This is a genomic window from Qipengyuania qiaonensis, assembly GCF_019711515.1.
GTDB lineage: Bacteria > Pseudomonadota > Alphaproteobacteria > Sphingomonadales > Sphingomonadaceae > Qipengyuania > Qipengyuania qiaonensis.
Map to the genome: position 1 here is coordinate 393,278 of NZ_JAIGNO010000002.1, position 111,851 is coordinate 505,128.

Consider the following 111,851-nt stretch of genomic DNA (forward strand, 5'->3'; position numbering starts at 1 on the left):
GAGCGAAAAGCCGAGCGGCACGGCGAGAGTTATGAACACCGCTGCCATCACGATCGATTGCAAACGGCTCTGGCGATGGCTCAGATCCGATTGGAAACCGTATAGCCGGGCCATGATGGCCGCCGTCAGACCGATGGTGACGAGGTTGGTAATGAAGAGGCCGAGAGCCCCTGCGAACACGGTCCAGTTGAGCGTCGCCAAACCGAAACCGACCACGGCGAGGGGCGGCATCAAGGCAGTCGCGATGGCAACGCCGACGATCGTGCCTTCGCGGCCCCTGATGACCGCATAGGATCCCGCCAGGGCGGAGAACAGCGCGACCAGCAAATCGAACAGGTTCGGCCTTGTGCGGGCGGCAATCTCTTCCGTCACGGTCTGCAGGGGCGAGAAGAATACGATCAACGCACAAAATAGGATCGCGAATATGGAACCTGCGACCAGTGCCTTGCCGCAGCGCCTGAGCCAGTCCGCATCGCCCGTCGCAAGCGAGAAGCCCGTCCCGATGATCGGGTTCATCAGCGGCGAAAGCAGCATGGCGCCGATAACGACGGCGGGCGAGGAAAGCAGCAGGCCGAGAATCGCGATGCCCGCGCTCATCGCCGTCATGAAGACATAGCGGCTGGTCAGGAGCGATTCGCCGCGCACGCGCTCGATCGTGGCAATGTGATCGAGATCGGCGACTACTCCTTCGCGCCACCACAGGCGCAGTTCGGCGATCGCGCGCAGAATGGTCAGGCGGCTGATCGGGCGCCGTTTGGCAGGATCTGCAACAGCCTTGTCTTCGTCGGCCCAATCATCGGCGGGATTGTCGGTCGTGCTTGCCATCGGTGCGGGACTTAGCGGGACCGCAGGCGCAAGTCCCGCCAAAATTTCGGCACTGGTTCTCCCTGGTTAGATGGGGTTCCCGTCCTGATCGCGGAAGATTTCGCGGCGGCCGACATGGTTGGCCGGGCCGACCAGTCCTTCGCTTTCCATCCGCTCGATCCACTTGGCCGCCGTGTTGTAGCCGACGCCCATCTGCCGCTGCAGCCACGAGCCGGAGGCTTTCTGGTTTTCGATCACGATCTGGCAGGCCTGGCGATACTTGCGCTCCTCTGGATTGTCGGACGCCGTGAACTCGTCTTCGAAATTGAAGCCGCCGTCTTCGGGCTCTTCGGTCACGGCATCGACGTAATCCGGCTTGCCCTGCCCCCGCCAGTGATCGGCCACGCGTTCCACCTCTTCATCGGAAACGAACGGGCCGTGGACACGGATCATCGCGCCGGTGTTGGGTTTGTAGAGCATGTCGCCCTTGCCCAGCAGCTGCTCGGCGCCCTGTTCGCCAAGGATGGTGCGGCTGTCGATCCGGCTGGTCACCTTGAAGCTGATACGGGTCGGCAGGTTGGCCTTGATGACACCGGTAATGACATCGACCGAGGGACGCTGGGTGGCCATGATAAGATGGATACCGGCAGCACGCGATTTCTGGCTGAGGCGCTGGATCAGGACCTCGATCTCCTTGCCGACCGTGACCATGAGGTCGGCCAGCTCGTCGACGATCAGCACGATCAGCGGCAGCGGCTGGTAATCGAGCTGTTCCTCTTCGTAGAGCTCTTCACCGGTCTCGGGGTCGAAGCCTGTCTGCACACGGCGACCGAGTGGCTTGCCCTTCTCGATCGCCTTTTTCACCTTCTCGTTGAAGCCCGCAATGTTGCGCGAATTCACCGATGACATCATGCGATAGCGCTTTTCCATCTCCTCGACCGCCCATTTGAGCGCGCGAACCGATTTGTGCGGTTCGGTAACCACGGGGCTGAGGAGGTGGGGAATGTCGTCGTAGCTCTTGAGTTCGAGCACCTTGGGATCGATCAGGATCAGCCGGCACTCATCGGGCGTAAAACGGTAGAGCAGCGACAGCAGAATGGCGTTGAGGCCGACCGATTTACCCGAGCCGGTCGTCCCTGCGACCAGCAGGTGCGGCATGGCGGCGAGGTCGGCGACGATCGGCTCGCCTGCGATGTCCTTGCCCAAAATCATCGGCAGGCTGCCCTCGTGGTCGACGAATGCGGCCGAATTGGCGAGCTGCTTGTAGCTGACCATCTGACGGTCGGCATTCGGCAGCTCGATCCCGATCACGGTCTTGCCGGGGATAGGCGAAACGCGGGCGCTGATCGCGCTCATATTACGCGCAATATCCTCGGCCAACCCCACCACGCGGCTGGCCTTGATGCCCGGCGCCGGCTCGAGCTCGTACATGGTGACGACGGGCCCTGCGCGCACCGCCGTGATCTCCCCCTTAACGTTGAAATCGTCCAGCACGTTCTCGAGCAGCCGCGCATTGCGCTCCAGCGCCATCTTGTCGAGCTTTGGAGCAGCGTTGTCGGGCGCGTTGTCGAGCAGATCGTGGCTCGGCAATTGATAGTTTGCGAACATGTCGCGCTGCTTGGGCTTGATCGCCGTGGGTTCGGGGGGTGTGGGGGCGGGATCGGCGATCTCCGGCGCACGCCGTGGCTCGCGAGCAGGCGCGGCGTCGGCCTCTTCATCTTCCTCGAGCGGCTTGGCGCGTTTCTGTTTCTTCGGGGCCAGCGGCAGATCGAACTCGGGCAATTGCGCCTTGCGCCTGACGAAATCGGGCAATGTCAGGAACTGCGCCCAGTCGATAGCGAATACGCGAGTAACCAGAGCCACGCCTCCGCCAAGGGCGATGAGCGCGAGCGCCAGCACGATCCAGCCCGAAAAATCGCCGCCGAAGCGATCTGCGACCGCCGCAATGCCAAGTCCGCCCAACTGACCGAGAAGTCCGCCAAGTCCGGCGGGCAGACTGCCGGTCTCGGGTTCGAACACCAGCGCGAGCACGGTCCCAAGCAACACCATTGCCGCGAGCAGCATGGCGAAGGGACCCCACCAGCGGCCGGGCGTTTCTTCCTCGTCCTTACGCTCGACGCCGGTCCATAACCGGCGGGCCGAGATGTAAAGCAGCGGCAGCAGCATCACCGCCGGGAGTCCGAGGAAATTGAGCGCCCTTTCGCTCGCCCAGGCACCGCTCGTGCCCATCCAGTTGCGAATGTCATCGCCGCTCGCCGCAGTCGACGGACTGGGATCGGTCTGGGTGTAACTGGCGAGGGCCAGAGCGAGGAAAATCAACAGCGCGAACAGCAGGCCCGCCCCCGCCATATGGGTGGCGCGGCGGAAGGAGCGGCGGAAAGCCGCGCGCCAATCGGGTGCTGCGCTTACGCGCGTAGCCATGTCGTGTCCCCTGATCCGTCGAGAACGCATAGTATGAGTCCTCGGGGACTCGCGCGTCAAGCAGCCTTCGTCGAAACGAGTCCGTCGATCGCGCCCCAGCGTGGCCAGTCGAGTTCGTTTGCACGCTCGCGCGTCATGCCGCCAAGGGCGATGACTGGAACGGCCGATTGCTGGGCAAGCACATGGAAGCCATGTATGCCGAGCGTCGCCGCGCCGGGGTGCGAGGCTGTGGGAAACACAGGCGAGAGAAACACTCCGTCCGCTTCGGCGGCGATGGCGGCCTGCAACTCCACGCCATTGTGCGCCGTGGCGAGGCGGAGGCCTTCTCCCAAGTCGCCTGGGGCGCCGTAGTGGCCGTCCGCTCCCCAATCCTGGGTGCCGGACAGCACCACCAGATGCCCCATCGAACGCGCGACTGCGGCAAGCTCCTCGAAGCGCGCGCGCCGTTCCTCATGCTCGAGATGGTAGTGGCGATATACGAGGCCCGAGCCCCGAGGCAGTCTTTGCAAGCCAGCATCCAGCCCGGCGTCGTTGCGGGCGTCGCTAAGCAACCACAGCAGGGGAAGGGCCTTTCGATCGGGCTCGGGATGATGCTGGCTTCGCGGCACACAGGCGTTATAGCGCGGCGCGATGGAAAAGGCAGATACTCCGCTTCAACAGGTCCAGGCGACAATCGCCAAAGCCAGCAAGATCGCCCGCCGCGACCCGGGCGACGTTACGCTGGTTGCGGTCAGCAAGACTCATCCGGCCGAAGCGATCGCGCCATTGCTCGTCGAAGGCCATCGCCATTTCGGCGAGAACCGCGTGCAGGAAGCGCAGGGCAAATGGCCGATGTTGCGTGACGTATATCCGGCGGTGCAACTGCACCTCATCGGCCAGCTGCAATCGAACAAGGCCGAAGATGCGGTCGCGCTATTCGATGTTATCCATTCGCTTGACCGCCCGAGTTTGGTGACGGCGCTGGCCAAGGCCATGGACAAGCAGGACAAGCGCGTCCCCTGTTTCGTGCAGGTCGATGTGGGCGAAGAAGATCAGAAAGGCGGTTGCCCGGTCGCCGATCTGCCCAAGCTGCTCCATCTGGCGCGCGACGCGGATATTCCGGTTGCCGGACTGATGTGCCTCCCGCCGTTCGATATCGAACCCGCTCCGTTCTTTGCCTTTCTCGACAAGCTTGCTCGCGATCATGAGCTCGAGGGGCGCAGCATGGGCATGAGTGGCGACTATGAGACGGCGATCAAGCTCGGTGCCACACATGTGCGCGTTGGAACGGCGTTGTTCGGTCGGCGACCCGCTCTCGACTAGCGCAGAGACGGGTGCGGGAGATCCGACTAGGCGTTTTCCAATCGATCCTGCGTCGCGTCGCTGGCGGCCTCGATCAGGCGCGCTTCGATCCGATTCATGCGCTCTCCCGGTTCCAGCTTTCCGCCGGTCAGGTCGGTAAGGTAGAACGTGTCTGCCGCGCGTTCGCCGTAATTGGTGATGTGAGCGGAATGGACGACCAGCCGGCTTTCGAACAGCACGCGCGCCAGCCGGTTCAACAAGGCAGGCCGGTCACGGGCGTTGACCTCGATCACGGTGAACTTGTTCGACGCCTTGTTGTCGAACAAGACGCGCGGCGCGACGTCGAACGCGCGTGCGCGGCTGTGCGCCAGCGGGCGTTGGGCGAGGCGGGGAGCCAGATCGACCTTGTTGGCGAGCGCATCGGCGATGCTGGTCTTGAGGCGTTCGAGCTGGCCTTCCTCGGCAAAGGGTTCGCCATGGGGGTCCTGGACCAGGAAATTATCGAGCGCCCAACCAATGCGTGTCGTGTGAATCCGCGCATCGATGATATTGCCGCCCGCCAGGTGGATGCCGCCCGCAATGCGATAGAACAGGCCCGGATGATCGGCGGCGATAACCGTCACCAGCGTCGCGCCGCGCGCCTCGTAATATTCGCAATGGATGGAAAGCCGATGCTCGCGTTCGCGCGCCGCGGCATAATGCACCAGATTCAGCGCGATGATGTCGGCCGGCTCGGCAATCCAGTACGGATCACCCATGGTTTGAGCCAGGTCTGCGACGAGATCCGCCTTGTCTCCCAGTATCTCCCTTACCTCTGCCTGCTTGTGCGCGATTGTTTGCTCGCGGCCATGGCGCATATGTCCTAGCCGCAACCGTTCACTCGACACATCGTAGAGTTCGCCGAGTAGCTGGCCTTTCCAGCTGTTCCAAGTGCCCGGTCCGACCGCCCGAATATCGACGGCGGTAAGGATGGCGAGGTGGCGCAGACGTTCCTGGCTCTGTACCTGGCCGACGAAATCCTCGATCGTCTTGGGATCGGTCAAGTCGCGCTTCTGCGCGGTATGGCTCATCAGCAGATGATTGAGCACCAGCCACGCGACCATTTCGGTCTCGCTTTCGGTAAGGCCGAACCTGGGGCACAGTTTTTCCGCCACCTCGGCCCCGAGTACCGAATGGTCGCCCCCGCGACCCTTGGCGATATCGTGCAGCAATGCTGCGACATAGGCGACGCGCCGCGAATTGACCTTGTGGATCAGCCGGGTCGCGCGTGGGTGGTCGTCGGCGAGTTCGCCCTTTTCGATCCTGTTGAGCAGCCCGATTGCGCGGATAGTGTGCTCGTCGACCGTATAGTGATGGTACATGTCGAACTGCATCTGCGCGTTGACCTTGCCGAAATCGGGCACGAACTTCCCGAACACGCCCGCCTCGTTCATCCACCGCAACACCATTTCAGGATCGTTGCGTCCGCATAGCAGGTCGAGGAAGAGCGCATTGGCGCGCGCATCTTCGCGAATGGAATTGTCGATCAAGCCGCTATCGCGATCGGCCTGACGCATGGTTTCGGGATGGACCTCCAGCTCTTCGGCCTCGGCCAGCTGGAAAATCTCGATCAGCCGCACCGGGTCCTTGCGGAACCAGTCGTCGGAAGGCGCGGCGATTCTGCCGCCGAACACGCGATACCCCTTGAGCTGGCGCGGCTTGTGTTTCCACCCCGCGAAAAAGCCGCGGCGTGCGGTCTTGGCCTCGAACTGCTCGTCGATATGTGCAAGGAATACGCCCGTCAGCGATCCGACGCGTTTGGCCTGTAGAAAATAGTACTGCATGAACCGTTCGACAGCGCTTTTGCCGGGGCGTTCGGCGAAATTCATCCGCTCCGCGATGCGGCGCTGGAGGTCGAAGGTCAGGCGATCCTCGGCCCTGCCAGTTATCACGTGCATATGGCTGCGTACCGCCAGCAGGAAATTCTCGGCACGGCGGAAGCTTCGATATTCGGCCGGTGTGAACAGACCGACGTCGACCAGCTCCGAAGCTGTCCGCACGCGATGGATGAACTTGCCGATCCAGTACAGCGTGTGCAGGTCGCGCAGGCCACCCTTGCCGTCTTTCACATTGGGTTCGACGACATAGCGGCTGTCACCCATGCGTTTGTGGCGAGCGTTGCGTTCGGCGAGCTTCTCGGTCACGAAGTTGCGTTCATTGCCGCGCACGACCTCGGCGGTGAACCGCCGCGATCCTTCATCGTAAAGGTCCTGGTCGCCCCAGACATAACGACCTTCGAGCAGAGCGGTGCGGATTGTCAGGTCGTTCTTCGACAGCCGCATCGCCTCGTCCAGCGTGCGGGTCGAATGGCCAACCTTCAGGCCGAGATCCCACAGCAGATAGAGCATCGCCTCGACCACCTGCTCGCACCAGGCGGTTTTCTTGCCGCCGACGAGAAAGGCGATATCGACGTCCGAATGCGGCGACATCTCCGCACGCCCATAGCCGCCGACCGCCATGACCGCCAGCCGTTCGGCCTTCGAGCGGTTGGCGCTGGGATAGAGATGGGTGGTGGCGTGATCGTGGATCACCCGAATTAACTGATCGATCAGGAAGGCGAAGCCGCCAGCATTCTCATGCCCCGCAGACGGCTTCTCCTCGAGCCTGTGCGCAAGTTCGGCGCGCCCGTCGTCGAGAGCGGCCTTGAGCCGTTTAACGACATGCGGGCGCGCCTTGTCACCATGCGCCGCCACGAGCGCATCGATCGCTGAAGCAAGCTCGCGCCTGTCGATGATAGCGCGCTGTTGGGGGACACGCACTGAGTTCAAGTGGCTTGATGTTCCCTGGTGAAGTGCGCCTTTACCGTACGCTTGTCGACCTTCTGCGTGCCAAGGCGCGGCAGCTGCTGATCGCTTTGCCAGACGATCGAGGGCACCTTGAAGGCGGCGATATGTTCACGCAGGAACTGCTGCAGATCGTCGACCGAAAGGCTTTGACCGGGATGGGGGTAATAGACCGCCGCTGGAATCTCGCCGAAGCGCTCGTCGGGCAGGCCGAAAACCGAGCATTCGGCCACCGCCGGATGCGCGTAGATGGCCTCCTCCACTTCGATGCAGCTGATGTTCTCACCGCCGCGGATGATGATGTCCTTTTTGCGGTCGACGATGAAGAGGTAGTTGTCCTCGTCGAGATAGCCGAGGTCGCCGGTGCGGAAATACGCGTCGTCCGAAAAGGCCGCCTTGGTTGCCTCCTCGTTCTTCCAATAGCCGAGGAAATTGCAGACGGAACGGATCGAAACCTCTCCGACCTTGCCCTGTTCCATCGGTTTGCCGTCATCGTCGAGAATGGCCATGTCGACCAGCGGCAGCGAAGGCATGCCCGTGCTGCTTGGCTTGGCCAGGTAGTTCTCGTTGAGATTTCCGGCACCGACACCATTGGTTTCGGTAAGGCCATAGCCGAGCACCGGATAGCCGTCCCGAAAGGCGTCCCTGATCTTTTTGACGTGCTCGATCGGCCGCGCGGCACCGCCGCCGGCAAACGTCTTGCACTGAGAAAGGTCGTATTTTTCGCGCTCGGGATGCACCGCGATCTCGTAGCTCATCAGCGGAACGCCGACGAAATAGGTGATCTGTTCCTCGGCCAGCAGGCGCAACGCCTCGGTCGCATCCCACTTGGGCATCAGCACCAGCTTGCGGCCCATGGCGAAGCTCTGCAGGAAGAGCGGCACCTCTCCCGTCACGTGGAACAGCGGGACGGCAACCAGCGCAGATGGCTGAACGGTCGGTGCTTCGCCGCGTTCGGTCAGCAATTGCAGGATCATGGCGGTCTGACAGACGTAGTTCATCGTGCCCGAAACGACGCCGAGATGATCCGAATAGGCGCCCTTTGGATGACCGGTCGAACCCGAGGTGTAAAGTATCGTGGCAAGATCTTCCGGCCCGATCTGGCCGAGCATTTTCATTGCCGTATCGCCGGCTGCCCAGACCGGGGCCAGGCCTTGCGACGGAACGCCGTGGTCGAACACAACCACCCTGGATGAATGTACCACGCCATCCAGCCGCGCCGCCCGCTGCGGGTCGGCCAGGACGAGCTTGCAGTCGCACAAATCGATTCCGTAGGCGAGTTCTTCGCCTGTCCACCAGCCATTGAGCAGCGTCGCGCAGCCGCCTGCCATCAGGATGCCCATATAGGCGACGATCCAGTTGGTCGAATTGCGGGCGGCCAGGCCGACGCGGTCACCCTTCTCGACCCCGTACTGCGTGGCGAGACCATGCGCGACATGGCTGGCGGCGTGCCATATCTCGCCGAAAGTCATGCGCATTTCGCCATCGACGATGAAGGTCTCGTCCTTCTTTTCGTTACAGAAGTGCGCGAAATAGTGGACGACGCTGGGCGGCGCATTCTTGAACGCGGGCATCGTCACGCCGCGGCGGGTGACTTCGGTCAGCTCGAACATCTGGCCGGCGGCGGTCACGGCGTCGGTGATGCGATGGATATCCTTGTCGAGTTCTGTCGGCATGGGTTCTTAAGTGTCCTCTCCAGTCAACGCACGGCCCCATGTTCGAGGCTCGCGCATGAATTGCGGCTCGACGCAGGCTTTCCCCAAAACTCCTGCTATGCCAAAAGCCGCCCCGATGGGTCGCCGGTCGCGGCCTTGGACACACCTCTAAGGGGATAAGCACTTGCTGTCACTACTGGCTGCATCGGGCGTTGCGGAACCGATCTACTGGGAAAACCTCGGCCTCCGGCCCTATCTGTTCGAGATTGGCGGGTTTCAGCTGCGCTATTACTCGCTCGCCTATCTGTTCGGCATATTGCTGGCCTACTGGCATCTGTCGAAAATGATCAAGGCGCCCGGATCGCCGATGGCGCAGCGCCATGCGGACGATCTGTTCTTCTATTGCACGCTCGGCGTCATCCTTGGCGGACGGCTGGGCTATGCCGCCTTCTACAAGCCCGAACTGTTCGGTGGGATCGAACTTTTCAAGCTGTGGGAAGGCGGGATGAGCTTCCACGGGGGTGTGATCGGCGTTCTCATCGCGATCAGTTGGGTTGCCTGGCGCGGCGGACTGAACTGGCTGCGCATCTGCGACTATATCTCGGTCAACGTTCCGTTCGCCTACATGCTCGGGCGACTGGCAAATTTCGTGAATGGAGAACTCTATGGCCGTCCGGTGGAAAGCGATTTCCCGCTGGCCATGGTATTCCCGACCGATCCGGACCAGCTGGCGCGCCATCCCAGCCAGCTCTATCAGGCCGGCTTCGAAGGGCTGCTGCTCGGCGTGCTGCTCTTCGCGCTATTCTGGAAAACGCGCGCGCGCTACCGGGCCGGGCTCCTTGTCGGAGTGTTCACCGTCGGCATGGGTCTGGGACGTTTCCTGATGGAATTCTTCCGCGAGCCCGATGCGCACCTTGCCTATGTGGTGGTCGAAACCGGTCTGTCGCGCGGTCAGTGGCTGAGTTTGCCGATGATCGCCGTGGGGCTCATGGTGATGATCTACGCGCTGGTCAAACCACCTGTCGGCAGTGCAGCCAAGGCGAAACCGCAGGCGGCATGAGCGGGAGCGGCGAGACCTCCCTTGCGGGCATCTTTCGTCGCCTGATCTCCCAGCATGGGCCGATGCCGGTGTCTCGCTATATGGGCGAGAGCAATGCGCGCTATTACACGACGCGCGATCCGCTGGGCGCGGCAGGCGATTTTACGACCGCGCCCGAGATCAGCCAGATGTTCGGAGAGATGGCCGGACTGTGGCTGGCAGACATCTGGGCGCGGGCGGGGCGACCGGCAGATGCGATCTATGTCGAACTGGGTCCCGGCCGCGGAACATTGGCGAAAGACGCCTCCCGCGCCATGGCCAGCCAAGGGTTGCGGCCCGAAATGCACCTGGTCGAGGGCTCGCAAGCCCTGCGCCAGGTGCAGGGCGGACTGCTGGCAGGTGTGAAATTTCACGACACGCTCGACACGATCCCGGACGACCGACCGATACTGTTGCTGGCGAACGAATTCCTCGACGCCTTGCCGATCCGCCAGCTGGTCTTGACCGAAAGGGGGTGGCGCGAGCGCTTGATCGGGCTGGAAGGAGGTTCGCTTGCCTTTGTGTCCGGCCCGAACCCCATGGATGATGCCGTGCCCGAGGGCCGGCGTTCCGCGCCGCTGGGCTCAATCGTCGAGACTTGCCCCGCCGCCGCCGCGTTGGTCGAGGCACTGGCCCGCCGTCTCGACGTTCAGGGCGGCGCGGCGCTGTTCATCGATTACGGCCACCTGACGCCCAGGACCGGCTCGACCTTGCAGGCCGTCAGGGCGCATGAAAAACTCGATGTCTTCGCCGCACCGGGCGAGATGGACCTGACGGCGCATGTCGATTTCGCCGCGCTCGATGCGATTGCCCGCCGGGAGGGGGCCGCGAGTTCGCTGACTACACAAGGCGCATGGCTGAACGCGATGGGAATTGGTTTGCGCGCCCGCGCACTTGTAACCGCAGCGCCCGACCGGACGAAAGACATCGAAGATGCGCATGATCGGCTCGTTCAGCCGGACGCCATGGGCGAGTTGTTCAAGTGCATGGCCCTCACCGCCCGCGACTGGCCGCGCGGTGCGGGATTTCCCGAAGGCCAGCGGAGGAAGGCCGAACCGTGAAACTCTACATTGCCGCCGCTTCGCTTCTTGCCGCTACGCCCTTGGCCGCTGCCGCCCCTATCGAGGGCCGCTGGGTCACCGAGGAGAAGGATGCAGTCATCCAGATCGCCGATTGCGGGCGCAGTACCTGCGGGCGGATCGCGAAATTTCTCGTCCCGCCGCCCCAGGGTGCCGATCAGCGCGACGTCAACAACAAGGACAAGGCGCTGCGCAGTCGCAAACTGCTCGGCATGCCGGTCCTGACCGGTTTCGCGGAGGAAGCGGACTTGTGGCGCGGAATGATCTACGATCCCAAAAGCGGGAAGACCTACCGTTCGATCATTCGTCGCAAGGGCGCCAACAGCCTCGAGGTCAAAGGTTGCATCGGACCTTTCTGCCAGACGCAGGTCTGGAGCCGCGCGAGCTAGGCTACTTGCCGGCGCCTTCGGCTAATCGTCGCGCCGCTTCGTCAAAGGACAGTTTGTTCTCCTCGCGGTCGACCGAAAGATTGGCCGCGCGCATGGCCTCGACCCCGATACTGCCGATCAGCGGCTTCAGGGCTTCCACCAGCCCTTCGTCCTTGCCCGTTTCCGGAGCGATCAGCACGATAGCATCGTAATTGGGGAAGGCGCCTTGCGGGTCCTTGAGGAATACGAGGTCGTCTGCCTCAATGCGCCCGTCAGACGTGTATGCGCCGATGGCGTCTGCCTCGCCCGACTGCAGGGCATTATACATGAAGGTGGGGGAAAAATTGCGCCTGGCGGCGAAGCGGAGGCCGTATGTATCGCGCACCGCAATCCATTCGGGCCGTTCGAAAAATTCGGGGTCGCCGCCAATGGTCATGTTCTGCCCGCGCGCCGCCAGGTCCGCGATGGTTTCGAACCTGCCGGCAGCGGCCTTGGCACGTGTCATGGCGATACCGTAGGCATTTTCGAAGCCGAGCCGCCCCAGAACATGCGTGCCGCTGGTACGGGTCTCCCATTCCACTATCTCGGCGAGCATGGTGTCGCGGTCGGGATTGTCGGCGCGCTTCATCTGGTTGGTCCAGATCGTGCCGGTGTAGTCGACAAGAACGTCGATCGCTCCGCTCGAAACCGCGCGGTGCGCCACGGCCGATCCCAGACCGTCGCGATAGTCGACCGTATAACCGGCCGCTTCGAGCCGCTGCCCGATCAGGCGGGCGAGGATATACTGCTCCGAAAACCCCTTCGCGCCGATCACGATGCGATCGTCGTCATTACCGCCAAAATGAAAGATCAATGCGGCAAGGATGCCCAGTGCGACTGCGCCAAGCCCGCCGAAAGTCAGCGCGCGCTGCCGCTTCGCAAGCCCTCTCTCGATCGTGCCGAGCAGGGCATCCGCGATCAAGGCCAGGCCTGCGCTGGCGATGCAACCGGCGAGCACCAGCACCCAGTTCTGCGTCTGCAATCCGGCGAATATGGGATCGCCGAGGCTGGGCTGCCCGATGGTGGTCGAAAGCGTTGCGGCGCCGATGGTCCAGACCGCCGCGGTCCGGATGCCTGCCATGATATATGGCGCGGATAGCGGCGCCTCGACCAACCGCAATCGCTGCCAGAAGGTCATCCCCACGCCGTCTGCAGCCTCGATCACGCCTGGATCGAGATTGGCCTGCGCGGTCACCGCGTTGCGCAGGATCGGCAACAGCGCATAAAGCGACAGAGCCAGCAGCGCAGGAAGGAAGCCCAGCGTTGGCAAACCTTCGCCGAACACCGCGCGCAGGCTCAGCAGAATGGGGAAGAACAGCGCCAGCAGAGCCAACGCCGGAATGGTCTGGACAAGGCTGGCGAAACCCAGCGTGGCGCGGGCGACGGGTGGCGACCGGCTCGCCCAGATCGCCAGCGGCAGCGCGACCGCGATGCCGAGCGCGATGGCAGCCGCGGAAAGCAGGATATGCGCGGCAAGTTTGTCGCCGAGTTCCAGCAAAGCGCCCCAGATTCCGCTCATCGGGCAAGCTCGGCCAGGCGATCCGCCTGTGCGCGTGGGACTGCGACAAGGCCTTGTGCGATCTCGCCACCAGCGCCTTCCAATAACGAATGCGGCGTTTCGTCCGCGACGATCTCGCCTCCGTCCATCACCAGCACCCGATCGGCCAGTAGCAGGGCTTCGGCCATGTCGTGCGTGACCATGACGGTGGTCAGGGCAAGGTCGGCGTGGAGTGTGTGCACGCGTTCTCCCAGTGCGTCGCGCGTAACCGGGTCCAGCGCGCCGAAGGGTTCGTCCATAAGCAGCAGTCGCGGTTCGCTCGCGAGCGCCCGGGCGACGCCGACACGCTGTCGCTGCCCGCCGGAAAGTTCATCCGGCATGCGCTCTGCCAATGCGCGGTCCAGATCGACCAGATCGAGCAGTTCGGCAATCCGGCTGCCTGCCAGTTTCTCGCCGGTCAACCGCGGGCCTATGGCGATGTTTTCTGCCACCGTCATATGCGGAAATAATCCGACCGACTGGAACACGTAACCGATCCTTCGACGCAGTGCCGCCAGAGGCAGGCTTTCGACATCTTCCCGATCGAAACGTACCGTGCCGGAGGTCGGCTCGACCAGCCGGTTGACCGTCTTCAACAATGTCGACTTGCCCGACCCCGAAGCGCCCACCAGCGCGACGAACTGCCCCCTCGCGATTTCCAGGGATACGCCGGCGACCGCCTGCGTTGCGTCAAAGCTTTTCCGTATGTCGCGGAATTCCAGCAGAGCTTGCGGAGTAGTCGTCACGCAGCGTCGTCGTTGTCGCCATCGATCGGGGGAGCGTATTCCACTCGCTCGAGTTCGATCACTGTGCCGCGATCGCTTGTCGCGCGTACCTTTCCGCTGCTCATTCGGCCGGGGGTCCAGCAGCTTTGGATGCCGTTTTCCGCCTCGGGTACAAAGCACAGCAATCTGCCTTGTTCGCCATCGGAATAAGCCCACCTGCCGGTCTGCCAGGGGTCGCCATTGCGAAGATCGCGATAGGTGCCGTCAGCGTCGAGCTGGGTCGTGTAGCGGGCACCATCTTCGGCCACCACTCGCCATGCGGTGGCTGCAAATGTTTGCGGAACGGCCGTGCCCGGAGGCTGCGTAGCGGAACCGGGATCTTCGGCGATGTCGCCCGCGACATCTTCGGCAGGCGAGCAAGCAGCGAGAGTGAGCCCGGAAAAGGCCAGTGCAAATACCAGTCGCCTATATGCCGCCACCTGTCGCATGGTTGACGGGAAAGCACAGCGCAGCGTCACGCGCAAGGAAAGCGAAAGCTCAGCTCTCGATAGAGTCGCGGGGAAAGACGATACGGATGCTCAGTCCGTCTTCCGAAAACTCGCGTTCGAACGTGCCTTTCAACTGGCCTTCGACGGCCATCCTCAACAAGCGCGAGCCAAACCCTTCGCGTTCGCTTTCATTGGGCTGCAGGCAGCTGCGGGCACTTTCTTCCCAGGCCACGCAAATCTTGCCGGTACCGTTGCAGTCGTCGTCGATCGTGATCGCCACATGCCCGTCCTCGCAGGACAGCGCGCCATACTTGGCCGAATTCGTCGCGAGTTCGTGGAAGATCAGCGCCAGCGGGGTCGCTGCACGCGAACCTACGGTGATTCCGGGACCGGCAACGCTGACACGCTCCGCGTCCCCCGTGTCATAGGGTGCAAGCAGATCCTCCAGCAAGCCCGATAGCGTGCCGCCCTTGTGGCCATGATCCGGGCGGACATAGTCATGCGCAGCTCCAAGCGCGCGAATGGTCTTGCCGAGCTCGGCGGCGAAATCGGCCACTTCGGGTTTGCCGCGCGAGCGGATGGCGATGAGTCCGGAAACAACCGCGAAGATATTCTTGATGCGATGCGAAAGCTCGTTCGCCAGCAAGTCTCTCGCCTCCGCCATGCGGCGTTGGCGGTCGACGTCGATGACCGTCCCGAACCAGCGCGACGCTCCGCCTCCCGCCTGCGATTGTACCGCTCTCGAAAGCATCCAGCGATAGTTGCCATCGGACATTTTCAAACGCCATTCGTACTCGAACGCCGTCCCGCTTTCGAGCGAGGCCAAGAATGCACTGGACGCTTTTTCCCAATCCTCCGGATGAATGGCCGCCTGCCAATCGCCGGGGGTTCGGGGTTGGACCAGGCCGGTCAATTCGTCCCACCGCGCGTTGACGTATTCGAAGTTGCCGAAAGCATCGGCCGACCAGGCAATGCCGGGCACACTGTCGATCATGCGCTTGAGGTTGCTCTCCCGCTCGTCGACCGCTTCCTTGGCTGTTTCCCCCAACCTGTGCTGCGAAATGCGGCGCATGATGGCCTTGGCCAGAGTAGCCAGCGTTTCCTGTTGAAGCAGAGACAGGCCACCATCCCGTGGCTGGGTATCGATAACGCAGAGCGCGCCCAGCGGCGCGCCTTCGACCGACATCAAGGGGTGACCGGCGTAAAAGCGGATATGCGGCTCGCCAGTGACCAGCGGATTTTCGCTGAAGCGCGGATCTTTCCGGGCATCGCAAACCACCATCGGCTCGGTGCCGAGCATCGCATGGGCGCAGAAGCTTGTCGGACGCGGTGTCTCGCGAAGGTCCGTTCCGGTTCGCGCAAGGAACATTTGCCGGCCTTCCTCGACCATGGTCACCATGGCCACCGGAACGGCGCATATCTTCGCCGCCAAGTCGACGATTTCCTGCAGTTCCGGGTCGTCCACCATCGCGTCCGTGCCGTGCGCGGCAAGGATCGCGAGGCGCTGCTCCTCGTCGCAATAGGCATCCGAAGGCGGCTTTCCGTCGGGCCAAAGAATACTGTTTTTGCGGTACATGACTAAGTTCGGCCGGCCTTTAGACCGAAATACGACCGGGCGCCTATCGCAAAAAGCAAGTTTGCCGGTTCGAAGCGGTTTGCGGTCCAATCGGTTTGCCCCACGGCCGAGGCTCGGCTATCGGCCCGCGCGAGAGGCAATTTCGCGAGCCTTTGAGGAGAGACGATGCGCGCGACACCCCAATTCGATTTCCAGCTTGGTGAAAGTGCGGAGATGATCCGCGAGGCCACGGCACGTTTCGCCGACGAACAGATCGCTCCTCTGGCGGAGAAGATCGATCGCGAAGACTGGTTTCCACGCGACGAACTGTGGCGGCAGATGGGCGAGCTGGGCTTGCATGGCATCACCGTTTCCGAAGCGGATGGCGGGCTCGACCTCGGCTATCTGGAGCATGTCATCGCGGTGGAGGAAGTGAGCCGCGCCAGCGCCTCGCTCGGCCTCAGCTATGGCGCGCATTCGAATCTCTGCGTCAACCAGATCCGTCGCTGGGGCAACGAAGAGCAGAAGGCGAAATACCTGGCGCCCCTGATCAGCGGCGAACATGTCGGTTCGCTCGCCATGTCGGAAGCCGGCGCGGGCTCGGATGTCGTGTCGATGAAGCTGAAGGCGGAGGCGGTGCAGGGCGGCTATATCCTGAACGGCACCAAGTTCTGGATCACGAACGCGCCCTATGCCGATACGCTGGTGGTCTATGCCAAGACCGATGGGAACGCGGGCTCGCGAGGGATCACAGCCTTCCTGATCGAGAAGGAGGACGAGGGCTTCTCGATCGGTCAGAAGATCGAGAAGGTCGGCATGCGCGGCTCACCCACGGCGGAGCTGGTGTTCGACGATTGCCATATCCCCGAAGACCGCGTGATGGGTCCGGTGAACGGTGGTGTCGGCGTGCTGATGAGCGGGCTGGATTACGAGCGCGTGGTGCTTGCCGGGCTCCAGCTCGGCATCATGCAGGCCTGCCTCGACACGGTCATCCCCTATCTGCGCGAGCGCAAGCAGTTCGGCAAACCGATCGGCAGCTTCCAGCTGATGCAGGCCAAGGTGGCGGACATGTATGTCGCACTGCAATCGGCGCGTGCCTATACCTATGCGGTGGCCAAGGCGTGCGACAGCGAGCAGACCACGCGCTTCGACGCGGCGGGCGCGATCCTGCTGGCTTCGGAGAATGCTTTTCGCGTCGCGGCAGAGTCGGTTCAGGCACTGGGGGGTGCGGGTTATACGCTTGATTGGCCCGTCGAACGCTACATGCGCGATGCCAAACTGCTCGATATCGGCGCCGGAACGAACGAAATCCGCCGCATGCTGATCGGCCGCGAACTGATCGGGGCGGCGGGGTGATCCTCCCCGAATCGGGGAGGGGGACCATGCGCAGCATGGTGGAGGGGCACCGTCCGTGATCGTAAAGGTGCTCTGGTCGGCAGGCTTCATCATCGGGACCGCGACGCACACACTAGACCTGATAAACTATGGATGGCTGCCATACGAATTCCGCCCATTGCCATTCAACATCTACTGGACCAGCCTGACCTTGCTCGATCCGCTCGCTGCACTTCTGATCTGGGTGCGCGAGAGCTGGGGCATCGCGCTTGGCATTGCCATCATGGCATCGAACGTGCTGGTGAACGGCTACACGCTGCTGATCGGTTACGATGAATTCTTTATCCCATTGCTGATGCAGAGTGCGTTCGCCGCGTTTGTGTTTTTCGTGGCGTGGCGGCATTGGGCTTCCGATAAGAAATACGCAGAGGATCGATGACCGCACCCGTTCTCACTTCCACGCTCGATCGCGAAGCGCCGGACGCGAAGGCGCGTTTCGAGCATAACAAATCGCTCGCCGCGGACCTGCGCTCTACCGTCGCAGCCGCGGCCCTAGGTGGCTCGGAGGGCAGCCGTGAGCGGCATGTCAGCCGGGGCAAGCTGCTGCCGCGCGAGCGGGTGGAGCGGCTGCTCGATCCGGGCAGCCCGTTCCTCGAGATCGGCCAGCTCGCCGCCAACGGCATGTATGAGGATGCGATCAACGGCGCGGGGATGATCGCGGGGATCGGGCGCGTGTCGGGGCGGCAGGTGATGATCGTGTGCAACGATGCCACCGTAAAGGGCGGCACCTATTATCCGATGACGGTCAAGAAGCATCTGCGCGCTCAGGAAATCGCGCAGGAGAACCGCCTGCCCTGCATCTATCTGGTCGATAGCGGCGGCGCGAACCTGCCGCATCAGGCCGAGGTCTTCCCCGACCGCGACCATTTCGGGCGTATTTTCTTCAATCAGGCCAATATGTCGGCGCTCGGCATCCCGCAGATCGCCTGCGTCATGGGATCGTGCACGGCGGGCGGGGCCTATGTGCCGGCCATGTCGGACGAGACGGTCATCGTGCGTAATCAGGGCACGATCTTCCTTGCCGGCCCGCCGCTGGTGAAGGCCGCAACCGGCGAGGAAATCAGCGCCGAGGATCTGGGCGGCGGCGACCTCCACGCGAAGAAATCGGGCGTGGTCGATCATTTGGCCGAGAATGACGAGCACGCGCTGACCATCGTGCGCGATATCGTCAGCCACCTCGGCGACAATTACGCGGCGGCGAAGAATATCGACCTCAAGGAACCGCGTGCGCCGAAATTCGACGCGGAGGATCTCTATGCACTGGTGCCGGAAGATGTTCGAGCACCTTACGATGTGCACGAAGTCATCGCCCGTATTGTCGATGGCAGCGAGTTTCACGAGTTCAAGCAGCATCACGGCAGTACGCTGGTTTGCGGCTTTGCGCATATCTGGGGCATGCCGGTGGCGATCCTCGCCAATAATGGCGTGCTTTTCTCCGAAAGCGCGCAGAAAGGCGCGCATTTCATCGAGCTCGCCTGCCAGCGGCGCATCCCGCTGCTGTTCCTGCAGAATATCTCCGGCTTCATGGTCGGCGGCAAATACGAGGCCGAAGGTATTGCCAAGCACGGTGCGAAGTTGGTCACTGCGGTTGCAACCGCGACCGTTCCCAAGGTTACAATAGTGATCGGCGGCAGCTTCGGCGCGGGCAATTATGGTATGTGCGGCAGAGCCTATTCCCCGCGCTTCCTGTTCACCTGGCCCAATGCGCGCATCAGCGTGATGGGCGGCGAGCAGGCGGCATCGGTCCTCGCCACCGTCCACCGCGACGCCGATAGCTGGACGGCTGAGCAGGCCGAGGAGTTCAAGGCCCCGATCCGCCAGAAATACGAAGACGAAGGCAATCCCTATTACGCCACCGCGCGGCTATGGGACGACGGCGTGATCGACCCGGTCCAGACCCGCGATGTCTTGGGGCTGGCATTCGCGGCCACGCTGGAGGCACCAGTTCCCGAAAAGCCACAGTTCGGTGTGTTCCGCATGTAGAGCGAGGAACCGTAAGGCACTGATACGCATTGCGGATATGACCGTGGGGATTGGGCGGGTATCGAGGAGAGATACCCATGTCGGGCCAGGAAACCACCCTTGCCATAGCTGTTGCGGCTGCAGTCGTCGTTCTGCTGTTCGTCTGGCTCTTCATGCGCCGCCATCGCACGCAGGCCTTGCGCGCCGCATTCGGGGAGGAATACGACCGCACCGTCGCAGTGCGGGGCAAGCGCAGTACGGCCGAAGCGGATCTGATGGAACGCCGGGAACGTGTCTCGAAATTCACGACCCGCCCGCTGACCGCCGCCGAGCGAGACCGTTACGTAAGCGACTGGGCCGAAACCAAGGCGCTGTTCGTCGACAGCCCCGTGGAGGCTGTCAGCCGAGCCGACCGCCTGTTGACCGAGGTAATGAGGACGCGCGGTTATCCGATGGCCGATTTCGAGCACCGGCACGCCGATCTGACGGTCGACCATGGCGATGTCGCCAAACACTACCTCGCGGGCCAGGAGATCGCCGCCAGGTCGAACGACGCCACGACCGAGGAACTGCGCCGCGCACTCAATCATTACGAGGCCCTGTTCGCCGATATGACCGGTGAAGTGGCCGAAGTCGACGAGCCCGTTGCGGCGCGAAAGGGAGATGGCGATGGCGACTCGGACCTCGCCCAATCCCACGCACCCGTCCGGCCGGCTGCCTTTGGCAAAACCGCCCGACCGGCCAGCGACTGACGGGGGCATCCCGGTCGACCGCAACGAGCCGGGCATTTCCAGACCAACCCGCTCGCTTTCGGCGCAGGTTAGTCTATGACCGGGGTCAGGGAGACACAATGCCCACCGACGCGAACCGCCGGCCATCGTTGCCGAGCCGACTGGTACGGCGCATCCTGATTGCGCTCTACCGGTGGAAGGGCTGGAAGCTTGAAGGGCGCAAGCCGGATTGCGACAAGTTCGTCCTGCTCGGCGCACCGCACACGTCGAACTGGGATTTCGTATTCTTTCTCGGCGCGACGCGCGAACTCGGGATCAAGCCCAGTTTCATGGGCAAGGCCAGCCTGTTCAAATGGCCCATGACCGACTTCATGCTCGATATGGGCGGGCTGCCCGTCGATCGTTCGAAACGCGGCAATTATGTGGATCAGGTGGTGCAGGCCTTCGCGTCGACGGACGAACTGGCGCTGGTCATCGCGCCCGAAGGTTCGCGTACCTTCGCGGGCAGTTGGCGGACCGGCTTCTACCACATTGCGATGGCCGCCGGCGTTCCGATCGTTCCGGCATGGGTGAACAATGCGACGATGCGCGGCGGCATCGGGGAGCCGATCATGCCGACCGGCGACTACCGGGCCGATCTGGCCAGGATCGCCGCCTTCTATCGCCGGAAACGCCCCGATTGCGATCGCTTCGTCGCGCTCGAAAAGAGTGCGCAGACCTTGGAGGAGATGAAGGGTGATAGTTGAAGCGCTGCTCGCCAATGCCGTCATACTGCTGGGACTGGCGACAATCCTGTGGGTTGTCGCGGTGCAGATCGGCGATGTCAGCTTCGTCGATGCCTTCTGGGGCGGCGGAATGGCGCTGATGGCCTTGGCAAGCTGGCTGCGGCTCTACGAACCGGGCTCGCTGGCGACGCTGCTGATGGCAATGACGGTGATCTGGGGAATGCGGCTGTGCATCCATTTGCTGATCCGCTGGCGGCGGGAGGGCGAAGACAAGCGCTATGCCCGCATCCTGAGAAAGGACCGCGAGAAGGGCCGTTTCGCCATGGCCGCCCTGACCAAAGTGTTTCTCGGCCAGTCGATACTGCTGTTCATGGTGTCCAGCCCGGCGCAATACGGTATCATCGAAGCCGGATCGATGACGCCGATCAGCGGACTGGCACTGGTAGGGCTTGCGCTCTGGGCCGTCGGGATATTCTTCGAATGGGTCGGCGACTGGCAGCTGGCAAGGTTCAAGGCGGACCCGGCCAGCAAGGACACGGTGATGGATCGCGGATTGTGGCGGTACACCCGACACCCCAATTATTTCGGCGATGCCTGCGTGTGGTGGGGTATCTGGATTACGGCTGCCAGCGCCGGATGGTGGGTCGCGGCCGCCACCGCGATCGGGCCGCTGTTCCTGACCTTCACGCTGGCAAAGTGGTCGGGCGCGCCGTTGCTCGAAGCGGGCATGAAGACATCGCGCCCCCGATACGGGGAATACAAGGCGCGCACTTCGGCGTTCTTTCCGTGGCCGCCGAAGAAGGCGTGACGGCGCTCCCCCACGCGCCCTTGCGAAACTTCCGATCGGGCCGACTTTAATCCGTCGCGACAAGCTCCTAAGTGGGGGCGAGGCGCGAACGAGGGAGGCCGCCGCAGATGACCCAAAGCGAAAAGGTACGCACCCGGGAGCGGCTTACCGAGCTGGCGATGGACCTGATCGAGCGCAACGGCGCGATGATCGCCAAATCCGATCTGGTCGCGGAATCGCGCATGTCCCGCGCCCGGATCGACGAATTGTTTCCCGAAGAGAACGACTTGTTCGACGCGATCGTCGCGCAATGGTTTTCGCACGATATAGCGATCATGGAAGAGATCGTGCGCTGCGAGCTTCCCATCCGGCGCAAGTTTTTCGAGTTCTTCTGTCGCCGTTTCTTGCGTGAACGCGAACGCCACGACAAGGACCCGGCGCTGTTTGCGCTGTATTGCGAGCTGGGTTCGGAACGGTTCGAGCAGGTGCGCGGTTACATCGATCTTGCCGATCACTATCTCAGCGAACTGATCGCGCAGGCGCAGGACGAGGGCTACTTTTCCGACTTGCCGATCGACCGCGCCCTGTCGCTGATCAACCAGATGGTCATCGCCTATACGTCGCCGCAGATCATGCTGATGATCGCGCCACGATTGCATGAGGACAAGTTGGCGGCGATCGTCGACACCTTGTTCGCCGGACTGTCGGCCAGGGACGGCGGCGCGCTCGGCACGCAGGACATCCGCGTCGCCTGAACCGGTACTCAGGCGGCGGCGCGCTGCTCGGCGAAAATAGCCCATCCGGCAAGGAACAACCCGCACACCAGCGGCCCGACGACGATGCCCGACAGGCCCATGAGCGCAATGCCGCCCAGCGTGGTCACCAGGATCAGCCAGTCGGGAATTCCGGTGTCCCGGCCGACCAGTATCGGGCGCAGGACATTGTCCGCCATGCCGATCACCGCAACGCCCGAGACCACCACGACAATCCCTTGCCAGACCGCGCCGGTCGCCAGCAGATAGACCGCCGCCGGCACCCAGACGATGGCCGGGCCGAGCGCCGGCAGGAGCGACGCGATGGCCATGATGACGCCGAGCAGCAGGACCGAGGGGATGCCGACGATCCAGAAGGTCAGCGCGCCCAATGCGCCCTGCACCAGCCCGACCACGACCGAGCCCTTGATCGTAGCGCGCACGATGGTGAGGAAGCGTTCGGCGAGCCGGTCGGCAACGCTTCGTTCCATCGGCAGTGCAGCGAGGACCGCCTCGCCGATGGTCTGCCCGTCGCGCAGCAGGAAGAAGCCGACATAGAGCGCAATGCCGAAACCGAGCACGAAGCCGAACACGCTGCCGCCGATGGCGATGGCCTGGGTGGCGATGAGACCGAGGCTGGCCTCTATGAAAGCCGTCGCCCGCCGCTGGATGGCGCCCAGATCGCCAAGCCCGGCACTTTCGAGCGAGGTCTGGATATTGGCGGGCAGCGCCTCGAAGACCTGCTGGAAATAGGTGGAAACGTCGATATTGCCATCCTGGAAGGCAACGAACAGTCCGGCGGCCTCGTCCACCACCGCACTGCCGATCCACAGGGCGGGCAGGACGACGGCGAACATGATCACGACCATGCTGGCGAGCGCCGACTGACTTTCCTTTCCCGGCCGTCTGGCAAGGAACCAGCGATAGAGCGGCTGGAACAGGATCGCACCCAGCGTGGCCCACAGAAGCGGCGTGAAGAACGGCAGCACCACCGCCAGCAAAGCCAGCGACACGAGCGCGAGAAAGAGCAGGAAGCCCCCGCGTTCGACCGGTCTGGCTGATCGATCCCCGGGCAAGGCGATCAGCGCCGTGTCGCCCGGCGCGACGACGGCCCGTGGCACATGTGCTGGTCGATGTCGTGGTCGGTCGCCATTTCCGCTCTCCATAGGCATGGCGAATGCGATGCGCAAACCTGTCGTGCCGTCTTCGCGACAGCGCATGGTTGCGGCACCCGGTGCCTTGCCCGGCGCGCTATTTCGCCGACGACCTTTCCAGCATGACGGCAAGCTTGCGCAGGGTCTGGACGGCAATGTCGAACGTCTGGAGCTTGGCCAGGTAACCGGCCACTACCACCGGGTCGTCGGCCAGTTCGTCGGCCAGAATTTCGAGCGTATCGGCCACTTGCGCCACATCGGCGGGTGCGAGGGCGGTGGAGATGAGCGGTGCCGGCGAGCGGGCGATGGGGGCCTGGCTCAATTCGGCCTTCGCCTGGGCCACGGCCTGGTCCACATCGCTCTGCGTGTTCTGACCGGACGGCAGCCAGTCTTTCGGTTCTGCGCGGCCGCGAAACTGCAAGCCGACCCGATTGGCATGCAGCCAGATGACCTGCGCCTCGATCGAGATATTCCCGCGGAGAAGCCGGCAGGGCGTTCCCGGAGGCGGCAGCGCCGCGCCTTCGACCATGGCACCGCCGGCAGATATGTTACGAACCTTGACCGTGCAGGCACTGCCGCCCGCAGCCAGCTTGGCCATGACGAACAGATTGGTACGCTCTTCGGCGCGCATGCAGTTCCGGTGCTGCGAAAGCGATTCGTAGGCTGCCGATATCATAGTTAACTCCTTTGTCCGTAATGGCCTGTTGGAGCGAATTTTCGATTTCGACCGGGATTAGCGATAACGCGTAGGCGCATTGCCGAGGGAAGAAGAAAACCCTTGGTTTTCAAGCATGAGGGCGCTTGCTCTTGCAGGGCGGAAAAGCAAGGCCCGCCGCTCTTGCGAGCGACGGGCCCTCTTCCCGTTGCCTGGGTTTAGGAGGTTAGCGGAGCAACGAGAGAACGTTCTGCTGGCTCTGGTTGGCCTGTGCGAGCATGGCGCTCGAAGCCTGGCTCAGGATCTGCGACTTGGCGAGCGCGGTCGTTTCTGCCGAATAGTCGGTGTCTTCGATGCGCGAACGTGCGTCGGACAGGTTGGTGACGTTGTTGGTCAGCGTGTTGACGGCCGATTCGAGACGGCTCTGGCCTGCACCCAGCGTAGCGCGAGCGGTCGAGATCGCTTCGAGCTGCGCGTCGGCGGTGGCGATCGCCGTGGTCGCCGATGCGGCATCGGTGCCGACATCGAACGTGGCGGCGGACAGGCCCGACAGGTCGGCCATGTTCAGGTCGATCGTGTCGGTGCTTTCTGCACCGGCCTGGATCGTGACAGTGGCAGTCGTGCCGGTGAACAGTTCAACGCCGTTGAAGGTGCTGTTCGCGATGACCGCGTCGATCTGTGCCTTCAGTTCGGTGACTTCGGCCTGCAGGTTGGCACGGTCGGAATCCTGATACGTACCCGAAGCCGACTGTACGCCCAGTTCGCGGACGCGCTGCAGCATGTTGGTCACTTCGTTCAGGCCGCCTTCTGCGGTCTGGGCCAGCGAGATGCCGTCATTGGCGTTGCGGATGCCCTGGGTCATGCCGCGGATCTGCGAGGTCATGGAGGTGGCGATGGCGAGGCCGGCGGCGTCGTCCTTCGCGCTGTTGATGCGCTTGCCGGTCGACAGGCGTTCCATTGCGGTGCCGAGAGCTTTGCCGGCGGCGTTCGAGGAGTTGGCGGCTTTCATTGCGCCGATATTGGTGTTGATGACGTTCATGGCTCAATTCCCTTTGGTCTACGATCACTGCCCCCGTCAGGATGCGGCAGCCGAGAACCAGACCGACAGGAATGCGACCAGCTTAAGGGTCAAATTATTCAAGACCTTAACGGCTGTTAACCATATACGTGATTCCACTAAGTCTAAAATTATCCAAACGTTGGACGTGCAGGCCCCATTTGCCGGTTCGTCGATAAGACTTGCCAACGGGGGCACTGATGGACGGGATTACGAAAACCCAAAATTTTTCGCGGGCACACGGGACGATCGATGCGAGGATGGCTGGCATAGCCTCGTCCCTGTTCATGGATCGGCCGGTGACGCTGGCGGACGAAAGCGATCGCACTTCGGACCTGGGCGGCCGGACGATCCGGCTGGCGCGCGGTCAGACTCCCGCGATCGCAGTTTCCGGGGCCGGGGGCACGATCACCTATAGCGATCCCATCGCCGAGAGCAGCATTGCGGCCCTCGTCGCCATGACTTACGCCGGCGAAGGGCCGGTCGCTGCCGATCCGGCATCGCTGTCGATCATCGCACTGGCCGATCGTCTCGCCCGGACGGATATTCCGGTGCTGATCAACGGCCCCACGGGCACGGGCAAGGAAGTGTTGTCGACCTTCATCCATCGTCGCAGTGCCCGTGCGCAGAAGCCGTTCATCGCGGTCAATTGCGCGGCCATTCCGGAAACCATGCTGGAAGCGATGCTGTTCGGTCACGAAAAAGGATCGTTCACCGGAGCGAACGCCGCCGGCGAAGGGTTCTTCCGCGCTGCCGATGGCGGCACCCTGCTGCTGGACGAAATCGCGGAAATGCCGCTGTCGCTGCAGGCCAAGCTGCTGCGCGCCCTGCAGGAAGGCGAAGTCGTGCCGATCGGCGCGACGCGCCCGATCAAGGTGGACGTGCGCATTATCGCCTGCGCGAACCGCGACTTGCCGCACGAGGTGCAGGAAGGCCGCTTCCGCGCCGACCTCTATTATCGCCTCAACGTATTTCCCATCGAGATGCTGGCTCTGCGCGAACGCCGCGCGGATATCGCGCCGCTGGCATTCACCATGCTGCTGCGTCATGTCGCGAAAGGCGAACGCTTGCCGTGGATCAGCAACGCTGCCCTCGCGGCGCTTGCCAACTACCCTTGGCCGGGCAATGTGCGCGAGCTCGAAAACGTGATACGCCGGGCGCTGCTTCTCTCGCAGGGCCATGCCGAGATCGGTGTCGAGCATATCGTCTTCGACATGACCGCCCGCGCGGTCGAGAAGCCGGTCGAGCCTGCGGAAATCGCAGCGCCCGAGGCCGCGGCGAAGCTGTCGAAGATCGTGCAGATTTCCGAAGCGCGCGCAATCATGGAGACGCTCGAATCGGTCGGTGGCCATCGCGCCAATGCCGCCCGCGCCCTGGGGATCAGCGAGCGCACGCTGCGCTATCGTCTCGCATCCTTCCGTGAAGCCGGTATTGCAGTGGGAGCAGGCCGATGAACCCCGTCGGAGGTATCGGCGGTGGCGGCTCGCTCGAGCAGATCATCGCCCTGCGCCAGCAGATCATCGATCGCTCCAAGGTACTGCAGGAAATTCACCAGCCCAAGGCTGCCGAAGCGACTCAACCGGCCGGCGCCGCCGCGCCGAGCTTCGGCGATTCGCTGCGCAATGCGCTGGAGAACGTCAACGCCGTCCAGGCCGAATCCGGACGCATGACAGCCGCCTACGAACGCGGCGAGGAAACCGATATCGCCAAGGTGATGCTGGCCCGGCAGGAAGCCGGGGTCGCCTTCGAAGCAACTCTCCAGGTCCGCAACAAGCTGCTTGCCGCGTACCAGGAAACCATGCGGATGGGAATTTAATCCATGAACGGTCTGGTCCCTGCCGGGAGCCCCGGCTCCGGCGTGCTCGCCCCGCTGACGGGTGGCACGGGGTCGTTTGGCGAACGGCTGCGCGCCTTTACCGCGCAGCCGGCCGTGAAACGGGCACTGCCCTGGTTTGCCGGTCTGGCCGGTGCGGGGCTGCTGGCGCTGACATGGGCGACGCTGTCGCCCGCCCCGCAGCGCGTGCTCTACTCCTCGCTCGCCGATGCGGAGCGTGCCAGTGTCGTGGCCACGCTCGATCAGGCTGGCATCGATTATACGATCGACAACGGCACCGGCGCACTGACTGTCGGCGAAGACGATGTCTATCGTGCGCGAATGCTTGTCGCTTCGGACGGATCGCTCGCGGCTCCCGAAAGCGGCACCGATCTGATCGAGAACCTGCCGATGGGCGCGAGCCGGACGCTCGAAGGCGATCGCCTGCGCGCCGCGCAGGAACGCGAACTGACGCTTACGGTCATGGAAATCGACGGTGTCGAAGCGGTCCGCGTCCACATTGCCAAGGCCGAACGGTCGGTCTTCGTCCGCGAAGATGTCGCCCCGTCCGCTTCGGTCATGGTGCGCATGGCGCGCGGCCGCCAGCTGACCGATGGTCAGGTGATGGCCATCGTCAATCTCGTCGCGGCGTCGGTTCCCGGCCTCGGCATCGATGCCGTGAAAGTCGTCGATCAGCACGGCAAACTGCTGACGCAGACCCGCGATCCCAATAGCGGGCGGATGGATCTGCAGGCACAGATGGAAGCCAAGCTGAATGCGCAGGTCGATCACCTGCTGGCGCCGATGTTCGGCACGAATGCTTTTACCTCGCAGGTTCAGGTCGAGCTCGACATGAACGAAGTCACGTCGGCGCGCGAAAGCTACGACAAGGATGGCACGATCCGCCGCGAAACGACGCAGTTGTCGCAAAGCGGCGGTACGCAGGCCGGCGGGATCCCCGGCGTGCTGGCGAATACGCCGCCCGCCGAAGGCGAGCCGCGTCAGGGAGCTCCCGAAGATACCCAGGCTGCCGCCAATGCCGGTGGAGTGGGCGAAAGCAGCGCCACCCGGCTCTACGAGATGGGCCGCGAGGTTTCCGTTTCCAACCTGTCGCCGGGTACGATCAAGTATCTCTCGGTGGCGGTAGCGATCGACCAGGCCGCGCTGGCCAAGGCGAGCGCCGCCGATATCAACAAGGTCAAGGAACTCGTCACTGCTGCCGTGGGCGCCCGCCAGGATCGCGGCGATCAGGTCACCGTAGTGATGCGCGCCTTCGAAAAGGTCGAAAGCGAAGAAGTGCCGTTCTACGAAACGAGCTGGTTCGGCATGGCCGTGCGCAACGGCGTGGCCATTCTCGGCGTGTTGCTGGTGCTGCTGCTGGCGGTGCGCCCGGCGATCAATGCGCTGCGGAGCGGGGCCAGGAGCGGCGACTCCATCGATCAGGAGGGTGGGGGCCTGACCCCGGCGCTCGGCGGACCGGCGATGGGCGTTGCGACGCCATACGACCGGCAGGCGCTCGACGGCCAGATCGAGCTGGCCCAGCGTATCGCGCGTGAGAATCCCGACGATGCCGTGCTGGCGCTACGCCGCCTGCTGGCCGAAGATGCGCGCCCGGGAGTTTCGGCATGACCGTGCAAACCGAAACATTGTTGGGCGGGACCGACAAGGCGGCGATCATGGTGATGCTGCTGGCCGAGGAAGACGCATCTCGCATCCTGAGCCAGCTGACGCCCGACGAATTGCGCCAGCTCGCCGGCACCATGTGCGGGATCGGCGAGGTGGAACCCCAGGCGATTTCCGATGCCATTGCCGGCTTTTCGCGCTCGACCGAACATAACGGGATTTCGGGACATGGCCGGGTCGACAATGTCCGCAGGCTGCTGAACGGCGCGGTGGGCGAGGTGAAGACCGACAATCTGATGCGCCAGGTGGCGCCGGAAGCGCAGGAGGAAAGCCTGCCGGCGCTCGGCCTGCTGCGGTGGCTCGATCCGAAGATCATCGGGGAGATTCTTGCCGACGAACATCCGCAGGCGATCGCCGTCCTGCTGCTCCAGCTCGACACCGATGTCGCTGCCGCGGCGCTGGCGGCGTTGCCGGAAGACCTGCACACGCCCGTGCTTCATCGTGTCGCCCGGCTGGGCCCCGTCTCCCGCCAGGCGATCGACATTCTCGAGCACACGCTCAACGCCAAGATCGAAAAGCTGCACGGTACGATCCCGCTCACCATGGGCGGTATCAGGCATGCGGCGGACATCATCAATCGTTCGCATCGCAGCGTCGAGAAAAACGTGATGCCCAAGATCGGCAAGATCGACAAGCAGCTCGCCAAGGAACTCGAGAACGAGATGTTCAAGTTCGAGCATCTGTTCGTGCTCGATATGAAGATGACCGGCGTCCTGCTGCGCGAGATCGAAAGCGACACGCTCATCCTTGCGCTCAAGGGGCTCGAGGAAGAGCAGCGCGAACAGTTCTTCGGGGCGATGTCCTCGCGCGCGGCAGACGGACTGCGCGACGAGATCGAGGCGCGCGGCCGGGTCAAGAAGGCCGATGTCGAAACGGCGCAGAAGGAAATCGTCGCGGTTGCCAAACGGCTGATCGCCGGTGGCGAGCTCATCATGGGCGAGGGCGACGAGGATTATGTCTAAGATCGCCTATGCCGCGCTCGGCCGGCCGGGAAGCTTTTCCCGCGATGCCCGCTATTCCAAGCCTCAAGCCGCGGCCGCCCCGGTCGAAACCGAGGACACGGCCGAAAAAGCCTATCGTGCCGGTTACGAAGACGGGCAGGTGTCCGCGCGCGCCGATTTCGAAGCGCAAATGAACATGGAGCGCGCGGCACGATCGGCCATAGAACTGGCCTTCGCCCGGTTCGATGCCGACAGCGAGCGATTGCTGCGCGACCGGATGCTGGCGACGGTTCATGCGCTGTGCGAGGAAGCCGTGCTGCCGCTCGCGCTCGATGCCGAAGGCCTTGCCCGGCGCGTCGAGGCGGCTGCCGCCATGCTCCAGCGCAAGCACGACCAGCGGATCATCCGCATCCATCCCGAAGATCTCGAGCTGGTCAAAGCCAGTGTCGCGGCCGATCTCGAACTGATACCCGACGGCAGCGTCGAACGCGGCGGATTGCGGGTCGAAACCGAGGATGGCGGTGTCGAGGACGGGCCGCAGCAATGGCGGCGCGCGCTTGCCGAAATCTTCGACACATGCACGCACTGATCGACCGGACATTCTCGGCCGTCGCTTCGGCCTCGCTCGATCTGGCTCCCCGCCGGTTCGGGCGCGTGGTCGCCTGCGACGGGGGACTGATCGAGGTTTCCGGCCTCGGCATTCCCATCGGCACGATCTGCACCATCGCCCAGGGCGGATCGTCCGAACATCGGGCGGAGACGATCGGCTTTCGCAACGGCCACACCATGATGATGATGCTCGGCGATACGGTGCTCCTGCGCCCCGGCGCGATCGTGCGGCCCGATGGCCGGCCGGGCATGCTGAATGTCGGCGCCGAATTCCTCGGCCGCGCGGTCGACGGGGCGGGCGAACCGATCGACGGCGGCGGACCGGTCATGGCGACCACCAGCTGGCCTGCCGGCGGATACCGGGTCGGCGCGCTCGACCGCTCGCGCGTGACGCAGGTATTCGACAGCGGCATCCGCTCGCTCAACGCGCTGACGACCTTCGGCATCGGCCAGCGGATCGGCATCATGGCCGGTTCGGGCGTCGGCAAGTCGGTCCTCATGGACATGATCGTCGATAACGCACAGGCCGATGCGATCGTCGTCGGGCTGATCGGCGAGCGTGCCCGCGAGGTGTCCGATTTCGTCACCCGGCATATGGCGGGCGACCGCGCGACGAAGACAGCCATTGTCGCCGTCCCTGCGGACCATGCCGCGAACCTCCGCCTGCGCGGTGCAATGCTGGCGACATCCATCGCCGAACATCTGCGCTCGCAGGGCAAGCGGGTCCTCCTGATCCTCGACAGTCTGACCCGCGTCGCCCATGCGGCGCGCGAAATCGGCATCCTGCTTGGCGAGCCGGGCGCGGCCCGCGGCTATCCGCCCTCCGCGCTGTCGGCGATTACCAAGCTGATCGAACGCGCCGGCAATTCCGAGGAATCCGGCGGCGCGATCACCGGAGTGTATACCGTGCTTGCCGATGGCGACGACCAGAACGACCCGGTCGTCGACACGGCGCGCGCCATCCTCGACGGGCATATCGTCCTGTCGCGCGAAATTGCCCAGCGCGGTCAGTACCCGGCGGTCGATGTCGGCGCCTCGCTCAGCCGCGTGATGAACGACATCGTCACGCCGGACCATGCCGCCCATGCGCGGCGGTTCCGCGCGCTCAGCGCGACATACGAGGCCAATCGCGATCTCGTGATGATGGGGGCGTACCGGCAGGGGGCCGATCCACTGTTAGACGAAGCCATCGCGCTGCATCCGCGGATGAGCCGCTTCCTGTCGCAAGGCTATGGCGAATGCGTGGATATCGCCACCGCCGCCGACCAATTGACGGAACTTGTCGGCCGTGACGCCTGAACGCCGGAAGCTCAAGCGTGCCCAACTGATCCAGCGGATACGGTCCGTCGAACACATGCAATCCGCCGCGGCAGCCAGCGAAGCGGAAGCGACCCGCGCCCGTCTTCTGGGCGTGGCCGAGCGAACCCGCAGCCTCGCAGCGCATTATGCCCAGCGCGAAGGCGATATCGTCGGTGCCGATCTGCGCAGCGGCAAGGCCATGGGCGACCAGTTGCAGAAGCTGACCGAGTTGAGCGCCAGGCAGGCCGAAGAGGCGGAGCTCCACTCCCAGGCGAGGCGGGAAGTTCTGGCCCAATCCGATCTGCGCCTGCGCAAGGCCGAGGAAGGCACGCGCGAGCTGGTGCGCAAGATCGTGGCGAGCCTGGAAAAAGGTTGATCGCCCCGCGGTTTGGCACGCTTCTTGATAGAATATCCGTGAAAGCAACACGGATCTGCCATGACCTTCTCAATCGCCCTTCCAAGATCGACCGAAACACTATCGTTCGCGGGTTCCGCCGAAAGCGAAAACGGTTCGAAAAGCGGTGCTTCGCAGGACATTGACGGCTTTGCCGACCTGCTGAACCAGCTCGCATCGATCCTGCCTGCCATGGCAGTCCCGTCGGGCGACGCGAAATCGGCCGCCGGGGATCGGCAAACCGGCGAATTGCCGACCGGCAAGACTTTGCCGCCCTTGCCGGCAGATGCCGGGAAAGGCGGAACCGAACGCTTCAGGAAGATGGGCCTGCTGGGCGTGCCCGCCGCGGTAATGTCGGGCGTCGTTGCTTCGCCCGCGATACAGATCGATGCCAGACCGGGCGGCGCCGAAGCCAAGGCGATGCCGGAAGCCATGCTGCCCGGGAAGCTTTTCGCTTCGGGTCCGGTGGATGTCGACGCGTCGACCGAACAGCCGGCGGCAGGATTTCAGGTTCGTATTGCCGCGGCGGACAAGCCGCACGATGCGAAAACCCGGATAGAGCTGCTCACCTCCCTCAAGGAGATTGCCATTCGCCCGCACGGCCCGGCTGCGGCTTCGCAGGATAAGGCTTCGGCCGATCGGCTCGGTCAGGGAGCGGCAGCCACTGCGGCAGTACCCAACCCGATCGACGCCAAACTGGCGACGGCACCCGCCACTGGCGGCCAGGCCCCCGTGCAAGCCGCGCTCGCTGCTGCCGATGGCAAACCCGGGGAGGACAAGCCCGCCACCAAGGAACATGCTTCGCGTGTCTCCGCCACTCCGTCTGCCGACACGGCCAGGAGCGCGCAGCCCACGGTCGCGACCAGCTTCGAACAGCCCATCGGTACAGAGCGGCTCGTCGCCGCTGCGCCGCGTGTGGCGGCCGCCGACCAGTTCGCCAATGTCGAGCGGGTTGTCGAACACCTCATGGCGGCGCGTCAGATGGACCTGTCCAAGCCGACCGCCATCTCTGTCGCGCACAAGGAGTTCGGCGCACTGACCGTGACCTTCGATCAGTCGGCCGGGGGAATGAATGTCGAAATCGCGGCCGATAATCGCGAGGCCCAGCGGGCGCTTGCAGCAGCGATGGCCGGCGATCGTGGAACCGGGCGTCAGCACGACACCGGCGGAAACTCGCTTCCCACTGCCAACCAGTCTGCGCCAGCAACGGCCGACCGTGGCAGCTCGAGCGGCAATTTCGGTGCCGGAACCGGCCATGGCGGCGGCCACGATAGCCGTCCCCAGCATTCCGAACAGCGTGGACGCCAGGGCGAACGCGCTCCGTCCGGAAACCCGCAGCCCGCACACACGACCGGCGACGGCGCGCACTACGCCTGATCTGTCAGCATCCCACTCAACAGGATTTCACCATGTCGAACGAAAAAGCTTCCGAAGAAACCGTCAAGAAGAAGGGCGGCAAGCTCAAGCTGGTGCTATTCGCACTCGTGCTGCTGGGCGCGGGCGGCGGGGGCACCTATGCCGCCTTCGCCAGTGGCATGCTGGGCGCCCACGGAAAGCACGAAGAAGACAATAGTCCCAAGCTGGTGCGCAAGGGCGACAAGGACCCATATGCGTTCGGCGAGGACGACAAATCCAAAGAGAAGGCACCGGTCGTCCACGGAACGGGCGGCGGCGAATACCGCACAGCCTACTACAACTTCACCGACGAATTCACCTCCAACCTCGCGGACGGTCCCGCCCTGATCCAGGTGAGCCTGGCCGCCTCGACCCATTACGACGGACGCGTACTGATGTGGTTGAACGAGCACGAAACCGCCGTCCGCTCGCGCGTTCTGGCCGAACTGGCCGCCACCGGCGAAGCCGATCTTGCCAGCATCCGCGGCAAGGAAGAATTGCAACAGCGCCTGACCAAGGCGATCAATGAAACGCTCGAGGAGCGCGAAGGCTTCGGCGGCGTCGACAGCGTCTATTTCCGGTCTTTCATCGTCCAATGATCAGCACCCCGATCCCCGAGGCTGCGGCGCGTGCCGCATGCCATTGCGACGAGCTGCTGAGCCGCGCGGCAACGCCGCCCGAACTCGATATCGAGTTCGCGCGCTTCGCCCGTGGCGTCGCCGAACAGGCGCGCGGCCAGCTTTCCACACTGTGCGACGACCGTGGGCTGGATGCGGAGATCGTCGATACCGAACTGATGCCGGTCGCGGACTGGTTTGCGGAAGTGGGCACCGCGCATCGCCACAGTTTCTATTCGATGGGCCAGGAAAGCCGCGGTATCCTTATCTCGGTGCGGATCGGCGAACTGGTCGGCCAGTTCGAGCGCATCCTTGGCGGCACGGGTGAAGTGGATGAACGCTGCACGGTCCTGCCGGCATCGGCCAAACGCTTCGCCCAGCAGTTCGAAGACCGGATGGCGGACGTCCTGCGGAACACCAGCGACCGGCGCGGCATTGCGGCGACTGCCCATGGCGAGGAAGTGGAGCAGGTCGCCCCGTTCGCGCCGGGCGAACGCGTGTGGACCGCAACGCTCTCGATAACATCGACCAAGACGGCCCGCGCCTGGCGGGTTCGCTTTGCAGCTTGTCATTCGACCATCGCGGACATCGTCGGCACCCGCGCCGTCTCGCCCGCGACGGGGCGGACCATCGGCGCGCGCGGGATCGACGGTTCGGCGATTGCCGAAGTCGACCTTCCGCTGCGGGCGGTGCTGGTCGACGTGCCGATGTCGATCGCCCGGCTGGCCAGCCTCGAACCCGGCGCCGTCATTCCCGTCGCGGTCAACCGCAACGTCCCGCTGATGACCGGCAATCTCACCATCGCTCATGGATGCGTCGGCGAACTCGACGACCGTGTCGCACTCGAACTTACCCAAACATTCCTTTCGGAGTAGAATTCATGGCTTCGCATGCAGATGGCTTCGGCCTCATCCAGGACATCGACGTCCGTCTCACCGTGGAACTCGGCCGCAAGTCGATGCGCCTGCGCGACGTTCTGGCGCTGGGCGAATCCAGTGTTATCGAACTCGACCGTCTGACCGACGAACCGCTCGACATGTTCGTCAACGGCAAGCTGATCGCGCGCGGCGAAGTGGTCGCCCAGGGCAGCCGCTTCGCGATCCGGGTGCTGGAGATCGTGGGCGCGTCGTCGAGCGAATCGTCGCTCGATCGCCGCCCACAGCCGATCACCGTCACTCCGGCCGGTGCGGGCGAGGCTGCCTGATGTTCTGGTACATCCTCAAGCTCCTGATCCTCTTGCCCCTGATCGGGGTAATGATCTGGGGCAGCCTCAAGCTGGCCAAGAAGATGCAGGGCCAGTTCGGCGCGCCTGCGGGCGGTAGCAAGGCCGTGCGCATCGTCGAAACCACGATGCTGTCGCCGACGCTGCGCCTCGCCGTGATCGAATTCCACGGGCGCGAAATTCTCGTCTCGACCTCGCGCAACGGCCTCACCCGGCTGGCCGAAGCGCCGGCCAGGCCGCAAACTCAGGAAATCGTTCAGTGATTGCCCGTCTTGCCAAGCTGGCGGCCGCTCTGGCCGCGCTGATCTACCCTGCAATGGTGCAGGCCCAGACCGGCGAAGCGGCCGTATCGGGTGCGCTCGACCGGGCATTCGGCCAGATGGCCGGGGCAGGCGGCGAACCGCTGAGCCTGTCGCTCCAGCTGCTGCTGGTGATGGGCCTGCTGACCATCCTGCCTGCCCTGCTGCTGATGATGACCAGCTTCACGCGGATCATCGTGGTGCTGGCGATCCTGCGGCAGGCGCTGGGTCTGCAGCAATCGCCGCCCAATCAGGTGCTGATCGGGATCAGCCTGTTCCTCTCGCTGTTCATCATGGCGCCGACGCTGGAGCGGGTGAACGAAACCGCCATCGCCCCATATTCGGCAGAGCAGATCGGCGCCGAAGTCGCGATCGAACGGGCGGGGGACGAATTCCACGCCTTCATGATCCGCCAGACGCGCGAATACGATCTCGAAATGTTCGCCGACATCGCCGGTGCAGGGCAGTTCGCCAGCCCGCAGGACGTGCCGTTCTCGATCCTGCTGCCCGCCTTCGTGACCAGCGAACTGAAGACCGCATTCCAGATCGGCTTCATGCTGTTCCTGCCCTTCCTCGTCATCGATCTCGTCGTCTCCAGCGTGCTGATGAGCCTGGGCATGATGATGATGAGCCCGATGATCGTTTCGCTACCCTTCAAGCTGCTGCTGTTCGTTCTCGTCGACGGCTGGGCGCTGCTGATGGGCTCGCTCGCCTCAAGTTTCGGATAGATATCATGGACGAAAGCGCCGTTCTCCTTTCCATGGCCGACCGCATGTTGTGGATCGCCGCCCTGGTCGCCGCCCCCATCCTCCTGGCAAGTCTCGCCATCGGCCTGGTTATCGGCCTTGTGCAGGCCGCCACTTCGGTCAACGAACAGACGCTGACCTTCGTACCCAAACTGGGGGCGGTGGCCTTTGTCCTGGTCCTCCTCGGCGCCTCGATGATGGCGGTCGTGGGCGATTTCACGCAGGACATTTTCGCCGAGATCGCACGGATCGGCGACTGAGGCAGGCGCGGTGAACGGGCTCGATCTCGGCATTGGCGCGCTGGAGCAGGACATGTGGCGGGTCGTCTTCCTGATGACCCGGCTCGGGGCCGCGCTGCTTGCCGCACCGTTTTTCGGCGCCACCTCGGTGCCGATGTCGGTGCGCGTGTCGATCACTGGGGCGCTCGCCATCTTCGTGTCGATCTGGATGCCGGCCATCGAAACCCCGCCGGCACTGCTGTCGCTTGATGGCATGCTGGCCATTGCCGGCGAGGTGATCGTTGGGCTGGCGCTGGGCTTCGTGCTGCAGCTCGCCTTTGCCGCGCCGACCGTGGCCGCCGAACTGATCGGCGGCGGTATGGGGATGAGCATGGCGGTTTCGCAGGACGCCATGGGCGGCGGGACGACCACCTCCTTCGGGCAGTATTTCATCATCGTGCTGACGCTGATCTTCCTGGCGACCGGCGCGCATCTGCACTGGATCGCGCTGGTGACCGAAAGTTACAACGCCTTTCCGCCGGGTCAGACCTGGCTTGGTGCCGAGCGGTTCGCCGCGATTGCGGGTTTCGCCAGCTTCATGTTCGAAACCGCCTTGCGGATCGCCCTGCCGGTCACGCTGATCCTGCTGCTGGTGCAGGTGCTGACCGGCATTCTCAGCCGTTCGGCACCCTCGCTCAACCTCTTCGCCCTCGGGCTTCCGGCGGGCGTTCTGGCGGGGATGGCGGCCCTCATCATCTCCGCACCGCTGATCTACGACCAGTTCACCGGCCTCGTCGGCGACGCGCTCGACCAGACCGAAAGCGTGATCGTGCGATGAGCCAGGAGACCGCCGGCGAAAAAACCTTCGCCCCCACGGAAAAGCGCCTGGCCGATGCCGCGAAGAAGGGCGACGTTCTGCGCTCCAAGGATGCGGGCACGGCCGCGGTGATGCTGCTGGGCGGGGCCTGGCTGGCGCTGGCCGGACCTTGGCTACTCGACGGGCTGTCGCGGCTGGCACGCGACGCTTTCATCTTCGATACGCGCGATGTCAGCGATTTTAGCGTCGACGCCCTACTCATGCACGGCCTCCTACTCACCCTCCCCGCGATACTGACGCTGGCAGTACCCGTCATCCTTGTCACTCTGGTGTCCCAGCTCGCTTTCGGGCGCGGCCGCTGGGTGCCCGACAACCTCAAGGCCAAGGGTCAGCGGATCAACCCTCTGTCCGGTCTCAAACGCATGTTCGGCCCGCAAGGTCTGGTGGAAATGGGCAAGGGTCTACTCAAGATCACGCTGCTCGGCAGCATCGCTGCGGCCTGGTGGTGGTCCAGCATGGAAACGATCGTCGGACTGGGCAGGGGTAATCTCTCGGCCCAATTGACCGCGGCCTGGCACGCGATCGTCTCGCTGATATTCGCGCTCGGTGCAGGCCTTGTGGTGATCGCCTTCGTCGACTTGCCGATCCAGTGGCTGCGCCAGCAAAAGCGGCTGAAGATGAGCCACCAGGAAATGCGCGACGAAAACAAGGAATCCGAAGGTTCGCCCGAAATGCGCGCCGCGCGGCGCCAGCGCCAGCGCGATATCGCCACCGGTTCGGTCGCCGGCGCCATGCGCGAAGCGCAGTTCGTGCTTACCAACCCGACCCATTTCGCCGTCGCCATGACCTACGATCCGGCCAAGGCCTCCGCCCCGATCGTGCTCGCCAAGGGACGCGGCGACAAGGCAATGGCGATGAAGGAACTGGCCCGCGAACTGGAACTGCCGACGCTCGAAATTCCGCAGCTTGCCCGCTCGGTCTATTACACCACGCGCGAACGGCAGATCATCTGCGAAGATCTCTATGGCGCGGTCGCATCGGTCCTCGCTTACGTTTTCTCGCTGAAGCGGGGCGAAACGCCGACCCTGCCGACGGTCGATATTCCGGCAGCTCTGCGATTCGACGCAGATGGTCGATTGACGGTTAATCCGCAGCCGGATGCGTCGTTATCAGTGCGATGAACATTTCGACCTCCTCTATCGCCTCCTCTCTGGGAATTGGCAGCGGCGTGGACATGGCCGGCCTTGCAACGCAGCTTGCCGAGGCGCAGTTTGCCGGACGCAACCAGCGGCTGGTGAGCCAGTCGGAAGCACTCGAACAGCGCATTTCGCTCGCCGGATCGATCCGCAGCAACTTTTCGGCTTTCGCTTCCGCGCTCGGCGATCGTCTGCGGACCGGCGACCTCGCACCGCTGCCCACCATCACCAATTCCGCGGTCGCCGCCGTATCCAGCCCCTTGGGTTCGATCGGCAAGGGCAGCTATTCGCTCGAGGTTACGAAGCTGGCGACCGGTCAGGTTCTGACCGGGCCGACCTATGGCAATGCGCAGGACACGGTGGGCGCCGGTTCGCTGACGATCCGCTTCGGCCAAACGAGCAATGCCAGCTTCGCCGAAGATACCGCCAGAACGCCTGTGACGATCGATGTCGCCCAGGGTGCAACGCTGGCCGACGTGGCAGCGGCCATCAACGCCAAGAATGCCGGGCTGAACGCTTATGTCGCCCAGACGACCACCGGCGCTCAGCTGGTGATCAAGGGTGCCGACGGGGCCAAGAACGGTTTCACCATCGAAGCCGTCGAGGATGCAGCCAATCCGGGCCTTTCCGCCCTATCGTGGCAACCGGGCAGCGATCCGGCACGCATGGTAAAGACATCGGGCGATGCCGAGTTCCTGCTCGACGGCCTGGCGCGGACCAGTGCATCGAACAAGATCGACAGTGTCGCGCCGGGACTGTCGTTGACGCTCACCGGCACCAATGCCGGGGCGCCTGCCACGATCGCGTTTGGCAGCCCCGACAGCGCGCTATCGTCGCTGATGCAGGATCTGACCGGGGCGCTCAACGAGATAGGTAACGAACTGCGCAGCGCGACGGACCCGCTGACGGGGGAACTGGCCCGGGATGCGGGCGCCCGGGCGCTCAGAAGCAGCCTGTCCGCTCTCGGGTCTGCCGTAATCATGCCCAACGCGCCGGACGGGTCGCCGCGCACACTGGCGGAGCTCGGCCTTGCAATCCAGCGCGACGGCAGCTTCACTTTCGACAGCACCAAGTTCGCGGCTGCGATGGCCCGGGATCCCGCTGGTGTCGCAGCGATGTTCACCACAGGTCTCAACGGCGTCTATTCGACGATCGATCGCATGGCGCGTTCGAACAGCGTGTCGAGCAATCCCGGCTCGCTTGCGGGTTCGATCGCCCGATACCAGTCGCAATCGCAACAGATCACGCGCGACCTCGAGGATCTTGCCGACAAGCAGGAAACCTTGCGCGCAAATATGGTTGCCCGCTTCGCCAAGGCCGACAGCCGTATCGCGGCATCCAATTCCACCCTGACCTTCCTCCAGTCGCAGATCGACGTCTGGAATTCCCAGAGGGATTGAGATGCTCAGCCGTTCCAAGCCCAATGAAGCCTATCGGCAGGCAAGCTTCGATGCGCGCCTGCTCGGCAGTTCGCGCGACGACCTGGTAATCTTCTGCCTCGAAGACTTTATCGAAAATCTGGGGCGGCTGGAGCTGGCGGATGCGCGTTGCGATTCAGTCGGCCGCAGCAGGGCCATCACGCGCTGCGTCACCGCCTTGACGGCACTGGAACTCGGCATCGATCGTAAAGCGGAACTGGGTGCAAGTCTCGCTCATCTCTATGGCTCGGCAAAAAAGGTTCTGCTCAACTCGATCCGGACAACCGACGTCGCCAATATCGCCGTGATCAAAAGTGATTTTAGCGAGATCGCCAGCGCGTTCCGCGGTGCGATGCACAACTAACCCCCGTGGGTTTCCTACGTGTTTTCACTAGGGTGCGGGGCAATTGGGCATCAACCATAATCTTGCAAAACGGTCCTATTCCATTGGGGGCCGTCATGAAGATCGCTGACTTTACCTTCTACGTTATCGACCAGAACCTGCAGCGGCGCAATGCACTCGCACGCTTGCTGAACAACTATGCGCGGGCCGTTCCGTTCGACAAAGTATCGGAAGTGGGTTCGGTAACGGCGGACAAGCCCTGCTTTCTCGTGTACGACGAAGGCGACCAATTGCAGGCATGTCTTGGCGAAACCATCGTGCAGGACACAATTGCGGCCGTGTTTGCCTATTCTGCGCAGCCCAAACTCGAACGGGTCTTCGAAATCCTCGACAAGGGGGCCGGCGGTTATTTCGATTATGACGGCGGCGATGCGGACCCTTCGGGTGCGATCAAGCAGTTGCTGCATCGCAACGCCAAACGCGTCGCGCTCCGGCGACGTCGGCAGGTCGCCACTCGGCGGCTGCAGGCGCTCAGTCAGCGGGAGCAGGAGGTTCTGCGCGCCGTGTCGGATGGACAATCGAACAAGGCCATCGCTCGCCATCTGTCGGTCAGCCCGCGGACGATCGAGGTCCACAGGCGCAACATGATCGCAAAGCTCGAGGTGCCGTGCACGATTTCTGCCGTTCGCCTGGCGCTCGAAGCCGAGCTCTGACCGCAAGACGGGTCAGTCGGACGTTCCGGCTACAGCGCCTCCGAGCAACAGCAACGCACGGGCGCAGGCGGCGACCAGAGCGATAGCCGGATCCTCGCCGAAGAAATTGCCTTCTTCGATTTCGCCCGAGAACGACACCAGCGCCGAAGACGGACCGCTTGCAGCACGGGTTACGAGCACTCCGCAATAAGGGCCGACCAGTTCCATCGCTGCGCTCACATATGCGCGAGCTTCGTACAGCTCTTCCAACCGCGCCGGTGCGACTGGTTGGTCGAACAGGCCAGCATACTTCTTCGGCGCGCTGTTACGCAGTTCGGCGAACACCGCCAACGCCGTACGCGGCTCGTAAAGACGGCCCTCGGCGCAATCGTCGACATATTGCTGAACGCTTGATTCCCACGGCGACATTCGCCCACTGCTCCATTTCGGGGGGAGTTAAAGACCAAGCGCTTCAATAGATCAAAACGGGTGCTCCAGCATACGGCATTGCACTTAAGTTCCATGGCCGTGATGGCTGTGTCCATTTATGGCACGGAAATAGTCGGTGACGGTAAACGTCTAGATGGACTCTGCTGCCACAAGTCCAATTCGTAGTTTTTCAAGCGCGTTCGCCTTGAGTTGGTGTACGCGTGGAACGCTGACTTCCAGGATTGTCGCAATTTCGGTCAGATTGAGTTCTTCCAGAAAGTGCAGCTGGATCACGAGTTGCAACCGTTCCGGCAGAGCGGCAATTGCCTGGGTCAGCGCTGCCTTGTCGGCGGCATCGAGCAGCAGGGCCTCCGCGTCGGGTTCGTCGCTGACGAAGGCCGGGTTAGTGTCCGAATAGCAGTCTTCGAGATCGACGAGCCGGGTGGCGATCTGATCGCGTGCCTTGTGATACTCCTCGACCGAAATGTTCATGGCGTACGCCATTTCCTCCGCACTCGCATCGCGGCCCAGTTCCCGGCGCAACTGGTCGGCTGTGCCTTCCATCTTCCTGCGCAGGGCGGCGGCACCGCGGACGTGATGGGACTGGGACCGCAGGAGATCGATCATGGCACCGCGAACACGCATCTTGGCATAAGCCGCAAAACCGTCCTCGCTCGGGCGTTCGTGTCGCTGCGCGCACTCGGTCAGGGCGATCATTCCGGCTTGCAGGAGATCGTCGACGTCGAGCGAGGCACCGCAACTGCCTTCGTAATACCATGCCAGTTTGCGGACCATGGGGAGGAACTTTTCTATCCGCTCGGTGATCTCGCTCGCATAGGCGCGCTGCGCGTTGAAATGGGCGTGCTCATACTTCATGCTGCAAGGGCCTCCGTTTCATGGCCGAGTTGTGCAGGTTGCTTGGGTGTTTCATCGCCAACAACGGCGATCACTTCGATCGGCTGTGCGGCGGGAAGTTCGTTGATCGACAGCACCAGGCACTGCGGTGCGCGGAGCCTCAGAAGAGCGGTCAGTGCGCGGCGCGCGCGAGGCTGTACGATCAGTGCCGGGCGCGCTGCCGCAGGATCGCGTTGCGATACGATTGTGGCGATCCGCTCACCGATCGAACGCGCGAGATCGGGCTCGATGACGATTTCGCCCGATGCCGGATCCTGCAGGCCGCTGACAACCATATCCTCCAGCGCCGCCGCCAGTGTGATAACCGGAAGTTTGGCATCCGGCGGACAGGCCTCGGCGACGATCATGGCTCCCAGATCCATTCGCACGATATCGACCAGACGATCATGCTCGGACGTCTGCTGGGCCGCGAGCGAAATGCTCGAGAATACGCGCAGCGCATGGCGCAACGAAATCCCATCGGCGAGTAGCGCCTTGAGCAGGCGGGTCACGGCTGCCAGGGACAGTGGCTGCGGGGTGATCGTTTCTATCAGCTGGCCATGACGCCCGCGCAGGTGATCGATCAGGTCGCGAACCTGGTCGGGGCCGAGCAAATCCTGCGCGCGGACAGCCAGCAACTGATGGATCTGGGTTGCGATTACGCTTTCCGGATCGACCGCGAGATAGCCTTCGGCGACGGCCAGATCGCGCGCACCCGGATCGATCCACAAGGCGGGGCAGCCGAAGCTGGGATCGACAGTTGCTTCGCCGTGGATCGCCTGGGAACGCATGACTTCGCCGGTGTCGATGGCGAGCATGTGGCCGGGCTTGATCTTGCCGCCCCCGATCGTCGCCCCGCCCAGCATGATCCGATAGCCATCGGGCTCGACTTCGAAGCTGTCTTCGATCCGGAACTGGGGAACGATGAAGCCGAAATTCTGGCACATCTGCTTGCGAAGACCGGTCAGCCGCGCGACCAGCGTGGCGCCGCGCTTCTCGTCGGTCAGGCTGATAAGGCCATAACCGAGCTGGATGGTCACGAGCGTCTGGTCGGTTACCTCGTCGATAGCGATATGCGCAGGATCGGGCGCGGCAACGGGTTCCGGCAGGGTCTTCGCGGCTTCCTGCCGCTTGCGCAAGCTGTGCCACAGCCAGAAGGCGGCGGCCGAAAGCGGCAAGATGATCGATTGCGGCATCGCCGGGATGCAGCCGATCACAAACAATATGCAGGCGACGGGAAGCCAGATCTTGGGGTCGGCCAACTGACCGCCGATCTGGCCGGTCAGGTCGCGCGCGTCCGAAACGCGGGTGACGATGACCGCGGCGGCAATCGAGAGCAGCAGCGCCGGCACCGAGGCGACCAATGCGTCGCCGACGGCCAGCGTCACATAGAGCGATCCGGCTTCGCCAGCCGAGAGCCCGTGGGTCGTCATTCCGAGCACGAGGCCTGCGATCACGTTGATCAGCAGAATCAACAATGCAGCAACGGCATCGCCTTTCACGAACTTGCTGGCGCCGTCCATCGAGCCGTAGAAATCGGCTTCCGTGGCGATTTCGCGGCGGCGTGCCTTGGCTTCGTCCGCAGTCAGCAGCCCCGCAGCCAGGTCCGCGTCGATCGCCATCTGCTTGCCGGGCAGTGCATCGAGGGTGAAGCGGGCCGAAACCTCCGATACGCGCCCTGCACCCTTGGTCACCACCATGAGATTGATGATCATCAGGATCAGGAAGACAAAGATGCCGACTGCGAAATTGCCGCCGATAAGGAAAGCGCCAAAGGCTTCGATCACCTTGCCCGCCGCTGCGCCGCCTTCGTGCCCGTTGAGCAGTACGATACGTGTCGAGGCGACGTTGAGTGCGAGCCGCAAGAGTGTGGCGAACAGCAGAACGGACGGGAACGAAGAAAAATCCAGCGGCTTCTGCGCGTTCATTGCCGCCATGAGGATCGACACGGACAGCGCGATGTTCATGACGAAGAAGACGTCGAGCAGCATTGCGGGGATCGGCATCACCATCAGCAGGATGATCGTCAGGATGCCGATCGGCAGGGCGAGGCCCGGGTTGAGGAACTGACGCACGCTCACAGACCGAATGCCTTGAATTTGGTATAGGCCGCGGCAATCTGCTCATTGGCTCGATTACCGGGGGCGCCACCTTCGCCGAATGTTGCGCGGAGCGTATCTGCCATGGACCCGCGCTGCCGGGTGTCCGATGGCAGCGACGGGACCGCGAAACCGCCACGATCCGGACTGCCCCGTCTCATGGGGGACTGCGCCGCAAATCTGGAGAAATCGTGACCCGTCGGCTGCCAATTGCCCGGCATCGGCGTCTCTCCGTAGGCGTTTGCGACCTTGTCTTGCATAAGTGCCATGACTTCGCCCACCGAACGGGGCGCAGCACCGGAATAGAAGATCGAGCGGTTGGCCCGCGCCGCTTGCGGCATGAGTGCCGCGGCCGACTGCCCGGGGTCGCTGCCGAGTGCACCGAGAAATTGCTGCGCACCGCCAAGGCCCAGGAAATGCGCCAGATAGAGTTCTGCAGGTTCGGGCTCGCGACCGAGCGTGATGCGCAATCCTTCGGAGTTTTCTCGCGTCAGCTCCGCTGCCATCAGCGACGATGCGTCGACATCGTAGCGCAACGACAGCAGCTGATCGCGCGTGGCCCTATCGGATACCCGGCCGCCAGGGCCAATGGCCGCATCCGCCCAGTCGAGGCCGTGCTTCGCGCCGTGCCGGTCGAGCGTGCGCAGCCAGGTGGAATCGATGAACTGATAGAGACCGGTGGCGCTCGAAGTCTGCGCCTTGGCGCTGGGATCGAGGCCGGATTCCAGCCTGGCCTGAGCAAGCAGGTAGTCGAAATCGACTCCCGTGCGCGTCGCGGCGCGGGCGATAGCGCCCTGCACTTCGGCGGTCTGGACTGGGTTGATGGTAGGCACGCATCCTCCGGGATTTGGTTCCCCGAAGGTTCAGCAAGATGCGTGCCAAAAATCCCTTGAAGATTGGCCCGACTAGCTCAGGCGAGCGCTACCTGTGCTCCCTGGCGAGGGAGGGCGGTATAAGGTGCGTTGTGGCCAGTCAGCGCGCCGAGGCGGTTCTGCACGTTGGTGGCGATCAGATTGCGCAAACGGCGATTGATCTCGTTCAAACGACGAACCGCATCGAGCACACCGAGGCACTCTTCGTCGAGACTGGACCTCTCCACCGCTTCCAGTTTGGTACAAAGATCCATCTTGCCATTGGTGCAGGTAACGATGCGATCGAGGTCGAGGGCGGCAAGCGCCTGCCGCTCACCCTGCAAAAGGGCGAGCATCTGTTGCAGGGTCGCAAGGGTTTCCTGTTTGCGGGTCATTTACCGACCTTTCCGTACATGCCAGCGGCGATGATCGCGTCGGCGATCTTGGTGGGAATCAGCGGGTAGGTGCCGGATTCAAGCGCTTTGCGGATTTCGGCCACGCGCTCATGATCGACCGGAACTTCAACACCCGCAGAGAGGCGCGACGTAGCAACGGGCGCTTCCGCTTCGCGGGGTTCGGCAGCAACCTTCTGCGAAGGCGAGGTTTTCGCGGCAGGCGAGACGGCGGTGCTCGGACGCACCAACGATCCCGAGAATTCCGGCAATCCGACAATACGCATCGTTTCGCTCCATAAGCTGGTTGTCCAACAGAACGGCTAAAGATGCGCGGGTTTAACTCCCCGGCAATAAATTTGCCGGTTACGGCAAATCTATGCCGACCTGGCCCGGACGAATGACAAGTGCTCTCATCGTTTCGGTCCGCTCGCCACTGGCGCGAATCCTGATCCATTCGCCTTGCGCGCCGTCTTCAACCGCGGATCCCTGGCGGGTGAGCGTAAAACCTCTGCCACGCACCAGAATGCTCACGTTTTCGCCGCGCTTGACGATCGTCTCGCCATATTGCTCGGGAACCTGGCCGGCATGATTGGCCACCCCGTCCACGGCCACATAGATGCGCCAGCCCTCGCGCGGACAAGCTACCTGGATCGAGCGTTGGTCGCGTCCGAACCATTGCAGGTCGAGCGGCGACTGGCAGCTAGCCAGCCTCAGTCGGCGATCCACGGGCAATTTAGCACCGCCCGGCTGGCCGATCGCGGCGCCGGTAAAGTCGGCCACGGCGCGATCGATAATCGAATGCTCCATGGGCGAGGCTGCGGCGGCGGTCGTCGCAAAAAGCGCGGCGGCTGCTGTTCCGAGGAAGATATTGCGCATGATCGGTGTTCACTCCGGTGTACGAATCCACCCGTCGAGAGGCGGGATCTCACAAGCTATGGAGCAAGGTTCGTGCCATCCTGTGGGGTGCGGAGGTAATCGACCGAGATCACCAAGTCGTCGACGGTGTTTGGCTGGGCGATCAGGCGCATCGGGACCTCCGCGTCGTCGGCTTCGGCCATAATGCGTTCGGCCTCGACCAGTGCCTCGGTGCGCCGGCCAGGCGTATAGCTGACGGATAGGGTCGCCAATTGTCGCTCGTCGGTCACCGTTGCCAACAGCCACTCGCGGACCGTTTCGCCTTCCGCTGGCCGGTGTACGGCAAGGGCCGACGATGTCGCAGGAGCCTGCCTCGTTTCATCGACCCGGGATTGGGGCTCAGGCTTCTGTCCCGCGGCTTGCGCCGTAATCAGGAACAGGATCAGGGCGAGGTCGGCGGTGACGGTCTGCCAGCCGGAAGCTGCACGAATGATCATGCTACGGCCCTGTCGGCGTGAGGCGGTGTGGCCGCCATTCCCGTCTTGCGGATACCGCTCGCCAGCCATTCGAGGACTTCGTCGCGATCCAGTTCCTCGCGACGGGACTTGCGCGCAATTGCGCTGGCAAGCGGCGAGAAAAGGAAGTTGGCGGCGATCAGGCCATACAACGTAGTCACGACCGCCATCGAAATGGCACCGACGATCCCCAGCTGTTCCGGTGTCGATCCCTGGGCCTGTCCCAGCGCAATCAGGGTCCCGGCAAGGCCGAGGATCGGGGCCAGTTCGGCAGCGCTGTTGAACACGCGCTCTGCGGTCTGCGCGGTCGCTACCCGTGCTTCCTTGAACTTGTGATGCTCGCCGTGCAGCGACTGGATCGAACGCTGGCTGATGATGAGATCGGACAGGCTGTCGAATTCGCTGTCCCCGAAGTGTTGCGGTTCGGCGCGGAGAAACCCGTCATCGGCGATTTCACGTATCTGCACGGCAAGCGCGGCCTTGGCGTTAGTGACGTCGAACGGCGTCTCGACCAGGCCCCGCAGGGCGCCGATCGCGATGCGGGTATCGGCCATACCGCACCGCAGCAGCGTTGCCGCCAAAGTGCCGACGAAGACGATTGCGATCGCCGCCGGGTCGAACCAGGTTTCCATCATGAGGTAGCTACTCCTTGCCGCCAAGAACGGCGGATTCAGGCGCAGATTTACACGGCGGACGAACTTTGCCGCCCACCGGCAAACGCTTGCCGGAATCTGCCGATCTGATTGTTTCCGGGCTCGCTTTTCACTTTTGGCACGCCCTTTGCTGAGCGTTGTTCCGTATCTTTATGCGGAGGCTCGAATGAGCGAAGGATTGTTTGGCATTCACGGGGCGGCACTGGAAATCCGGTCGCAGCGCATGGGTGTGCTCGGCTCCAACATCGCCAATGCGGCAACCCCCGGCTACAAGGCGCGCGACGTCGATTTCGCCGATGCGCTGCAGGCCCGCCTGGGTGGTGTCGAAGCGGAGCGGGCCACCGACGGCGCGATCCAGTATCGTATCCCGACCATGGCCAGTCTGGACGGCAACACTGTCGAGATGGCGACCGAGCAGGCCGCCTTCGCCGAGAACGCCGTCGCCTATTCGGCCACGCTCAATTTTCTGCGCGGTCGGGTCGAAACCGTCACTCGCGCGATACGGGGCGAGTGACGATGCCGGGACCGACATCCTTTTTCGAAGTAGGCCACCGTGCCATGTCCGCGCAGCTCGTGCGGATGAACACGGCAGCCTCCAACCTTGCCAATGCCGGTTCGGTCGCTGCGAGCGAGGCGGAAGCCTATCGCCCGATGCGCACCGTGTTCGAACAGGAACTCGACCGTGCCTCGGGCCTGTCATCGGTTCGCGTAGGCGGAGTGGTGCGCGAAGATGTCGCACCGATCCGTCGCCACGATCCCGGGCATCCGCTCGCCGACGAGAACGGCGACGTGTGGGAGGCCCCCGTCGATGAGAACGCCGAAATGGTCGAGATGCTCGAAGCCTCGCGCCAATACCGCAACATGGTCGAAGCCATGTCGACAGCCAAGCAGCTCATGCTGGAAACGATGAGGATGAAATGATCACTTCGATTACCAACCAGACTCCCACGTCCACCCCCAACAGCCCCGTTTCGGGCCGCGGAATGGACTCGTTGGGTCAAGGCGATTTCCTGCGTTTGCTGACTGTCCAGATGCAGCAGCAGGATCCCTTCGACCCGGTCGATAACAAGGAGATGCTCGCGCAGATGGCGCAGTTCTCCTCGCTTGCCGGGGTCTCCGAAACCAATGCCATGCTCGAGCGGATCGCGGACAAGCTCGACCAGCTGATCGAAACAACCCAGTCCGCATCCGAAATCTGATCACGGAGACATTCGATGTCCTTCTATACCTCGCTTAACGGCATGAAGAATTCGCAGACCTCGCTCGGGGTAATTGCGCACAATATCGCGAACTCGGAAACCTATGGCTTCAAGCGGAGCCGTACGGAATTCTCCGAAATCGTCGCCGGTTCGGCGCTGACCAATCCGCGGATGATCCAGGGCATCGGTGCCTCGGTGAAATCGATCACACAGAATTTCTCCCTGGGTCCGGTAGAGCAGACCGGCTCGGCGCTCGATCTGGCGATCACGGGCGACGGTTTCTTCACGGTCCGTTCCGCCAGCGACGGATCTACGCTCTATACGCGTGCAGGCTCCTTCAGCCCCAGTGGCAACGGCAATATCGTCGATGCAAGCGGCAACCGGTTGCAGTTGTTCCCGGTCGATGCCAACGGCCAGGTGACCGGCAACACGTTGACCGACGCCACCCTGCCGCCCCAGAACGCGGCTGGGTCAGAGTTTGTCGGTGTCACCATCGACAAAGACGGCTTGGTGTCCGCCTCCTATGCCGATGCCTCCGTCGAACCGATCGGTATGGTGGCGCTCGCCACATTCATTTCGCCCACCGGTCTCAAGAAGGTCGGCGATGCGAACTGGGAAGGCACCGGCCTGTCCGGGCAGGCGACCTATGGCACGCCCGGCATTGGCGCCTATGGCTCTCTGCTGTCAGGCTCGCTTGAGCGTTCGAACGTCGACATTGCGGAAGAACTGGTCGGGCTGATTACCGCCCAGCGCAATTTCCAGGCGAATGCCAAGGCGATCGACACCGCGACCCAGATCTCGCAGACCGTCATCAACCTGCGGACCTGATCGCCATGGACCGCCTTATCCACACCGCGCTTTCGGGCATGCGGGCGTCGATGGACAGCCAGCGCGTCATCGCGAGCAATATGGCCAACGCCAATACGCTCGGCTTTCGCGCGGAGTTGCTCGATCAGCGTCCGGTCACAATCGAAGGCCAGCCTCTCGAGGCCCGGGCGATGCAGGTCGCTCGGGTGCGCGGTGCGGATATGGTCGCGGGCGAAATCATCGAAACCGGTCGCAATCTCGACGTCGCGATGGCGACCGACGCGCTCATGGCCGTGCAGGCAGAGGATGGCACCGAGGCCTACACCCGCCGCGGCGATCTGTCGATTTCGGCCACCGGCCTGCTTGTCAATGGCGAGGGGCGCCCCATCCTCGGCGACAACGGACCGATCACCATCCCGCCGGTCGGCATACCCGGGATCGCACCCGATGGAACGATCACCATTGCCGACCCGGCCACGCCCGACCAGCCACCTGCCGAAATCGGCAGGATCAAGCTGGCGGTCTGGCAGGGCTCTCCGATCAGCAAGGGGCTCGACGGCCTCTTCCGTGTCGAAGGCGGCGGCATCCTGCCGACCGACGAGGCCGCGACTGTTCAGGTCGGCGCGCTCGAACAGTCGAATGTGAAAACCACCAAAGTGCTGGTGGAGATGATCGATGCGCAAAGGCTTTTCGCCATGCGCAGCAAGGTCGTCGCGACGGCACGCGAAATCGATGAAAGCGGCGCGCAGCTCATGCGCCTCGGCTAACCAGCGAAAAGGATAGACCATCATGCCCACTTCAGCTCTTCAGGTCGCACGTACCGGGCTCGAGGCGCAGGATGCGCGCATGCGCGTCATCGCCAACAACCTCGCCAATGTCGGCACTACCGGCTTTAAGCGCGACCGTGCGAACTTCGCCACGCTGGCGTATCAGGATGCCCGCGTTGCCGGACAGCGTTCGTCGGGCGAAACCGCCTATGCTACCGGGCTCAACCTCGGCACCGGCGTGGCCGTCCAGTCGACCAGCCAGATCATCACGCAGGGCGCGCTCAACACCACCGGCAACGCCTTCGATATCGCTCTCGATGGCGACGGCTATTTCCAGATCGAAATGCCCGGCGGGCGGACCGGCTATACCCGTGCCGGCAATTTCACGCTGTCCGCTGAAGGCCAACTGGTTACGCAGCAGGGATATGCCGTCCAACCCGCGATCACCGTGCCGGAGGGTGCGACCGCGATTGCGGTATCGCCCGATGGTACGGTCTCCGCAACGCTGCCCGGCGAGGCGGAGCCGGCCGAACTGGGCCAGATCCAGGTTGCGCGCTTCACCAATCCTGCAGGTTTGCAGGCCATAGGCGACAACTTCCTGGTCGAGACCGCTGCGAGCGGAGCAGCCGAACTGGCGGCGGGCGGCGAAAATGGCCGCGGCAATATTCGCCAGGGCATGCTCGAAAGTTCGAACGTGAACATCGTCGAAGAGCTGGTCGAAATGATCGAGTGCCAGCGCGCCTACGAAATCAGCTCGAAGATGGTGTCGGCGGTCGACGAAATGCTTCGCAACGCCAACCAGACGCTCTGAGGATCGCATCAATGAAATCCGCAATCTGTCTTGCTCCGCTGGCGCTTGCGCTTGCCGCCTGTGGTGGCGGTTCCGCAAGGCCGGAAGGGTTTTCCGCCGCGCTGCCACCCCCACCGCAGACTGCTCAGACACGCCACCAGGATGGCGCCATCTATCAGGCCAGTCACGGTTACGCGCCGCTCTATTACGGCAATCGCGCAGCGCGTGTCGGCGATATCGTCACGATCGTACTGATCGAGCGCACGCAAACGTCCAAATCGACCAGCGGATCGACCAAGCGCGATGGCAGTCTCGGGCTTTCGCTCCCGACCTGGACCGGAATCGATAGCAGCGACCTTAATGCATCGGGCGGCGGGTCGTTCAAAGGGTCGGGCGATGCATCGCAAGCGAGTTCGATCCGGGCGGACCTGACCGTCACGATCGCCGAAGTTCGCCCGAACGGGACGGCATTGGTACGTGGGGAAAAGGTCATGCAGCTCAGCCAGGGCGAAGAGTGGGTGCAGCTTTCGGGCATCATCCGCCTTGCGGACATCGACCAGGACAACCGTATCTCGTCGATCCAGGTGGCCGATGCACGCATTTCCTACTCGGGAGCCGGTTCGGTCCAGCGCGCTAGCCGCGAAGGCTGGCTGTCGCGCTTCTTCGGCGTGATTTCGCCCTTCTGAGGATGTCGATCATGATCCGCCATCTTACCCTTCTCTTCGTCGCGCTGCTCGCGTCGCTGCCGGTTCCGGCTGCCGCCGAGCGGGTTCGCGATCTTGGCCAGTTCCAGTCGGTCCGTTCTAACCAGCTTACCGGTTACGGTGTTGTTGTCGGCCTCGACGGTTCGGGCGACGACAATTTTGCCTATGTCACGCAGGCCATGCGCGGCGTGTCGGGTCGCCTCGGCCTGCAGCTGCCGCCGGGTGTGAACCCGGCGCTCAAGAACGCTGCCGCCGTTATCATAACTGCGGAACTGCCCGCCTTTGCCAAGCCCGGCCAGCGGATCGACGTGACCGTTTCGACCATGGGTAAAGCCAAGTCGCTGCGCGGCGGTGCGCTGATCATGACCCCATTGTACGGGGCCGATGGCCAGGTCTACGCGATGGCGCAGGGCAACCTCGCTGTCGGCGGCCTCGGCGTGTCGGGCAAGGATGGCTCGAAACTTACCGTCAATGTGCCGACCGTCGGCCGCATTGCCGACGGTGCTACCGTAGAGCAGGCAGTAGCGAGCAATTTCGATTTTTCCGAAGTGCTGCGCTGGAACCTCTACAATGCCGACTTCCTGACCATCTCGCGCGTACGCGACGCCATCAATGGCGCCTATCCAGGCATGGCGCAGGTCGAAGACGGCGTGACCCTTGCGCTGATGCTGCCGCCCGGTGCCAATACGCGCGCCGAGATCATGGCGCAGATCGAAATGCTCGACGTCGATCCGGCCGAGCGCGCTGCCAGAGTGGTGATCAACAGCCGTACCGGTACGATCGTCATCTCGAGCGCGGTCCGGCTGGCGCCCGCCGCGATCAGCCATGGCAGCCTGGTGGTGCGGATCGACGAAGATCCCATTATCGTGCAGCCCGAACCCTTCTCTCGTGGTCAGACCGCTGTGGAACCCAGCAGCACCATCACCGCACAGCAGGAGGAGAGCGTAGTTTCGCGCGTAGGTCCGGGAGCCTCGCTGGCCGAGGTGGTGGACGCGCTGAATGCTCTGGGTGCAAGCCCGGCAGACCTGGTCGCCATTCTCGAGGGGCTCAAGCAGGCCGGCTCGCTGACAGCCGAACTGGTCATCATATGATGTCCTATCCCATCAATCCGACCGGAGCGAAGCTCTTGGCCGAGCGCGATGCGGCGCCCGTTCGCAACGAACTGCGCGAAGCGGCGCAGCAGTTCGAAGCCATCCTGCTGCGCCAGATGCTCGCGAGTGCGCGAAGCACGGATTTCGGCGGGAACGATCTGTTCGGCGGCGAGGGCGAAGCAACCTTTCGTGAAATGCGCGATGCGCGTTTTGCGGAACTCACGGCGCAATCCGGTCAGCTCGGCTTTGCCACCGCCATCGAAAACCAACTCGCCCGCTTTCTACCACAGGATGACAACTGATGGCCTCAGACCTTCTCTCGATTGCCTTCAGTGGCACGCGCACGGCACGCGCGGCGCTCGATGTGACCGCACAGAACATCGCCAATGCATCGACCGGTGGCTATGTCCGGCGCACCCTTACCGTTGCGGAAGTCGCAGCATCCGGTGGGCCTGGCCGGATCGGCGACATCTCGCTTTCCGGTTCCCGGATTGCGGAAATTCGCCGGAATACCGATCCTTTTCTGCAGAGCGAAGTCCGGCGCACATCGAGCGATCTCGAACGCGCTAACGCCGAGCTGAAAGGGCTGCGCAATATGGAAAGCGCGCTCGAACAATCGGGCGTTTTCAGCTCGATTGTCGAATTCGAAGCCGCGCTCCAGCAGCTTGCTGGCGACCCGGTCGATCCTTCCCGGCGTGCTGCGGTCATTGGTGAGGCCACGACGCTTGCGAGCAAGTTCAACATAACCGCTTCGAGTTTGGAGGCCGTCGGGGAAGGCCTGCATTTCGAAGCCAATGCCCAGGTTTCCGAAGCCAATACCATCGGCAGCGAACTTGCACGCGTAAACCAGCACCTGGCGCGAGCGGGAAGCGGCGGTAGCGACCGCGCGGCTCTGCTGGACCAGCGTGACCAACTGCTCGAGCGGCTGGCCGGCTTCACGTCGGTCACCACGAGCTTCGCAAGCGATGGGACCGTTGCCGTTTCGCTGGGCACCAACCCTCCCCGAAGCTTCGTCGATGGTGGCACCTCCGGCACGCTGAGTTCGGCAGTAGCCGCCGACGGAACCCTCAGCTTTGCTGTCGATGGCCAGGCGGTCTCCCCGGGTTCGGGAAGCCTTGCCGGCGCCTCGCTCGCCCTTACCGAACTGGCTTCCGTTCGCGGTCGTCTCGATACCATCGCAGCCGGGCTGGCCGATGCGGTGAACAACGCCCAGGCTGCCGGCGTGGCGCTGGACGGTTCTCCCGGTCAACCGATCTTTTCCGGGACCACCGCAGGCACGCTGAGGGTGGTCATGAGCGACGGACAGGGGCTTGCAACTGCACCGACCGGAGCAGGTGCGGGCAGCCGCGACGATTCCAATCTCGCGGCCCTGCGCCAGTCACTGGCCAATCTGGACCCGGCGCAGCAGTTCAGCGGTCTGCTGTTCGATGTGTCGAGCAAGGTCGCAGGACGCAATATTACGCAAAGCGCGCTGGAAACTATCGCGTCGTCGGCCCGGATATCTCTTGAAGAGCAGTCCGGGGTCGACCTCGATACCGAGGCGGCCAACCTCATCCGCTTCCAGCAGGCGTTTCAGGCTTCGGGTCGCGCCATGCAGGTGGCCAGCGACATATTCGACACTCTCATCGGGATCGGACGATGATCAATCTCAGCACCAGCGCATTCTACGATCGCAGTTCAAGCCAGATCGGGGGCCTGCGCGCCCTTGCCGAATCGCTCCAGCTACAAATCGCGACCGGCGAACGGCTCGAGAAGTCGTCGGACGATCCGGTGGCTGCCGCCCGGCTGCGTATGCTGGCACGCACGGAACGCCTGGCGGATGTCGATACACGCAATTCGCAACTGGCCGAAGCGGATCTGTCGCTTGGCGACCAGACGCTGGACTCGGTCGCCGATATCGTCGTTCGCGTTCGGGAACTTGCCGTGCAGGCTGCATCGAGCACGCTGAACGACGAGCAACGTGCCGCGATCGGCGTGGAGGTCGCGAGCTTGCGCGAAAGTCTGATCGGATTGGCCAATAGCCGAAATACTGCAGGCCACGCACTTTTCGGCGGGCAGACGGCAGGCGCTGCATATGTCGACAACGGAACCGCGGTGCAGTTCGTCGGCACTGGCAGCGTTGCCCCGCTTGAAATCGGTGAAGGGCAGACTGTCGAACCGGGGTTGACCGGGCCCGAAGTGTTCCAGTTCGACTCCGCAAATGGTCCGACAGACCTGTTTGCAGTGCTCGGTACCCTCGCCGCCGCCTTGTCCGCCGGTGGGCAGGGAGCAATCGATGCCAGCTCTGCAGTGCTCGCCGAACTGGACACGGGCCTGGAAAAGGTAACCACCGCTCAGACCGTCATCGGTTCGCGTCTCAACTGGATCGATCTGATGTCGGAGCGCCGGGAAAACAACGCAGAGCGCATCGCCGACGAACGTTCCGATGTCGGTGGAGCCGATATCGCGATCACGATGACCCGCCTGCAGGAAACTCTCACCGTACTCGAGGCGAGTCAGGCGAGTTTCGTCCGTCTCGCAAATCTCTCACTGTTTTCAATGTTGCGCTGATCGCGCGCCCAGCCGGAGGAATATCAGGAATGTACGCGATCATCGGCATTGTAGTGCTGCTCGTCATGGTTTTCGGCGGGTTCATGCTCAGCGGCGGGGCAATGGGCCCAGTCCTGAAAGCCATGCCTTTCGAAATGCTCATCATCGGGGGCGCTGCCATCGGCGCAATGGTTGCGGGCAATTCCCTCGAAGGGTTGAAGGCTATCGGCGGAGCGTTCGGCAAGATCTTCAAGGGTCCGCAGCACAACAAGCAGGACCACATAGATGCAATTGCCCTGACCTCGCAACTTATGCGCATGCTCAAAAACGACGGCCCGGTCGCGCTCGAAAGCCATCTCGACGATCCGGCCAATTCCACGGTATTCAGCGCTTACCCGAATCTCCTCAAGAACAAGCCCTTGATCGCACTGATCTGCGACACGCTGACGCTCATCGTGGTTTCTTCCGGCACGCTGGAGACCCATGCCGTAGAGGAGGTGATGGACAATGCGATGAAGACGCATTTCCATGAACTGCACGAGCCGCAGCACAATCTCCAGACGCTCTCGGACGCGCTGCCGGCGCTCGGTATCGTTGCCGCCGTACTGGGTGTCGTCAAGACCATGGGATCGATCGATCAGCCGCCAGAGATTCTCGGCAAGATGATCGGTGCTGCGCTGGTTGGGACATTTCTCGGCGTGCTGCTCGCCTATGGCATAGTCGGGCCGCTTGCCGGGCGTCTAAAGCAAGTGCTCGAGCAGGACGAGCAGATATTCCATGCCGTAAAGCAGGTGATCATCGCTTCGCTCTACGGACATCCGCAGCCGCTGGTGGTGGAAAGTGCGCGCTCCGGTCTGGGCCACACCGTCAGGCCGGGTTTGAACGAACTCCTCGACGCTCTTCGGGGTCGCTGAAATGGCCAGTAGCCCGGCAGGTCGTAACGATCCGGTCCCTATCATCGTCAAGAAAGTGACGGTGGTCGCAGCCGGCCATCATGGCGGCGCGTGGAAGGTCGCCTATGCCGACTTCGTCACTGCCATGATGGCCTTTTTCCTGCTGCTGTGGCTACTTGGCGCCACGACAGAGGATCAGCGCCAGGGTCTGGCAGACTATTTCACGCCGACACTCGTGAAAACCAAAGAGCAGAGTGCTGGCTCAGACGGTGTTTTGGGCGGTGCATCGCTTGTCGATCCTGACAATTATCCGCATGCGGCAGGACAGACCGGTACCCAGGCACTGACCGTTCCGCGCGATGCGACGGGTGGGCCGAAGGAGGGGGTCGCGACGATCGGGCGCATCCGCGAACGAGTTACCGAGGCGGTTGCGGAGGAAGAACGGCTCAAAAAGCTGATGCGGCAAGTTCGGATGATCGAAACGACCACCGGCATCCGGATCGATCTTGTCGACGACGCGAATTTCTCGATGTTCGCGCTGGGGACGACGGTTCTTACGCCGGACGCCCGAGATCTGCTGAATGTCGTGGCTAAGGCCATTGCCCCTGAAAACGGCAAGATTAGTGTGCGTGGACATACGGATGCTCTCCGCTATCGAGACCCGACGCGGGTCAACAACTGGTCCCTTTCGGCGGGCCGTGCCGAAACCACGCGACAAACCTTGATCCGCGAAGGGATAGCGGGGAACAGGTTCCGCCGGATCGAAGGGGTCGCAGACACGGAGCCGCTGATCGCGAAAGACCCGGCAGACCCTCGCAATCGCCGGATTTCGATCTCGCTGGAGAACTAGGGGCGGATTGGTTGGAGCCCGTCAGACGTCCAGATTCGCGACGTTCAGCGCGTTGTTCTGAATGAATTCGCGGCGCGGTTCGACGACGTCCCCCATAAGGCGCGTGAATATCTCGTCGGTTACGTCGGCATCCTCGACCTTGACCTGTAGCAGCGCACGATTGTCCGGATCGAGCGTGGTCTCCCACAATTGTTCGGCGTTCATTTCGCCAAGACCTTTGTAACGCTGAATCTTCTGGCCCTTGCGCCCTGCGGCCATCACAGCCTCGAGCAATTGTGTCGGCAGCGTGATTGCATCTTCGGAAAGGATCGGTGCATCCTCATCCGTATCGCCGCTGTCGATCTCTTCCAGCTCCGTGTCGGCAGTGCTGCGAACCAAGCGTAGCGGAGCCGAATAGACATCGGCGAAATCCTGGGCGATGCGATGCAATTTACGCGCCTCGGCACTGTCGAGGAATGCCGGGTCGATCTCGTGAACATCTGTCACGCCGCGCCACAGACGGCTCAGGCGGACCTTGCCGTCGCCGCCAGTCTCCGCGGCCCAGCGCGCTTCGGGATCGCCCATCTGCAAGTGAGCGGCAGTTCGATCGAGCGCAGCCGAACGGTCGCCCGCAGGATCGAGTGCGCCGGCAAGTGCCATCGCTTCGATCAGATCGGATTTATACTTGCGGGGCACGAAGCCCAGCAGGTTGCGCATTCTCAGGCCGTGTTCGACCAGTGCATCCAGTTCTCCGCCGCCGCGTACGGCGCCGCTCGCTGTTTCGAGCATGCGCCCGTCCAGCCCCTGTGCGATCAGGTAACGATCATAGGCTGCTTGATCCTTCAGATAGACTTCGCTCTTGCCCCGCGACACCTTGTAGAGCGGCGGTTGCGCAATGAAGAGATGCCCGGCCTTGACGATTTCGGGCATCTGACGATGGAAGAAGGTCAGCAGCAGCGTGCGGATATGTGCGCCGTCGACATCAGCGTCGGTCATGATCACGATCTTGTGATAGCGCAGCTTCTCGAGATTGAACTCGTCGCGCAGGCCGGTGCCCATTGCCTGAATCAGCGTACCCACTTCTTTGGACGAGATGATCCGGTCGAAGCGCGCGCGCTCGACATTGAGGATCTTGCCCTTGAGCGGCAGGATCGCTTGCGTCTTGCGGTCACGGCCCTGCTTGGCCGACCCACCGGCCGAATCGCCCTCGACCAGGAAGAGTTCGCAGTTCTCGGGGTTGCGGTCCTGGCAGTCGGCCAGCTTGCCGGGGAGCGAAGCGATGCTCATCGCGCCCTTGCGGCTCATCTCACGCGCCTTGCGGGCAGCCTCGCGCGCGGCGGCAGCATCGATCACCTTCTGGACGATGGCCTTGGCCTCATTCGGGTTTTCTTCCAGCCATTCGCCCATCTTTTCGCCCATCAGCGATTCCAGGGGCTGGCGGACTTCTGAACTGACCAGCTTGTCCTTGGTCTGGCTGGAAAACTTGGGATCGGGCAGCTTGACCGAAACGATCGCCGTCAGGCCTTCGCGCATGTCTTCGCCCGAAAGCGAGACCTTTTCCTTCTTCAGCAGCCCGCTGGCTCCGGCGTAGTTGTTCAGCGTGCGCGTCAGAGCTGTGCGGAAGGCAGCGAGGTGCGTGCCGCCGTCGCGCTGCGGGATATTGTTGGTGAAGGTGAGGACATTCTCGTAATAGCTGTCGTTCCATTCGAGCGCGACGTCGATGGCGATGCCGTCCTTTTCCGCGCTGACCGCAATCGGTTCGGCCACCAGCGCCTGCTTGTTGCGATCAAGGTACTTCACGAAGGCCGCAATACCGCCTTCGTAGAATAGATCGTGCTCCTGCGATTCCTCGTGGCGCTTATCACGCAGCAGTATGCGCACGCCCGAGTTGAGGAAGGCGAGTTCGCGGTAGCGGTGTTCGAGCTTCTCGAAATCGAACTCGATAACGTTCTTGAAGGTTTCCTCCGACGCCTTGAAGGTGACGCGAGTGCCCTTCTTGAAGCCATCCTCGTCGGGGTTCCGTTCGACTTTCGGCGCATCGCCTACGACACGGAGGCTCTCCACCGCATCGCCGTTCTCGAAGCGCATCCAGTGCTCCTGGCCATCACGCCAGATGGTAAGTTCGAGCCATTCGGACAGCGCATTGACGACCGAAACGCCCACACCGTGGAGGCCGCCCGATACCTTGTAGGCATTGTCGTCGCTGGTGTTTTCGAACTTCCCGCCCGCGTGGAGCTGGGTCATGATGACCTCTGCCGCCGATACGCCTTCTTCCTTGTGCATATCGACCGGAATCCCGCGACCGTTATCCTCAACAGACACGCTGCCGTCCGGGTTGAGCTCGATCAGAACGAGGTCGCAATGACCCGCGAGCGCCTCGTCGATGGCGTTGTCCGACACCTCGAAAACCATGTGGTGAAGGCCCGACCCGTCATCCGTATCGCCGATATACATGCCTGGCCGCTTGCGCACTGCATCGAGGCCCTTGAGAACCTTGATGGAATCCGCGCCGTAACCGTTTTTCTTCGGCGCTTCGGCGCCCGTGTTTTCAGGGGTAGTTTCCATATCGAGCATATAGGCTTTCACGGGCGATTTTCCAAAGTTTCGCGGCCGAATTTACCCACAGATTGCCATGCGCCCGGTTTCAGCTGCAACCGGTTGATTTCGGGAGGCGAAAAGCCCATCCGGCGTTCATGCTTTCGGTACTCGACATCTTCCGGATCGGAATCGGACCTTCTTCTTCGCATACGGTAGGTCCGATGCGGATCGCGCGTTCTTTTGTGCGGTCGCTGAGGAGTTCCGGGAAACTGGACAGGACGGCACGCGTCGCGGTGGAGTTGCAAGGCTCGCTGGCGCTGACCGGGATCGGCCATGGTACTCTAGATGCGAGCATTCTCGGGCTGATGGGTTTCGCGCCCGACGCCACCTGCCCCGACGACGCGGCTGCGGCGCTTCGTCGGGTCGGCACGGAGAAGCGGCTCAAGCTCGGCGGCGAGCGGGAGATCGCCTTCGATCCCGCGGCTGACATCGATCTGGCCGGGCATATCATCCCCGAGTTGCACCCCAATGGAATGAAGCTGACAGCGTTCGATGCCGCTGGCGAGAGACTCTCCGGGAGGACCTACTACTCCACCGGCGGCGGGTTCGTGGCATCTGCGGCGCAGTTAAAGCGCAAACCAGCGGGCGACAGAATCAACACGGGCACCCTGGTCGCGCACGATTTCGGTTCGGCAGCGGAACTGCTGGCCGCCTGCGAAACGACAGAGCTCTCCATTGCCGGCCTCGTTCTCGCCAATGAAGACGCGTTCCGCCCGCGCGAAAAAACGCTCGAAGGCATCGACCGAATTGCCAGAGCGATGGACCAATGCATCGATCGCGGCCTGACGCAACGCGGCATATTGCCTGGCGGGTTGAAGGTTGTACGACGTGCGCCCGATCTGTGGGATAAGCTGTCGGCCAACCCGCAATCCAATGAACGCGAGCAATTGTTCGACTGGCTCAATTGCTACGCGATGGCGGTGAACGAGGAAAATGCCGCCGGAGGTCGGGTGGTTACCGCGCCGACCAATGGGGCGGCGGGCATCATTCCAGCGGTCATCCGGTTCTATTGCGTTTCGCACGAAGAGACGCCCTGCACGGACAGGCGCCGTACCTTCCTGCTGACGGCGGGCGCGATTGGCCTGCTCTACAAGCAACGCGCCAGCATCTCGGGTGCGGAGATGGGTTGTCAGGGCGAGGTCGGCGTTGCCTGCTCCATGGCGGCGGGGGGCCTCGCTGCATTGTGGGGTGCGTCGCCGGTGCAAGTGGCCTCTGCAGCGGAGATCGGCATGGAGCACAATCTTGGCCTGACCTGCGATCCGGTTGGCGGGCTGGTCCAGGTGCCCTGCATCGAGCGCAACGCAATCGGCGCGGTCAAGGCAGTCAACGCCGCGCGTCTGGCGCTTCACCGGACGGGCGCGGAAAGCCTCGTCTCTCTCGACCAGGTGATCGAGACGATGCGCCAGACCGGGCTCGATATGAGCAACAAATACAAGGAAACCAGCCAGGGCGGGCTGGCGGTCAATGTGATCGAATGCTGATGCGATCTGTCGTCGCGCGGGCGATGGCGCTACGCATTATCTGGATCTTTTCGCGTCGCAGCGGCTGGGTGGCTGGACAGGCGCGCGGCCTGCGATAGTGTGCGCCGATGGGAGATACGCAGATCGTCGCTAAACTGTCCGAACCTTTCGGCAGCTTTCCGCAAATCATCGCGGAAAATGCAGCCGCGCAGAGCAACAGGTTCGCCATGCGAGACGATGCGAGCGAGGTCACCTGGGCCGAACTGGGCGATCTGGTCGAGCGGATTGCCGCGCGATTGGTCGAAGATGGGCTGGAGCGGGGGCAGTCGGTCGCGATCCTTGGATATTCTTCTATCCCTTATGCACTGGTGTTTCTAGCTGCGGTGCGGGCAGGCGGGGTCGCTGCGCCGCTGACGACCAGTGCCAGCGCAGAGCAACTGGCAGGTATGGCGAGTGACTCGGGCGCCAGGCATATCTTCATCGATCGCGCGAAACTCGTCGAGCTGGGCGATGAATGCTTTCCGGGCATGGCGCGCATTTTGCTGGACGAGGAGTTGGATCGCTGGATGGCGCCGCATGGCACCAAGGCACCGGCGTTCGATCCGCAGCCGAGCGATCCCTTCAACATCATCTATTCGAGCGGCACGACGGGAGTGCCCAAGGGCATCGTCCATTCTCACCAGATGCGTTGGCGGCAATTCGCTGCGACCGCATCGAGCTGGCTCGAAGCCGGGCTGCCGGTGCGCACGCTCGCCTCGACGCCGCTATATTCGAACACCACCATGGTCGCCTTCCTGCCGCCCCTGCTCGCGGGCGGAACGGTCCGCGTCATGCGCAAGTTCGACGTTCTGCGCTGGCTGGAATCAGCGCAACAAGATCGAACGACCGCGACGATGCTTGTTCCGGTGCAATACAGCCGCCTGATGCAAGAGCCGCGCTTCGACGAGTTCGACCTGTCCGCGCTGCAGCTTAAATATTGCACCTCTGCCCCTTTTTCGGCGGATCTGAAGCGTGAGGTACTCGATCGCATGCCCGGTGCCCTGATCGAAATCTATTCGATGACCGAAGGCGGGGTCGTCTGCCTGCTGGAGGCGCACAAGTTTCCCGACAAGCTGCACACTGTCGGTCGCCCTGCGCCGGGTAGCGAACTGAAAGTGCTCGACGACGAGGACAAGCCGGTTGCCGCCGGCGAGGCAGGCAACCTTATCGGCCGAAGCCAGACGATGATGCTCGGTTACAAGAACCAGCCTGGCAAGACGCAGGAAGGCTATTGGACCGACCCCGAAACCGGCGATGTATGGCAGCGCATGGGCGATATCGGACGCATCGATGCCGAAGGCTTCGTCGAGCTGGTCGGCCGAGCCAAAGACATGATCATATCGGGTGGGTTCAACATCTACCCTGTCGATCTTGAGAACGCTCTGCTCGAGCAAGGTGATGTGCTGGAGGCTGCGGTGATCGGTGTGCCGTCGCGCAGATGGGGAGAGACTCCGGTGGGCTTCGTGCGATTGGGCGAGGGTGCGCGTGCCACTGAAACGATCCGTCAGGAGGTTAATGCCAGGTTGGGCAAGACCCAGCGGCTGACGCAATTGCATATGATCGAAGAAATGCCACGCAGCCACATCGGCAAACTTTTGAAGACGGAACTACGTGAGGAGGCTGGCCGGCGAGGACTGCCGGAATAGGCGCTCCGTTCGTCGTGTGGAGCAAGCACAACATCTCCCTGAAGGTGTACGCCTGGAACCGTGTAGTGACAGGGCGCTTTAAGGGGTTCAGACAAACCAGGACGAGATTTGATCCGATGACAATCAGACCCACTTTTTTCGCTCTCGCGGCGACCATAATCCTCGTCGCATGTAGCGAGCAGGAACCGCGGAACGACGCCAACGGCGACCAGGCGATAGCCGCTCCGGAAGCAGCAGGGCCCACCGAAACGAGCCTCGCAACCGGAGAAAGCATGGCAATCGATGCGGCGAGCAGTCCGCCGCTCGGCAAAACGGAAAGGCAGGCAAGTTGGTCCGAAGACCCGGATTGGAGCAATCGGTATTCGCCCGACGTAACCTATTACAACCGCACCGCGGTCGCCCTTCCGATCTATTCGGAGCCCGACAAGAACACGGCGCGCGTACTCGGGCGACACGAACCTGGTTCGGCCGGTACGATAGTCTCCTGTGCCAAGGGGATCGATTGGTGCAAACTGGACTTCGCCGGAGCAGATCCGACCGGATGGGTCGAGATGGATACGATGACCGGCGAGGCCAGCTAAGCCCAGCACGTTCGAGACGCGGCGCCAACTTCTTGGGGGGAGGGAGAGGAATGTCGGCGGCCGCGTCTCTACTCGCTGCCATATCGCCTCACCTGTGCGGTCGGCTCGTGGCCGGCGGCTACTGGCAAGGAAGGCCAGAAACGCGGTTGCTTGGGGTGCCGTCGCTTCTGTATCTTGTCCGGGAAAGGATCTTCAGGGATCGCTACCCGGCTGCAGAATTAGTTATAATCTTTCGCGCTTGCGAACGAAAGTGATAAAACCTCGAAAGTCGTTGCGATTCATGCAACTCATGGCTGTGGCCCGGATTCGGGGCGGGCATGATGGTTCCCGGTCATGCATTGGCTGGACAGGAACGCCACGCTGCTCCTAACGGGTCGCCATGCAGCCAGAGCATCTCCCCGATTCCATCCTCATCGTCGATTTCGGCAGCCAGGTCACGCAGCTCATCGCACGCCGCGTGCGCGAAGCCGGGGTCTATTCCGAAATTGCGCCGTTCACTCAGGCGGAGGAAGCCTTCCATCGCTTGCAGCCCAAGGGGATCATCCTGTCCGGCTCACCCGCGAGTGTGTGCGACGAAGGCAGCCCCCGGGCGCCGCAGGTTCTGTTCGACAGCGGTCTGTCCGTCCTCGGCATTTGCTACGGCCAACAGGTGATGAGCGCGCAGCTTGGCGGTGAAGTTCGCCCCGGACACGAGACCGGCGAGGGCGGCGAATTCGGCCGCGCCTATCTGACCGTGACCGAGGATTGCGCGCTGTTCGACGGGCTGTGGAAGACGGGCGAGCGTCATCAGGTCTGGATGAGCCACGGCGACAAGGTTACCAAATTCGCGCCGGGCTTCAGTATCGTCGCGACGTCCGACGGTGCGCCGTTCGCCGTCATCGCCGACGAAGAGCGCAAATATTACGGTACCCAGTTCCATCCCGAGGTGGTTCACACCCCCGATGGCGGAAAGCTGCTCGCCAATTTCGTGCGTCATGTCTGTGGTCTCGCGGGCGACTGGACGATGGCCGAGTTCCGCAAGACCAAGATCGAGGAAATTCGCGCGCAGGTGGGTGACGGCAAGGTCATCTGCGGCCTGTCCGGCGGGGTCGATAGCGCGGTCGCCGCGGTGCTCATTCACGAGGCGATCGGAGATCAGCTGACGTGCGTGTTCGTCGATCACGGCCTGATGCGCATGAACGAGGCCGAGCAGGTCGTCTCACTGTTCCGCGACCACTACAATATCCCGCTGGTCCATGTGAATGCGGAGGAAAAGTTTCTCGGTGGCTTGGCCGGCCAGACCGATCCCGAGAAGAAGCGCAAGTTCATCGGCGGGGCCTTTATCGACCTGTTCGAAGCCGAAGCCATGAAGATCGGCGGAGCCGATTTCCTCGCGCAGGGCACGCTGTATCCAGACGTCATCGAAAGCGTCAGCTTTACCGGTGGGCCGAGCGTCACGATCAAGAGCCACCACAATGTCGGTGGCCTGCCCGAGCGGATGAACATGAAGCTGGTTGAGCCACTGCGCGAACTGTTCAAGGACGAGGTCCGCGAACTGGGCCGCGAACTCGGCTTGCCGGAGATATTCGTTGGACGTCACCCCTTCCCCGGCCCCGGCCTTGCGATCCGTATTCCCGGCGAGGTAACGAAGGAGCGCTGCGATATTCTGCGCAAGGCCGATGCGATCTACCTCGAGGAGATTCGCAACGCAGGGCTGTACGATGCGATCTGGCAGGCCTTCGCGGTGCTACTCCCGGTCAAGACCGTGGGTGTGATGGGCGACGGCCGCACTTATGACAGCGTGTGCGGCTTGCGCGCGGTGACCAGCACCGATGGCATGACCGCCGACATCTATCCCTTCGACAGCGCCTTCCTCAGCCGCGTGGCGACCCGCATCATCAACGAAGTGCAGGGCATCAACCGCGTGGTTTACGACTACACCTCCAAGCCGCCAGGTACGATCGAGTGGGAGTGATTTGGAACTCCCGCTAGGTCCCGATCCACGCACCGAGGTTCTGCGGCGACTGCAGGCATTGCTGGTCCAGCGCTTCGGACGGATCGAACGTGCCGCTGCGGAGTGGCGCGAGCCTGAATGGGTGCTGGTGCAGGGCGTGATCGGGGCGCGCACGAAATCCGAGATATCGAATGCAGCGACCGACAGGCTGCTGAAGCGCTGGGGAAGCTGGGAAGCGGTGGCAGGGGCACCGTTCGATGAACTGCAGAACGAGCTTGCAACGCAGACTTACCCCAACATCGCGGCGGAGCGGCTGAAGGCGAGCCTCTCCGCTTTGATCGAACTGCGCGGTTCGGTGGATCTTTCGCACCTTGCGGAAATGGAAACGGCTGCGGCGATGGACTGGCTAGAGCTACTCCCCGGCATCGGGCGCAAGATTGCTGCGGGAGTGATGAATGCCAGCACGCTCGACCGCCGCGCGATCGTGCTCGACAGTCATCATCGGCGCATTCTCCAGCGTATGGGTATGGTTCCCACGAAGGCCAGCACCGCGCGCGCTTTCGACGCGATCATGCCGGTCATGCCGGACGAATGGTCCGGTGCCGATTACGACGAACATCATTTGCTGATGAAGAAGCTCGGCCAGACTTGGTGCCGCCCGTCAGCGCCCGATTGCGGGGCCTGCCCGGCGCAGGCATTGTGCGAAACCGGCTCCAAGCGCGACTGATTGAAGCGCGCGCGTGCTTGCGCCACAAGGGGCGATAATGAAGCGCATTGGCTCGATCCTGTTGTGGTCCGCAATAGCTGCGGCGTTTATTGGGCCGGGCACCGTCACGGCAGCGGCCAGCGCGGGCGCGAGTACCGGTCCGGCCTTGCTGTGGGCCATCCTGTTTTCCGGTATCGCCACCTTCACTCTTCAGGAATTTGCCGGGCGACTGGCAGTTGCAACCGGCGATGATCTCGCGAGTGTGCTGCGCGGTCGCTATCCGACCGGCTTTGCCCGCATCGCGACCATGCTGCTGGTCGGCGGGGCGATTCTGCTGGGCTGTGCGGCCTATGAAGCGGGCAATATTCTCGGCGGCGCTGCGGGAGCGATGCTGGCAGTGGATCTCCCGCGGGAGACGGTGACTCCCGTTTTGGCGCTGGCCGCGGCGGCGCTCCTGTACTCTGGCTCTCCGCAAGGCGTCGCAAGACTGATGGCGGTCTTCGTGGCGCTGATGGGCGCGGGCTTTCTGCTGGTCGCGGTTTCGCTGACGCCCGCTGTGGGGCCGCTGCTGGCAGGGCTTGTTCCCATGCCGGGATTTGCGGACGATCCTGCTGCGCTGCTCGCCGTACTCGCCCTCGTAGGAACCACCGTGGTGCCTTACAATCTGTTCCTCGGCGCGGCTCTGGCCCGAGGACAGCAACTGGAAGAAATGCGGCTTGGGTTGTCGGTCTCTGTCGGTCTGGGAGTGACGATAACCGCGGCGATTCTCGTGGTCGGTACGGCGATCGCGGGAGAGTTCTCGTTCGAAGCTCTCGGCGATACGCTGGCGGAACGGCTTGGGGACTGGGCTAGGGTGGCCTTCGGAGTCGGCTTGTTGGCAGCGGGTATTTCGTCCGCCGTTACCGCGCCTCTCGCTGCAGCGCTGACAGCGCGCGGGTTGTTCGGATCGGCAGAGGATCCGCTTTGGCAGGCCGGTGGCTGGCGTTTTCGCGCGGTCTGGGCGTCGGTTCTGCTGATCGGCCTCGGCTTCGGTCTCGCGGATGTCAGGCCCGCCCCGGCAATCCTCGCCGCTCAGGCCTTCAATGGGGTGTTGCTCCCTCTGGTCGCCATGTTCTTGTTGGCGGCAATGAACGACAGGGCCATTCTGGGCGACAGGGCGAATGGGACGGTCGCCAACGCTTTCGGCCTTCTGGTTGTCGGCGTCGCGACTATGCTAGGCCTCACGGCCCTTGCACGAGTGGCAAGCACCCTTTTCGGTCTCGAATTGCCCGATCCCGGTCTGATGCTGCCAGTCTTTGCCTTGCTTGGAGTGTTCGCCGGCCGCGCGATCACGCGCCGCGCCAGCGACACGTTACCAGAGACGCCCTGACCTGGCGGAGGGTGTGTCAGCCCTCGCTGTCGGTCCGCTTGTAGGGAACGAATTCGTCGAGGAAGATCACGCCGGTCAGAAAGCCGCCGGTACGGCTTACCAGGTCGATATGATCGGTCCGGCACAGGTTGGAACCGGAAAAGCGCTTGATGACCATGATCTCGTCTTCGTCGATACTGTCCGGGTTCCGCGTATAGTTGACCCAGATGGTATCGCCCGCGCGATACGTGATCGCTGTCCCATCGATCTGGTTCAGTGGTCTGCTGCCATAGGTATTGATACAGCTTTGCGGTTCGCCGGCTACACGCCCTTCGAGCAGTTTCGCGAGTTCCGTTTCACCGCGCGTCGGCTCGGTCGGCTCTTCGGCCTGCACTGGCGCGGCCAGCAAAGCGAGTGCGGCAGTGGCGAATGCAATAGGCTTGAGCATGGCGAGTCTCCTATCAGAAATGCGATAGTACACTAGAACGCCTGAATCTGCGATGAGTTATGCGGTGCCGCCCACCGTGATGCCGTCGATCAGCAGGGTTGGCTGACCTACGCCTGCCGGCACGCTCTGTCCGCCCTTGCCGCACATGCCGATGCCTTCGTCCAGCGCCATGTCATTGCCGATGCCGCGCACCTTGGTGAGCACGGTCGGTCCATCGCCGATCAGCGTCGCACCCTTGATCGGCGCCACGACCTTGCCCTTTTCGACCTTGTAGGCCTCGGTACAGGCGAAGACGAACTTGCCGGATACGATATCGACCTGTCCGCCGCCGAAACTGGTCGCGTAAATGCCATCATCCACGCGACTCAGCAGCTCTTCGGGATCGTCGCTCCCGTTTTGCATGAAGGTGTTGGTCATGCGCGGCATGGGCGCGTGTTCATAGGACTGGCGACGCCCGTTGCCGGTGGCCTCGACGCCCATCAATCGGGCATTGAGGCGATCCTGCATATAGCCCTTGAGGATGCCGTCTTCGATCAGCACGGTTTCGCGCGTCGGTGTGCCCTCGTCGTCGATGCTGAGCGAGCCGCGGCGGTTGGCGATGCTGCCGTCGTCGATCACGGTAACGCCGGGCGCGGCGACGCGTTCGCCGATCCGGCCCGAAAAGGCGCTGGTGCCCTTGCGGTTGAAATCACCTTCCAGCCCGTGGCCGACGGCTTCATGCAGCAATACGCCGGGCCACCCCGGGCCGAGCAGGACAGTTTTCTCACCGGCCGGCGCCTCGACACTATCGAGATTGACCAGTGCCTGCCGCACCGCCTCGTCGACCGCGCGCATCCAGCGGCCTTCATCGAACAGGTCGTCATAGAGGTATCTGCCGCCGAAACCGAAGCTACCCGTTTCGCGCCGGCCGTTCGCTTCGGCAACGATCTGGACATTGAGGCGGACCAGCGGGCGAATGTCGCGCGCGGTGAAACCATCGGCGCGGATGATGTCGATGGCGCTCCAGCTCGCAGACAGTCCGGCGGTCACCTGCGCAACGCGCGGATCTTTCGCCCGCGCGACCGCGTCGATCTTCTCGAGCAACGCGACTTTCTCGGCGAAGGTCACGAGGTCGAGCGGACTGGCATCGGTGTAGAGATGGCGGTTGGTCCGCTCGGGCGGTGCGGCGTGAGAGGACCGGGTCGCCTCGAGCAGCTGCAACGTTTCGCCCGCTCTGGCGATGGCCGAAGCGCTGATTTCGTTGGCGTGGGCGAAACCGGTGGTTTCGCCCGATACGCCGCGCAGGCCGAAACCCGAATCGCGGCTGTAGTCCACCGTTTTCAGGCGTCCATCATCGAAGGCGAAGCTTTCTGTCGCCATGAACTGCAGATAAAGCTCGCCATCGTCGCACGGCGCGAGCAGGCGCGCGGTCAGCGCCTTAGCTTCCTCGGGATCGAGTTGGTTGTAGAGAAGGGCGTGCGGGTCTGTCTCTGGCGTCATACCACCCTATCTAGGTATTCCGTCGGGCCAGCGAAAGCCGGGACATGCCGGAATTGGTACCAGGCCGATAGCGACTGCGGCTCTCGCCCGGCAGCCTGTTACGGGTGCCCCGGGTCGCCGCCCTCGGAGATATCCATCAGCTGCGACTGATCCACACCGTCGGCAGGGCCGCCGATCAGGACGAAGCGCCGGTCGCAATAACCGCAATCGACATAGCCGTGATGGTCTATCTCGAGATAGACCTTGGGGTGGCCAAGCGCCGCGGGCTTGTAGTTCTTGCCCGTGCGGATGTCGGTTGCACCGTCGCACCACACGCTGCGAGTGTCGACTTTGGATATTTCGGGAGGAGGCAGGCTCATGATCAGCGCCGATAATATGTGCTTTGCGCCTGCGCAAGGATTCGCCGCTTGTGGCTCACCCGTACTGCACCTAGGTCACGCGGCATGACCACGCCCGCCGCCATCCGTATCGACAATCTCGTCAAGGAATATGCCTCGCCCGGTCCGGGCGAACCGCCAAAGCTCGCACTCAAGGGTGTCAGCTTCGATGTACCCCAGGGCGGTATTTTCGGCCTGCTGGGCCCCAACGGCGCGGGCAAGTCGACTCTCATCAACATACTTGCGGGACTGGTGCGCAAGACGGGCGGCAGTGCGGAAATCTGGGGTTTCGACATCGGCGACAACCCGCGCAATGCCAAACGTTCGATCGGGATCGTGCCGCAGGAGATCGTTTTCGACCCGTTCTTCACTCCCTTCGAAGTGCTGGAGAACCAGGCTGGCTTCTACGGCATCCCGAAAGCCGAACGGCGTAGCGAGGAGCTGCTCAAGGCAGTCCATCTATGGGACAAGCGCGATGCCTATGCCCGTACGCTGTCGGGCGGAATGAAGCGCCGTCTGCTGATCGCCAAGGCAATGGTGCATTCGCCGCCGGTTCTGGTTCTGGACGAACCGACTGCCGGCGTCGACGTCGAGTTGCGTCGCCAACTCTGGGAACTGGTCACCGAACTGAACGATCAGGGCGTGACGGTGGTGCTGACCACGCACTACCTCGAGGAAGCGGAGCAATTATGCGATCGGATTGCCATCATCAATCATGGCGAGCTGATTGCCGACAAGCCGACCCGCGATCTCGTCGGCATGGCGCGGGAGAAGATCGTCTCGGTCACGGTGGACAAGGACCTCGGCGGACCGATCATGGAAGAGGCATTTACCAGGGCGGAGGTCATCGAGCCGCGCCGGCTGGAAATCACCTACGACCGCGACAAGGCTAGCGCGGGTCAGGTGCTCGCCATCGTTCAGAGCCATGGCTATGCGATAGAGGACGTGACCACGCGCGAGGCGGATCTGGAGGATGTGTTCGTCCAGTTGACGGGAGCGGGGTGAACCCTCCGGCTCGGCTACATGAAGGCGCGGGGCCCCAGACCGGCATCCTTGACCCGCTGCAGGCCCCAGTGATGCGGCTCGATTTCTTCCATCGGTGCCTTGCAATTGCGGCAGCGCCCGACCTGTTGTCCCGCCGCGCGCTTTACATTCGTGCGATCCACGCTGTGCTTCCCGACAGCGCAGGCGATACGTCCCAATCCCATTAGCGACCCTCTGCGTTCCGTGTTGAATGCCCCCGCTGGATTCGCGCATTAATGCGACAGCAGTTTGACGTTAACCCCGCTGCGCCGAATCGTTGCTGGTGTGCCGCGAGTTCTGGATCCGGGGCAGTCGGTGAGTGGGAATGATTCGCCGATCGTTTTGGCCAAACCTGTTTTTCTTGCCGGCCGCATCGTGGACAGCCATGACGCGCGCATGACAAACACTTCCCACGACGTCCTCGTCATCGGTTCCGGGGCGGCCGGCCTTACCGCTGCTCTAGCGCTGGCCCAGACCAAGAAAGTGCTGGTGCTCGCCAAAGGACGGCTGGACAGCGGCTCGACGGCCTGGGCGCAGGGTGGGATTGCGGCGGTGCTCGACACCGGAGACACGTTCGAGAACCACATTCGCGATACGATGATTGCCGGTGCGGGCCTCAACGATCGGGAAACGGTGGAATTCGTGATCGAGCGCGCGCCTTCTTCGATCGACAGGCTGTGCGAACTGGGCGTGCCATTCAATCGCGAAGAGGGCGACCTTCATCTCACCCGGGAAGGGGGGCATTCGCATCGCCGGATCGTCCATGTGAACGACGCGACCGGCTGGGCTGTCCAGGCCGCCTTGCTCAAGGCCGCGGAAGAGAACCCGAACATCACCCTGCTGCCGGGGCAGAGTTGCATCGATCTCGTTACCGGCCGCAATCAGGCCGACTATTCGGGTTCGGGCCGCGTTTGGGGGGCCTATGCGCTGGACGAGGCAAGCGGCAAGGTGGTGGCACATGTCGCCCGCGCAACGGTGTTGGCAGCAGGCGGTGCCGGCCGCGTTTACCTGTTCAGTACCGCGCCTCGGGGCGCGACGGGCGACGGGATCGCGATGGCGTGGCGCGCGGGCGCACGCGTCTCCAATATGGAGATGATGCAGTTCCACCCGACCTGCCTGTACAATCTCGAGGTCAAGAATTTCCTGATTACCGAAGCGTTGCGCGGCGAGGGCGGTCATCTGATCAATCCCCGCACTGGCAAGCGCTACATGGAATTCTACGATCCGGAACGGATGGAACTGGCACCGCGCGACATCGTAGCGCGAGCCAACGATTCCGAGATCAAGCGGTTCGGCCTCGACTACGTCCATCTCGACATCAGTCACCAGCCACCCGAATTCGTGAGATCCCATTTCCCCACGATCCACGAAAAGCTTCTCGGGCTCGGGATAGACATTACGACAGACCCGATCCCCGTGGTCCCGGCGCAGCACTACACCTGTGGCGGTATAAAGATCGGGCTCGACGCCAGAACCGATCTGCCGGGGCTATGGGCGGCCGGAGAATGCACCGAAAGCGGTCTGCATGGGGCCAATCGACTCGCTTCGAACAGCTTGCTGGAATGCTTCGTCTTCGGCGAGGCGGCGGCCAGGGACATACTCGAATGCTGGGACCGGCTCGACGATCCGCCGGACATCCTGCCGTGGGACGAAAGCCGCGTGACCGATTCCGACGAAGAGGTCGTGATCAAGCAGAACTGGACAGAAATCCGCCGCTTCATGTGGAATTATGTCGGCATCGTGCGCACCACCAAGCGTTTGGAGCGCGCCGCTCACCGTATTCGTCTACTACGCGAGGAGGTTGAGGATTACTACGGTCACTTCCGGGTGACTACCGATCTCATCGAGCTCAGGAACCTGCTCGCATGCGCCGACCTGATCGTGCGAAGTGCGCTGAAGCGGCACGAAAGCCGCGGGCTGCATTACACGCTCGACTATCCGAAAACCGATGGGACCAGTCACGATACGGTTCTCGTGCCCTAGAGAGAAACTAGTCGGTGAGCCCGGGATCCGGCCGCATCGGTGGAAGCCCTCTGCCGAACCGGTCACTCGGTCCCTCGTCATGCGTATACTTGATGGTGTTCAGGAGGAAATACTTGACGGTGGCCTCGCCCAGCTTGCGGTGAAAGCGGACACCGATCTCGTCGCCATCGACCCATGCGATCTCGCCCGAAACGGCGACGCCTTCGAGCAAAGTGACGGTAACCGCGTTGCCGGTCGCCGGATGCGCGCCGCCACCGGAAATCATGCAGCCGTCGCGCGACAGGTTCAGCATTCTGCCCCGCATTGCCGTTTCATCGACAGAGAACAGCACTTCGTCGTTGGTCTTGGCGCGCTCGCTCTTACGCTTTTCCATCCCTATGCCCCCAAAGGATCGGATCTCTATACCACAAACCACCATGAAAATTGCTAACTCGTATTGTAGCGAAGCGACAACGGCGCACAACTTTGGTTAATGGGCGGTGGAAAACCCCGCGATCCGCTGGGAGGCTACGCAATGGACAATTCCGCGCAAATCGGGTGAAGTTCCGGCAGTTTGGAACGGGGGGATCGTCAAGTGCCTAAGGTTACCGCGAACGGGATCGAAATCCATTACGAGGAACATGGCGACAAGGCAGGCCCGGCGATGCTGCTGATAATGGGTTTCGCCGCGCAGCTTACCCTGTGGCCGGACGAACTGGTCGAAGCGCTCGTGGATCGCGGCTTCAGGGTGATCCGTTACGACAATCGCGATATCGGCCTCAGCCACAAATTCGACGGTATCAAGGCTCCCGGCCTGATCAAGATGACCCTGTTGTCAAAGATCGGCCTCACACCGAAAGTACCCTATACGCTTGCCGACATGGCCGATGACGGGGCCGGCCTGCTCGACGCGCTCGGGATCGACAAGGCGCATATCGTCGGCGCCAGCATGGGCGGCATGATCGCCCAGCACTTCGCCTCGCGCCACGCCGGGAAATGCCTTTCGCTGACCTCCGTTTTCTCGACGACAGGCAATCCCAAACTGCCACCCGCCCGGCCCGAAGCGATGAAGGCCCTGATTACGAGGCCGGCCAGCACGGATGAGGAAATCTTGGTCGAACACGGGATGATGCTCGCGCGCACGATCGGCTCGCCCGGCTATCCGGCCGAGGAGGTGCGTTTGCGCGAGCGAACCCGCGCGGGCGTTCGCCGCAGCTTCTATCCCGAAGGCCCGACCCGGCACCTTTCGGCGATTGTGGCCGATGGCGACCGGCGCAAGATGCTGAAAGACATCGCGGTGCCCACGCTCGTGCTGCATGGCGAGGACGATCCGCTGGTCCCCTGCGAGGGCGGTAGAGATACGGCAGCCTGTATTCCCGGGGCGAAGCTGAAGACCATACCCGGCTGGGGGCATGACCTGCCGCTGGAACTGGTCGACGACATCGCCGATGCCATTGCTGCGCATGCCAGGGCGAGCGTCGACTAGTCTTCCTCGTTCTCGGGAGCAGCCAGTTCCTTCCGCCGGCTTTCGATCTTCGGCCGCAGGAAACCCCACCAGCCTGCATTGGCCGCGACGGAGGCCCAAAAGAAGCCGTCCTTAACCGCCTGCGGCATATCGGGCAGGGCGACGAAGCGCGCATAGACAGCCGTGCTGGCCCAGAACCACAATGCCGCACAGATGGTGATCGCGCGCTGGTGACGGTCGAGCAATTCGATGAAGCGGTCGAGCATCGTCTGGTTCCCCTCACGCCGTCTAGAACGTCGATGCGTGACCGGGCAAGCCGTCCACCCAGCCCAATTGATCGACCAATGACATCTGTCGTTCGACGGCGGGACGAACGGAAAATTACCGGTGGCGCCCTCCAGACGTGAGTCGCTTTCGCGCTGCTATTTGTTTGTTGCTCGTTGCCGGAATTACCAAACAGCTATTCCATCCATTATCTCTCCCCGGTCTCATGAAATTGCACGGCGGGTCGTTTGGCGGTCTCTGGCTGGCCGGTTTGACATGGTGTGGCCGGTGCGTACCGTGCTGGGCAGGACTTTCGGCAACCGCAGACGCCAACGGGTCCCGATCGACCAACGATCGTGAATCAAGGGATTGCCGCCCGCCCGAGCGGGATGTGCGTCACGAAACTGCGGCCGATCATCTTTTTGAGTTGGAAAGGATGATCCGATGAAGACCCCCTATATTTTCCTTGCCGGCACTCTGCTGGCGTTCTCGGCTCCCGCGGCATCGCAAGACATCTTCGTCTCGGCGGAGGCAGCCGCCGTGGAGGCGGTATCGCGCGATCTCGACCGCAAACTTGCTGCAGCCTACACGCCACGCACCCAGCCGCTTGGCGAGGGCGTGGCAATCGTGCGTTTCGAGCGCGGAGCGGACGGCTTGCCCATAAATGTCGAAATCTATCGCAAGTCGGGCAATTTCGGCGTCGACCGGCTGGCGCGCCATGCCGTGTCCCGGCTTGGTCGCAACGCCCCTCTCCCGCATACCGGCATCCCCGGGCAGAGCTACCAGGCCAACATCATCGTTGCGAACAGCATGAAATCGCATGCCGAACTGGCCGCCCAACTGGCCAAGCTGGAAGTGAAGCGCCTCGCCGATCCCGGTGAGCGCGCCGTTCTTGCCTTCACCCCGGCACCCCGCAAGGAAAGCTAGGCCCGAGCCGCCCGGCCAGGTTCTTCGGCGTTGTCGCGTCCCCGCGCTGCGGGCGGGTGTGCGGCAGCGCCGGAGTCGCGTCTGGTAGCCTGCGGACAGGCATTTTCGATTCCAAAATTGCGTGCGTGGATTCGAATGAATCTCAAGCCGGCACGATGATTTTTGCCCGCATGTTTTTTTTTCACGGATTCATTTTCGGGCTTGCGTCTCCGCTAAGTCCAGCTTGATCCACGCGTCGCGGCGTTTGACCGGGATAGGACACCCGGCCTACCAGCCCTGATCGAACATTAAAAACTCATTTACGGTCTTGCGCCGGAGTCCCGCCTGATTCACTATCTAGTGGTCGGGATACCGGGGGTACCCACAAGACCTAGCTATCTGCAGCGTGCTCCCCATATGGGAGAGGACCTGCTTTTGCGCCGGGCCTGTGGGAACAAGGGGGATAAGTTTTCGCCCCGGAGCGGCATAAAATTGCTAGGCGGGGGACGGTCCCGCCGACTCGAACACAAGCGGAACGTGCGCATCCCGGAAGGGAGCGTGCGCAGCACTCAAACGGCGGGGCAGATGATGGATTTCAAGAGCGGGGACGATACGGCGATGGCATTGGATCTGGATACGCAGGACACCGTCGACGAGCCCATAAAGAAGAAGAAAGCAGTCGCCATGGACAAGTCTGACAAGGGCAGCGAAGCGCTGGTCCAGGAAGCGGCCGGCGAAGTGCTGGCGGGCGCAGTGGCGACTGCCGCGGCGGAAGCAGCCAAGGCCGGCAAGGACGATAGCAAGAAGGTGCTCGATCGCCGCTTCGACGTGCGGATCGACGAGAGCCGCGATGCCCTGCTGACCGAATTCGGCAAGGAAACACTGACCGATCGCTATCTTCTTCCGGGCGAACAATATCAGGATCTGTTCGCCCGCGTCGCCGACTATTTCGCCGACGACCAGGAGCACGCGCAGCGGCTTTACGACTATATCTCGAACCTCTGGTTCATGCCGGCCACGCCCGTGCTGTCGAATGGCGGCACCACGCGCGGCCTGCCGATCAGTTGCTACCTCAACTCGGTCAGCGACAGTCTCGACGGGATCGTCAACACCTGGAACGAGAACGTCTGGCTCGCATCCAAGGGCGGCGGCATCGGCACCTACTGGGGCAATGTTCGCGGCATCGGCGAACCGGTCGGCCTGAACGGCAAGACCAGCGGCATCATTCCCTTCGTGCGCGTGATGGACAGCCTGACGCTCGCGATCAGTCAGGGTTCGCTACGGCGCGGTTCGGCCGCCTGCTATATCGACATCACCCATCCGGAGATCGAGGAATTCCTCGAAATCCGCAAACCCTCGGGCGATTTCAACCGCAAGGCGCTGAACCTGCACCACGGCGTGCTGGTGACCGATGCCTTCATGGAAGCGGTGCGCAATGGCGAGGAATTCGACCTCGTTTCCCCGCGCGACGGTTCAGTCCGCAAGACGGTCGATGCGCGCAGCCTCTTCCAGAAGCTGGTCGAAACCCGTCTCGCCACGGGCGAGCCCTATATCGTCTTCTCCGACACGGTGAACCGGATGATGCCCAAGCATCACCGCGAACTCGGCCTCAAGGTCTCGACCTCGAATCTGTGCGCCGAAATCACCCTGCCGACCGGGATCGACCACCTCGGCAACGATCGCACCGCAGTATGTTGCCTGTCCTCGCTCAACCTGGAAAAGTGGGACGAGTGGAACGGCGACAAGCAGTTCATCGAGGACGTCATGCGCTTCCTCGATAATGTGCTGCAGGACTATATCGACCGCGCGCCCGACGAGATGGCCCGCGCCAAATATTCTGCCATGCGCGAACGCAGCGTCGGCATGGGCGTGATGGGCTTCCACTCCTTCCTGCAGAGCAAGGGTATCGGCTTCGAAAGCCCGATGGCCAAGGTGTGGAACCTCAAGATGTTCAAGCACATCAGCGGCAAGGCGGAGGAAGCCTCGCTCGTGCTCGCCCAGGAACGCGGTGCCTGCCCCGACGCGGAAGAAACCGGCGCCATGGAACGCTTCAGCTGCAAGATGGCGATCGCGCCGACCGCCTCGATCAGCATCATCTGTGGCGGCACCAGCGCCTGCATCGAACCCATCCCGGCCAATATCTACACGCACAAGACGCTGTCGGGCTCGTTCATCGTCAAGAACCCGTATCTGGAAAAGATTCTCGACAAGAAGAGCAAGAATTCGACCAATATCTGGAACTCGATTCTCGAGCGGGGCGGCAGCGTCCAGCATCTCGATTTCCTGACGCCGGAAGAAAAGGCCGCGTTCAAGACCAGCTTCGAAATCGACCAGCGCTGGCTGCTAGAATTCGCTGCCGACCGTGCGCCCTATATCGACCAGGCGCAGTCGCTGAACCTGTTCATCCCGGCCGATGTCGACAAGTGGGACCTGATGATGCTGCACTTCCAGGCATGGGAGAAGGGCATCAAGTCGCTCTATTACCTGCGGTCCAAGAGCGTGCAGCGCGCCGGTTTTGCGGGCGGGGTGGAAGCCGACAACACCGCCGATGCCGCCAAATACGAACTGGCCGCCGGCGGCGAGCAGACCGATTACGAGGAATGCCTCGCCTGCCAGTAGCCGCGTTATAGTCCAGTTCTGCCAGATCGAGGCCGCCTTCCATCGGGACTGGCGGCATCGAACTTATGCTGGCTGTTCGCCCAAGTTTGCCATTTAGCCCGCTTGCGGCGGCGGCCGAGAAGCGGGCATTAAGCGGCCACCGAACAGCGGTTTCGCCCCTCCGCCTTGGCGCGGTAGAGTGCGCTGTCGGCGCGCGACAGCATCTCTTCCAGCACGGGCGTATCCGGCCCTTGATGCAGGGCAATGCCGATGCTGGCGGTGCAGGTCGCGGTGGAGGCGCCAGCATTGTGCTCTATCTCGATCCGTTCGATGGCGATGCGCAGGTCTTCCGCGATCGCGTGCGCCTGGGCCGCATCGTCGGCATTCAGCAGGATGACAAATTCCTCCCCGCCGAAGCGCGCGGCCAGCCCGCCATGACGGTTGGCGGTGTGCCGCATCACTTCCGCCACGGCGCGGAGGCAGGAATCGCCCGCCTGGTGGCCCCAGCGATCGTTGAAAGCCTTGAAATGATCCAGGTCCAGCATGAACAGCGCGGTATCTCCCCGCCCCGCGGTTGCCGTTTTCGCGTAGTGTTCGGCAAACACGGTCTTGGTCCGGCGACGATTGGCGAGGCCGGTCAGCGGATCTTCCATCGACAGTTCGATGAGGCGGGCATTGCTGCCTTCGAGCGTGGCGGCTCTGCTCCCCGCCTCGATCGTAAGCAGCAGGTTGCGTCGTTCGAGCCAGTGGACGCGGTGGGCGATGGCGGTTGCCGTTCCCGCGGCGAGAATCATGATCGCGATGAACGCGTTGGACTGGATGACATCGCCGCGGTTCATGAGGAAGAACGAGCCGATCACGCTGAGATAGAGCAGGACGAAGCCGATCAGCGCCCATCCCCGGAAAGGGAGAACGGGGAGCGCCAGCGCCAGCAGCGTTACAACGCCCAGGGCCAGCATCGCGTCGGAGGGCGAGGGCACGAACAGGCTGGCAAAGGCCATGCTGAATGCAAACCCCGTCAGCGAAAACGCGATCAAGAGCTTCTGCAGCCACAGCATCTGGCGCGGCAGCAGCAGCGCGACGGACGCCAGCGGCACGACGAGCCCGAGCCTTACCGCCGCGATTTCCCCCAGATGACCGGGTGCGACCAGCAGATCTGTAATCAGCGAGAGTACCGCAACGGGGAGGGTGAGGAGCAGGACGAAGCGTCCCTCGCGATGATGCGTTTCCGCGAGAGCCTGCTCGACTGTATTGCGCAGCTCTTTGTCCCACGCCGAAACCGGGTGGTTGCCGACAAGCGCGGCATGCGCCGCTCTGGCGAGGTCGAAATCTTGCGCCGGGTCCATTCGTGGGCGCGTACTTACTCGAATACCGCCGCCGTGCAATGACTTACGTCGATTTCGGAGCCATTAAGAATGCGCAAGCCCCGCACCCGAAATGTCGGTGCGGGGCTGATTAAATCCGCACGGAGTTCGGGCTGCTGTGGTGGTCAAGCGCTTTCTGTCGCAGCCTTGGTGCCGAGATCTTCGGGAATCCGCGTGCCTTCCTTCAGATAGATGCGATTGTGTTCAATCTTGTCGACATCGTTCAACGAGAGGAAGTGATGGCTTTCGTCCCGCCTGTCCGGCTCTGAATCATTGGCGCCCCACCCCTCGCAGAAAGGGCAGGGCGCCTGGGGTTGCGGACATCGCCCGCAAAAGGGGAAACCGAACGATGTCGTTGTCCCCGCGATTGTCCTGCCGACCGGTGGCTCCGGCAACAGGACCGTCTTTTATCGAAACCGGTCTCCAGCCCGCGGGTTCCTGCGGTTCGTCGCATATTTACCGCAATTTCTGCCGGTCTTATCCCCGCCGAATCGATACCTCTTGCCTTCGAATCCGCGCTCTGATTCACTATATGAGTCGTTCACGCGAAAACCGGAGATCCACAAGATGTCGTTGCTCGAAGCCCGCAAGACCTACAAGCCCTTCGAGTACCCTTGGGCCTACGAGTTCTGGAAGCGTCAGCAGCAGGTCCACTGGCTGCCCGAAGAAGTGCCGCTGGGCGAGGATTGCCGCGACTGGGCGCAGAAGCTGTCCGAGCATGAGCGCAACCTGCTCACGCAGATCTTCCGCTTCTTCACCCAGGCCGATGTCGAGGTGCAGGATTGCTATCACGATAAATATGGCCGCGTGTTCAAGCCGACCGAGATCAAGATGATGCTGACCGCCTTCAGCAACATGGAAACGGTCCACATCGCCGCTTATTCGCACCTGCTCGACACCATCGGCATGCCCGAAAGCGAATACGGCATGTTCCTCGAATACGAGGAAATGAAGGACAAGCACGACTATCTGCAGGAATTCGGCGTAGACAGCGATGAGGATATCGCCCGCACGCTGGCCATGTTCGGTGGCTTTACCGAAGGGCTGCAGCTCTTCGCCAGCTTCGCCATGCTGATGAACTTTCCGCGCTTCAACAAGATGAAGGGCATGGGCCAGATCGTCAGCTGGTCGGTCCGCGACGAAAGCCTGCATTGCGAAGGCATCACCCGCCTGTTCCACGAATTCGTGCGGGAGCGCGATTGCCTGACCAAATCGGTCAAGGAAGACATCATGGACATGTGCCAGAAAACGGTGCGGCTGGAAGATGCCTTCATCGACCTCGCCTTCGAAGATGGTCCTGTGCCGGGCATGACCGCCAAGGAGATCAAGCGCTACATCCGCTATATCGCCGACTGGCGGCTGGGCCAGTTGGGCCTCCAGCCGATCTATATGATCGACGATCACCCGCTCCCCTGGCTCGCCCCGCTGCTGAACGGGGTGGAGCACGCCAACTTCTTCGAAACCCGCGCCACCGAATATTCGAAGGGCGCGACCCGCGGCAACTGGAACGACGTGTGGTCGAGCTTCGACAAGCGCAAGAAAGCCAAGGCCGCGAACGAGGAAGAGGCCGAGGATGACGGCCCGGGCCTGTTCGGGGACGATGCGGACAGCGGGAGCGTGGCGGCGGAGTAGCGCTGAATTTTCTCGCCAAGCATGGCTTGAACGGACTTTTCGAGAGCGCTCTCCAATAAGCAGTCGTAACGGCCTAGTTTCGGAACCCCCGCCTGCGGTATGCATTTACCGAAGCAACCCCAAACTAAGCTGCTGGAGTTCGCCATGCGTTTCCGACCCCGTTCGCTTGTTGCCGCCATCGCTTTGCCGATCGCGATCTGCGCCTGTAGCAGCGATGCGCCCGAGCCAGCCGAAGAACCCGAACTGGGCGACACTGGCTCCGACATCACCGGGCCGGAAATTGAGGAAGCGGTTCCTGGCGTCGAAGCTGCCGCCCCCGAGGGCGAAACGCCGAATACGGCAGGTTTCGAAGATGGCGAGAATGCCGAATACGCCGAACCGGACGATCCCGAGGAAGAGCGTCCGTAGCAACTGAAGTGCCCGTGCAACGGATCTTGTCCGTTGTCGCCCGGTTTCCACAATGTCTGACAAAGCTCGCGGTCATAAAGCGGCGCAGAGCACGACGATCATTGCCCACCCTGCGATGATCAACGTCCTTTCTGCCTTGGAAAATCTCGCTTCCCTCCCTCTTTCGACAGGCTGAGTCCGAGCGCAAAGACCGTCCGTCCACGCGCCGATGGCGGAAAACACCAATCGCTCCGCCGCGACTCGGTTTAGGCAGGACATTGCTTGCGAAGGGAGGATTCGGCGGTGTCTGGAATGCAGTCGCTCGGGCTTGCGATAAGCTATCTGATCGCGATCAATCTCGCGACGTTGCTGGTCCTCGGCCTCGACAAGATCCTGGCCGCGAAGGGCGGCTGGCGGGTTCCGGAAGCGGTGCTGGTCCTGTTCGTGATCTTCGGCGGTATCGGCGGCGCGGTGGCGGGCCGCACGCTGTTCCGTCACAGGACGCGGCGCTCCTCCTTCACGGCCCGGCTATGGACCGGCGCGGTCATTAGCCTGTGCTGCGTTGGCTCGCTGGCGGCCATGTCGACGTCGCTCGTCCCGCCCCATCCAGAGGAAGAACCGCGATCCGCCGTAGCACTGGCGCAGGCGCGCTAGTCAGCCGGAAACCGGGTGGGGGCACGCCCTCGCGCGTCCGGGGAACTGCCTCCCAAATCCATTTTCCTACAACGCTGAAACCTGCTCCACCCTGCCGGATGAAGCAGTATCCTCCCCCGCCACCCCGCGCTTTGCCGGTCACCCGGCGGCGTATCCCCGCATTCCATCCCGTGCCTCTCAGCCCGCGCAGCGATGGCTGGACGCATGAACGCCAGGCGCAGTTCATCGGCTGTCTTGCCGAATCGCGCTCGGTCCTGGCCGCGTGCCGCCGGATTTCGATGGGCCGTGAAAGCGCCTATCGCCTGCGCAAGCGGCCCGGCGCAGCGGGCTTTGCCGCGGCGTGGGATGCGGCGCTGGGCAAGCGGCACAAGCCGGTCGACCTGTCCTCCGCCAAGTCCACAGGGCTCGATGCCGCGACACGTTACCACTCCGGCCTGTTGCAGGTGGTGATGGATGCCGGGCGTTTCGTCGCAATCCGGCGGAAAGCCGATCATTCCGCGCATCTCCAGCATCTCGCGCAGCTCGACCGCGCCTGCGCCAAGATCGGCTGGAGCTGAGGGAAAGTCACAGTTTCTAAAATCCGATCGAGCGGTCCGCGAAAGGCCACAGATGAGGGCGCGTCTGCTGGCTGCGGACAATCGTCGACCTTGTCGGTTCGCCGGGCGGGATCGGACATGCAAAAGGGGCGGCGGGATGGACCCGCCGCCCCCGGTGCGGCCGTAAGGCAGGGCTAGGAGGGGATCACCTGCCCCGGCCGATCGAGGTCGGGACTTCAGCCCTCGGGCTCGTCGACCTCGGCTTCGGTTTCGACGTCCGCATCGGCGTCCGGAGTGTCGACTTCGGCGCTGGCTTCGGCCTCAGTTTCGGTGTCGGTCGTGTCATCGGCCATGTCGGTAGTGGTTTCGACCGTTTCTTCGCTTTCCGTCATGGTGCTGTCGGGCGTGTCGGCCATGCTGTCGATCGCCTCTTCGGTCGTGCCGGTCGGCGGCACGGTTTCGACGGTGGCACCCGTGGTCGCGTCGACGGCGCCATTGGCGGGCTCGGTGACCTGAGCGGTGGCGGCAGTGGCGCCGGTGGTGACGAGAAGGGCAGCAGCAATCGCAGTAAGTTTCATGATTTCAGACCTTAATAACATTCCTCAAGAACTCCGATACGAACGGCCCGAAAGCTGGCTCCCGTAAATGCGCCGGATGGTTCTTCCTGTTTGTCGGGACGAGCGCGTTCATCTGCCGTTTATCCCGCGTTCATCTGATCGGCGAGTTTCCTTGCGGGCGTATTCCTTTGCCTCGCGCGCGCCGCGCGGCTAATCGCGTCGCGATGACCGACGCACCCGATATCCACGCCAAGGCCGAAACGCTGATCGAGGCGCTGCCCTATTTCCAGCGCTATGCGGGCCGGAGCTTCGTGGTGAAATATGGCGGCAACGCCATGGGTGACGAACGCGCTGCGCGCGAGTTTGCCGAGGATGTCGTGCTGCTGAAGGCCGTGGGCATCAATCCGGTAGTCGTCCATGGCGGCGGCCCGCAGATCGGCGCCATGCTCGAAAAGCTGGGCGTGGAGACGACCTTCGTCGACGGCCTGCGCGTCACCGACAAGCAGACCGCCGATGTCGCGGAAATGGTCCTGTCGGGCGCGATCAACAAGGCGATCGTCGGCTCGATCGCTCGCGCGGGCGGCAAGGCCATCGGCATTTCAGGCAAGGATGGCGGCCTCGTCACGGCGACCAAGCTGCAGCGCACGCAGAAGGACCCCGACAGCAATATCGAGAAGGCACTCGATCTGGGCTTCGTCGGAGAGCCGTCGCGGATCGACACCACCATCATCGAGACGGTGACCGGTGCGGGCATGATCCCGGTCGTCGCGCCGATCGGCGTGGGCGAAGACGGGCATACCTACAACATCAATGCCGACACCATGGCCGGCGCGCTCGCCGCCGCACTGGGTGCGGCCCGCCTGTTGCTGCTGACCGACGTGTCGGGCGTGCTCGACAAGCAGGGCAATCTCCTCACCGACCTGACCCCGGCCGACATCTGGCGACTGCGCGATGACGGGACGATCTCGGGCGGGATGATCCCCAAGCTCGAAACATGCGTGCAGGCGGTGGAATCGGGCTGCGAAGCGGCTGTCGTGCTCGACGGCCGCGTGCCGCATGCGATGCTGCTCGAATTCTTCACCGCGCGCGGGGCGGGTACGCTGGTAGCGAAAGGTCGGTAACCTGTCGGTCGGGGGTGGCGCGGGGCGTGTTGCGCTTGTAGGACGCATCCTAAGACCAAAGCCAAGGGAACGCTCCGACAATGCAGGCGCTCAGCACCGTTTACCAGATCATCTCCATGCTCACCAATGTGCTGGTGATGCTGATCATCATCCAGTTCATCATCGGGCTGCTGTTCGCCTTCAACGTCGTGAACCGGTCGAACGAGTTTCTCTCCAGCTTCTATATGGCGATCAACCGGTTCCTCGAACCCGTGTTGCGGCCGATCCGCAATCTCCTGCCCAATACCGGCGCGATCGACTTTTCGCCGCTGGTGCTGATCATTCTGCTCAACATCGTTCTCATCGTCCTCGGTAATGTGATCTACAGCTGATGACGGCCGAGGCGATCGACGGGAAAGCCTTCGCCGCGAAGCTGCGCGAGCGGGTGGGTGAGCAGGCCACGCGATTCGAGAGCGAGACCGGGCGCAAGGCCGGCCTTGCCGTGGTGCTCGTCGGCGAAGATCCCGCGAGCCAGGTTTACGTGCGGAGCAAGAACAAGGCGACGCTCGCCGCCAATATGGAAAGCTTCGAGCATCGCCTGCCCGCGGATACCTCTGAAGCTGATCTGCTGGCGCTGGTCGACGGGCTCAATACCGATCCCGCAGTCGACGGTATTCTCGTACAGTTGCCCTTGCCCGACCACCTCGACGAACAGGCGGTTATCGCTGCGATTAGCCCCGACAAGGACGTCGATGGCTTCCATGTGACCAACGCCGGCAGGTTGGCCGTCGGCCAAAGCGGCTTCGTGCCATGCACTCCGCTCGGCTGCATGATGTTGCTGACCGAACGGTTGGGCGATCTCTCGGGCCTCGAGGCAGTCGTGATCGGCCGCTCGAACATCGTCGGCAAACCGATGGCGCAGCTGCTGCTCGATGCCAATGCGACCGTCACCATCGCGCACAGCCGCACGAAGGACCTGCCCGCCGTGGTCAAGCGTGCGGATATCGTGGTCGCCGCCGTGGGCCGGGCCGAAATGGTCAAGGGCGAATGGCTGAAAGACGGTGCCACGGTGATCGATGTCGGGATCAACCGCCTCCCGCCCGAGCCGGGTGCGGAGAAGGGGCGCCTTGTCGGCGATGTCGATTATGCCGACGCACAGCGCGTCGCTGCGGCAATCACCCCCGTTCCCGGCGGTGTCGGGCCGATGACGATCGCCGTGTTGCTCCGGAACACGCTGTTCGCCGCCTATCGCAATGAGGGTCTGGACCTGCCGAAGGGTGCGCTGTGAGGTTTGCGATCGCTCTGCTCGCCCTCGGCCTTGCCGCCTGCGCATCGGGGCCTGGGCCACGCGGCAATTATGCGCGCATGCTCAAGCCGACGGCAAATCCGTCCAAGGTTGTGGCCACCGAACTCGCCTTTGCCCGCGCGGCGCAGGAGGACGGGCAGTGGACCGCCTTTCGCGAATATGCCGACGAAAGCGGTGCGATGTTCGTGCCCGAGCCGGTTACTGCGCGTGACTGGCTGAAGGAGCAGGCGAACCCGCCGCAAGCGGTGCGATGGCAGCCCCACCACGTATGGTCGAGCTGCGATGGCTCGCTGGCGGTGACGCGGGGCGCATGGCAGCGTAGCGACGGATCGACCGGCTATTTCACCACCGTCTGGCAGCGGCGGCAGGATGGAGAGTATCGCTGGACGCTCGATCAGGGCGACGCTCTCGAAACACCGCTCGAAGCGCCCGAATTCGTCCGCACCGATATTGCCGAATGTCCCGAACGGGGCATGGCCGCGGACCTGCGCGCTCAAGCCGAACAATCGCGCCCTGCCGCCGGGGGAACCTATTTCGACCAGGTTAGCACCGACAGCAGCCTCTTTCTCACATTCGTCGTATCGCCCGATCTGTCGCGGCACTGGAAGCTGATGCTGCACAAGGACGGTGCGATGATCGATGCGATGTCCGGTACCGTCGCAGCGCCCGAGGCGGATTGAGATGACGGCCCTGTTCATTTCCGCCTTCATCACGCTGTTCGTGGTGATCGATCCGCCGGGCTGTGCGCCGATCTATGCCGGACTGACGAATGGAGCGACGAGCGCCCAGCGCCGGATCATGGCGATCCGCGCCTGCGCGATCGCCCTCTTGATCCTGCTGGTGTTCGCGCTGTTCGGCGAGGATCTGCTCGGCGCACTGCATATCGAGCTCGACAGCTTCCGGATCGCCGGCGGTCTGATGCTGTTCTGGATCGCCTTCGAGATGGTCTTCGAGAAACGGACCCAGCGGCGCGAAGAACGGGCGGAGAAGGTCGCTGCCACGCCGGAGGTCGAGGACGTCTCGGTGTTTCCCATGGCGATACCGATGCTCGCCGGACCGGGGGCGATTGCGGCAATCATGCTGTTGATGAACGAAGCGCAGGGGCTGGAGCAGACTTTCGTCGTGCTCGGTGCTCTGCTTGCGGTGCTGATCATCACCATGCTGGCGCTGATGGCGGCAGGCCCGATCATGCGCCTTTTTGGCGACAAGGTGGAAGCGGCCATTACGCGGGTTCTGGGTGTGCTGCTGGCGGCGCTTGCCGCACAATATGTGATCGACGGTCTGCGCAACAGTTTCGGGCTGGTCTCCGCTACTGTAGCGTAACGATTTCGTCCCCGTCGTCGCGCAGGGCGAAGAACTGCATCAGCTGCACCATCAGTTCGCAGCGCTCGGCCAGGTTCGGAGCTTCCAAGAGCGCCTGCTTGCTGGCTGCATCGAACGGCGCGATCTGGGCGACGCCGTTGATCAGAGTTTCGTCGTCGAGCCGGGCGACCGATTCCCAATCGACCGAATAGCCCTGCATGTCGGCGAAGCGCCGCGCCTCGAATTCGAAGCCGGCGCGCTCGACGCTGGACAGGACTTCATCCTGCGGGTCGTCGATCAACTCGGCTTCCACCTGCCGGAAGGAGGTGGTGACATCCAGCTCGCGCAGAACGCGAAAGCGAGCCTCGCCATCGAGCACGATATTGTATCGCCCATCTTCCAGCGCCTCGACATCGCCGATCCGCCCCAGGCAGCCGATCCCATACAGCGGAGCGCCATCTTTCGACTTATGCGGCTGGATCATGCCGATCAGCCGATCCTTCGCGAGCGCGCTGCCGACGAGGTCGCGATAGCGTCGCTCGAAAATGTGCAACGGCAGTTGCAGTCCGGGGAACAGGATCGCGCCGGGCAAAGGAAATATGGACAGGCGGATGCTCAAGTCTCGACCTATCCGAAGAGGAGCCTGGACAGGCGGCGGCGGGTGGCGACGACCCACGGATCCTCGAGACCGACAGCCTCGAAGATTTGCAGCAGCTTGGCCTTGGGGGCGCCCTCGTTCCACTCGCGATCAGCTTCGAACATGGCGAGCAGTTCCTCTGCTGCGGCATCGCGCTGGCCAGCGGCAAAGGCTGCTTCGGCATAGTCATATCGCGCCTGCATGTCGCCGCTGGCTGCTTGCTCCTTCAGCGCGGCCAGTTCGCTATCGTCGACCTTGTTGCCGGCCAGTTCAAGTGCGCTCCTGGCCTGCTCGATCTGCGGGTCGGTGGCGATGGCTGGATTGGTTTCGGCCGCCGCGAGCGCGGCCTGTGCCTGTTCCACATGCCCGGCCTGCACCAACGCGCGGACAAGACCGACATGTGCCGCCGCATCGTTCGGCGCCATCTGGACGACCTGATCGAAAATGCCGGCCGCGCGCTCCGCATCGCCTTCGGCCAGGATTTGTTCGGCCATGGTCACGAACTGCGAGACGTCCTGTTCAGGCTGGGGGCTCTGTTCTGCTCCGGCCTCGACGGGCAATTGCGCGAGGATCTGGTCCAGCGTTTGCTTCATTTGCGTTTCGCTGCGCGCATTCGTCAGGTCGGCTACCGGTTGGCCCTGGAACAGCGCATAGACCGTGGGGATCGACTGCACCTGAAACTGCGCAGCAATGAACTTTTCCTCGTCGACATCGATCTTCTTCAGCACCACGCCTTTGTCGGCATATTCGGCGGCGACCTTCTCCAGCATCGGGGCGAGAGCCTTGCACGGGCCGCACCAGTCGGCGTGGAAATCGAGGATCACGAGCTTGGTCATCGATGGTTCGACGACGTCGGTCTTGAAGCGTTCGACCGCTTTCTGTTCATCCATGCTCAGGCCCATGCTCGCCACGTAAATCCACCTTTCGATCACAAAATCCGGTCAGCCCCATGTGGGCATTGGGCGCCAAATGTGAAGGAGCGTATGCCCATCTGCAAGGGCTGCAAAAATTCTGTAAGTTTCGGCTTGCGGCTTTTCCGGGCCGCTGCTAGTTGGCCGCCTCCCCATCGGAGCCGCAAGGTTTCCAAGAACGCCAGTGAGCGGGCGTAGCTCAGGGGTAGAGCACAACCTTGCCAAGGTTGGGGTCGGGCGTTCGAATCGCCTCGCCCGCTCCATTATCTCAAGGGTTTACGGACCTCTTGTTTTCCAGAAATTGAGAATCGGCGATATACGGTTAGCCGTGGTCCTTGAGCGCGTTCGGTGTCAGGTTACGCCCGCCGCTGGCTGGTGATCGGGCTGGCCACGCTGATACTCTCCGTGCTCACGCCCCTAGGCGGGAAGCTCATATATCGCGGGATGTTGACCAACGCGCTCCGGAACACATCAGGGCCTGCTGGACGGTGCTCTTGCCCGGCAAACGCACTCGGCACTTTGCCTGCCTAGGCATTGCCACTCGAAACGGAAGCACATGTCGTTGCACAGAAAGAAAGGCCCGGACGCCTTCAGGGGCGCCCGGGCCAAGAATCCGATCGGTCCAAGGGGTTGGGGGAGGAACTGGCCGATCGGACCCTATTCGATCCAGCGGTATCTAGAGCGTGAGATTCAGCGAAGCCCGCAAAGCGTATCCGACCTTGTCGTTGTGCTCCTCGACAGAGAGCTCCCCGCTCACCGTATAGAATTCGTCTCCACCCTGGCCGCGTAGGCGCGCAAACCATCCGCTCGACCGCTGGTCGGGCAGCAGGGTGAAGCTCTCGTCATCGCCGAAACGCGCGGTCGTGCCGCCAAGTTCGCCAGCGAGAATTTCGCGCCAGCCACCTTCTGCCTCGAGGCGCATCCAGATATCGTCTCCGCGGCTCATGCCGAAGAGGTCGAAGCCAAGCGCCGTGGCGAGGTTGAGACCGAGCTCATCGCTCGAACGGTCTTCGATGGCCAGATCGAGAGCCTCGCCGCCACCGGTTTCCTCGTAGCCGTCTTCGCTGAGCCGAATGTAATCCACGATCACCGAAGGACGGATAAAGAAGTACTGCGAACCGCCTTCGACCGACGCACCGGCGATAAAGGAGGCGACATTGCCCGACCAGTCCCGCTCGATCAGGCGGTCGATTGTCTCGTCGCCGTTCATGCCGATAAAACGGCGCGAGCCTTCGAAATCGCTGAAGCCGTAGGAACCGCGTGCGAAGGAAGAAAAGGCGCCCCAGTCACCGCGCCAGTAGAGTGCAGCCTCATAGGTGTTCGAGAGCACACTGTTTTCCGAACCGCTATCGTAACGGTTCCACAGCCAGGTTGCGCTAGCGCCTACCCGCCCTATGCCGGTCAAGAGTTCGGCGCCGGCCGAAAATCCCAGTCCGTCGAGATCGTAGCTGGCGCTGTCCTGCTGGTCCTTGGAAGAACCCCAACCGGCACCCTCGAACGTAAATCTCAACTTGCCCGTCGCCTCGATCGGACCGTCGCCGTCGGCGAGCCGCCGGGCGAAGGTACGCATGCCCTGGCTGAGGCCCTCGAAGGCACCGCCGGCATGATCGGGCAGCGCCTGTCCTACCGTTGCCTGGAACAACGCGCCATCGGTTATGCCGAGGAATACGCCGGCGATATCCTCGTCATCGGCCAAGGCGGTATAAAGCGAATCGTAGGCCGCCGTCTGCGCGGCGTTGAGCCCCAGATCCTTCGCGGCCTTGCGCTCGATGTCGACGTTCACCAGCCCCGCCGTCTCATCGATTGCGAGAGCCGCCTCGTACATGAACGGAACGAGCGTAGTGTCGCTTGCCAAGTCGTCGGCACCCGTCAGGCTTCCCGCGCGGATGACGGTATAGGTACCTTCGGCATCGGCAATATCGGTAACGCGCAACTTGAGTTTGGCGCCTTTCTCGAAGCTGGCATCGCCGCTGACCGTAAGGGCGCTGCCCTCGTCCTCCTTCTTGCTCAGGGTTGCGACGATCACCCCCTTGGCGCCTACTTCGAGCGAGGCGATTGTGGTGGGCGAAGCGAGGTCGAGCGTGCCGCCTTCGAGTGCGACAGCAACGTTCTGGCTGTCGATGAATCGACCGGTGAAGGAGGCCTTGTCGGCAAAAGTGACCGAGGCGGCGCCTCCGCCAAAGTCCGCCTCTCCACTAAAGGAAGATGTTCCCGACATCGCCAGTTCATCCGCCTGGCCGCCGAAGTCCACCCGTCCGGAGAAAATTGCGTCCCTGGATATGATGAGCCGATCCTGACCCGAGCCGAAAGTCACATGGCTCGTCGCCTTGCCGTCGGCAAGCTCGAGGACGTCGTTGCCCGTTCCAAACCGGATATCGCCTTCGATTACGGGTGCATCGACACCCGAACCCACCGCTGTCTGCTTGACTGTCGCACCCGACGTCACGCTCGACAGGTCGATGGCGATGTTGCGCCCCGATCCCGCTTTGGCGCCGGTAGCGATGATCTTGCCGCTGTTTTCCACGAGGCGCAGCGTACCGCTTTGGTCGACAATGGCGATCGCGGCGCCATCCTCGCCGCCCGCTGCGGCCTTGATCGTGCCACTGTTGCGCAGGTAGGGAAGGCTGGCCCCCTGATCGATGGCTATGGCAGTCGCGCGGCTATCCGCGTCCTTGCCGGTCACGGCCGAAATACCGCCGGAGACGCGTAACTCGCCGGTCGAGGCGCCTGCCCCGAGCCGCAGGGCGGTCGCATTGGCGTCTTTAGACGTTGCCTCGATCGACCCGGCTACCGAGATGCCCTTCTCAATCGTAACGGCACCGCCGCGTCCACCAATCGCCATGCCGTTGCCATCGACGCCCTCGTAGACCCCGTGTCCTGCTATGCTGCCATCGATAATCAGGCCGAAACCCGACCCGGTGGCCGGAACCGCGCCAATCGCGATATCGCGATCCTCCGCACCGATAACCACGGCGGGTGCAGCACCGTAGGAAACGACCTTGGCGCTGCCTTCCTTTGCATCCTCGATCCCGTCCTTGTCTTCATCGGGATTATCCTTGTCCGCATCTTTGGGGGCGATCGCGAAGTAGACACCTTTCGCCACATCGCCCTCGATGATCAGCGCGCTGCCGCCCTGGAGCAGATCGTCCTCGTCGAGCTTGGAAGGGTCGGCGGGAGGAGTAGTGTAACGATATCCCGTCGCAGCAATGTTGCCCTGGATCACAAGCGCGCCGTCGATATCGCCACCCAGATGCGCAGCAGAAGAGCCTTCCCCGACCGCCGTAATGGACCCGGCGAGCCTGACATTGCCGGTCACGTCGCCGACCTCCACACCCACGCTGTTGTCTCCGACGACGCTGGTCTTGCCATCGTGAACCAGATCGCCGTCGAGCAGGCCGGCCACGGATATCCCGGCAGAGTCGTCGCCCTCCACGGCGATCGTACCGGTATGGCGGATATCGCCGACAAGGTTGCCGCGCACCCGGATCGCTGCCCGGTCGCGCCCGACTGCGAAAGGACCGTCGAGGTCCTCGTCGTTGTCGAAATCTTCGGGAATATAGGTTTCGTCGATGGTGATCGTACCCGAATTGACGATATCTGCCTGACGGTCACCGACCACCTCGATGCCGCTCGCTCCATTCGCGTTGGTGACCGCGATCTTACCGTCGTTGACTGTATCGTGATCGCTATCGACGGTAATCGCCGAACCGGCGGTGAGCTCGATCGAGCCCTTGTCGGTCACCTTGACCGCGTCTCCGGCTCCGCCCTTCAACCCGGAAGTGCGGATCGGCTGGGTCCGCCTGTCCTCGACGAGCGTCTGCGCGGCGAGCGGAACGGCCAGGGTCGCCAGGGCGGTCCCGGCTAGCAGGTAACGATACATGTGAAATCCTCCGTCTGATGCAGGGAGGACGGAGACATCGGCCGGATGCCTTGGAAAAAATGGGGTGCCTCGTCGAAAACTCCGCCGGCGCACCGTTCAGAAGGTGAAATCGACCCCGATCCGAATTGTCCGCGGGCGCAGCGGTGTCACCTGTTCGCGCACCACGGCAAAGGGCGTGCCGAGCGCAAAGCGATTGCCTTCGGAATCTGCAAGGTTCGTAATCGAGAGAGTCCCGCCTATCCGATCGTTACTGACGCGCACGAGCAGTCCGCTGTCGAGATAATCGCCCTGCAGGTCGCCGAGTTCGGGGCCGATTCCAAGTCGCGACTTGCCAATGTAACTTGCCCAGACGCGGCCGTCGAGATCGAGTCCGCTTCCGAGGTGACGCGAATACTCCAGTCCCAGACGCCCAGAGAATTCCGCAATGTTGGGAACGTGGGTTATACGGCTGAAGGAGAGCGTAACGGGTTCGTCGATCCGGCTCCGGTTGAGGGTCGCGCCGCCGGTCAGGCGCAGATCGTCGGTCAGGAACGCCCCGCCCGACGCGCTGATGGTCCAGACACGCCCGTCGCCGATATTGGCTGTGCTCGGAAGCCCGAGATCGTCGATGAAATCGGCCTGGATGTCGCTCCAGCGAGTATATGACAGGTTGAGAGCCAGATCGAAGGTATCGATACCGGCTCTGCCGTGCCGAGCCCCGAATTCCAGCGTCCGCGCGTGGTCTTCGCAGAAACGCCGGACGAATTCGCCCTCGATTGCCAGCCCGCCCGGGCGGAAGCCCTCCTGGTAGCGGGCATAGAGGCTGGTTACGGGACTGAGCGAGGCGAGTAGCGAAGCGGAGGGCAGGATCGCTGACTGGTCCCGGCTCGCCGTGACGGCGGCGCGCTCAATCGTCAGGGCTAGGGGTACGTCTTCGGCGCTCCCCCCCAGTCGTGCATAGGTTAAGCGAGCGCCAACGGTTGCGATCAGGTTATCGCGGAGCCGATAGGAGCCCTCGCCGTAGAGCGTCGCTTCCGTGATGGTGTTGAGCACGCCGGTCGCGGCGGACCGCTCCCTCCCCCGTTCGAGGGATCGGTTGAGTTGCGTCCGATTGTCGATCAGACTCACCCCGGCGAGCCAACCAAACCGGCGCTCATCCAGCGGAAGCCAGACTCGCGTCTCGTGTGTGAGCATGCGCGTATCGTTTCGCTGTATGAAGATACGGTCCTCGGCATCGGGCATCGTGGCATCGTAGCGCTCTTCGAGTTCCTGCCTGGCAATACCGGTCGTAGAGCGCAGTTTCAGCGGGCCGATCCGTCCGGCCAGAACGAGTTGCCCGTGAAGATAGTCGGCATCCGAGCCTTCACGCACCTGTGCTGCGCTCTCGTAACGATCCCCCTCGCGCGCGGCATACTGGCTGTCCGAAGCATGGGTGGACTGTGCGAGACCGATTGCATCCAGGGTCCATTGCGGCGCGAGTTCGAGCCGGGCTATCGCGCGGCCCGCCAGAATTCTTGTCCGGTTCACGTTCTCGCTGCCCAGAACGGGCTTGTCGATATACCCCCCTTCGCTCACGGCATCGAGGGTGATACGAAGCGCGGCCCTCTCTGCGGCAAGGGGGACGTTGGCAGTTGCGCTTGCATCCGCGCTTCCCGCGCCGTGCTGGGTCAGTGCACCGCCAGCCGAGGCACGAAATTCCTGACGATCCAACTCCGGACTATTGGGAACAAGCCGGATAATTCCGCCAAGCGATCCCGCGCCGTAAAGTGTACCCTGGGGCCCTTCCAGAACTTCGACGCGCTCGAGATCCGAGAGCCTAAGGTCTGGATCGGGCGCATTGTAGCTCAGGCGCATGTCGTCGAGATACTGGCCGACAGTTGCCTGGGTCGGCCCTGTGAAACTGGAATCGGCAATCCCGCGAATGAAGAGCTTGTTGCGCCCGCTTCCGAGATAGGTCGAAGAAACGGTCGCAATCCTCTGGGTAATCTTTTCAGTCCCGCCGATGCCGCCAAGGGCCAGTTCCTTGCCATCGACAATCGACACCTGCGCCGGAAGATCTTCCAATGTCGTATCGCGTTTGCTGGCGACGACGACGATTTCTGCGGCGGGTGCCGGAGGCGGAGGCTGCGAAGCGGCCGGCCTGGGCTGGGAGGCTGGCGTTCCGGCTGCGCGCGCGGATCGTGCAGTCCTGCGCAGCTGCGGCTCGAGACGCCAGGATGAATTGTCGATGGCAATCGCCCTGGCACCGACGCTGTCGGCCAAGCGCCGGACGGCCTCGCTGGCACTCATGCGTCCGCGTATCCGGGGCGCCCGCCGCCGAGCAATTGCCGGGTCGCTTACCACGATGCTCGTGCCGGTCTGCCGCGCAATGGCGATAGCCGATTCCGCGACGGTACCCGGAGATATATCGAGCGATCGGTCGCGTGCTTCGGCTTGTGCCGGAAGACTGGCCGCCAAGGCAACGAGGGCATAGGGAGCGTGACGCATGGTCAGCGAGAAGCAAGGATCCAGGTTTCGCCCCGACGCTCGACTGTCACGCCGAGCAGGGGACCCAGTGAAGCGGGATCAGCGCGAAGGGGTTCGATCGCGATGCTCCCGGAAATAGGGCGCTCGCCACTGGTCTCGGAAGCCCGGTAGTCGATCCCGCTTGCCTGCGCGATGTCGGCAGCCACGTCCGAGAGGGGAGACCCGAGGAAAGTGAGGCGTCCCTCGCGCCATTCGCCGACCTGATCCAGGGGTATGTCTGCCAGATCGTAAGCGGCACTGGCTTTGTCGAAAGTAAGAATCTGGCCGGGCTCGATCCGGGCATTCTGCTTTGCCGGGTTATAGATTACCGCCCCTTCGGACACACCTACACCGACTTCGGATCGCCGGATGCTGACATCGAAAACCGTCCCGGCATCGACAAGCGTGGCGCGGCCGACATCGACCCGGAACGGGTTCAGGTCGTCATGGCGGATTTCGAACAGGGCACGTCCGCGCTCCAACCGGGCGTAGCGGTCCCGGTCCGGGTCGACGATCAATTCCGTGTCGCCAGCCATGACGATCACGCTCCCGTCTCCCAGCGCAATCTGACGCGTCTCGCCCGGGACGGTCCGATAAACGGAGGCCGCATCGTTCGCCTGCCAGACCCACACGGCCGCTACCAGTGCAAGGCACGCGGCAAAGGCAGGCGCGAACCAGCGGCGCCAGAGGACGGGGCCTGCCTCGTCGATGTCGTTCGCAGGGTCAGCTTCCAGCATGGCAGCGCCATCTTCCACAGCAAGCATGACATGATCGTAGGCGGCCGCGTGCTCGGGCGCGCGTTCGAGCCAGTCGGTGAAGCCGGGCCAATCCTCGAACCCGGGCTCGGACGTCCTGACCGCCCAGGCGGCAGCCTCATCGAGAATGTTGCGATCAAGCGTCATTGATTTTCACTCCTGCCATATAGACGGAGTCCTTGCAGTCATTCCTCATCGAGCCGCTCCCTCAGTTCGGCGAGAACCCGGTAAATGCTGCGCAAATCGCCTTCGACAGTACTGATGCTGATGCCGAATTCCTCGGCGATTGCGCGCTGGGCGATACCGTCTATGCGGCTTCGGCGAAAAACTCTCACGGCACGTTCCGGAAATTCCGCAAGCGCGTGCTCGACCTTCCGGGCAAGTTGCTGGCCGGCGATCAGGCGTTCGACTGAAGGGCTGTCGGAAATGCCCGGCACGGGTCCGGAAGTGGCCTCGGTCCATTCCTGTTCGCGCGTAGCCGATTGCCTGGCCGAACGATAACGGTCGATCATGACCATATTGGCCGCGCGGTAGAGATAGGGCATCGGCGCGCCGACCGGGCCGGGCGGTTTGCGTGCAATCCTCAGCCATACGTCCTGCAAGATGTCTTCGGCATCGTCCCCGGCGCCACGCGCCACGAGGAATCGCAGGAGCGACTGCCGGTTGGCTAGGAAGACGGCCTGCAGTCCATCGTCCGGATTGTCAGTCACGGCATCGTCACTTTCTTACATTGCGATTCTCTCGCGACCGCCGCGGACCGGGTGGACCGCGACCGCTGAACCCAAGACAACGAGGCAGTCTGCTCGGCGCTGCCGCGACAGGTACGAACCGTTCCATCGACGCGCAAGAGGTCGCGATCAAGGCAATCGCACGAGGACTCTGTCTCTTGGTCGAGGCGGCAGTCGAAGGCTGTCTCGCAAGCGGTCCGGGCAAGTCGGGCAACTCGCGATTGCATTCCTCGCGCCTCCGAGTTTCACGAAAGGAAAAACAATGAAAGCGATTTTCTTGATCGGTGCTGCAGCCATGGCGCTGGCCAGCACCTCCGCTCAGGCACAGGATGTGTCGGGCTTCCGCATCGAGGGGCGCCTCGGGTGGGAAAAGGCGGACGCCGAGACCGTGCTCCCCAATCCGGAAGACGACGAAGACGAGACGGGCGACGAGTTCCTTGTCGGCAATGACGACGACGATGGCGCCGCGTACGGCGTCGAGATCGGTTACGACATGCAGATCGGGGATGGCTTCGTTGTCGGGGCTTACGGCGGCCTCGACCTGTCGGATAGCAACATCTGCTCCGAACTGGTCGAAGACGAACTTGCCTGCGCCGAACTCGGCCGTACCTTCACGGTGGGTGTACGCGCAGGCGTGCCGATCGGTAACAATTCGCTCATCTACGCGAAGGGCGGGTATTCGAACGGCAAACTCGACCTGACCTACGATCCCGACCTCACGGACAATGACGATGAGGAACCGGGCGAAATCGCCGCCTTTTCCGACAAGCGCGACGGCTATCATCTGGGCGCGGGCGCTGAAATCGGTATCAGCTCGAGCATCTATGCCAAGCTCGAATACGTCTACACCGATTTCGGGAGCGACTCCTATCTTCTCGACGAGGAAGAAGAGACGTCGATCGATGTCCAGAGCGATCGCCATCAGGTTCTCGTCGGCCTGGGCCTTCGCTTCTGATCAATGCGGCGGGGAGGGGCGAATTGTTCCTCCCCGCCAAGTCAGGCGGAACGCCCCGGTTTGCCCTGCTTTTTGCAGGCATTCTCTTCAGGCTCTTGGCGTCCAGGGTCACGGGCGCGAACGAGCCACGGGACAGCGATGTCTGGAGATCGCGAGCCTTGCCCCCTCGGCTGATGGCCGGCCAACTCAGGTGTTTTGCGAAATGCCGAACTGGCTGGGCGTGAATGCAAACACCTCGCCATGCGGGAATGCCGCGATGGCGGTCAGCCTGTCTGTCTCGTGACGCAAATGCCAGTTGCGGCCGTGATCGGGTTCCGGTTTGGCGAAACCGGCGGGATCGAGCAGGGCGAGGTTGATGCCACGGCTATCGCGTGCGGATGCAGCGCGTATGGCCTGGCCCTGTGCCTCGCGGACGGCTGCTGCCAAGGCTTGGCAATCGGAATAGTTATCGGGGTCGGTCCAGCGTGTAACGTCCTTGTCGAGGGGAGGGCGTGTCGTGTCGACAAGCCTGGTCAGGGACACGGGTACGGAAAAACTCAGATGCTCGCTGGTGCGGTTGCCGGGAACGAAGCCGGGGGAGCGGCTGAAGAACCTGAGTCGCCAATAGGCGGTTTCGAATATCGCCGTCCGCTCGCTCTCGCTCGCATAGAAGATGCCGGGCCGTTCGTTGGCGCGGCGAAACCGGCTGGCGACCGTGTGACCATAGCGAAAGGGCGATGCGAGCAGATAGTGCAATCCATGGGCGGCCTTCGGGAGATCCGGCTTGGCTGCATCGGCCAATTCCTCCAGCCGCTTCTGTTCGCCAAGGTCGGAGGTAAGGCGGTTGGTGGATATCCGGTGCTGTGCCTCGACCACGCGCCATACGGTCCGGCGGTAGCGGCGGAATTCAGACGCGAGCGCGGTGGGCGTCCACATAGTCGCACACGGTGATGAGACCCCTGAAACTGTCGATGAGATCGATTGGGCGCGCATCGAGATCGAGATTGCCTGTCGTGAGCCAGGCCCGTGCCGACATGTCGTCACTGCCGAGCAGGGCATCGAGCGAACGGAACAGCCTCAGCAGGAACTGCGCGGCCTCGAACGATTTGCTCGCCGGATCGAGTTCGGCCTTGCCTGATCGCAGCCGCGAAGCGGTCGCCTCGGATACACCCAGGATCGCCCCGAGTTTATGATTTGTGAAACCCCAGAACTCGGCGATCCGCGCGACGGCGGCAGTCAGCACATTTCCATCGTCGGCCTGTGTTTCCAAAGGTCTGGTAGTCATCGCCACTCCTTTCAAATGGAAGATATAGAGAAATATCATTCAAATGCAAGAATTTTGATCTTCCATCGTCGTCTTGCGGCAGAACATCGGAACCACTCCGGGAGATATCGCGACATAGACCATATCGCCGCACTCGATGGAATTTTGAGCCGACTTTGCAGCTCGCGTGGCTCCAAGGGTCCGACGCCGGCCCCGGTCGGTTCAGCCCGGTCGGGTAGGCCGGTCGTCGGGGACGGCGGTGGCGGTGGCCGCTTCCGCTTTTCTTTCGGCGCGCGCCGCTTTGACTTCGGCGTCGTGAGCACGGTCACGCTCGCGCCATAGCCCGACCTGACCCCGCACCTGCCCATAGGCGAAGACCATCAGCAGCCCCCCGATTACGGCAAGGTTCTTGAGCGCCATCACCGCCTGGACCTGGTCGGTAACCTTCTCATGGAAGAAAACCGTCGCGAGCGCCGTGAAGACGATCAACGCCGCACTCGCGATGCGGGTCATGAAACCGCTTGCCAGCACCAGTCCGGCAAGGATCTCGAACACGCCGACAGCGAGGGCGAGGCTACCGGGGAAGGGCGACTCAGCTTCCATGTATGCGGCGGTTCCGGCCGGGTCCATGACCTTGCCGAGCCCCGCGAAGACGAACAGAGCGCCAAGCAATATGCGCCCGATCAGCGCTGCGATGGTAGCCATTGATTTTTCTCCCCGTTATCTGCTTTCGAATTCGCCTGCCTTCCGGAAGTTCCCTAGTCTTCGACCGCGAAACTCAGCTCGGCATGGTCCCGCAGGCGCACGACCAGCGCTTCGCCAAGGAATGAGCCGGGCGTTCCGACACCGCCTTTCGCTTCGCTGTCCAGCAGCGCCATACCGGTTTCGGCCAGCATCCGGCTGGTCGAGCCATAACCCGGGTCGTATTTGCCCTTAACGCCATAATGCAGCCGCTTGCCATCGGGCCATTCGCCGACGAACAGCACGTCGTAAAAGCCGTTCTCGCGCTCTTCCTTGCTCGGTCCCTCGCCCGGCTTGGGCGGTTTGGCGCCGAAGGGGTTCTTGAGCATGTCGACCACCGCATTGGCGGCTGCCTTGCCCGCTTCGCCGGGGCTGGTGAGCATCATTTCGTCGTAACGAAAGTCCTCACCATAAGGGTGGTCGCGCAGGAAGTTCGTGCGGTGAACGTTTTTCGTGTTGATCGTCGCCATGATGAAGGGCGCGGACCATTTGCCCAGTTCGTCCTCATAGCGCGGGATCATGCCCGAAGGCTGATCGGGGCCTGTGAAACCCGGCGTCAGGCCGAAGGGGTCGTTGAGGACCTTGATGATTCCGGGGTTCCTGGCAGCGGCTTTCATCGTCGCGGTGAGGCTGGCGGCCGTGCCGCCCGAGAACGTCCCCTGCATGGCGCGGACACGACCCTTGATGCGTGGTGCGGGCGATCCATGACGCGCGATCGCTTCCTGCTGCAGCATGAGAACGCCGAGATCGAACGGGATGGAATCGAAGCCGCTGGAGAAAGTGATCCGCGCGCCCGATTCCTGCGCTGTATCGTGATGCCGATCGATCTGCTCTCGCATCCATGCCGGTTCCCCGCACAGATCGGCATAGTCCGTGCCCGTTTTCACGCAGGCGGCGACCAGTGCATCGCCATAGAGCTGGTATGGACCGACCGTCGTCAGCACAACTCTGGTGCGGTTGCACATCGCCTCGAGACTAGCCGGATCGTCCGCATCGGCGACCACGAGCGGAGTCGACGCGGGTGCGCCGATCTCGTCTCGCACGGCTTCGAGCTTGTCTCTGCTGCGGCCTGCCATGGCCCATGTCGGACCGTTCGCCGCGTTGCCGTATTCGCGCACGAAATGCTCCGCGACAAGGCGGCCGGTATAGCCGGTGGCGCCATAGACGATGATATCGAATTCGCGGGTAGCCATGCTCAACTCTCCTTTGCCCGACTGAATGCGCGCGGCGCAGGGGAGAGTCAAAGACGTAGCGTCAGGGCGGCTTCTTCAAAGCCGCGGCAGGGTGACCCCGCGCTGGCCCATATATTTGCCCGCGCGGTCCTTGTAGCTCGTCTCGCAGCGTTCGTTGCCTTGGAGGAACAGGAACTGGCACGCGCCTTCATTGGCGTAGATCTTCGCAGGCAGCGGTGTCGTATTCGAGAACTCCAGCGTCACGTGCCCTTCCCAGCCCGGTTCGAGCGGGGTGACGTTCACTATGATACCGCAGCGCGCATAGGTGCTCTTGCCGAGGCAGATGACCAGCACGTCCTCGGGAACGCGGAAATATTCGACCGTGCGCGCCAGCGCGAAGCTGTTGGGCGGAATAACGCAGATATCGGTTTCGCGATCGACGAAGCTGTTCGATGCGAAGTCTTTCGGATCGACCACCGCGCTGTCGACATTGGTGAAGATCTTGAACTCGGGCGCCACGCGCGCGTCGTAACCATAGCTCGACAGCCCGTAGCTGATCACCCCTTCGCGACGCTGCGCCTCGACGAAGGGCTCGATTATCCCCTCATTCATCGCCTTGTCGCGGATCCACTTATCCGAAAGAATCGCCATAGCGTAACGATTCCCGAGCCGCGCCACGGGGGCAAGCGGCCCGGGTGATTTATCCGCCCTTTAGCTCGCGAGCAGCGTTGCGTTGCCGCCGGCAGCGGTCGTGTCGATGCACACCACGCGTTCGGTCGCGAAGCGGGCGACATAGTGCGGGCCGCCTGCCTTGGGGCCGGTGCCCGAAAGCCCTTCGCCGCCGAAGGGCTGGCTTTCGACCACCGCGCCGATCTGGTTGCGGTTGACGTAGAAATTGCCGACCTTCGCCCGCGCTTCCACAAAGGCGCGCGTATCGTCGTTCCGGCTATGGAGGCCGAGAGTCAGGCCGAAGCCGGTGGCGTTGATGTCCTCGACCACGCGCCCAAGATCGGCGGCGCGATAGCGGACGACATGCAGAACGGGGCCGAAATTCTCGCGCTTGAGGTCGAGGATCGAATCCATTTCGATAATCGTCGGCGCGACGAAGCATCCGGCATTGGCGCCGCGATGCAGGCGGCGGCGCCATACGGGACGGCCGCCCTTTTTGCGGCGGGCGACGTGGCGTTCGAGCGAGGACTTGGCATCCGGATCGATGACCGGGCCGACATCGGTGGCAAGATGTTCGGGATTGCCGATGGTCAAGGCTTCGAAACCGCCGCGGATCATGCGCAGCATGTCGTCGTAAACATCGTCCTGAATGTACAGCACACGCAGCGCCGAACAGCGCTGGCCGGCACTCTGGAAGGCCGAGGCGACGACATCGCGCGTCACCTGTTCGGGCAGGGCGGTGGAATCGACGACCATCGCGTTCTGGCCACCGGTTTCGGCGATCAGCGTGGCGATCGGTCCGTCCCGGGCGGCCAGACTTCGATTGATCGCCTGCGCGGTCTGCGTCGAACCGGTGAAGGCGACACCCGCAATGCGCGGGTCCGAGGTAATGAATTCGCCCACATCGCCCGCACCGGGAAGCAGTTGGAAGGCTTCTTCGGGAATGCCTGCCTCGTGGCACAACCGCACCGCAAGCGCGGCGATCAGCGGGGTCTGTTCGGCGGGCTTGGCGACCACGGTGTTGCCGGCTGCCAGCGCCGCGGCGGGGGTGCCGATGAAGATCGCCAACGGGAAGTTCCAGGGGGAAATGCAGGCGAAGACGCCGCGCCCGTGCAGGCTCAGGCGGTTTTCTTCGCCCGTTGGGCCGGGCAACGGGATCGGGGCGGTGAACTGCCGCCGTGCCTCATTGGCGTAGAAGCGCAGGAAGTCGACCGCCTCGCGCAGTTCGAGCACCGCGTCGAGCAGGGTCTTGCCTGCTTCCCGCTGACACAGGCTGAGAAATTCGTCCGTATGTTCCTCGAACAGGTCGGCGGCCGCCTCCAGCAGCAGTGCACGCTTCTCGCCGCCGAGCCGATCCCAGCCGGGCTGGATCGCTTCGGCGCGCGTGATCGCTTCTTCGACCTCGAAATCGAGCGCGTCGCGCCGGGTGCCGACTTCCGCGGACAGATCGTGAGGCTTGTTGATCGGCGCAATTTCGCCCTGGGCGCCGGACTTGAAGGTCGGCTCGGCATCCCAGTGTCGGCTTTCGAGCACCTCGAGGCGTTCCAGCAAGGGCTCGAGTACCAGCGGATCGGACAGGTCGATCCCGGCCGAATTGCGACGGTCGGGGAAGATATCGGTGGGAAGCGGAATCGTCGGATTGCGGTAGGGCTCGAGCGCGGCGAGATCCGCAACCGGGTCGGTCGCCAGCTCGCGCGCGGGCACGTCGGCATCGGCCATGCGATTGACGAAGGAGCTGTTGGCCCCGTTCTCGAGCAGGCGGCGCACGAGATAGGCGAGCAGATCCTTGTGCGTGCCGGTCGGCGCGTAAATGCGCACATTGGTGCGCTTGTCGCCCTCCATCTGCGCGAGCGCGCCATAGACGTCCTCGCCCATGCCGTGGAGGCGCTGGAACTCGAGCGGCTTGTTTCCAGCCAGCGCCTTGATCGCGCCGATCGTATAGGCGTTGTGCGTGGCGAAGGCGGGATAGATGACATCGTCCGCCGCAAGCATCTTCTCCGCGCAGGCGAGGTAGCTGACATCGGTGGCCAGCTTGCGCGTGAAGACCGGGAAATCCTTGTACCCGCCGACATGGCTGAGCTTGATTTCGGTATCCCAGTAGGCGCCCTTCACCAGACGGACGAAGAACTTGCGATCGTGTTTGCGGGCCAGCCGGGCCACCCAATCGATCATCGGCGCTCCGCGCTTCTGATAGGCTTGAACGGCGAGGCCGAAGCCTTCCCAGCGGCTGCCATCGGGCCGGGCGAACAGGCTGTCGTCGCGGGCCAGCGCCTCGATCAGATCCATCGACAGTTCGAGCCGGTCGGCTTCTTCGGCATCGATGGTGAAATGGATATTCGCGTCGCGCGCCGCCGTGGCGAGATCGCGGACGATGGGGAGCAGATCCGCGATCGCAAGATCGGCGTGAAGATAGGTGTATTTCGGATGCAGGGCCGACAGCTTGACCGAGATGCCGGGCGAGGTGCGCACATCGCCCGTCGCCTCGCGCACGAGCCGGTCGATCGCCTTGTGATAGTTGACACGGTAGCGTTCGGCATCGTCATAGGTCATCGCCGCTTCGCCCAGCATGTCGAAGCTGTGCGACAAGCCGCGCGCGCGTTCGGGTGCGGCGCGCTTCAGCGATTCATCGATCGTGCGCCCGTAAACGAACTGGCCGCCCAGGATGCGCATGGCCTGCAAGGTCGCCTTGCGGATGACCGGCTCGCCCAGGCGGTTGACCGCGCTCTTGAGCGAGCGGCGCATGCCCTTTTGCGCCTCTTCGGGCCGTTCCAGCACTTCACCCGTCAGCATCAGCGAGAAGGTCGCCGCATTGACGAAGGTGGACGAGCTTTCGCCCATATGTTCGGCCCAGTCGATATCGCCGATCTTGTCGCGGATCAGCGCATCGGCGGTCGCCGCATCGGGCACGCGCAACAGTGCTTCGGCGAGACACATCAGCGCCACACCTTCCTCTGTGGCGAGGCCGTATTGCTGCAGGAAGGCGTCGATCCCGCTGGCCTTGCGCTTGCGCGCGTCCTCGATCAACCGGATGGCGATGCGTGCCGCATTTGCGTGTTTGGCACTTGCGCCTGCCGCCTGGGCCATGCGTTCGACGATGCAGGCATTCTCTTCCGCGCGATAGGCTTCGCGAACGGCTTGACGAGAGATGGGGGACAGGCGGGCAGGATCGTGCAGGGCCATACGACTCCGAAGAAAAGGAGGGTTGATTCAGGCCCCTTGGACCCGAGGTCTTTCCCTTTCAAGCTTTGTGAAACGCGCTTGTTCCGTAACGTCCGATCAGGACTGGGCGGCGAACCAGTCTGCGACCGCCTGCTTCGCATTTGCGGGCAGGTGCAGGCCGAGTTTGCTGCGGCGCCACAGTACGTCTTCGACAGCGCGCGCGTATTCCGCATCGACGAGGTAGCGCAGTTCCGCCTCGTACAGATTTCCGCCCATATGCGGACCCAGTCCGTCCAGGGAATCGGCGTTGCCAATCACCGCATCCAGCCGGGTGCCATAGGCACGGGCGAGCCGCAGCAGCATTTCCGGAGGTATCCATGCGTAGCGTTCGCTGGCGCGCCACAGGAAGGCGGCGAAATCGCCTTCCGGCATGTCGCCTCCGGGCAAGTGGGCATGGGCGGTCCATGTCTTGCCCGGCACGTCGAACACCTTCCCCAGCTTTTCCAGCGCGTGCTCGGCAAGCTTGCGATAGGTCGTGATCTTGCCGCCATAGACCGACAGGATCGGCGCGCCGCCTTCGGCATCCAGCTCGAAGACATAGTCGCGCGTTACGGTCGAATTTTTCGCCGCATTGTCTTCGTAGAGCGGGCGCACGCCGGAATAGGTCGAGACGATTTCGTCTGCGGTGACGGCGCTGGCGAAATAGCGCGAGGCGGCTTCGCACAGATAGGCAATTTCTTCCGGCGTGATCCAAACTGCATCGAGATCGCCATCGTAGAGCAGGTCGGTGGTGCCGATCAGGGTGAAGTCGCGCTCGTAGGGAATGGCGAAGACGATGCGGCCATCGGGCTGCTGGAAGATATAGGCATGCCCGCCGGGAAAACGGCGCGAAACGATGATGTGGCTGCCCTTGACCAACCGCAGATGCGCGGGCGTTCCCTGACCCAGGGCACGCTTTGCCACCTGGTCGACGAACGGTCCCGCGGCATTGACGACCGCGCGGGCCGTTACCGTGCGCTCTCCGGATTCGTCGCGGAGTGTGGCGCCCCAGGCTTGCCTCCCGCGCTCAAGCGCCGTGCATTCGGTGCGCACCTGCACTGCGGCGCCGTGTTCTTCGGCATCCTTTGCCGTCAGCACGACCAGCCGGGCATCCTCCACCCAGCAATCCGAATACTCGAATCCCGATTTCAATCGGTCCTGCAGAATGCCGCGATGCGGGGCGATACGCAGGTCGATACCCTTGCTCTTCGGCAGGCTCATCCTGCCGCCGATCCGGTCGTAGAGCGCAAGGCCGAGCCGCAGCATCCATTTGGGCCGCATGCTCGGTTCGTGCGGCATCACGAAGCGCAGCGGCCAGATGATGTGCGGTGCATTGCGCAGCAGCACTTCGCGTTCGCGCAGCGATTCCGCGACGAGACGGAATTCGTAGTGTTCGAGATAGCGCAGGCCCCCGTGGACCAGCTTGGTACTCGCCGATGAAGTATGGGACCCCAGGTCGTCCTTTTCGACCAGCATGACCTTCAGGCCGCGGCCGGCCGCGTCGCGCGCGATGCCCGCGCCATTGATCCCGCCGCCAATGACGAGGAGATCGCAGGTCTCGTTCATCCCTGCCGCAGCAGCCGACCGGCGACCGCATCGAGTTTGGCCAGCAATGCTTTGTCGTGCTTGTCGGGTGCGGTGATCACTGCATCGGTCAGCGCATGATCGATAGGCGATGGATTGCGCTTCTTGGGCAGACCCATGCAGAAAGCCTCGACGGCCTTTCGCGCCAGTTTCGAGTTGCGCTGCATTTGCTCCACCACCTGTGCGACGTCGACCGTCTCGGCGTCGTCCCGCCAGCTGTCGTAGTCGGTGACCATGGCGAGCAGAGCGTAAGGCAATTCCGCTTCGCGCGCGAGTTTGGCCTCGGGCATGCCCGTCATCCCGATCACTTCGGCACCCCAGTGACGATAGAGGCGGCTCTCGGCGCGTGACGAGAATTGCGGACCCTCCATGGCAAGATAGGTAGCGCCTTCGGTGCATTCGCCGCCGATTTTCGTGACCGACCTGGCGGCATGTTTCGACAGGCGCGGGCAAACCGGATCGGCCATGGAGACATGTGCGACGAAGCCGTCACCGAAGAAGCTCGACCGTCGACCGCGCGTATTGTCGATGAATTGGTCGACCGTGACGAACCGGCCCGGCGCAAGCTCTTCCGACAGCGAGCCGACCGCGCTGATGGCAAGGATATCGGTGCAGCCGGCGCGTTTAAGTGCATCGATATTGGCACGCGCATCGATGTTCGACGGGGCGATGCGATGCCCGCGACCATGCCGCGGCAGGAACCGGACCCGCACATGGTCGATTTTGCCGCACAGGATTTCGTCGGACGGTTCACCCCAGGGCGAGAGGACCGGAATCCATTGCGCGTCTTCGAGCGCGTCGATGGCGTAAAGTCCCGAGCCCCCGATGATACCGATGGTCCAGTCGCTCATGATCTACTCTCGCCCATGGAAATCATACCCTGGCGACCGGGGTGGCGACTGCCATCGCCCCTGTCCAGACCTTTAGCGTTCGATGACATCCCCGCTCATCGGCGCGAGCTTGGACAGAAAACGGTTCTGGGCCGCGAAGGGCACGTTTTCTTCACGCATCGCCTGCTGGAGGTTTTCGACGATGGCGTTGAGATCCGCCTTGCGGGAACCAAGTCCCGCATGTGAACTCTGCATGTCGCGGCCTGTATAATCACAACCTGCGTTCAGTATGTAGCAGAACTGCTCGAAGATCGTGCGACGGAACCGGACCTCGTCGTGACCGGCAAAAATACCGCCTATGCGTGGATCGGCGAAGTTCAGATCGGTGAAACGATCGGCGATGCGCTCGATGCCGTCGCGTCCCCCGAAATGTGCGGCCATCGCGTCGCTGTTGAACGGCGTGGCCCCGGCATTGGCGTTGCTCTTTGTGTAGGGCTCCACCGGGATCTCTCCCGTGACGGGGTCGCGTTCGACCTCCTCAACGCCGAATTCCTTGTCCCAGTCGATATCGCCGGCGGGCGCTTGTTGCATGAGCAGGAGGGGCAGGGTGGCAGTGAGAAACATCCGGTCTACTCCTAGAATGCGACCTGCGCCTGCAGGAACGCGCCGCGCTGGCCGGTAAATGTGGCGATCGAACCGAGATCGGCATAAGCGGCGGTCAGGGTGAAATTGTCGGTTGGGGCATAGGCGGCGAAAAGATCGAACCAGTCGTCTTCGCCGAGCCCGAGATTGTCGGGCTTGCTGCGGAATTCGCTCCCCACGACGAAACGGCGGGAGAACTGGTATGCAAGGGCGCCTTCGAACTGCAATTCGTAGCTGTCGTCGGCAACGCTGCCGAAGCCCAGCAGCCCGTTCTGGTTGGCTTTGGTCAATCGTGCCGTGGTGTTGACCAGAATGCTGTGGCTGAGGAAAAGCTTGGTGGCGCTGAGGGTGAAATCGACACCTTGGTCATGTGCCGCGCCAACCGCGCTGGCGACCGCACCGTCGAGGCTGCGCTTGTACTGCGCACCCACCGAAACCTGCGGCACGAGCGCATCGCCATAGACCACATCGCCAACCAGCCGGACCTTCGCGCCGACGATGTCCTGATTGAGTTTGTAACCCTGCCCGATGCCGAGCGCCGCGCCGACATCCTGCGTATCGAAGTTCTGCCGCGCATAGCTGAACTCGACCCGATCGGCGATGCCTACCGCGAGGCCATGCGACTGGTAGAAATAATCGGGCAGCAGCACCGCAGTGACATGTGCCTGTACCCCGATTCCGCGGGTCTCCTGTCGGCCTGCAATGGTCGCCCAGTTCGAAATCCCACCGCCGCTGGCACCGTCGATCGCGCTGATCGCGTTGGTCAGCAGCAATTTTGCGTTGTACTCGTCGAAGGGAACGGATGGCGCACCCGTCTGTTCGATCGACTGCTGGTCAGATGCCTTTTCCTTAGCGGCAAGGGCTACCGGCATGAAGCCGAGCGAACATACCGTCAAGGAAGCGGCAAGCGGGTAAAGCGCTGTTTTCATAGGTGCGGCTTATCGCAAGATATGATGGAAAAGCCGTTAACCCTGTGCCGATACTTTCTTAACTCCTGACTCCGTAGAATACCGGGGATGTCGATGCGCATTCTCACCGTTCTTGCCGTTCTTCTGGCATTGCCCGTATCCATTGCCTGGGCAGCGACCTCGGGACCCGTCCGGGTCCAGGTAGTCGACGAACGCGGCGTGCCCGTGCGCGATGCAGTGGTCGAACTGGATGCGCCGACCTGGCGCGGTGGGCGCATCGCCTTCCCCTGGCGCGCGGCGATGGCACAAAGAGAAGAACAATTCGTACCCGGGACGTTGGTAATCGCGCGCGGTAGCACGGTCGCCTTCCCGAATCTCGACAAGGTCCGGCACTCGATCTACAGCTTTTCCAAACCTGCCCGCTTCGAGATCGATCTTTACGGTCGCGACCAGACCCGCAGCCATACATTCTCCGTCGCCGGTGCAGTGGCGCTGGGCTGCAACATCCACGACACTATGCGCGGCTATATCCGCGTGGTCGATACCCCATTCGCCGGCAAGACGGATGCCAACGGCTACGTCACGCTCATCGGCGCGCCATCGGGCGCCGCCAGGCTGACGGTCTGGCACCCACGCCTGCGCGCACCGGGTGGCGAGATGTCGAAGCAAATCACGGCCTCCGGAAACCACAAATTCGCGGTGCGGCTGCGATGACCGGGGCGTTCTCCCGGATTGGCTTGCCGCGCTTCGCATCCCTGAAGCTGCGCATCGCCGTGCTTTATGCCGGCCTGTTCGCTGCGGTGCTTGCCGTCGTCATGGTGCTGGTCAACATGAGCATCGAACGGTTCGGAGAAAACAGTGCCAGCCGCGACCTCGCGGCCAGCGCGCGTGTTTTCGACGAGATCATAGACATGCGCGCGCGCCAGATGCGCGGGTCGACAGATGTTCTGGCAAGGGATTTCGGCTTCCGCGAGGCACTGGCGACAGGCGATGAAGCCACACTCGCGAGCGCTTTGCGCAATCTGCGCAATCGGACGCAGGCCAGCTCTGCCTTTGTCGTCGACCTCGATGGTGCCATAATCGGCGATGGCGCGCGTGGATTGCCACCGGCGGAGAGCATCTGGCCTGCGCTGGATGCGGGCGAAAACAGGGGAGTGATACTGCTTGGCGATCAGCTTGCGCTCGCCGCGGCTTCGCCGATCGAAGCGCCCGACCTGATGGGCTGGCTTGTTCTCGCTTCGCCGCTCGACGCGGCTGCGATGACGCGTCTCGGCGAATTGGCTGCCGTGGATTTTCATGCGGAAGTGCGGCTTCACGATGATCTGCCAGCGATCGCCGTCTCGCAGCCGCCCGGGGTCGTAATCGAAGCCCGCGATCCTGCGCGAAATCTTTTCCGGGTCAGTGTCCTGCCGAGCCTGCAGGAAAGCCTCGCCCCTCGTTTGATGCTGCGCCATTCTCTCGCTGCTGCGCTTGCCGAATATGCAGTGCTGAAATACTTGATCGCATTGGTCGGCACGCTGGGGCTCGGGCTGGTCGTCGCGCTCGGCTGGCGCATCGCCCGCGGGATAACCCGGCCTCTGTCAGCCCTCGACGATGCCGTCAGACAGTTCGGACGCGGTGAGGACATCGTGCTGCAAGCCGAGACCGACGACGAGGTCGGCCGGTTGGCCAGCAGCTTCAATTCCATGGTCGAGGCCATCGAAGAGCGCGAGCGCCGGATCATTCATATCGGCCTGCACGATGGGCTTACCAACCTGCCCAACCGCAAGCTTTTTGTCGAACAACTCGACCAGGCGATCGCGCGGCGCAGGGACGGAGATCGGGTGCTTGTGGCCTATTGCGACCTCGACGATTTCAAGGTGGTCAACGACACGCTTGGCCATCCTGCAGGCGACGCGCTGCTGCGCCAGGTCGCTACGCGCCTGGTCACCGAACTCGGCGACGCGCAGATAGCGCGGTTGGGTGGGGATGAATTTGCCGTGCTCAAGATCATCGAGAACAAGGACGAAAGCCTCCTCCCGATAGCGCAGCGAATACGGAACTGCTTCGACCACCATGTCGAGATTGGCGGCCACAGGGTGGACTGCTCGGCCAGCGTCGGTGTGGCGGTCGCTCCCGTCGACGGCGAAAGCGGAGTGGATCTGCTGAAGCATGCGGATCTTGCGCTCTATCGGGCCAAGCGCGGTGGCAAATCGGATTTCCACTTCTTCGAGCCCTCGCTCGACGAGCAGGCCCGTATACGTCGCGAAATGGAACTCGACCTGCGCCTCGCAATCAAGGATGGCGGTTTCGCGCTTTATTTCCAGCCCCTCTACAGTCTGGCACGCGAAAAGCTTGAGGGGTTCGAAGCTCTTATCCGCTGGAACCACCCCAAGCGTGGCATCATCAGCCCGGCGGAATTCATCCCGCTGGCGGAAGAAACCGGTCTGATCCTCCAGATCGGCGAATGGGTCGTGCGGGAGGCGTGCCGTTCGGCGCGCGAATGGCCCGAAGACCTGTCGGTGTCGATCAACGTTTCGGCCAAACAGTTCTCCACGCCCGGCCTTTCGGCCACAATCCTGCAGGCGCTGACCCAATCGGGCTTGCAACCGCACCGGCTGGAGCTGGAAATCACCGAAAGCGTGTTCATCGCCGACGTCGAGAAAACGCTCGGCACTCTTCATGCCTTGCGCGATCTCGGTGTTCGCATCGCGTTGGACGATTTCGGTACGGGCTATTCCTCGCTCAGCTATCTGCGCAGTTTCCCGTTCGACAAGGTCAAGATCGACCAGAGCTTCGTGCGCGACCTGATCGAAGAGGGGAACAACGCACATGCGGTCATCCGCGCAATAACCACGCTCGCCTCGGCGCTGGGAATGGATACGCTGGCCGAAGGCGTCGAGTGTCCGGAACAACGCGAAATCCTTCGGCGCGAAGGGTGCGAGTATATTCAGGGCTATCTGCTGAGCAGGCCCGTGCCAGCGAGCGGAGTGCCCGCATTGATCGGCCGCGGATATATCGATGAACTCGTAAGCGCCGTCGGTTGATGTCGTATCTGCATGCGTATTCACGGCCTTGCGGGGCCTACATTCCTTGACAGCACCGGCACATTGCCGCGGAACTCCTGTCCTACTTAGGGCATAGGGTAGAGTAATGGCCGAAACGACGATAGAACCGACGCTCGCCAGCCTGAGCGATCGCCTCCGGGTGCTCCATCGCCAGACGCGCGAGACCCCTCTCTTCAATCCCGTATTCCAGTTGTCGCTGGATATTTCCCGCAAGCTGGAAAGCGGCGAGTTGGGGGTGGAAGCGCTTGCGGGTCTGGTCGACGAACTCGAAGCGCAATCGCTCGATGCCCGTGCCTCGCGGCTGCGAAACCTGCTGCGACCGGACGAAGCGGAGGAGCGGCTTGCGGAATTCGCCGCACCTGCCGACGATTTCGACGCCTTTCGGGCATTCTGGGAACGTCCGCATTTGCATGCAGTGTTTACCGCTCACCCCACATTCCTGCTTTCGCCGCAGCAGAGCGAGGCAGTGGCCGATGCGGTGGCCGGTGGCGCCAAGGTCGACGCACACGATATGCACGACAAGCCGGAGATCACACTGCGCTACGAGCATGATCGCGCAATGGCCGCGCTCGCCAATGCACAAGACGCGCGCGACCGGATAGTGGAGGCGGTGCTGCGCCGGGCGCAGAGCGCGTTTCCCAAAGGATGGGCCGATCTGCGGCCGCTGCCGTTCCGCTTCGCCAGTTGGGTTGGCTACGACATGGACGGGCGAACGGATATCAAG

General features: G+C 62.9%; 113 protein-coding genes and 1 tRNA gene (2 of these 114 running past the window's edge). 68 read left to right on the forward strand and 46 right to left on the reverse strand.

Annotation, left to right across the window (positions count from 1 at the left end; translation table 11 throughout):
• From K3174_RS04845 to K3174_RS04855, 3 genes are all read right to left on the reverse strand, one after another.
• Positions 1-825, reverse strand: partial view of a DUF389 domain-containing protein gene (locus tag K3174_RS04845; protein WP_221556181.1) — the 5' portion only. Its footprint begins 759 nt before the window's first position; the window shows 825 of its 1,584 coding nt (coding positions 1-825); its start codon is at positions 823-825; the stop codon falls past the left edge of the window.
• 66 nt (positions 826-891) lie between these two features.
• A complete protein-coding gene (locus K3174_RS04850) occupies positions 892-3,225 on the reverse strand; it encodes an FtsK/SpoIIIE family DNA translocase (protein ID WP_221556182.1) in 2,334 nt (777 codons plus the stop codon).
• A 56-nt stretch (positions 3,226-3,281) separates the two neighbouring features.
• Complete coding sequence (locus K3174_RS04855; protein ID WP_345719583.1) at positions 3,282-3,734, reverse strand: thiamine phosphate synthase; 453 nt, start codon at positions 3,732-3,734, stop codon at positions 3,282-3,284.
• A 121-nt stretch (positions 3,735-3,855) separates the two neighbouring features.
• On the opposite strand from K3174_RS04855, the gene K3174_RS04860 reads away from it, so the two are divergent.
• Positions 3,856-4,527 carry a YggS family pyridoxal phosphate-dependent enzyme gene (locus tag K3174_RS04860; RefSeq protein WP_221556185.1) on the forward strand — a complete coding sequence of 224 codons (672 nt, stop codon included), beginning with the start codon at positions 3,856-3,858 and terminating at the stop codon, positions 4,525-4,527.
• 26 nt (positions 4,528-4,553) lie between these two features.
• Here the strand turns inward: K3174_RS04860 and K3174_RS04865 are convergent, their stop codons facing one another.
• Together K3174_RS04865 and K3174_RS04870 are read right to left on the reverse strand one after the other, a co-directional pair.
• The gene (locus K3174_RS04865) at positions 4,554-7,313 is read right to left on the reverse strand and encodes a [protein-PII] uridylyltransferase (RefSeq protein WP_221556187.1); all 2,760 of its coding nucleotides are present in this window, start codon (positions 7,311-7,313) and stop codon (positions 4,554-4,556) included.
• The gene (locus K3174_RS04870) at positions 7,310-9,004 is read right to left on the reverse strand and encodes a class I adenylate-forming enzyme family protein (RefSeq protein ID WP_221556189.1); all 1,695 of its coding nucleotides are present in this window, start codon (positions 9,002-9,004) and stop codon (positions 7,310-7,312) included. The genes K3174_RS04865 and K3174_RS04870 overlap by 4 nt, the downstream gene beginning before the upstream one ends.
• Positions 9,005-9,167: 163 nt before the next feature.
• Here K3174_RS04870 and lgt point away from each other — a divergent pair, with 163 nt between their 5' ends.
• From lgt to K3174_RS04885, 3 genes are read left to right on the forward strand one after another with little or no spacing between them, the layout of a single operon-like run.
• Positions 9,168-10,043: a prolipoprotein diacylglyceryl transferase gene (lgt, locus tag K3174_RS04875; RefSeq protein ID WP_221556191.1), complete on the forward strand. Its 876-nt coding sequence runs from the start codon at positions 9,168-9,170 to the stop codon at positions 10,041-10,043.
• Positions 10,040-11,122, forward strand: coding sequence for a class I SAM-dependent methyltransferase (locus K3174_RS04880; protein WP_247711878.1), 1,083 nt, complete (start codon positions 10,040-10,042; stop codon positions 11,120-11,122). The genes lgt and K3174_RS04880 overlap by 4 nt, the downstream gene beginning before the upstream one ends.
• Positions 11,119-11,529, forward strand: coding sequence for a DUF2147 domain-containing protein (locus K3174_RS04885; protein ID WP_221556193.1), 411 nt, complete (start codon positions 11,119-11,121; stop codon positions 11,527-11,529). Before K3174_RS04880 ends, K3174_RS04885 begins: the two co-directional genes overlap by 4 nt.
• A 1-nt stretch (position 11,530) precedes the next feature.
• On the opposite strand, the gene K3174_RS04890 is transcribed toward K3174_RS04885, so the two are convergent.
• The 4 genes from K3174_RS04890 to K3174_RS04905 are packed head-to-tail and all read right to left on the reverse strand — an operon-like array spanning position 11,531 to position 15,873.
• Positions 11,531-13,066, reverse strand: a complete 1,536-nt coding sequence (locus K3174_RS04890) for an ABC transporter permease/substrate-binding protein (RefSeq protein WP_221556195.1) — start codon at positions 13,064-13,066, stop codon at positions 11,531-11,533.
• Positions 13,063-13,830: an ATP-binding cassette domain-containing protein gene (locus K3174_RS04895; RefSeq protein WP_345719584.1), complete on the reverse strand. Its 768-nt coding sequence runs from the start codon at positions 13,828-13,830 to the stop codon at positions 13,063-13,065. The genes K3174_RS04890 and K3174_RS04895 overlap by 4 nt, the downstream gene beginning before the upstream one ends.
• On the reverse strand, positions 13,827-14,297 hold the full coding sequence (locus K3174_RS04900) for a hypothetical protein (RefSeq protein WP_221556198.1): 471 nt from the start codon (positions 14,295-14,297) through the stop codon (positions 13,827-13,829). The genes K3174_RS04895 and K3174_RS04900 overlap by 4 nt, the downstream gene beginning before the upstream one ends.
• Positions 14,298-14,346: 49 nt before the next feature.
• Complete coding sequence (locus tag K3174_RS04905; RefSeq protein ID WP_221556200.1) at positions 14,347-15,873, reverse strand: GAF domain-containing protein; 1,527 nt, start codon at positions 15,871-15,873, stop codon at positions 14,347-14,349.
• 165 nt (positions 15,874-16,038) lie between these two features.
• Between K3174_RS04905 and K3174_RS04910 the strand changes: the two genes are divergently transcribed.
• The 7 genes from K3174_RS04910 (at position 16,039) to K3174_RS04940 (ending at position 22,207) form a co-directional block, all read left to right on the forward strand.
• The gene (locus tag K3174_RS04910) at positions 16,039-17,208 is read left to right on the forward strand and encodes an acyl-CoA dehydrogenase family protein (protein WP_221556202.1); all 1,170 of its coding nucleotides are present in this window, start codon (positions 16,039-16,041) and stop codon (positions 17,206-17,208) included.
• Positions 17,209-17,263: 55 nt separating this feature from the next.
• The gene (locus K3174_RS04915) at positions 17,264-17,626 is read left to right on the forward strand and encodes a hypothetical protein (protein WP_221556205.1); all 363 of its coding nucleotides are present in this window, start codon (positions 17,264-17,266) and stop codon (positions 17,624-17,626) included.
• On the forward strand, positions 17,623-19,230 hold the full coding sequence (locus K3174_RS04920) for a carboxyl transferase domain-containing protein (protein ID WP_221556207.1): 1,608 nt from the start codon (positions 17,623-17,625) through the stop codon (positions 19,228-19,230). Before K3174_RS04915 ends, K3174_RS04920 begins: the two co-directional genes overlap by 4 nt.
• Before the next feature lie 77 nt (positions 19,231-19,307).
• Positions 19,308-19,961 carry a hypothetical protein gene (locus K3174_RS04925; RefSeq protein ID WP_221556209.1) on the forward strand — a complete coding sequence of 218 codons (654 nt, stop codon included), beginning with the start codon at positions 19,308-19,310 and terminating at the stop codon, positions 19,959-19,961.
• A gap of 98 nt (positions 19,962-20,059) precedes the next feature.
• A complete protein-coding gene (locus K3174_RS04930; RefSeq protein ID WP_221556212.1) occupies positions 20,060-20,686 on the forward strand; it encodes a lysophospholipid acyltransferase family protein in 627 nt (208 codons plus the stop codon).
• The gene (locus K3174_RS04935) at positions 20,676-21,473 is read left to right on the forward strand and encodes a DUF1295 domain-containing protein (protein ID WP_345719585.1); all 798 of its coding nucleotides are present in this window, start codon (positions 20,676-20,678) and stop codon (positions 21,471-21,473) included. Before K3174_RS04930 ends, K3174_RS04935 begins: the two co-directional genes overlap by 11 nt.
• Before the next feature lie 107 nt (positions 21,474-21,580).
• On the forward strand, positions 21,581-22,207 hold the full coding sequence (locus K3174_RS04940) for a TetR/AcrR family transcriptional regulator (protein ID WP_221556215.1): 627 nt from the start codon (positions 21,581-21,583) through the stop codon (positions 22,205-22,207).
• An 8-nt stretch (positions 22,208-22,215) separates the two neighbouring features.
• Here the strand turns inward: K3174_RS04940 and K3174_RS04945 are convergent, their stop codons facing one another.
• The 3 genes from K3174_RS04945 to K3174_RS04955 form a co-directional block, all read right to left on the reverse strand.
• Positions 22,216-23,424: an AI-2E family transporter gene (locus tag K3174_RS04945; protein ID WP_247711879.1), complete on the reverse strand. Its 1,209-nt coding sequence runs from the start codon at positions 23,422-23,424 to the stop codon at positions 22,216-22,218.
• 31 nt (positions 23,425-23,455) lie between these two features.
• Complete coding sequence (locus tag K3174_RS04950) at positions 23,456-24,034, reverse strand: PilZ domain-containing protein (protein ID WP_221556218.1); 579 nt, start codon at positions 24,032-24,034, stop codon at positions 23,456-23,458.
• Between the two features lie 205 nt (positions 24,035-24,239).
• Positions 24,240-25,052 (reverse strand): flagellin N-terminal helical domain-containing protein, encoded by an 813-nt coding sequence (locus K3174_RS04955; protein ID WP_221556220.1) that lies wholly within the window; start codon positions 25,050-25,052, stop codon positions 24,240-24,242.
• A 278-nt stretch (positions 25,053-25,330) separates the two neighbouring features.
• Here K3174_RS04955 and K3174_RS04960 point away from each other — a divergent pair, with 278 nt between their 5' ends.
• From K3174_RS04960 to K3174_RS05050, 19 genes are all read left to right on the forward strand, one after another.
• A complete protein-coding gene (locus K3174_RS04960) occupies positions 25,331-26,524 on the forward strand; it encodes a sigma-54 interaction domain-containing protein (protein ID WP_247711880.1) in 1,194 nt (397 codons plus the stop codon).
• Positions 26,521-26,886: a flagellar hook-basal body complex protein FliE gene (gene fliE / locus K3174_RS04965; RefSeq protein WP_221556224.1), complete on the forward strand. Its 366-nt coding sequence runs from the start codon at positions 26,521-26,523 to the stop codon at positions 26,884-26,886. The genes K3174_RS04960 and fliE overlap by 4 nt, the downstream gene beginning before the upstream one ends.
• Positions 26,887-26,889: 3 nt before the next feature.
• The gene (gene fliF / locus K3174_RS04970) at positions 26,890-28,512 is read left to right on the forward strand and encodes a flagellar basal-body MS-ring/collar protein FliF (RefSeq protein ID WP_221556227.1); all 1,623 of its coding nucleotides are present in this window, start codon (positions 26,890-26,892) and stop codon (positions 28,510-28,512) included.
• Entirely contained in the window at positions 28,509-29,528 is a 1,020-nt protein-coding gene (gene fliG / locus K3174_RS04975; protein WP_221556228.1) for a flagellar motor switch protein FliG, read from the forward strand. Before fliF ends, fliG begins: the two co-directional genes overlap by 4 nt.
• The gene (locus K3174_RS04980) at positions 29,521-30,096 is read left to right on the forward strand and encodes a FliH/SctL family protein (RefSeq protein ID WP_221556237.1); all 576 of its coding nucleotides are present in this window, start codon (positions 29,521-29,523) and stop codon (positions 30,094-30,096) included. Before fliG ends, K3174_RS04980 begins: the two co-directional genes overlap by 8 nt.
• Positions 30,084-31,415, forward strand: a complete 1,332-nt coding sequence (locus tag K3174_RS04985; RefSeq protein WP_221556239.1) for a FliI/YscN family ATPase — start codon at positions 30,084-30,086, stop codon at positions 31,413-31,415. Before K3174_RS04980 ends, K3174_RS04985 begins: the two co-directional genes overlap by 13 nt.
• A 55-nt stretch (positions 31,416-31,470) precedes the next feature.
• Positions 31,471-31,791 carry a hypothetical protein gene (locus K3174_RS04990; protein ID WP_221556243.1) on the forward strand — a complete coding sequence of 107 codons (321 nt, stop codon included), beginning with the start codon at positions 31,471-31,473 and terminating at the stop codon, positions 31,789-31,791.
• A 60-nt stretch (positions 31,792-31,851) separates the two neighbouring features.
• Positions 31,852-33,186, forward strand: a complete 1,335-nt coding sequence (locus K3174_RS04995; protein WP_221556246.1) for a hypothetical protein — start codon at positions 31,852-31,854, stop codon at positions 33,184-33,186.
• A gap of 32 nt (positions 33,187-33,218) precedes the next feature.
• Entirely contained in the window at positions 33,219-33,803 is a 585-nt protein-coding gene (locus tag K3174_RS05000; RefSeq protein WP_221556248.1) for a flagellar basal body-associated FliL family protein, read from the forward strand.
• Positions 33,800-34,696 (forward strand): FliM/FliN family flagellar motor C-terminal domain-containing protein, encoded by an 897-nt coding sequence (locus K3174_RS05005; RefSeq protein ID WP_221556261.1) that lies wholly within the window; start codon positions 33,800-33,802, stop codon positions 34,694-34,696. Before K3174_RS05000 ends, K3174_RS05005 begins: the two co-directional genes overlap by 4 nt.
• 5 nt (positions 34,697-34,701) lie before the next feature.
• Complete coding sequence (fliN, locus tag K3174_RS05010; RefSeq protein ID WP_247711881.1) at positions 34,702-35,025, forward strand: flagellar motor switch protein FliN; 324 nt, start codon at positions 34,702-34,704, stop codon at positions 35,023-35,025.
• Positions 35,025-35,306, forward strand: coding sequence for a flagellar biosynthetic protein FliO (locus K3174_RS05015; RefSeq protein ID WP_221556263.1), 282 nt, complete (start codon positions 35,025-35,027; stop codon positions 35,304-35,306). The genes fliN and K3174_RS05015 overlap by 1 nt, the downstream gene beginning before the upstream one ends.
• On the forward strand, positions 35,303-36,070 hold the full coding sequence (gene fliP / locus K3174_RS05020) for a flagellar type III secretion system pore protein FliP (protein ID WP_221556271.1): 768 nt from the start codon (positions 35,303-35,305) through the stop codon (positions 36,068-36,070). The genes K3174_RS05015 and fliP overlap by 4 nt, the downstream gene beginning before the upstream one ends.
• 5 nt (positions 36,071-36,075) lie before the next feature.
• Positions 36,076-36,348 (forward strand): flagellar biosynthetic protein FliQ, encoded by a 273-nt coding sequence (locus tag K3174_RS05025; RefSeq protein ID WP_221556273.1) that lies wholly within the window; start codon positions 36,076-36,078, stop codon positions 36,346-36,348.
• 10 nt (positions 36,349-36,358) lie between these two features.
• Positions 36,359-37,144, forward strand: coding sequence for a flagellar biosynthetic protein FliR (gene fliR, locus K3174_RS05030; RefSeq protein ID WP_221556276.1), 786 nt, complete (start codon positions 36,359-36,361; stop codon positions 37,142-37,144).
• Complete coding sequence (locus K3174_RS05035; RefSeq protein WP_221556277.1) at positions 37,141-38,304, forward strand: EscU/YscU/HrcU family type III secretion system export apparatus switch protein; 1,164 nt, start codon at positions 37,141-37,143, stop codon at positions 38,302-38,304. Before fliR ends, K3174_RS05035 begins: the two co-directional genes overlap by 4 nt.
• A gap of 53 nt (positions 38,305-38,357) precedes the next feature.
• A complete protein-coding gene (fliD, locus tag K3174_RS05040; protein ID WP_247711882.1) occupies positions 38,358-39,719 on the forward strand; it encodes a flagellar filament capping protein FliD in 1,362 nt (453 codons plus the stop codon).
• A 1-nt stretch (position 39,720) separates the two neighbouring features.
• Positions 39,721-40,101 carry a flagellar protein FliS gene (locus K3174_RS05045; RefSeq protein ID WP_221556282.1) on the forward strand — a complete coding sequence of 127 codons (381 nt, stop codon included), beginning with the start codon at positions 39,721-39,723 and terminating at the stop codon, positions 40,099-40,101.
• A gap of 95 nt (positions 40,102-40,196) precedes the next feature.
• On the forward strand, positions 40,197-40,793 hold the full coding sequence (locus K3174_RS05050) for a response regulator transcription factor (RefSeq protein WP_221556283.1): 597 nt from the start codon (positions 40,197-40,199) through the stop codon (positions 40,791-40,793).
• A 12-nt stretch (positions 40,794-40,805) separates the two neighbouring features.
• Here K3174_RS05050 and K3174_RS05055 read toward each other — a convergent pair whose 3' ends face one another.
• From K3174_RS05055 to K3174_RS05095, 9 genes are all read right to left on the reverse strand, one after another.
• Complete coding sequence (locus K3174_RS05055; RefSeq protein ID WP_221556285.1) at positions 40,806-41,201, reverse strand: hypothetical protein; 396 nt, start codon at positions 41,199-41,201, stop codon at positions 40,806-40,808.
• A 150-nt stretch (positions 41,202-41,351) separates the two neighbouring features.
• Positions 41,352-42,077: a sigma-70 family RNA polymerase sigma factor gene (locus tag K3174_RS05060; RefSeq protein ID WP_221556287.1), complete on the reverse strand. Its 726-nt coding sequence runs from the start codon at positions 42,075-42,077 to the stop codon at positions 41,352-41,354.
• The gene (locus tag K3174_RS05065) at positions 42,074-44,176 is read right to left on the reverse strand and encodes a flagellar biosynthesis protein FlhA (protein WP_221556290.1); all 2,103 of its coding nucleotides are present in this window, start codon (positions 44,174-44,176) and stop codon (positions 42,074-42,076) included. The genes K3174_RS05060 and K3174_RS05065 overlap by 4 nt, the downstream gene beginning before the upstream one ends.
• Positions 44,173-45,027 carry a transglycosylase SLT domain-containing protein gene (locus K3174_RS05070; protein WP_345719586.1) on the reverse strand — a complete coding sequence of 285 codons (855 nt, stop codon included), beginning with the start codon at positions 45,025-45,027 and terminating at the stop codon, positions 44,173-44,175. The genes K3174_RS05065 and K3174_RS05070 overlap by 4 nt, the downstream gene beginning before the upstream one ends.
• Before the next feature lie 77 nt (positions 45,028-45,104).
• A complete protein-coding gene (locus K3174_RS05075) occupies positions 45,105-45,440 on the reverse strand; it encodes a hypothetical protein (RefSeq protein WP_247711883.1) in 336 nt (111 codons plus the stop codon).
• Complete coding sequence (locus K3174_RS05080; protein ID WP_221556292.1) at positions 45,437-45,724, reverse strand: flagellar biosynthesis anti-sigma factor FlgM; 288 nt, start codon at positions 45,722-45,724, stop codon at positions 45,437-45,439. The genes K3174_RS05075 and K3174_RS05080 overlap by 4 nt, the downstream gene beginning before the upstream one ends.
• Before the next feature lie 79 nt (positions 45,725-45,803).
• A complete protein-coding gene (locus tag K3174_RS05085) occupies positions 45,804-46,316 on the reverse strand; it encodes a flagella basal body P-ring formation protein FlgA (protein ID WP_221556293.1) in 513 nt (170 codons plus the stop codon).
• Positions 46,317-46,372: 56 nt separating this feature from the next.
• On the reverse strand, positions 46,373-46,792 hold the full coding sequence (locus tag K3174_RS05090; RefSeq protein WP_221556295.1) for a hypothetical protein: 420 nt from the start codon (positions 46,790-46,792) through the stop codon (positions 46,373-46,375).
• Complete coding sequence (locus K3174_RS05095; protein ID WP_221556297.1) at positions 46,789-47,445, reverse strand: MotA/TolQ/ExbB proton channel family protein; 657 nt, start codon at positions 47,443-47,445, stop codon at positions 46,789-46,791. Before K3174_RS05095 ends, K3174_RS05090 begins: the two co-directional genes overlap by 4 nt.
• 184 nt (positions 47,446-47,629) lie before the next feature.
• Between K3174_RS05095 and flgB the strand changes: the two genes are divergently transcribed.
• The 13 genes from flgB to K3174_RS05160 are packed head-to-tail and all read left to right on the forward strand — an operon-like array spanning position 47,630 to position 57,093.
• Positions 47,630-47,977 (forward strand): flagellar basal body rod protein FlgB, encoded by a 348-nt coding sequence (gene flgB / locus K3174_RS05100; RefSeq protein WP_221556299.1) that lies wholly within the window; start codon positions 47,630-47,632, stop codon positions 47,975-47,977.
• A 2-nt stretch (positions 47,978-47,979) separates the two neighbouring features.
• Positions 47,980-48,384, forward strand: coding sequence for a flagellar basal body rod protein FlgC (gene flgC / locus K3174_RS05105; protein WP_221556301.1), 405 nt, complete (start codon positions 47,980-47,982; stop codon positions 48,382-48,384).
• Positions 48,381-48,662 (forward strand): flagellar hook assembly protein FlgD, encoded by a 282-nt coding sequence (locus K3174_RS05110; RefSeq protein WP_221556302.1) that lies wholly within the window; start codon positions 48,381-48,383, stop codon positions 48,660-48,662. Before flgC ends, K3174_RS05110 begins: the two co-directional genes overlap by 4 nt.
• 15 nt (positions 48,663-48,677) lie before the next feature.
• Positions 48,678-49,490 (forward strand): flagellar hook-basal body protein, encoded by an 813-nt coding sequence (locus K3174_RS05115; protein ID WP_221556304.1) that lies wholly within the window; start codon positions 48,678-48,680, stop codon positions 49,488-49,490.
• 5 nt (positions 49,491-49,495) lie between these two features.
• Entirely contained in the window at positions 49,496-50,236 is a 741-nt protein-coding gene (locus K3174_RS05120; RefSeq protein WP_221556305.1) for a flagellar basal body rod protein FlgF, read from the forward strand.
• Between the two features lie 22 nt (positions 50,237-50,258).
• Entirely contained in the window at positions 50,259-51,047 is a 789-nt protein-coding gene (gene flgG, locus K3174_RS05125; RefSeq protein ID WP_221556307.1) for a flagellar basal-body rod protein FlgG, read from the forward strand.
• Positions 51,048-51,058: 11 nt separating this feature from the next.
• The gene (locus tag K3174_RS05130; protein WP_221556309.1) at positions 51,059-51,712 is read left to right on the forward strand and encodes a flagellar basal body L-ring protein FlgH; all 654 of its coding nucleotides are present in this window, start codon (positions 51,059-51,061) and stop codon (positions 51,710-51,712) included.
• 11 nt (positions 51,713-51,723) lie between these two features.
• A complete protein-coding gene (locus K3174_RS05135) occupies positions 51,724-52,821 on the forward strand; it encodes a flagellar basal body P-ring protein FlgI (RefSeq protein ID WP_247711884.1) in 1,098 nt (365 codons plus the stop codon).
• A complete protein-coding gene (locus K3174_RS05140; protein WP_247711885.1) occupies positions 52,818-53,123 on the forward strand; it encodes a rod-binding protein in 306 nt (101 codons plus the stop codon). The genes K3174_RS05135 and K3174_RS05140 overlap by 4 nt, the downstream gene beginning before the upstream one ends.
• On the forward strand, positions 53,123-54,463 hold the full coding sequence (flgK, locus tag K3174_RS05145; protein ID WP_221556319.1) for a flagellar hook-associated protein FlgK: 1,341 nt from the start codon (positions 53,123-53,125) through the stop codon (positions 54,461-54,463). Before K3174_RS05140 ends, flgK begins: the two co-directional genes overlap by 1 nt.
• Positions 54,460-55,371: a flagellar hook-associated protein FlgL gene (gene flgL, locus K3174_RS05150; protein ID WP_221556321.1), complete on the forward strand. Its 912-nt coding sequence runs from the start codon at positions 54,460-54,462 to the stop codon at positions 55,369-55,371. The genes flgK and flgL overlap by 4 nt, the downstream gene beginning before the upstream one ends.
• Positions 55,372-55,400: 29 nt before the next feature.
• A complete protein-coding gene (motA, locus tag K3174_RS05155; RefSeq protein WP_221556323.1) occupies positions 55,401-56,264 on the forward strand; it encodes a flagellar motor stator protein MotA in 864 nt (287 codons plus the stop codon).
• Between the two features lies 1 nt (position 56,265).
• Complete coding sequence (locus tag K3174_RS05160) at positions 56,266-57,093, forward strand: flagellar motor protein MotB (protein WP_221556325.1); 828 nt, start codon at positions 56,266-56,268, stop codon at positions 57,091-57,093.
• A 21-nt stretch (positions 57,094-57,114) separates the two neighbouring features.
• Here the strand turns inward: K3174_RS05160 and gyrB are convergent, their stop codons facing one another.
• The gene (gene gyrB / locus K3174_RS05165; RefSeq protein WP_221556612.1) at positions 57,115-59,637 is read right to left on the reverse strand and encodes a DNA topoisomerase (ATP-hydrolyzing) subunit B; all 2,523 of its coding nucleotides are present in this window, start codon (positions 59,635-59,637) and stop codon (positions 57,115-57,117) included.
• Between the two features lie 128 nt (positions 59,638-59,765).
• Here gyrB and K3174_RS05170 point away from each other — a divergent pair, with 128 nt between their 5' ends.
• The 6 genes from K3174_RS05170 (at position 59,766) to K3174_RS05195 (ending at position 67,404) form a co-directional block, all read left to right on the forward strand.
• Positions 59,766-61,151, forward strand: coding sequence for an L-serine ammonia-lyase (locus tag K3174_RS05170; RefSeq protein WP_221556326.1), 1,386 nt, complete (start codon positions 59,766-59,768; stop codon positions 61,149-61,151).
• Between the two features lie 107 nt (positions 61,152-61,258).
• Complete coding sequence (locus tag K3174_RS05175; protein ID WP_221556328.1) at positions 61,259-62,815, forward strand: class I adenylate-forming enzyme family protein; 1,557 nt, start codon at positions 61,259-61,261, stop codon at positions 62,813-62,815.
• A gap of 116 nt (positions 62,816-62,931) precedes the next feature.
• Positions 62,932-63,396 (forward strand): hypothetical protein, encoded by a 465-nt coding sequence (locus K3174_RS05180; protein ID WP_221556330.1) that lies wholly within the window; start codon positions 62,932-62,934, stop codon positions 63,394-63,396.
• Between the two features lie 379 nt (positions 63,397-63,775).
• Positions 63,776-65,350, forward strand: coding sequence for a glutamine-hydrolyzing GMP synthase (gene guaA, locus K3174_RS05185; protein WP_221556332.1), 1,575 nt, complete (start codon positions 63,776-63,778; stop codon positions 65,348-65,350).
• 1 nt (position 65,351) lies between these two features.
• Entirely contained in the window at positions 65,352-66,056 is a 705-nt protein-coding gene (locus K3174_RS05190; protein ID WP_221556334.1) for an endonuclease III domain-containing protein, read from the forward strand.
• 37 nt (positions 66,057-66,093) lie between these two features.
• On the forward strand, positions 66,094-67,404 hold the full coding sequence (locus K3174_RS05195) for an NRAMP family divalent metal transporter (protein ID WP_221556336.1): 1,311 nt from the start codon (positions 66,094-66,096) through the stop codon (positions 67,402-67,404).
• Positions 67,405-67,420: 16 nt separating this feature from the next.
• Here the strand turns inward: K3174_RS05195 and K3174_RS05200 are convergent, their stop codons facing one another.
• From K3174_RS05200 to K3174_RS05210, 3 genes are all read right to left on the reverse strand, one after another.
• Positions 67,421-67,831 carry a hypothetical protein gene (locus tag K3174_RS05200; RefSeq protein WP_221556338.1) on the reverse strand — a complete coding sequence of 137 codons (411 nt, stop codon included), beginning with the start codon at positions 67,829-67,831 and terminating at the stop codon, positions 67,421-67,423.
• Between the two features lie 57 nt (positions 67,832-67,888).
• Entirely contained in the window at positions 67,889-69,310 is a 1,422-nt protein-coding gene (tldD, locus tag K3174_RS05205; RefSeq protein ID WP_221556340.1) for a metalloprotease TldD, read from the reverse strand.
• Positions 69,311-69,408: 98 nt separating this feature from the next.
• Positions 69,409-69,669, reverse strand: coding sequence for a zinc-finger domain-containing protein (locus tag K3174_RS05210; protein ID WP_221556342.1), 261 nt, complete (start codon positions 69,667-69,669; stop codon positions 69,409-69,411).
• Between the two features lie 84 nt (positions 69,670-69,753).
• On the opposite strand from K3174_RS05210, the gene K3174_RS05215 reads away from it, so the two are divergent.
• The gene (locus K3174_RS05215; RefSeq protein ID WP_221556344.1) at positions 69,754-70,692 is read left to right on the forward strand and encodes an ABC transporter ATP-binding protein; all 939 of its coding nucleotides are present in this window, start codon (positions 69,754-69,756) and stop codon (positions 70,690-70,692) included.
• Positions 70,693-70,706: 14 nt separating this feature from the next.
• Here the strand turns inward: K3174_RS05215 and K3174_RS05220 are convergent, their stop codons facing one another.
• The gene (locus K3174_RS05220; protein WP_221556346.1) at positions 70,707-70,853 is read right to left on the reverse strand and encodes a hypothetical protein; all 147 of its coding nucleotides are present in this window, start codon (positions 70,851-70,853) and stop codon (positions 70,707-70,709) included.
• A gap of 253 nt (positions 70,854-71,106) precedes the next feature.
• On the opposite strand from K3174_RS05220, the gene nadB reads away from it, so the two are divergent.
• On the forward strand, positions 71,107-72,693 hold the full coding sequence (gene nadB / locus K3174_RS05225; RefSeq protein WP_221556348.1) for an L-aspartate oxidase: 1,587 nt from the start codon (positions 71,107-71,109) through the stop codon (positions 72,691-72,693).
• Positions 72,694-72,700: 7 nt separating this feature from the next.
• Here nadB and K3174_RS05230 read toward each other — a convergent pair whose 3' ends face one another.
• Positions 72,701-73,066 carry a PilZ domain-containing protein gene (locus K3174_RS05230; protein ID WP_221556350.1) on the reverse strand — a complete coding sequence of 122 codons (366 nt, stop codon included), beginning with the start codon at positions 73,064-73,066 and terminating at the stop codon, positions 72,701-72,703.
• A gap of 201 nt (positions 73,067-73,267) precedes the next feature.
• Between K3174_RS05230 and K3174_RS05235 the strand changes: the two genes are divergently transcribed.
• A complete protein-coding gene (locus K3174_RS05235; protein WP_345719587.1) occupies positions 73,268-74,158 on the forward strand; it encodes an alpha/beta fold hydrolase in 891 nt (296 codons plus the stop codon).
• On the opposite strand, the gene K3174_RS05240 is transcribed toward K3174_RS05235, so the two are convergent.
• A complete protein-coding gene (locus tag K3174_RS05240) occupies positions 74,155-74,403 on the reverse strand; it encodes a hypothetical protein (protein WP_221556351.1) in 249 nt (82 codons plus the stop codon). The genes K3174_RS05235 and K3174_RS05240 overlap by 4 nt on opposite strands.
• Before the next feature lie 442 nt (positions 74,404-74,845).
• On the opposite strand from K3174_RS05240, the gene K3174_RS05245 reads away from it, so the two are divergent.
• Positions 74,846-75,328, forward strand: coding sequence for an energy transducer TonB family protein (locus K3174_RS05245; RefSeq protein ID WP_221556353.1), 483 nt, complete (start codon positions 74,846-74,848; stop codon positions 75,326-75,328).
• A 567-nt stretch (positions 75,329-75,895) separates the two neighbouring features.
• Positions 75,896-77,926, forward strand: a complete 2,031-nt coding sequence (locus tag K3174_RS05250) for a ribonucleoside-diphosphate reductase subunit alpha (protein WP_221556616.1) — start codon at positions 75,896-75,898, stop codon at positions 77,924-77,926.
• A 128-nt stretch (positions 77,927-78,054) separates the two neighbouring features.
• On the opposite strand, the gene K3174_RS05255 is transcribed toward K3174_RS05250, so the two are convergent.
• Entirely contained in the window at positions 78,055-79,251 is a 1,197-nt protein-coding gene (locus K3174_RS05255) for a GGDEF domain-containing protein (protein ID WP_221556355.1), read from the reverse strand.
• 585 nt (positions 79,252-79,836) lie between these two features.
• On the opposite strand from K3174_RS05255, the gene K3174_RS05260 reads away from it, so the two are divergent.
• The 4 genes from K3174_RS05260 (at position 79,837) to K3174_RS05275 (ending at position 82,499) form a co-directional block, all read left to right on the forward strand.
• A complete protein-coding gene (locus K3174_RS05260; protein ID WP_221556357.1) occupies positions 79,837-80,901 on the forward strand; it encodes a ribonucleotide-diphosphate reductase subunit beta in 1,065 nt (354 codons plus the stop codon).
• A gap of 144 nt (positions 80,902-81,045) precedes the next feature.
• Entirely contained in the window at positions 81,046-81,309 is a 264-nt protein-coding gene (locus tag K3174_RS05265) for a hypothetical protein (protein WP_221556359.1), read from the forward strand.
• A 291-nt stretch (positions 81,310-81,600) separates the two neighbouring features.
• On the forward strand, positions 81,601-81,942 hold the full coding sequence (locus K3174_RS05270) for a DUF1294 domain-containing protein (RefSeq protein ID WP_247711934.1): 342 nt from the start codon (positions 81,601-81,603) through the stop codon (positions 81,940-81,942).
• A 98-nt stretch (positions 81,943-82,040) separates the two neighbouring features.
• Positions 82,041-82,499 carry a hypothetical protein gene (locus tag K3174_RS05275; protein ID WP_221556370.1) on the forward strand — a complete coding sequence of 153 codons (459 nt, stop codon included), beginning with the start codon at positions 82,041-82,043 and terminating at the stop codon, positions 82,497-82,499.
• A gap of 215 nt (positions 82,500-82,714) precedes the next feature.
• Here the strand turns inward: K3174_RS05275 and K3174_RS05280 are convergent, their stop codons facing one another.
• Positions 82,715-83,056, reverse strand: coding sequence for a hypothetical protein (locus K3174_RS05280; protein WP_221556372.1), 342 nt, complete (start codon positions 83,054-83,056; stop codon positions 82,715-82,717).
• Between the two features lie 203 nt (positions 83,057-83,259).
• On the opposite strand from K3174_RS05280, the gene argB reads away from it, so the two are divergent.
• From argB to K3174_RS05305, 5 genes are all read left to right on the forward strand, one after another.
• A complete protein-coding gene (gene argB, locus K3174_RS05285; protein WP_221556389.1) occupies positions 83,260-84,156 on the forward strand; it encodes an acetylglutamate kinase in 897 nt (298 codons plus the stop codon).
• An 80-nt stretch (positions 84,157-84,236) separates the two neighbouring features.
• Entirely contained in the window at positions 84,237-84,527 is a 291-nt protein-coding gene (locus K3174_RS05290; RefSeq protein ID WP_221556391.1) for a YggT family protein, read from the forward strand.
• Entirely contained in the window at positions 84,527-85,423 is an 897-nt protein-coding gene (gene folD / locus K3174_RS05295; RefSeq protein ID WP_221556393.1) for a bifunctional methylenetetrahydrofolate dehydrogenase/methenyltetrahydrofolate cyclohydrolase FolD, read from the forward strand. Before K3174_RS05290 ends, folD begins: the two co-directional genes overlap by 1 nt.
• On the forward strand, positions 85,420-86,121 hold the full coding sequence (locus K3174_RS05300; protein WP_221556395.1) for a Cif family virulence factor: 702 nt from the start codon (positions 85,420-85,422) through the stop codon (positions 86,119-86,121). The genes folD and K3174_RS05300 overlap by 4 nt, the downstream gene beginning before the upstream one ends.
• Position 86,122: 1 nt before the next feature.
• The gene (locus K3174_RS05305) at positions 86,123-86,764 is read left to right on the forward strand and encodes a MarC family protein (RefSeq protein ID WP_221556397.1); all 642 of its coding nucleotides are present in this window, start codon (positions 86,123-86,125) and stop codon (positions 86,762-86,764) included.
• On the opposite strand, the gene K3174_RS05310 is transcribed toward K3174_RS05305, so the two are convergent.
• Both K3174_RS05310 and K3174_RS05315 read right to left on the reverse strand, forming a co-directional pair.
• A complete protein-coding gene (locus tag K3174_RS05310) occupies positions 86,751-87,356 on the reverse strand; it encodes an LON peptidase substrate-binding domain-containing protein (RefSeq protein WP_221556618.1) in 606 nt (201 codons plus the stop codon). The genes K3174_RS05305 and K3174_RS05310 overlap by 14 nt on opposite strands.
• 14 nt (positions 87,357-87,370) lie before the next feature.
• Entirely contained in the window at positions 87,371-88,282 is a 912-nt protein-coding gene (locus K3174_RS05315) for a tetratricopeptide repeat protein (protein ID WP_221556621.1), read from the reverse strand.
• A gap of 197 nt (positions 88,283-88,479) precedes the next feature.
• On the opposite strand from K3174_RS05315, the gene K3174_RS05320 reads away from it, so the two are divergent.
• Positions 88,480-88,554, forward strand: a tRNA-Gly gene (locus K3174_RS05320).
• A gap of 413 nt (positions 88,555-88,967) precedes the next feature.
• On the opposite strand, the gene K3174_RS05325 is transcribed toward K3174_RS05320, so the two are convergent.
• The 4 genes from K3174_RS05325 to K3174_RS05340 form a co-directional block, all read right to left on the reverse strand.
• Positions 88,968-92,171: an autotransporter family protein gene (locus K3174_RS05325; RefSeq protein WP_221556399.1), complete on the reverse strand. Its 3,204-nt coding sequence runs from the start codon at positions 92,169-92,171 to the stop codon at positions 88,968-88,970.
• 96 nt (positions 92,172-92,267) lie between these two features.
• Positions 92,268-94,637, reverse strand: a complete 2,370-nt coding sequence (locus tag K3174_RS05330; protein WP_221556401.1) for a TonB-dependent receptor — start codon at positions 94,635-94,637, stop codon at positions 92,268-92,270.
• A 2-nt stretch (positions 94,638-94,639) separates the two neighbouring features.
• On the reverse strand, positions 94,640-95,557 hold the full coding sequence (locus K3174_RS05335) for a FecR family protein (protein WP_221556402.1): 918 nt from the start codon (positions 95,555-95,557) through the stop codon (positions 94,640-94,642).
• 38 nt (positions 95,558-95,595) lie between these two features.
• The gene (locus tag K3174_RS05340) at positions 95,596-96,120 is read right to left on the reverse strand and encodes an RNA polymerase sigma factor (RefSeq protein ID WP_221556404.1); all 525 of its coding nucleotides are present in this window, start codon (positions 96,118-96,120) and stop codon (positions 95,596-95,598) included.
• Between the two features lie 280 nt (positions 96,121-96,400).
• On the opposite strand from K3174_RS05340, the gene K3174_RS05345 reads away from it, so the two are divergent.
• Positions 96,401-97,093 carry an outer membrane protein gene (locus K3174_RS05345; protein WP_221556406.1) on the forward strand — a complete coding sequence of 231 codons (693 nt, stop codon included), beginning with the start codon at positions 96,401-96,403 and terminating at the stop codon, positions 97,091-97,093.
• Positions 97,094-97,279: 186 nt separating this feature from the next.
• Here K3174_RS05345 and K3174_RS05350 read toward each other — a convergent pair whose 3' ends face one another.
• The 10 genes from K3174_RS05350 to K3174_RS05395 form a co-directional block, all read right to left on the reverse strand.
• Positions 97,280-98,008, reverse strand: a complete 729-nt coding sequence (locus tag K3174_RS05350) for an RES family NAD+ phosphorylase (protein WP_221556408.1) — start codon at positions 98,006-98,008, stop codon at positions 97,280-97,282.
• Positions 97,980-98,357, reverse strand: coding sequence for an MbcA/ParS/Xre antitoxin family protein (locus tag K3174_RS05355; RefSeq protein WP_221556410.1), 378 nt, complete (start codon positions 98,355-98,357; stop codon positions 97,980-97,982). The genes K3174_RS05350 and K3174_RS05355 overlap by 29 nt, the downstream gene beginning before the upstream one ends.
• A gap of 201 nt (positions 98,358-98,558) precedes the next feature.
• Positions 98,559-99,041, reverse strand: coding sequence for a DoxX family protein (locus tag K3174_RS05360; RefSeq protein ID WP_221556412.1), 483 nt, complete (start codon positions 99,039-99,041; stop codon positions 98,559-98,561).
• Between the two features lie 53 nt (positions 99,042-99,094).
• Positions 99,095-100,270 (reverse strand): saccharopine dehydrogenase family protein, encoded by a 1,176-nt coding sequence (locus tag K3174_RS05365; protein ID WP_221556414.1) that lies wholly within the window; start codon positions 100,268-100,270, stop codon positions 99,095-99,097.
• A 75-nt stretch (positions 100,271-100,345) separates the two neighbouring features.
• Positions 100,346-100,900, reverse strand: a complete 555-nt coding sequence (gene dcd / locus K3174_RS05370; protein ID WP_221556416.1) for a dCTP deaminase — start codon at positions 100,898-100,900, stop codon at positions 100,346-100,348.
• 60 nt (positions 100,901-100,960) lie between these two features.
• On the reverse strand, positions 100,961-104,098 hold the full coding sequence (gene putA, locus K3174_RS05375) for a bifunctional proline dehydrogenase/L-glutamate gamma-semialdehyde dehydrogenase PutA (RefSeq protein WP_221556418.1): 3,138 nt from the start codon (positions 104,096-104,098) through the stop codon (positions 100,961-100,963).
• Between the two features lie 96 nt (positions 104,099-104,194).
• Positions 104,195-105,682 carry a glycerol-3-phosphate dehydrogenase gene (glpD, locus tag K3174_RS05380; RefSeq protein ID WP_221556420.1) on the reverse strand — a complete coding sequence of 496 codons (1,488 nt, stop codon included), beginning with the start codon at positions 105,680-105,682 and terminating at the stop codon, positions 104,195-104,197.
• Positions 105,679-106,551 carry an S-methyl-5'-thioadenosine phosphorylase gene (gene mtnP / locus K3174_RS05385; RefSeq protein ID WP_221556422.1) on the reverse strand — a complete coding sequence of 291 codons (873 nt, stop codon included), beginning with the start codon at positions 106,549-106,551 and terminating at the stop codon, positions 105,679-105,681. The genes glpD and mtnP overlap by 4 nt, the downstream gene beginning before the upstream one ends.
• A gap of 72 nt (positions 106,552-106,623) precedes the next feature.
• Positions 106,624-107,154 (reverse strand): group I truncated hemoglobin, encoded by a 531-nt coding sequence (locus K3174_RS05390; RefSeq protein ID WP_221556424.1) that lies wholly within the window; start codon positions 107,152-107,154, stop codon positions 106,624-106,626.
• Between the two features lie 11 nt (positions 107,155-107,165).
• On the reverse strand, positions 107,166-108,044 hold the full coding sequence (locus K3174_RS05395; protein ID WP_221556426.1) for a DUF3034 family protein: 879 nt from the start codon (positions 108,042-108,044) through the stop codon (positions 107,166-107,168).
• A gap of 150 nt (positions 108,045-108,194) precedes the next feature.
• On the opposite strand from K3174_RS05395, the gene K3174_RS05400 reads away from it, so the two are divergent.
• The 3 genes from K3174_RS05400 to K3174_RS05410 form a co-directional block, all read left to right on the forward strand.
• Positions 108,195-108,794, forward strand: coding sequence for a cupredoxin domain-containing protein (locus tag K3174_RS05400; RefSeq protein ID WP_247711887.1), 600 nt, complete (start codon positions 108,195-108,197; stop codon positions 108,792-108,794).
• Complete coding sequence (locus tag K3174_RS05405) at positions 108,791-111,106, forward strand: putative bifunctional diguanylate cyclase/phosphodiesterase (protein WP_221556430.1); 2,316 nt, start codon at positions 108,791-108,793, stop codon at positions 111,104-111,106. The genes K3174_RS05400 and K3174_RS05405 overlap by 4 nt, the downstream gene beginning before the upstream one ends.
• 106 nt (positions 111,107-111,212) lie before the next feature.
• A protein-coding gene (locus K3174_RS05410; protein ID WP_221556432.1) for a phosphoenolpyruvate carboxylase crosses the window boundary here: on the forward strand, positions 111,213-111,851 show its start. It continues 2,142 nt past the right edge of the window; 639 of the gene's 2,781 nt are visible here — the first part of the coding sequence; its start codon is at positions 111,213-111,215; the stop codon falls past the right edge of the window.

Excerpts from the sequence above, each read along its gene's own strand:
- K3174_RS05085 (WP_221556293.1), bottom strand. The coding sequence starts at position 46,316 with ATGCGCAATATCTTCCTCGGAACAGCAGCCGCCGCGCTTTTTGCGACG.
- K3174_RS05015 (WP_221556263.1), top strand. The coding sequence starts at position 35,025 with ATGTTCTGGTACATCCTCAAGCTCCTGATCCTCTTGCCCCTGATCGGG.
- K3174_RS05025 (WP_221556273.1), top strand. The coding sequence starts at position 36,076 with ATGGACGAAAGCGCCGTTCTCCTTTCCATGGCCGACCGCATGTTGTGG.
- K3174_RS05135 (WP_247711884.1), top strand. The coding sequence starts at position 51,724 with ATGATCCGCCATCTTACCCTTCTCTTCGTCGCGCTGCTCGCGTCGCTG.
- putA (WP_221556418.1), bottom strand. The coding sequence starts at position 104,098 with ATGGCCCTGCACGATCCTGCCCGCCTGTCCCCCATCTCTCGTCAAGCC.
- fliE (WP_221556224.1), top strand. The coding sequence starts at position 26,521 with ATGAACCCCGTCGGAGGTATCGGCGGTGGCGGCTCGCTCGAGCAGATC.
- K3174_RS05120 (WP_221556305.1), top strand. The coding sequence starts at position 49,496 with ATGGACCGCCTTATCCACACCGCGCTTTCGGGCATGCGGGCGTCGATG.
- tldD (WP_221556340.1), bottom strand. The coding sequence starts at position 69,310 with ATGACGCCAGAGACAGACCCGCACGCCCTTCTCTACAACCAACTCGAT.
- K3174_RS05140 (WP_247711885.1), top strand. The coding sequence starts at position 52,818 with ATGATGTCCTATCCCATCAATCCGACCGGAGCGAAGCTCTTGGCCGAG.
- K3174_RS05115 (WP_221556304.1), top strand. The coding sequence starts at position 48,678 with ATGTCCTTCTATACCTCGCTTAACGGCATGAAGAATTCGCAGACCTCG.
- K3174_RS05000 (WP_221556248.1), top strand. The coding sequence starts at position 33,219 with ATGTCGAACGAAAAAGCTTCCGAAGAAACCGTCAAGAAGAAGGGCGGC.
- flgK (WP_221556319.1), top strand. The coding sequence starts at position 53,123 with ATGGCCTCAGACCTTCTCTCGATTGCCTTCAGTGGCACGCGCACGGCA.
- K3174_RS05080 (WP_221556292.1), bottom strand. The coding sequence starts at position 45,724 with ATGCGTATTGTCGGATTGCCGGAATTCTCGGGATCGTTGGTGCGTCCG.
- K3174_RS05355 (WP_221556410.1), bottom strand. The coding sequence starts at position 98,357 with ATGACTACCAGACCTTTGGAAACACAGGCCGACGATGGAAATGTGCTG.
- K3174_RS05130 (WP_221556309.1), top strand. The coding sequence starts at position 51,059 with ATGAAATCCGCAATCTGTCTTGCTCCGCTGGCGCTTGCGCTTGCCGCC.
- K3174_RS05315 (WP_221556621.1), bottom strand. The coding sequence starts at position 88,282 with ATGGGCCTGAGCATGGATGAACAGAAAGCGGTCGAACGCTTCAAGACC.
- K3174_RS05290 (WP_221556391.1), top strand. The coding sequence starts at position 84,237 with ATGCAGGCGCTCAGCACCGTTTACCAGATCATCTCCATGCTCACCAAT.
- K3174_RS04945 (WP_247711879.1), bottom strand. The coding sequence starts at position 23,424 with ATGCGCTGTCGCGAAGACGGCACGACAGGTTTGCGCATCGCATTCGCC.
- K3174_RS04980 (WP_221556237.1), top strand. The coding sequence starts at position 29,521 with ATGTCTAAGATCGCCTATGCCGCGCTCGGCCGGCCGGGAAGCTTTTCC.
- K3174_RS04880 (WP_247711878.1), top strand. The coding sequence starts at position 10,040 with ATGAGCGGGAGCGGCGAGACCTCCCTTGCGGGCATCTTTCGTCGCCTG.
- K3174_RS04900 (WP_221556198.1), bottom strand. The coding sequence starts at position 14,297 with ATGCGACAGGTGGCGGCATATAGGCGACTGGTATTTGCACTGGCCTTT.
- glpD (WP_221556420.1), bottom strand. The coding sequence starts at position 105,682 with ATGAACGAGACCTGCGATCTCCTCGTCATTGGCGGCGGGATCAATGGC.
- K3174_RS04860 (WP_221556185.1), top strand. The coding sequence starts at position 3,856 with ATGGAAAAGGCAGATACTCCGCTTCAACAGGTCCAGGCGACAATCGCC.
- folD (WP_221556393.1), top strand. The coding sequence starts at position 84,527 with ATGACGGCCGAGGCGATCGACGGGAAAGCCTTCGCCGCGAAGCTGCGC.
- K3174_RS05275 (WP_221556370.1), top strand. The coding sequence starts at position 82,041 with ATGAAGCAGTATCCTCCCCCGCCACCCCGCGCTTTGCCGGTCACCCGG.
- K3174_RS05280 (WP_221556372.1), bottom strand. The coding sequence starts at position 83,056 with ATGAAACTTACTGCGATTGCTGCTGCCCTTCTCGTCACCACCGGCGCC.
- K3174_RS04960 (WP_247711880.1), top strand. The coding sequence starts at position 25,331 with ATGGCTGGCATAGCCTCGTCCCTGTTCATGGATCGGCCGGTGACGCTG.
- K3174_RS05090 (WP_221556295.1), bottom strand. The coding sequence starts at position 46,792 with ATGATCATTCGTGCAGCTTCCGGCTGGCAGACCGTCACCGCCGACCTC.
- argB (WP_221556389.1), top strand. The coding sequence starts at position 83,260 with ATGACCGACGCACCCGATATCCACGCCAAGGCCGAAACGCTGATCGAG.
- gyrB (WP_221556612.1), bottom strand. The coding sequence starts at position 59,637 with ATGGAAACTACCCCTGAAAACACGGGCGCCGAAGCGCCGAAGAAAAAC.
- flgC (WP_221556301.1), top strand. The coding sequence starts at position 47,980 with ATGCCGGGACCGACATCCTTTTTCGAAGTAGGCCACCGTGCCATGTCC.
- K3174_RS05365 (WP_221556414.1), bottom strand. The coding sequence starts at position 100,270 with ATGGCTACCCGCGAATTCGATATCATCGTCTATGGCGCCACCGGCTAT.
- K3174_RS04995 (WP_221556246.1), top strand. The coding sequence starts at position 31,852 with ATGACCTTCTCAATCGCCCTTCCAAGATCGACCGAAACACTATCGTTC.
- K3174_RS05330 (WP_221556401.1), bottom strand. The coding sequence starts at position 94,637 with ATGCGTCACGCTCCCTATGCCCTCGTTGCCTTGGCGGCCAGTCTTCCG.
- K3174_RS05265 (WP_221556359.1), top strand. The coding sequence starts at position 81,046 with ATGCGTTTCCGACCCCGTTCGCTTGTTGCCGCCATCGCTTTGCCGATC.
- nadB (WP_221556348.1), top strand. The coding sequence starts at position 71,107 with ATGACAAACACTTCCCACGACGTCCTCGTCATCGGTTCCGGGGCGGCC.
- fliD (WP_247711882.1), top strand. The coding sequence starts at position 38,358 with ATGGCCGGCCTTGCAACGCAGCTTGCCGAGGCGCAGTTTGCCGGACGC.
- fliF (WP_221556227.1), top strand. The coding sequence starts at position 26,890 with ATGAACGGTCTGGTCCCTGCCGGGAGCCCCGGCTCCGGCGTGCTCGCC.
- K3174_RS04910 (WP_221556202.1), top strand. The coding sequence starts at position 16,039 with ATGCGCGCGACACCCCAATTCGATTTCCAGCTTGGTGAAAGTGCGGAG.
- fliG (WP_221556228.1), top strand. The coding sequence starts at position 28,509 with ATGACCGTGCAAACCGAAACATTGTTGGGCGGGACCGACAAGGCGGCG.
- K3174_RS05325 (WP_221556399.1), bottom strand. The coding sequence starts at position 92,171 with ATGTATCGTTACCTGCTAGCCGGGACCGCCCTGGCGACCCTGGCCGTT.
- K3174_RS05045 (WP_221556282.1), top strand. The coding sequence starts at position 39,721 with ATGCTCAGCCGTTCCAAGCCCAATGAAGCCTATCGGCAGGCAAGCTTC.
- K3174_RS05050 (WP_221556283.1), top strand. The coding sequence starts at position 40,197 with ATGAAGATCGCTGACTTTACCTTCTACGTTATCGACCAGAACCTGCAG.
- K3174_RS05335 (WP_221556402.1), bottom strand. The coding sequence starts at position 95,557 with ATGACGCTTGATCGCAACATTCTCGATGAGGCTGCCGCCTGGGCGGTC.
- K3174_RS05270 (WP_247711934.1), top strand. The coding sequence starts at position 81,601 with ATGCAGTCGCTCGGGCTTGCGATAAGCTATCTGATCGCGATCAATCTC.
- mtnP (WP_221556422.1), bottom strand. The coding sequence starts at position 106,551 with ATGAGCGACTGGACCATCGGTATCATCGGGGGCTCGGGACTTTACGCC.
- fliN (WP_247711881.1), top strand. The coding sequence starts at position 34,702 with ATGGCTTCGCATGCAGATGGCTTCGGCCTCATCCAGGACATCGACGTC.
- K3174_RS05035 (WP_221556277.1), top strand. The coding sequence starts at position 37,141 with ATGAGCCAGGAGACCGCCGGCGAAAAAACCTTCGCCCCCACGGAAAAG.
- K3174_RS05170 (WP_221556326.1), top strand. The coding sequence starts at position 59,766 with ATGCTTTCGGTACTCGACATCTTCCGGATCGGAATCGGACCTTCTTCT.
- K3174_RS05250 (WP_221556616.1), top strand. The coding sequence starts at position 75,896 with ATGGATTTCAAGAGCGGGGACGATACGGCGATGGCATTGGATCTGGAT.
- K3174_RS05390 (WP_221556424.1), bottom strand. The coding sequence starts at position 107,154 with ATGTTTCTCACTGCCACCCTGCCCCTCCTGCTCATGCAACAAGCGCCC.
- K3174_RS05255 (WP_221556355.1), bottom strand. The coding sequence starts at position 79,251 with ATGGACCCGGCGCAAGATTTCGACCTCGCCAGAGCGGCGCATGCCGCG.
- K3174_RS05110 (WP_221556302.1), top strand. The coding sequence starts at position 48,381 with ATGATCACTTCGATTACCAACCAGACTCCCACGTCCACCCCCAACAGC.
- K3174_RS04850 (WP_221556182.1), bottom strand. The coding sequence starts at position 3,225 with ATGGCTACGCGCGTAAGCGCAGCACCCGATTGGCGCGCGGCTTTCCGC.
- flgL (WP_221556321.1), top strand. The coding sequence starts at position 54,460 with ATGATCAATCTCAGCACCAGCGCATTCTACGATCGCAGTTCAAGCCAG.
- K3174_RS05240 (WP_221556351.1), bottom strand. The coding sequence starts at position 74,403 with ATGCTCGACCGCTTCATCGAATTGCTCGACCGTCACCAGCGCGCGATC.
- K3174_RS05180 (WP_221556330.1), top strand. The coding sequence starts at position 62,932 with ATGACAATCAGACCCACTTTTTTCGCTCTCGCGGCGACCATAATCCTC.
- K3174_RS05075 (WP_247711883.1), bottom strand. The coding sequence starts at position 45,440 with ATGACCCGCAAACAGGAAACCCTTGCGACCCTGCAACAGATGCTCGCC.
- K3174_RS05055 (WP_221556285.1), bottom strand. The coding sequence starts at position 41,201 with ATGTCGCCGTGGGAATCAAGCGTTCAGCAATATGTCGACGATTGCGCC.
- K3174_RS05345 (WP_221556406.1), top strand. The coding sequence starts at position 96,401 with ATGAAAGCGATTTTCTTGATCGGTGCTGCAGCCATGGCGCTGGCCAGC.
- K3174_RS04955 (WP_221556220.1), bottom strand. The coding sequence starts at position 25,052 with ATGAACGTCATCAACACCAATATCGGCGCAATGAAAGCCGCCAACTCC.
- K3174_RS04940 (WP_221556215.1), top strand. The coding sequence starts at position 21,581 with ATGACCCAAAGCGAAAAGGTACGCACCCGGGAGCGGCTTACCGAGCTG.
- flgB (WP_221556299.1), top strand. The coding sequence starts at position 47,630 with ATGAGCGAAGGATTGTTTGGCATTCACGGGGCGGCACTGGAAATCCGG.
- K3174_RS04870 (WP_221556189.1), bottom strand. The coding sequence starts at position 9,004 with ATGCCGACAGAACTCGACAAGGATATCCATCGCATCACCGACGCCGTG.
- K3174_RS05305 (WP_221556397.1), top strand. The coding sequence starts at position 86,123 with ATGACGGCCCTGTTCATTTCCGCCTTCATCACGCTGTTCGTGGTGATC.
- K3174_RS05200 (WP_221556338.1), bottom strand. The coding sequence starts at position 67,831 with ATGCTCAAGCCTATTGCATTCGCCACTGCCGCACTCGCTTTGCTGGCC.
- K3174_RS04925 (WP_221556209.1), top strand. The coding sequence starts at position 19,308 with ATGTCGGGCCAGGAAACCACCCTTGCCATAGCTGTTGCGGCTGCAGTC.
- K3174_RS05360 (WP_221556412.1), bottom strand. The coding sequence starts at position 99,041 with ATGGCTACCATCGCAGCGCTGATCGGGCGCATATTGCTTGGCGCTCTG.
- K3174_RS04930 (WP_221556212.1), top strand. The coding sequence starts at position 20,060 with ATGCCCACCGACGCGAACCGCCGGCCATCGTTGCCGAGCCGACTGGTA.
- K3174_RS04890 (WP_221556195.1), bottom strand. The coding sequence starts at position 13,066 with ATGAGCGGAATCTGGGGCGCTTTGCTGGAACTCGGCGACAAACTTGCC.
- K3174_RS05350 (WP_221556408.1), bottom strand. The coding sequence starts at position 98,008 with ATGTGGACGCCCACCGCGCTCGCGTCTGAATTCCGCCGCTACCGCCGG.
- K3174_RS05245 (WP_221556353.1), top strand. The coding sequence starts at position 74,846 with ATGAAGACCCCCTATATTTTCCTTGCCGGCACTCTGCTGGCGTTCTCG.
- K3174_RS04985 (WP_221556239.1), top strand. The coding sequence starts at position 30,084 with ATGCACGCACTGATCGACCGGACATTCTCGGCCGTCGCTTCGGCCTCG.
- K3174_RS04920 (WP_221556207.1), top strand. The coding sequence starts at position 17,623 with ATGACCGCACCCGTTCTCACTTCCACGCTCGATCGCGAAGCGCCGGAC.
- K3174_RS05260 (WP_221556357.1), top strand. The coding sequence starts at position 79,837 with ATGTCGTTGCTCGAAGCCCGCAAGACCTACAAGCCCTTCGAGTACCCT.
- K3174_RS05230 (WP_221556350.1), bottom strand. The coding sequence starts at position 73,066 with ATGGAAAAGCGTAAGAGCGAGCGCGCCAAGACCAACGACGAAGTGCTG.
- guaA (WP_221556332.1), top strand. The coding sequence starts at position 63,776 with ATGCAGCCAGAGCATCTCCCCGATTCCATCCTCATCGTCGATTTCGGC.
- K3174_RS04990 (WP_221556243.1), top strand. The coding sequence starts at position 31,471 with ATGCAATCCGCCGCGGCAGCCAGCGAAGCGGAAGCGACCCGCGCCCGT.
- K3174_RS05395 (WP_221556426.1), bottom strand. The coding sequence starts at position 108,044 with ATGCCGGTAGCCCTTGCCGCTAAGGAAAAGGCATCTGACCAGCAGTCG.
- K3174_RS05095 (WP_221556297.1), bottom strand. The coding sequence starts at position 47,445 with ATGATGGAAACCTGGTTCGACCCGGCGGCGATCGCAATCGTCTTCGTC.
- K3174_RS05405 (WP_221556430.1), top strand. The coding sequence starts at position 108,791 with ATGACCGGGGCGTTCTCCCGGATTGGCTTGCCGCGCTTCGCATCCCTG.
- K3174_RS05210 (WP_221556342.1), bottom strand. The coding sequence starts at position 69,669 with ATGAGCCTGCCTCCTCCCGAAATATCCAAAGTCGACACTCGCAGCGTG.
- flgG (WP_221556307.1), top strand. The coding sequence starts at position 50,259 with ATGCCCACTTCAGCTCTTCAGGTCGCACGTACCGGGCTCGAGGCGCAG.
- K3174_RS05060 (WP_221556287.1), bottom strand. The coding sequence starts at position 42,077 with ATGAAGTATGAGCACGCCCATTTCAACGCGCAGCGCGCCTATGCGAGC.
- K3174_RS04950 (WP_221556218.1), bottom strand. The coding sequence starts at position 24,034 with ATGATATCGGCAGCCTACGAATCGCTTTCGCAGCACCGGAACTGCATG.
- K3174_RS05175 (WP_221556328.1), top strand. The coding sequence starts at position 61,259 with ATGGGAGATACGCAGATCGTCGCTAAACTGTCCGAACCTTTCGGCAGC.
- K3174_RS05160 (WP_221556325.1), top strand. The coding sequence starts at position 56,266 with ATGGCCAGTAGCCCGGCAGGTCGTAACGATCCGGTCCCTATCATCGTC.
- K3174_RS05195 (WP_221556336.1), top strand. The coding sequence starts at position 66,094 with ATGAAGCGCATTGGCTCGATCCTGTTGTGGTCCGCAATAGCTGCGGCG.
- K3174_RS04905 (WP_221556200.1), bottom strand. The coding sequence starts at position 15,873 with ATGTACCGCAAAAACAGTATTCTTTGGCCCGACGGAAAGCCGCCTTCG.
- K3174_RS05005 (WP_221556261.1), top strand. The coding sequence starts at position 33,800 with ATGATCAGCACCCCGATCCCCGAGGCTGCGGCGCGTGCCGCATGCCAT.
- K3174_RS05400 (WP_247711887.1), top strand. The coding sequence starts at position 108,195 with ATGCGCATTCTCACCGTTCTTGCCGTTCTTCTGGCATTGCCCGTATCC.
- dcd (WP_221556416.1), bottom strand. The coding sequence starts at position 100,900 with ATGGCGATTCTTTCGGATAAGTGGATCCGCGACAAGGCGATGAATGAG.
- motA (WP_221556323.1), top strand. The coding sequence starts at position 55,401 with ATGTACGCGATCATCGGCATTGTAGTGCTGCTCGTCATGGTTTTCGGC.
- K3174_RS05215 (WP_221556344.1), top strand. The coding sequence starts at position 69,754 with ATGACCACGCCCGCCGCCATCCGTATCGACAATCTCGTCAAGGAATAT.